We start from the raw sequence: 115,343 nt of genomic DNA on the forward strand, positions 1-115,343 counted from the left end.
GCGTTGTCGTAGGAGCGGACAACACTTATTTGCACCTTATGACCGGCGATGCCCGTTTCTTCGGCCCTTACGCCTCCAACGCGATTCTTACGCTGGTGCTGTTCGAGCTACTGGTCATCACGCTGCTGATCTGATGACCGGTCCCGCGAAGCCCGCGCGCGAAAGAACCTCTCTTGCCCGATGCGGGAGAGGTTCTTCTCACGTTACTTTTGAGTCGCTCTACAAGTCTGTTCGCCGATCCGGGTTTAGCAAGGAATAAACCTCCTCCCCGGTGCGACAATCGAATAATCGTCCGGAAAGCCCCGCCAATTCGTCGAGACTCCTCCAATCCAACGCCTGACAAACTTTCTCGTCAGGGAAATCAAAATAACGAACCAGGAATTCGCTTAACATTTCCCGTCTCGTATGCAGCTCCACCTCATAGGCGACAAAAGCCCGGTCCACTTCGGCGGCCGTTAAGGCATCCGTATAAAATCCGTCTACCTGCTCGCGGACATATCTTCGAACGGAGTCGAGATCGTTGATCGTATGAAGGAATACCGATGCCCCGACATCCTTTAGCCGCTGCCCCAGCCCCATGCTATAGCGGTCGGAACTCGCGGCGACGAAGCGTATTCCCTTGCTCGCCGCGAACCGTACGACTTCATCGTCCGTCGCCTTCGTTTGGTACAAGGTGTAGACGTATCGCGGAAAAGGAAAAACCCTCTCGACCGCATCGTACATTTCTTCCGTATACAGCTGCGGGATCACGCGCAGCAGGACGTCGTAGCCGAATGGAGCGGCCGCCTCGACCAGCTTCGAGAATTGACGCTCCGCAAGCCTGGGGTCGGAGTGTTTGGTATCCGTGACCATACAAGCGTCCGGATAGCGGATGAGGAACGAGAACAAATCGGCGGCAGTTACGGGCGTATAACGATTCAAGATTTTCAGACTCTTGAATTGCTCCAGAGTAAGCGGCTGACCCTCGGCCTGACCCTCCGGCCGCTTCTGATGAAGATGCCGGTACAAATAAGCCTCCCAATCATGTCTGAGCACGGGCTCTCCGTCCAAGGTCAGCAGAATATCGGCTTCGAAGACGCGATGTCCGCGCTGCGTATAGCTAAGCTCGAAGGCCTCCAGGCAGTTGGTATAGTCTACCCCGTCAAGTCTGCCCCCGGCGTGGCCGATCGTTCGGAAGTCGCCGGACGCGGGGCCCGGCGGATCGGCGCGGTACAAGCTCCCTTGCGCATGCAGGGTTGCGAACGTGTCGAAGCAAGTAGACTCCACCGGCAAGCCGGAAGCCCAGGTCACGATATTGAGGCCTCTCTGATTGGGGCTTCTCTCGATCCCGTTCAGCCGTATGCTGCTGACGTTCGTCGACAGGGAGCCTCCGCTCGCAACGACGGCCTCGGTTTCTCCCAGCATCCCTTCCCACCGCAATTCTTCGACCGAGCATTCTTCGTGCAGCACCTCGTAGGACGTTCCTTCTTTCTTACGGCCGATCCACACGTAGCTGTGGCGAAGCTTCCGTCTGTCAAGCTTGGTCATGCCGAACAGACGCAAGCGTTCCGCAATCTCGTCCGTAATTTGCTGGCTTCCTTCGTCTTTAACGGAGACGATCGCGTAAGCTCCCTCGGGAATGCCGCCGAGATAATCCAGCAACCCGCTTCCCTCCACCACCTTGATGCCGTACCCTTGATAGGTCAAGTGGGGAATATAGGAGCTGGCATGAAAATAAATCGGCCGGTCGTTCCGGTCCAGGACGATATCGGCAAAAGAACGAATCCAAACCCCGTGGCGCCTGTACAGCGATGAGCAATAGGCGGCGTAAACCAGACCGGCTTTTCCGCTCCTCTTCTCCGCCGGCATGCCGGATGGCGGAATGTAGATGCTCTCCCGCTCCAGAGAGACCAGCTCGGCCATCCTAGGAAGCATTCTTCTCCCCCTCTGCCGGAACGGCGCGATAAATGGCGTTATCCTCATACATGGTAATGAACGTATCCACTCTGTAAATCCCTTCCGCCTTGGAATCCATCATATCGAATACGGCGATGTTCATGCCTCGCAGATTTTGCGAGCACTGCCGGCCGTCGATCCGGATACGGGAGTAATTGCCCGCGTGGCAGCCTGCGCTCTCGACCTCCAGGCACATCGGAAACTTGAAATCGTTGATGAAATCCCCTTGATCGTAACGCTTGGCCAACGGTCCGACCGAACACTCTTCGTATAAGTTGATATACGTATTGTGATATTTCTTCCAAATGATATTGATATAGCTATGGCGCAAATGCTCCCTGGTCAGCGAACGTACGCCCACTTCGCAAAGCTTCTCTTGCCAATCGTGATTCAACGCTTGGGAGCCGTCGTCCTTAACAGAAATAATGATAATCGAGAAAGGCGCCGCCTCCCTCAGCAGATCGAATAAGCTTCTCCCCTGAACCAGATGAACATGGTAGTTTTCCGCCCACAGGAGCGGCATCAAGCGGCAGTCGTCGAAATGCGCGGTTATGCGCCCGGAGATCCAATCCGAACGCTCCCGCCCTACAAAGGCAATCCCCTTCTCCTCGCAGCTCTTCGCAAAAACGTCGTACGCTTCCGCTGCCTCTTCCCATCGCGGGTTTTCACAGATGAACTTGCAGGAGCCGTCTTCCTCCCCCAACAGCTTCTCCCATTTCGAGAACGAGTACGGAGGCGCTGCGGCGACAGCCTCCGGCTCGACCGGATCTTCCTCCGCAGCGAACGCCTTCTTCGGATCGAGAATGGCCGGCAACCCGGGGCCCGGCTTCCTCATAGCGAGCAGTATTGAAATCCAAGTCAAAAACAATGCCGCTGCCGCAGCCTGCAACCACACCTCGCTCATGCGCCCACCTCCCGGGAAGATCTTTCTTTGAAGGCCCGATACATCTGCGTATCGATGTGAGTCGAAGCGAACGTGTCCGCTCCGAACATTTCCGCGACGGCTCCCGTCTCCATGTCCACCACCGCGAAATTCAATCCCCTTTGATTGCGGCTGCACGAGCAGCCGTTGACCTTGATCTCGGACAGATTGCCCGCCGCCGCGCCCCGGCTAATGACTTGAAGGTCGCAAGGCAGCGCGATTCCGTCGATCAGCGCCCCGTTCGGCCAGTTCTTTTCGATCGGAAGCTCGGTCGCCTCTTCGTACAAGGAGACGTATCCTTTATTTTTATAAATCAGGTTTGCATAGCTGTGTCGATATTTCGTAACGTCCAACTGAAGGAAGCCGTATTCGGCCATCTCCCGAGCAAACCTCTGTCCGAACTGGGCGGAAGCCTCGTCCTTGGCCGCGACCACGATCAGAGAGTGATCCGGAAGGCCTCGCAAATACTCGGGCAGGGAAACCGGATTCACGGGCTCCACCTTGTAGCCTTTTTCGATCAGTCTATCCGCATAGGAACGATCCCCGAAATAAATCTGCTGCTCGTTGGCGTCCCAGTCGATGGTAGAGTAAAAACGAATGTTCTTTCTCCTTGCCCGCCGGTAATAGCTTTCCAATCGTTTCATCTCGTCCGGGTTCGTCTGACCGCCTGAATACTGACTATCCATGTCCAGCGTTATCGGAATGACGACCGCCGCATCGTCCGCGATGCTTAATAATCGCTCTACGTTCGGAGTAAAAGCCGCCTGCACGGCCGCTCCCTCTCCCTCCGCGACCTCCGAAGGACGATCCGGAACGAGCAAGTCGTTGGCGATCAAATGCTCCGATCGGTTAACCTTCTCGCGACTATACTCGAACCTGCTTTTGTTGATCCCCGACACCGGAAGAACCATCGTTTCTTTCTCACGGTCGAAAATAGCGCTGTACACGTAATCGCCGGATTCGGAAGCGCAGCACAGCGCGTCGCGGGTCGCAAAGGAGCCCGGATGGAACTGTGTTAAGGGAACGACTCGATCCTCAGGCGCCGAAAACAGGTTTGCCCCCATTCCATAAGCGATTTTCGGCAGGCCCAGCAGGTGAAGCAGCGTCTGTCCCACGTCCAGCGTGCTGCCGACCTTGTCGGATACGTGCGCGATTCTCCGGCTCGGATCGCCGCAGGCGACGACGAAAGGCACTTGCGCTACGCTCATCCTGTTGGTTTCCCTCAGCAAGTTCGATTGCGGGATGCCCAATTCTTCGTATAACACCGGAAGATGCTCCAATCCGATCCCTTCATGATCGCCATAGACGGCGAAAACCGTATTTTCCAGCAATCCGTCCCGTTCCAGCAGCTCATAAAACCGCTGCAGCGCCCGGTCGGTATAATTGACGCTTTGATAGTATCGGACCAACGGCTCCGGAACGTCATTATCCAGCTGAAGGCCCCACAGACTCTGTTCGAGTTCAAACGGAAAATGGGAGGTCAAGCTGATCGTAAACGAGAAAAATGGCGGTTTCATCGCTTTGATCTTCTCGACAGATTGCTCGAAAAACGAAAAATCCGACATCCAATAGGAGGCCCGATCCGTAGACAAATAATCTTCTTCCGAATAGAACGCCTCAAATCCGTAAGTCTTCATCATCGTGCGCCGATTATAGAAATCGCCCTTGTACCCATGGTAAGCCGTCGCCTGGTAACCGTGGCTTCGCAATATCGCCGGCAGCCCGTGGAATTTCTTGTCGTAGTGCCTGTAATTGACGACCTCTCGTTTCAAGGGATACAACGATTGCAGCACGGCCAATTCGGCATCGCAGGTGTGTCCTTGAGCGTATTGGCTGAAAATGTCCGTGAAAGCCAGATTTTCGCGGGCCAGCCGGTTAAGGAACGGCGTAATCTCCTGACCTGCAGCTCGGCGATGCAGCAGGAACTGCTGGAACGATTCCAACTGGATCAGAATGAGATTCATCCCCTTAAACCGTCCGAACCATTCGTCCCCTGAGGGATCGTCATCGGCCCGCTCGTCCCCGTCCCCTCCTCCTTCACTATCCTCATTCCGCAGCATTGCCGACTCCTCGCGCATTCGCTCTTGCTCCGCCCGGCTTCTCCGCGCCAACAGCCAGGAGAAATAATAAGAGACGAACATTCCGAACAGATGGCTCTCCATCGCGCCTGTTTTCAGCCTGCGATATTGCCTTAAGGTGAGAGCGACCAGGACGACAAGCGCCCCGTTCAAAACCCGCCATTCCCATAAGGGGTCGTCCGGATCGCCGACAATAAAGAGGGCGGCAAGCGTTTCCGCCCACACAAAGATCAACACGATATCGCCCCGCTTCGCCAGTCGGCCGGCCGACTGAATGAGCATTGCGGCGCTCGAAGAAGCCGTCTTCGCGGAGCGCGAAAACTGCTTGATGTGCGAAAGCGGGATCGGATGCCCGAAGAAGCGCGCATGGACCACATTCCCGTAATAGGCCAGATTGGCCAAAAAGGTCAAGGCGATCGTCGCCCAAACGCTCCAATCGGCGAGCAACTGGAGAGTCGCGCCGGCGACGGTCGATGCCGCGATTTGTTCCATGGAGAGCGGCTTCAAGCCGCGCGCCTGATTCAAAGCCATGTTCCAGCTCAAATGCCACACGATAAAAACAAAAATGAGTATTACGGAGGACATAACCTTATCCCTTCTTCCTAGTCGAACCTTGCCACGGTTGGCCGAAAGCTAAGCTCCGTCTCTTCGGCGATCCACTGCAGCCGGCCAAAGCTGGACTCCGGCGGTTGACCGCCGTCCCCCCGGATAAAAACGGCCATTCCTTTTTTCAGGCAACCTACGACCTCGGGCAGCCAATCTGCCTCTTTCGCTCCGGGCCCCAAGCGGAATTCGATCTCTCCGGGCTCGCGCTTCTCCGCTTTCGCCCTGCCGTCGTTTTGAAGCTCTTCGCTTCCGAGAGCGTCCCGAATCACCTTTTTCCAGCGTTCCTTCCAACTTGCTTTATCAAATGCCTTGGACACTTGAAGCGCATTACTCCCCATTCGCCTGCGCAATTCCGGGTTGTCCAGACACTCGACGATCGCAGCCTCCAAAGCTTCGGCATTCGGACCGACGAGAAGCCCGTTAAACCGGTCGATGACGATGTCCGTCAGACCGCCGATTCTGGTCGCGATCACGGCGTTGCCCGTTGCGCACGCTTCCAGGCAGGACAGGCTCGTCCCTTCGCTGTATAAGGTTGGAATCAATACGATGTCCGCTTCTTTGTAGACCGCATGCATCTCATCGGGATCTCGATGATAGCAGAAGACGCGGCCGGGCCAACGCTTCATCGCTTCGCGAATTTGCCGAACGTCTTCATCGAAGCCCTTGCCGACGAAATGGAATTCGGTCGACGGATACCGGGCCAAAATGCGATCCGCCGAGGCCAGCGTTAAATATAAGCCTCTCGCCTCATACAGTCTCCTGGGGTAGACAATGCGAATTTTTCCGTCTCGTTTCCGCGGAACGGGGAAAAACTCGTTCGGATCGACGTAATTCGGTATCGTCAACATCTGCTGCCCAGTTCGGTAAGAGACGGTTTGAAACCAATTCGCCGTATTCGTATCCACGGAAACGATCTTCTGCAGGTGCTCCGCGCTGCGAATAAAACGTTCGTTGCTCAGCCAGAACTGCTCGCCGTTCGCGTAGTCGCTTCCCCGGTTGTCCCACGCAACGCCGTGGCTGATCCCGATGCTGGGATGGGCGACGCGCGGATAAGCCTGGAAGAACGCCGAGTATATGTGAAGCAGCGACTTGCCTTCCTCCGCGTACAAATACCGCCGATTAAACGCATTAAGCCGCTCCATCGAGAATTCCCCGATATCCAGCGTCCCATGGCCGAGACTGTAAACGTCGATATTGCGGTACTTGCGGTACCAGGCGTAATTGCCATACTGATGCAGATCCAGCCTCACGCCGAGCTCTTCGCATACTTCGTGAAGATCGATAAGGTATCTTTCCGCCCCGCCCGTATAAAAATTTTCCCCATCGTAGTCGAAGAACGTTGCAGTAAATACGCTGACATGCGGGCCATGGGGGCGGTTGGCCAACAGCTTCAGACAGCCCGGCCGGGATTCGAGCTCGCACTCGATCTCGTCGGCCCTCGTCTTCCACTGATTGGAGCCGGCGATCGAGCGCAAGCGCGTTCGGGCATCCGGGGTCAAGTTCCGGAAGCTGTCGTCGAACGCCAAGCCTTCCCCTGAACGAACGATCGTGATCCCGGGTCCGGCATAAGGCAGCACCTCGGCGATCGGTGTCGACAGGATCGGCTTGCCGATGGCGCAATATTCGAAAAACTTCACCGGCGAAACCGCGTTCGTCAAATCGTTCACGACAAATGGGATCATGAGCGCGTCGAAATGCTCGGCATATTCCTTTAGCCTCGCATACGGCTTCGGTCCGAGAAAATGCACGTTGTCCGGGAACGGGTCCTGCGAAATTCCGCAATGTCCGATCAGGACGATTTCGACCTGCGGCAAGCGGGCCAGCTCGATGACCAGCTTCGTATCGAACCATTCCTCGATCGCTCCGTAATAGCCGACGATCTTTTTGTTTTTCGCGACAATCGCTTTAAGCTCTTCCGGCGTTTCGCGTTTCCCTGCCGATTCTGCCCGGAAGTCCTCCGGTCGCACAGCGTTCGGCAAGTAGACGGCATCGGGCCGGTCCCCCACATATTCGGCCAATCGACGCGCAGAATACGTAACCAGATCGGCTTCGTGCAGCACCTCGTAATGCTTGGCCAGCATATTGCGATCGTAGAGACCGAAGAAATCGACCCGATCGAGAACGTCGTACCATACCGTTTTGTGGGGAAGATGATCGGCCCACGCATTTTGCATCAGGTACGTATTCAGCACGAGAACATGGCAGGTCTGCAAGGCCTGAAGCAGATGCTCCTGCCCGGATACGACGTACAGCCCCCGCTCCCGTTCCTTCAGGCGGAATTGGCCGCCGGGCTCGCAGAAAAAGCAAAGATAGCCCCTTCTGGCGAATTCGATCAACAATTGCTGCGGACGTTGAAGCGGCTCCCAGTGCACGGCGATCGGATAAACGACGATCCCGCGATAATCCCCGCCTTGCACAACCTGCATGATCCGTCTTGCTTCGTCGGTCAACGGCGACTCGACGAACTGGCCGTAATAGATGGATTGGTCGCGATAACGCGGAGCGAAGAGCAAATCCGCTTTCGCCAGCTCGCCTTCAAGGCGAACGATTTCCTCGCGAAGCTGCCGGACGGCCGCCACTCCGGCCTCCCCCTCCCTCTCCAGCTCCGCGATCGTCCGCTTACGGCTCTCCAACGAGTCGAACTGATCCTCAATCAGCGCCTGAAAACGTTCCAATGCTCTACGAAGAGCTTCCGCCTCCCGCTGTACCGCCGTCGGCGCCGCGAAGACCTCGGGATTATCCCGCATGCTTGCGCACCTCCAGCTGTGCGCTTAAGGTGGGAAGCATAGCGGCGATGACTCCCGACTCCAGCGCGAACGCATCTTTTCTGGCCGCGGCGTAAGGTCTCCATCTTTTGTCCGAGTAGGTGACGAGTCCGGCTTCTTTAAGCAGCTCGTAGTGTTTAAGCCTTGCCGAAGCATCCATTCCCCACAGCAGGTCCTCGTGCTCGCAGAGGTCGTACCAGATCGTCTTGGCGGGCAGCAAATCGAACCAGGCGGCTTGCAATACCCAGGTGCATAAAATCGTCGGCGCTATTTTTCGTTCGATCAGCCAGCCAAGAAGAGCGGCCTCGTCTTCGAATTCATAGTAGCCATCCGGCATGTCCGTGCCCGAGGAGCGGTTTCCGCGATCGGCATAGGTCAAACAAACGAAGCCTTCGTTCGCTAGCCCCTTCAACAAAGCCGACACGCGGCCGTCGCTGTAACGGAGCCCGTCGGGCGCCACGACAACGCCCTTATGCGAAGCCCCAAGCCGGAGCATTTCGCTCGCGAGCGAGGTTGCCGGGTCGATCCTCCGCGAGGCCTCCATGTAATAGTGTCGCCTTTGCCTATAATCGGAATCGTATGAAACCCGCGCCGTCCGGCTTTCCAGCAGCTGCGACAGACTTTCGACCTGCAGCCGCAGCGCCTCGATCTCCCGCTGCTTCTCCCGTACCGCTTCCCTGCGCGCTGCCGCGTCCCGGTCCATTTCCTCCGCCGTCCGCTTCAGGCGATGAAGCTCCAGCCTCCTGCTTCGGCTCAGTTCCCCAAGCGCGTCCATTTGCCGCTCTTGATGGCTCTGCTGCAAGAAGGCAGCTTCCGCATTAGGTTCCAATCGGATCATAACTTCACTTCCTTGGTTTTATACGAAGCTCAAATGCAGCCACTTTCTTTTCAGCTTCTCGTGCAGCCGGGGCCAGCCCCCGGCGAAGCCCGAGTCGATCCTGGAAGACAGGCTTCCTTCGTGAATCCGGTAATAATACAGGGGCTCCTGCAGGTGGACGAACCGCCCGACCAGTGCGAGACGAATCGCGAAATCCCTGTCTTCAATGCCGAACAGAGACTCGTCGAACCCCCCGGATTTCCGATAAGCCGAAGCTTTCCACAGCAGCGACGGGCCGCCGTTCTGCAGCCCGTTCAGCCTATACGCGGACAAACGCTTCGTCTCGATCGCCAGCCCGTCCTTGTCGATGTGGTAGTAATCGGAGAAGACGGCGCTTGCATCCGGACAGGCGGCGAGAGTCTGCACCATCCGTTCCAGCCATCGAGGCTGGACTCCGTTGTCAGCGGAAGTCCAGCCCATCAGAGAGCCCTCGGCTTTCGACAGGCCATAATTCAGCGCATGCGGGAGCCCCCGGTTCTTCTCCAATCTGTAATACTTCACCCGACTGTCATGGGCGAAACGACGTACGATCGCCGCCACGTCATCGTCCGATCCGTCGTCTACGACGACGAGTTCCAGCTCCAGGTAGGTTTGAGCCAGAATGGCGCGAATGCTCTCGAATAAATAAAGCGTATCGTTATAGACGGGCAAAATCAGACTGACAAGCGGCCATCCCGATTGCCTAGTCGTTTCTGCCTGCTTCGTCAAGCTTCCCTCTCGCGAACGCGCAAATAGCGCGGACCACTCTGGCATATTCAAATAAGAGAATATCGGGGAAAGCATGCTTTGCGCCGCCGGCGAATCGACGGGGAAGGCTTCCATAATCGCCCGGGATATTCGGTCGTGCCCCTCGGCCGCATGCGTCTCGTAAATCGCCCCGGCAAGCCGATAAACGCAGCGCTCATTCGTATAGCCGGAGCTTTCCAAGCCTTGCCGCCAGGACACGAGCGCCCGCAATCTGTCTCCCGTCTGCCACTGAAGCTCGGCAATCAGGGACAACCAATCCGACTCGGTCGTCCGCACGTGCTTCGAATGGACGACCGGATTCGCTTTTAACGTGTCGACCAATAAGCCCAGCGCCTCCCGCTTCATTTCGTCCATCTCCGCGTTCGCGGCAAGCTTCCCGTAGAGATAGACGAAATCCAGCGTCTCCCTTGAGCCGAGCTCGGCTTCCATCGCGTTGTAGAGACACTCCGAAGCTTCCTCCGTCCTGCCCAGATTAATCAAAGCCAAAATTCGATAAAATTGAAAAGTCGGCCATTCCTCCGCCCCGTCCGGAGGCTGGCGCATATCCAATACCTCCTGGTACCTTTGGCAGGCGAAGGCGACAAGCATGCGCTGAATCGGCGGAGCTCCCAAGGAGATTTCGCGATAGGCGTTCCGCTTGTCCGATGAGACGACAAACGGTCTCTCTACGATAATTCCGGCGGTGCCCCGCGACAGGGAAAGCCCCGGATCGGCAATGCCCGAATTGGCCGCAACCCGGATTCGCCGCTCCGTCCATTCGCACCCCAGACGGTCCGAGTAGGCACGCACCAATACGTCTCCTCCGCAGGCAATCGTCTCCGCGAACGTCTCCTCATCCCATTCGGACGCAAGCCGCTCGTTGGGGTGCCATATCCACAAAATATCCGCCCGGCATGCAGCCGCGAATTTGGCTCCGGCTTGTTCCGCTCTTTGCTCCTCCACCCAACGGATGCGGCTTCTCTTTGGCCAATTTTTAGCGTCCTTGCCAAAGCTCGGCTTGGACCACAGTCCGATCTCGTACGGCATGTCCTTGAAGCGAAGCGAGAGATGCTCCAGCAATTCCTCGCGATCCGCCTCCAATTGCGGATGGACGATTAATATCGCCACTTTCATTTCTCGAACCTCTTTTCCGAACGTCTCCTCGATTTTTTTCGCCTTGACGGCGGCGATCCGTCCGTGCCGACGAATGACGTCAACGCGCGAACCGCAGTGATCCGGCAGAAATTCCGTTTGCCGCGCAACCTCCCGCTCCCATCGTCTATACCAGGCATAGGCCTCTTCCCAGCGTCGTTCGCTATAGCAAATTTCGATCTGGATCGCGTAAGGATCCGGATAAGAGGGCAAATCTTCAACGCTTGCCCGAATCGCCTGCTCGGCTTCCAATCCCTGCTCCAAATGCAGACAGGCCATGATTTTAAAATAGTGCGCTTGAGCCCTGCTGTACGCATCCGACCCCGCCAGCAAGCTAAGCGCGGAATTCGCGTATTCAATGCATTCGATGTAACTTCCGACATGGTGAAGCTCCGCTGCGAGGTAACGATGAATTCGTCCGTCGGAAGGGCGCGCCTGCAGCTCTCTGCCTAAAATCCTCATGTTCCTCCGGCTTTTGGCGAGATGGAATTCCGAGGAGTACCCAACGTGGCGGAAGGAAGCGAACGGACATTGCGCGTTCAGTCGCTTAATCCCATCGCAGGCTGCGACCAGCTTTTCGTGAATGCCACCCTCGTATCGATAGTGTCTAGGAGAAAAAAGCCGATCGACGTGAGTTACCGCCAACATCCGGTCGTCCTTCGTCTCGTAGTGGCGACATTCGAATGCGACAACCGTTTGCCGGGCAAGAGAAGCGAGCCACTCCTTGAGATCGGTTTCTCCTTTCCAGACAAACTCTTCGTCCGCATCGATCACCAGAACCCAATCCGCCCCATCCGCGTATTTCAGCGAAATATTTCGCGCCTCGCCGAAATGATCGTTCCACTCCGCTTCGTAAACTCGGGCGCCGAGCTCACGGGCCGTTTGGACACTGCCGTCCTCGGACCCCGTATCCACGATGACGATGTCGTCCAAGTGCGGCATTACGCTTCGCACGGCTTTGGCCAAAGACGCCTCATTGTTTCTCGTCAGCATGCAGCATACGATTTTCATCCCGCTCATTTCTTTCTCGCCTCGTGAAATAGGAAAGGCCGTTACCCGCTCTCGGGTGAAAGCGGGATAACGTCCTCGGAAATCCGCTGCCCGATCAGACCGACGGATCGCTGTTCGAAATCTTCTTCCCTTCGTCTAGCAGCGCTTTTACGCTTTCCTTGTACGCCTCGAAGTTGTCGCCGTTGATAAATGCCGAGGTGACCAAGGCCACTTCCTTGCGATCGACCTGGCTCTTGGGAGCGAATCTGCCGCCTGGCGCCGAGAGCAAGTCGGCTTCGAGGGCGGCCTGGACGTAAGGCTTGGCCCACGAACTGATCTCGCTAGCATCGCTGACCGCCAATCCGCCCCCTTTGCCCACGATGCTTGTCTGCGTAATCCGAACCAAAATGACGGCTAGTTCCTCTCTTGTAAGAACGGCGTTCGGACGGAAGCTGCCGTCCGAGCCCGTCATGACTCCCAATCTGTCCATGACGCTGATGTATTTCAAGCCCCAATGGTCTTTGCTCACGTCCTTGAAATCCGATACCGGCGCGAGCGTCGCGTTCAGGTTTAACGATCTGGCCAAAATTGCGGCAACCTGGGCGCGGGTCAATTTTCCTTCCAGATTGAGCTGCCCTTTGTCGTCGCCAACCATAATGGCCTTCTCCATCAGTTCGTTTACCGCCGCCTGCAGCGCGTCTGGACTTCTTGCCTCGTCGGCCGCGAATACCGCGACCGGCGCTGCCAGCGCATTGGCGACCATCGCCGAAGAAACGACATATCTCGTTATCTTGCTTTTCTTATCGATATTCAAATCTACTTCCTCCGTTTCGGTAGGCTGCATAATTAAGCGACCGTGCGCGGTCAAGCTTCGACATCCTTCGAGGAGTATTATAGTTTGCTCTCTGTAATGCCGGTAAGTGACCGCCGTCATCGTTTTTGTCATCGTTTTGGTCACCCAGGGTCATGTCCTCCCCACGCGCTTAGCTCGAAAAAGACACCGGAACGCAAAAAAAGCCCTCCGGCTTCCAGTCAGGAAGCAAGAGGGCTTGTGCTTATATTCTATGCAACCAAAGCATTAGTACGCCAGGTTCGGGTACAAAGGATACTGCGCAGTCAGATCGGCGACCATCTTGCGGGCTTGCGCCAGCGTCGCTTCGTCCTTCGTATTTCTCAACGTCAGAGCGATGACCTTGGCGATCGTCTTCATCGCTTCGACGTCCATGCCGCGCGTCGTAACGGCCGGCGTGCCGAGACGGATGCCGCTCGTAATGAACGGGCTGGTCGGATCGAACGGAATCGCGTTCTTGTTAACGGTAATCGCTACGGAGTCGAGCACATGCTCCGCCTCTTTGCCCGTAATGTTCAAGTTGCGCGTATCGATTAGCATCAGGTGGTTGTCGGTGCCGCCGGATACGATGTTCAGACCTTCGGCGACAAGCGCTTCGGACAGCGCCTTGGCGTTGATGACAACGTTGCGCGCATAATCCTTGAACGAAGGCTGGAGCGCTTCGCCGAGCGCGACCGCTTTAGCCGCGATGATGTGCATCAGCGGACCGCCTTGCGTGCCCGGGAATACCGCTTTGTCGATCGCCGCCGCCCAAGCTTTGCGGCACAGAATCAAGCCGCCGCGAGGACCGCGCAGCGTCTTGTGCGTCGTCGTCGTAACGAAGTGCGCGTACGGCACCGGATTCTGGTGCTCGCCGCCGGCTACAAGACCTGCGATATGCGCCATGTCGACCATGAACAGCGCGCCTACGTCGTTGGCGATTTGGCCGATTTTCTCGAAATCGATCGCGCGCGGATAAGCGGATGCGCCTGCAACAATTAGACGAGGACGGTGCTTAAACGCCGCCTTGCGCAGCTCTTCGTAATCGATCGTGAACGTCTGGTCGTTAACTCCGTAAGCGACGAAGTTGTACAGCAGGCCGGACGCGTTCGCCGGATTGCCGTGCGTCAAGTGGCCGCCGTGCGCCAAATTCATGCCCAGTACCGTATCGCCCGGCTTCAGAACGGCCAGATAGACGGCCAGGTTCGCCTGAGCGCCGGAGTGAGGCTGCACGTTGGCGTGCTCGGCTCCGAACAGTTCCTTCGCACGATCGCGAGCGATTTGCTCCGGGATGTCGACGTATTCGCAGCCGCCATAGTAACGCTTGCCCGGGTAGCCTTCCGCATATTTATTAGTCAGAACTGTGCCCATCGTTTCGAGAACGGCTTCGCTGACGATATTTTCGGAAGCGATCAGTTCGATGTTGTCGCGTTGACGTTTCAGTTCCAGGTTCAGGGCTTCGACGATTTCCGGATCTTGATTGCGCAAATTTTCCAACATAATAGCTATTCCTCCCGTTTTGTAGTCCGTTTTTTTTGTTCCTTTGCTCATTCGATAAAGCGTTAATCGCAAGCAGGCGACGAGGGACTGCCGCCAGACTCTCCCGCGATGGAAGCATTTCGGCCATCCTGCTCGTAAACGGCTCTTGCGCCCCCGATCAACTTCGGCCGAGTGGCGGCCATGTTAACCCGAGCGTGCCCAACCTCGCGGATGGACGGCCTGAGAGGCACGGCGACGGGACGAAGATGCATCCCGATGAGCGTCTCGCCGATATCGATGCCGGCATGGGCTTGCACTGCCTCGACGAGACAGGGCTCCTCCAGTCGGCGATAAGCGTAGGCGGCCATCGACCCGCCCGCTTTCGGGACGGGAACCGCAGCCACCTCGGTCCAGCCTTGAGCTTCGGCTAGCCGCCGCTCGGCCACGAGCGCCCGGTTCAGATGCTCGCAGCATTGCCAGACGACATGCACCCCGACGCGCGCCCGCACCCGTTCGACCCCTTCATGAATCAGGCTCGCAACCTCCTCCGCCCCGAAGGTTCCGATCCGCTGTCCTCGCACTTCGCTCGTGCTGACTCCCAGCACGACAATCTGGCCCGGACGGAGCTTGCCCATCCTCACCAATTCGTCCATCAACATTTCCGCTTGATCGACGATCGAACGAGACTCCGCAGTCATACCTGCCATCCTCCTAGGGCGTGTCTGCATACTCCGAGGGCAGCAGATTTTGCCGAATTTTCGTCCCATGCAAGGAACTTTTGTGAAGGCGTACCGGGGGTACGTCAAGCAAAAGTGACGAAGCAGGGGGCGAAAAGGCGGTGAAAGACGCCCCCGAGCGGGTTTGCAGACATGCCCTCGCCGCACAGTTGTTCCGTTAGACGACAATACAGGTATTATACCTGAATTTACCGGGCTCAAACATAGGACGGGTGTCGAACGATGTCGCATTAACGCCTCCAGCCGGCGTCCCGATCGGCTTCAAACCAAGTTCGAACAACCTCTTCAAGAGGTAAAAAGACAAAAAAGAGCAAGCGCGCTTATAGCACGCTGCTCTTCGCCCAGGCGACCGGCCGTCATTCCGATGCTCCACCGTGGTATACTCCACTTGTCGTCGCCAGTTACATCGGAATCTTGAAGTTATAGGATCATCATACCTAAGCTTCGCAAAAAAATCAATCACCGGCTCGCGAATTTCCGCGATCCCGGTCCCACTTATCGATCAGCATCAATAAAATATCCTCGATTTCGTCGGCTGTCCGCTCATAGAGCGACAACGGGCCTCCGAACGGATCGGCGACATCGAAGTCCGGAATTCGGCGCTGCAGCTCGAATAGCCGTACCTTCTCCTCGTCCGTCATCGGCTCGCCGAGCAGCTGCTTTACCTGCCACTCCGAATAGATCCGTTCCGCCTCCGCCACATCGTCCATAACCGGATCTCCGCGCAGCGCATATTCCTTCAGCGTGAACGTCTTGGACAGCGCTTCGGGATAACGTTCCAGAATCGCCCTCTTGTGCCCGGCCGTCATCGTCAGGATGAGGTTGGCCCAGACTACCTCTTCCGCGCTTAACGAAGTCGAAGTTCCGGGTATCTCCAGTTTGCGCCTTTTGAGCGTCTCCGCCGCATTCGGCGAAATCGGCGAGCCGTTAGCCGCGGCTATGCCTGCGGAGCGAATCTCGAGCGGCTTGCCGCTGCGCGCGGCCAAATCCTTGAAGATCGCCTCGGCCATGGGACTACGGCAAGTGTTGCCCGTGCATACGATCAAAACCCGATTCATATTCTCCCCCTGCTTGCATAGTTGATGGATAACTCTCTATATCAGAAATAATAGACCAAATCCGAACAAAATAACACCGCCAAGCGCCTCGCCATATCCTCCCAGGCTCCGGCTTGCTTTTCTCCCGAGCATCAGTCCGAACACGCTCAGCATTCCGCCGAACAGCCCGAACATCAGCACGGTTAGCCACACATGCGCAGAGAACATCCCCAAGGATACCCCGACGGAAAAGGAATCGACGCTCACGCTAAATGCAAATACGAGCATCCCCCATAAGGTACGATGATTGATCGAATCCACCGACTCCCCGCGCAAGGAGCTGTACACCATATGCCCTCCAAGCAGAAGCAGCAGCGCTCCGGCTGCGGAAGTGGCGATCCCTCCGAGCAGTTCGCTGACGTATTGCCCCGTATACATGCCGCCGAGCGGCATCAGCACATGGAAAATGCCGATCAGCGTGCTCAGCTTCAAAATATCGTACAGCCGCACGCCCTTCAAACCGATGCCGATCCCTAGCGAGAACGCGTCCATGCCCAAAGCGACCGCCATCACCAGAATGGTCAGCGCCTGACCGGTTGCCGCAGACACGTCAACCATGCTTGTCCCTCCTTGCATTCAACCGACGCCGCGAGTTATCGCGGCGCAAGCTTGCCGCCTGTCCCTCTCCACAACATATGCGGACAAGACGGCGATCATGCAAAAGGGAGGAATGCCGGCCGTTAGCGGGCTTCGATCTCGCGTCCTCCGGAGGCTTTGCGCAGCCGGTTCATCAGCGCAGCGCCGATCCCGTCCTCGGGATAGCCTTCGGCGACGATATAATCGATGCCCTGTTCATCGCATTCGCGCAGCGTCGCATACAAAGTCTGCGCAGCCTTCCCGGGTTCATTGCGAGGGCCGCAGTCGTAGACAATGTCCGCCCGGTAGCCCGCGACGTGTTCCGAACAGCTCAGCACGGCCACTCGCTTCCCTGCGTCCGCGGCTTGGCGCGCCTGGGCCTGCACGGTCGAGGACAGCCGTTCGAACGCACCCGTAACGAGCAGCATTTCGCCCTGCGGCGCATAATGCGCGTACTTGACTCCCGGGGAGCGCGGCGCTTCCGCGTCGGTCGCAGAGGATCGGGACGAGCCTTGCTCGCCTCTTGAGGAGAGAGAGACCTCCGTTCCCACTCCCACCGCCGCGGTTGCCGCCCGTCTCTCCGCTCGCGCCTCCTCCTTCGTCTCCTCCGCTACGATCGCCAGTCCGACGACCGTATCGCGCAGCTGCTCCCGCGTAACGCCGCCCGGCCGCAAAATATGAATCATTCCGTCCACGACCCGCACGACCGTCGATTCCACGCCGACCCCGGTCGCCCCGCCGTCCAGCACTCCGTCGATTCTCCCGTTCAGATCCTCCAGAACGTGCCGCGCCTGCGTCGGGCTCGGACGTCCGGAGCGATTGGCGCTCGGCGCCGCGATCGGGCAGCCCGCCCGCTCAATCAGCTCCCTGGCCAGATCGTGCGCGGGAACCCGCACGGCGACCGTGTCCAGCCCAGCCGTCACGAGCGGCGACACCGCCCCCTCTCGCACCGGCAGCACCAGCGTGAGCGGCCCCGGCCAGAAAGCGTCCATCAACGCCGCTTCGACGGCGCCGATCTCCTTGACCAGGCCGGCCACGTTTGCGCCGTGCGCCAGATGCACGATCAGCGGATTGTCGGACGGGCGGCCCTTGGCCGCAAAAATCCGCCCCACCGCTTCCGTGCTCCTTGCGTCCCCGCCGAGACCGTACACGGTCTCGGTCGGGAACGCGACAACGCCGCCTGCGGCGATCGCCGCGGCGGCTTCCTCGATGCCGGCCCGCGATAGCTCCGCGGGCCAGTACTTCGTCTCTATGTTCATGATGCCGATCATCCTTGTCTTCAGGGCGTTTACGTTATTATAGCACACTGGCTAAGGTCGGGTTAGCCGAACAAGGAGCCGAGAAACGCAAACAGCTTCTCAAGCAATTCCCACAGGAAAAACTTTGCCTTAGGCTCCTCGTCTCCCGCGTCCGCGGAAGATCCTCCGGCCGAAGCTGCGCGCGCCTCCGCCGATGCTCCGGGATCGTCCTTCGCAACAGCAGCCGTCAGGCAGAGCGGCGGGAACAGCACGCACCACCAATTGGTCCCGTTGCCTTTGCCCAGCGTAATTCTCAGCGCTTCGTAATTGCCCGCCTCGTAACGCTCTCCCTCGAACGTTTTCTCGGGAAATGGTACCTCTCCGAGTTCAACTGCTCCCCCATAGGAAACGCCAAGCTCATCCAGTTTGTCGTCTACGATGTGCTGAATGTCGGCCATATGGCTTTTAATTAGCGCATAGGCTTTGTCGTGAGTGTCGGGCATGCCGCCCCACGTTTGGATGTAAGCGGCGACCTCGTCGCGCACTTTATTTTTGACGGACTGATCCGTTTTTTTATCGGAATTGGCGATAATACGAATGCGGATAGCGTCCTCGGGAATTCCATCTCCCGAATTAGCCTCGACATAGCGACCTACCGTTGCAAGCAAACCGAAACCTACAGCTACGATCAACAGAACAACTTTGATAAAGGAAAAGAAATGATGGCTCTTACGCATAGTTACCGCTCCCTGTCGCACCCGTCGGTGCAGCGCTATGCGTTCCGGAACGTCTTAGCCATCAGTATGTCCGGATTTGAAATCTATAAACCTATCCATCCTTTAATAGTTTCAATAGTAAGTTTGGTAGTCAATGTACGGCGCTCTGCATCCTCCCAAAGCGTATGCCGCAAAATGTCCGTATCCTTAAGCAAATTGCCCGTAAGAATACAGGCGGCCGTCTCGTCTCGATCCACCGTCCCACTCGCGACCAGCTTGCGCAAGCCCGCAACCGTCGCCGCCGACGCAGGCTCGCAGCCGATGCCGTTCCGATCGATCAACCGCTTCGCTTCGAGAATCTCTACGTCCGTTACGGAACAGGTCGTCCCCCCGATGCTCTCCAGCAAGTCCCGCGCCTTTTTCCAGCTTGGAGGATACCCGATGTTTACCGCGGTCGCGATCGTAGACGGCCTCTCGAACGGAACGAGCTCCTGCCTTCCTTCGATCCTCATCGCATGAAACGGGCTGGCCCCTTCGGCCTGCACCACGGCGATCTTCGGCATTCGCTCGATAAACCCTAAGGCCAGAAGCTCCTTCAGCCCTTTTCCAAGCGCTGTAACATTGCTAAGCGCCCCTCCGGGAAGGACGATCCAGTCCGGAAGCCGCCAATCCATACTCTGTGCCAACTCGTAGACGATGCTCTTCTGACCCTCGATCCGGTATGGATTAATTGAATTGCAGATGTACCAGCCCAGTTCCCGTCCATGTCGCTCGTAGAAACGAATGCCGTCGTCGTACGTTCCGTCGAAGCCGATCGTCTCTGCCCCGTACGCCAGCGTCTGAAGCACCTTGTTGATCGAAATCTGCTCCTTCGGAACAAGCACGAACGATTCGCAGCCTGCCAACGCCGCGTACATCGCCAGAGAGGACGACGTGTTTCCGGTCGACGCGCATGTAAAACGACTATAACCAAGCGCTCTGCCATGGGATACCGCGACGGTCATCCCGTTGTCCTTGAACGAGCCGCTCGGATTTTCGCTTTGCGCTTTCAGCCAAATCTCCCTCATTCCGACCGCCAGCCGGATCGACTCGGACCGGTACAATCCCGTGTTCCCCTCGTATTTCGTCACGATTGCTTCCTCCGGCAGCTCCGGATAGATCAGCTCCTTATACCGCCACACGCCGCTCGCGTAAGGTCCCGTTCTTTCGGACAGTCTCTCGTGAAAAATACGCTTTAGACGCTCCGTATCCACACCTTTGAATTCATGAATAATTTCAAGCAGCCCCCCGCATTCGCAGCGATATCCCGCATCCTCTTCCTCGTGCCGTTTTCCGCAATCGTAGCATACAATCGTCGCCATCTCGACCATCTCTCCCTCTTCCCTGAAGTTGCTTTCAGACTTAGAATAAGGGAGAGTGTTCCATAAAACTAATATATTATAATTTGGTTTTCATAAATTTAAATTATGATATAGATTAGGAGGGGACGAGAAAATGTTGAATCTTCACGCGCTGCGACTTTTTCTGAAAGCTGCGAAGCTTGGGAGCGTTACTCAGGCGGCGCAGGAGCTTAACATCAGTCAACCTGCCGTCACCTCGCAAATCAAGAAGCTGGAGAAGGAACTGGGACTGCAGCTGTTGTCTCCGCTTGGCCGAGGCGTACGCCTGACTGAGGTTGGCGCTCGACTCGCGAGCGAAGCGGGCAAACTGTTCTCTCTGGAGGGGCGTATCGAAGCGATGCTGGAGGAGTACAGGCAGGGACAGGAGGGTACGCTTAGAATCGCGGCCACCTATTTGCCAGCCAACTTTCTGCTGCCCAGGCCGATTGCGGACTTTAAGCGCGGACATCCGACAGTCGACGTCGCGTTAAAGACAACCGGTTCGAACCAGATCTTCGACCTGCTGCTAAGATACGAAGCGGACATCGCCTTTATTGGCGGAGGAAATCGGCGCGAGCACGCTGATCTGGAGGGTACGCCCTGGTTGGAGGACGAGATGTGGTTTGTCGTTCATCAGGAGCATAAGCTCGCGGACAAGAGCGTTTCTCTGGCCGAGCTTGCCGAAAAGCCGTTCGCGCTGCGCGAGTCGGGAAGCTTCTCCCGCGAGCAGCTCTTCTCGCTGTTCCGCCTTCGCGGGCTGCCGCCGCCTCGCGTCGGTCTGGAAATAAACGGGTTCAGCGAGCTCATTCGAGTCGTCTCCGACGGCTACGGACTTGCCTTTCTTTCAGCTCTGGAGGCGCGAGAGGCCGTCGAACGCGGTTCCTTGCGGCGAATCCGCGTCGAGGACGTCCGGCTGACCAACTCGATCAGCCTGTACACAAGAAAAGAACCTTTACCCGCTATCGCGGCAAGGTTCCTAGAGATTTTTTCATCGGAGGTGGGACTCTCACCTGCGGACTTTCTTGATTAACCATTTGTCCCGATTCCCCACCTAAGTGCCAATCTACAGAGTCACCCGTCATCTTGGACCCGATTTCTCCATCGACTCGGGCGAGTCAGGCTCCGGCCGGCCGTTTAAGACCGTCACGCGCGCCAATTTGAACCTCATCATACGCTTTTTATGTTTCGGCGGGAGGCGCTTATCGAATCGCCACGACATGTCGCTCGATACCGGCGTAATCCGTTACGAAGCGAATCTCGGTCCAATCTGCTGCGGCCCTTAACAGCTCGGCCACGTCTCGAGCTTGGCCAGCGCCGACTTCCCAGGCAACAATCCGCGGAAGCCGCGGAAGCTCCTTAAGCTGCCCCGCCATCGCCCGATACGGATTCAGCCCGTCCTCGCCTCCGTCCAGAGCCAGACGAGGCTCGTGGTCGCGTACCTCGCGCTGCAAGTCGGGAATGTCGGACGAAGGGATATACGGAGGATTGGACACGAGAATATCTACGGCCATTCCTCCTCCCGCTGCTGATGAAAGAAACGGCTGCAGCAAATCCCCCTGAACGAACAAAATTCGTTCGTCCGCCTCATGTTTACGCGCATTCGAACGCGCCACCTGCAGCGCCGCTTCCGACAAGTCGGACGCATTTATCCGCCATGCCGGTCGCTCCGCCGCCAGCGTCACCGCAAGCGCTCCGCTTCCCGTCCCGACGTCCAACACGACAGGAAAGGTGCGGCCGGCTTCTTCCGCTCCATTCGCCCAATCCTTCTTCGCCAAGCTCCTCGCTTCGCTCGCGCACTCTTCAGGCCACAGAGCATCGCCTGCCTGCAGCACAGCCTCGGCCAGCAGCTCCGTCTCCGGGCGCGGAATAAGCACCGCATTCGTCACCTCAAATGCCCGCCCGTAAAAATATTGCTCCCCAATCACGTATTGCACCGGAAGCCCCGTCGCCCGTCGCTCCAACAGCTCCAACCAAGCTTCACTTTTCCCCTCCGGAAAAGCCTCCCGCCAATCCCGCAGCAGCTCCGCCTTCCCGATGCCGAGCGCATAAAGAAGAAGAAGCTCCGCATCCGCGTTCGCTTCCTCGACTCCTGCTTGCCCCAGTCGATTCGCGCCCGCTCGCCAAGCTTCTCCCAACGTCGGCGGGCGGCCAGCATTTTGTTCCACGCTCACGCCCAGCCCTCCATTATTGCTTCATCTGCTCACGTTCGAGTATTTCGGCCTGCTCGGCCAGCGTCAGCGCTTGGACGATCTCGTCCATATCGCCGTTCAGCACGTACTCCAGACGGTGAAGCGTCAGGCCAATCCGATGATCCGTCACCCGACTTTGCGGAAAATTGTACGTGCGAATCCGCTCGCTCCGGTCGCCCGTCCCAATCTTCTCCCTGCGTTCCCCGGAATACTTGGCTTCTTCCTCCTGACGCTTGACGTCCATGATCCGTGTCCGCAGCACCTGCAGCGCCTTATCCTTGTTGTCGTTCTGCGATTTGCCGTCCTGACAGGTCGCCACGATGCCCGTAGGCACGTGGGTAACGCGCACAGCCGACTTGGTCGTGTTAACCGATTGCCCGCCGGCTCCGCTGGAACAGAACGTATCGACGCGGATATCCTTATCGTGAATTACGATGTCCAGTTCCTCGGCCTCCGGCATTACGACAACCGTCGAAGTAGACGTATGAATGCGACCGCCGGACTCCGTCTCCGGAACCCGCTGTACGCGATGCGCTCCGCTCTCGTACTTCATCTTGCGATAAGCTTCCGGTCCGCTGACCGAGAAAATAACTTCCTTGAAGCCGCCGAGATCGCTCACGCTCGCTTCCAGCATCTCCGTACGCCAGCCTTGGCTGTCCGCAAACTTCGCGTACATCCGATACAGCTCGGCCGCAAACAAGTTCGCTTCTTCTCCGCCGGCCGCACCGCGGATTTCCACGATAATGTCCTTGCCGTCGTTCGGATCCTTGGGCAGCAGCAGGAAACGAATTTGCTCCTCCAACTCGGTGCGCCGTTCGTCCAACTCCTCGATCTCGAGCTTAACCATCTCGCGCATCTCGTCGTCCAATTTATCTTCCTGCATGGCTTTCGCATCCTGAAGCTGCGTCAGCACTTGCTTATATTCCTCATAAGCGCGGTACGCTTCTTCAAGTCCGGATTGCTCTTTCGCATACGTTCTCAGCCGCGTCGAGTCGTTTACCACATCCGGATCGCTCAACAGTTCGTTAAGCTTCTCGTATCGATCCGCCAAAACTTGCAGACGGTCCAGCACTATCCTCATCCTCCGCTCACTTGCAGTGTGTACATCACCCTATTATAACACACGATAGCAAATTCGTGCGGAATGGGGGCCGATGAGACGAAAAGAGGCCGACCTATAAGCAAAGCTGCTTAAGATGATCTATATACAAAGTAAGGGGTATGTACCTCCTGGAGACTGCCTCATACGCTCCTGAAACCACCTTATCACGGGTTTACCCATTCAGGTTTCATGAGCGTATAGCATCGGAAGGAGGTACATACCCCTTGCATCTTTGTCATCGATTATCTTTCAGAGCAACTCGGTTGGCTTATAGGTCAGCCTCTGGCTCCCAAATTATTTCCGCGGAAGGAAGCCAAGGAACGTCTTGGACTCCGGATCGAAAATCATGACGATCGGTCCAATCAAAGCGTCCTGATCCGTGTTATAGACGATGGAGATCAGCTTGCCGTTAGCAGCTTGGATCTCGGCCAGCTTCTTCTTCTGTTCGTCGGACGACATCATCACCGTAATTTTGGCGGAATCGACTTCCTCAACCCGAGCGTCTTCCTTCTTCGTCGTTACATGCGACTTCTGGTCGGCCGGCATGTTCTTCCAGCTCAGCTCGCGATATTCCTCGATTGTCGCCGGAGCAAGCTGCTCTTTGTCGGACAGTACGACGAGGAAGTGCAGCGGGCTTTGCGGAGGCAGGCTCTTCGTCATGATCGGGCCGTAATAGGCGCGAACCTTGTCTCCAGCCTTCAGGTTAGCGAACGGAACGTCGATGCCTTGGGCCGTCATCACGCTCGTTTCCTTGCCTGCGTTCAGCACGATCGATGTCGTCGTTTGTCCGTCCTTCGTCTCGCCGAACTTCACCTGCCAGCCGTCTTCAGTTTTCTCAATAGACTGAATGACGTCCTCCTTGACAAGCGTTTGTGCGCTGACAACGACTTTATGCGCATGAGACTGTCCGGGGTAGCTCATTGCCATAGCCGGACCGAACTCCGCCATAATCCGCGTTCCCGCCTTCAGGTCGGCGGCTCCAACGGCTTTGCCGCTCTCGTCCGCTAGCTCGGTGTCTTTATCGAAATATAGAATCATCCAGCGCTGGTCCCCATAGCCGAGCACCTCGACCCGGTACTGTCCCTCTTTGTCCGTCGGAACGACGTCCACAATCACACCCAGCATTCTCGCATATTCCACCGCTTGCTCTTCCTTAGAATTAATTTGAATGTTTTTCGTTTTTGAATTCCAGTTGAGCGTATAACCAAGTTCATCCGCCATCTCGCGCGCCGGCAAGTACGCTTTGCCTTGAATGTAGACCGGGTGCAGAGACGTCTGGTCCCCGTTGACGGATACTGCAATATCTTTATGGAACACCCCGGTCACTTTGCTGACCAATCCGCTTGCCCCAACGCCTGCGCTTGTCCCCAACAGTCCCACGGCAGTCATTACCACTAACAGCTTCTTCTTTTGCATTCTACATTCTCCTTCCGGAATATCGATGAAGCGTCGATGTCGACGTCCCTCTCCTGCTTCCTCCTCACTGACGCGCTTCCGATCCCAAATGTTTCATGAGAAAAATGAAAAGTGCGACACCGCCCGGAACATTCCCGGTCAACGTCGCACATATTGTTTCCATTCTGCCTACTCAGTAAAAGGCTTTAGCCGCTAATATCGCTCATTACCTGTGCATAGCTGGATCGCCCCGAAGCGACGTCGTCGACGGCCTCGGCGAACATGTTCAGCATCATTTCAAACAAGCGGATGACGGATAACGCCTCGGCGGACTGAAGTTCCCTGTTAGCCGGAACGCTGTACACATACCGGTAGGTCACTTCGTCTCCGGTCACATTAAAGTGCCCGATGGCCAAGCTGCCGTTAATCGCCGGCAGCAGCTTCTCGACCTGCTCGCGCGTGCCTTCGGCCCATTCTACCGGAACCGTCGTGTAAATCTGCAGCAAATCGATGGCTTCCAAATCCTCTTCGTCCAGAGGCACAAAGCTGAAATGCAAAAAGCGGTCTCTCTGCCGGTGATCCTTCATAAGCGGCAGCAGCACCACGGGGATCGGAATATCCTGCGACGGTTCCACCCAATGCGCTTCCAGTCCCGCTTCGTCAAAATACTGCCGCAGCAAACCCAACTGATCCTTTAGCCGAGCATTCCCTCCGTCAAGCATTCAACACCCTCCTCGATTCGCTTTGCAATCGCCGCCGCTTTATTCCCGCTTGGCCATATTTTCCACGATGAGCTTGCGCTGTTCGCTCACATCGCCGTTTTTCCGGTGCAGCTCGCGAATACTGGTGCCCGTAGCGGCCAAATATCGTTCCACTTGCCGGTATTCTTTTTGAACCTTGTCGTCCAGCGAATACTCGGGCAGCTGTTCGATCATTTCCAGAATCATATTCGCGTGCTCGATGCGTTTGGCCTGCTTCTTGTCCGACGACTTCTCCGCATTGAAGATCGATTTTGTAATTCCCCAAGCTCCCTGTTGGGAGGCGCGATCCCGTCCATACTGCTTGACCTTGCGGGCGATGCTCATCGACACGCCGACGCCGGAAGCCGCCGCCTTGAGCGGAATGCCCACCTGAGCTCCAACTCCGCTCAGCGTCGCGATTTCTCCGGCGATATTGGTCATCTCAAGCCCGACTTGGATCGTTCCGCGAGTCAGACGCTTGCTGTTGATATACTTCATTTCCTTGGCCAACTGATATTCCTGTATATCCTTCAGTTCGGCATCCTCATCCGGGGTGCGATCCTGCTTGGCGGACAACTCATTAACTCGATCCGCCAACTTCTCCTTATCGGTTCCCGTCGAGCTGCGCAGCGAAAAACCGCCTATGCTGTAGTTGTTTTCCTTCACATAGCTTTTTTCCTTGTAGCTGTCTCCGTGTTCGGCTTTGTGCTTTTCCAGATACTTGCTCTTAAAGTCCCGCTTGATCGTGGTCATCTCCCGCTGGGAGATGCTGGCTTTGATCATATTGTACACTTTAACCGTGATTGAGATTCCGCTGACCGCAATGCCAAGACCGGGAATGACCTTGGACAGCTCTCCCGTTCCCATCTTCAGAATCTCCAGAATCGACTTAACCGTCTCTACTCCCGACTTGGCCGCTTCCAGCAGGTTGTGCACGGCGGACAGCCCGCCTTCAACGGTTTCGTCCAGGCTTGCTCCCTCGTCGCTAAGCGCTTTTTTCACCAGCTCATAGATGTCCTTGACCGCAAAGAAAGCGCTTTTAATCGCACCGATCGCCTCTCCGACCGAACCGCTCCAATCGCTGACCGCCTCCGCTTTGGAAAGCTCGGCCCCCTTAAGCGTCCCGATATCGTTGACCAGACCGGACACGCCTTCGACAAAGCCGCTCGTTCCGCTCGCCGTATCCAAGACGCCTTCCGTAATGTCGAAGGCTTTCTCGTCGGTCTCTTTATCCGTCGATTTGGCCGATTTGATGATCTTCCTCAAGCCGATCAAGCCTTCGAGACCGGCGCCGGCTAGCGTACCGGCGGAGCTTGCTACTCCGACTGTTGCATTCTCACGCTCGAGACTTTCCTTCTCATCCGCTTTATCCTCTAAGCCGTCCAGCGCGTCGATCTTCTCGTCCAGCACATCCATGACGCCTTCGGGTCCGGTCATCAACAGCTCGACGCCTTCGGCGGCGTGATCCATCGGGCCTTCCTCATCGTCTTCCTTCGGCGGATTTCCGATTTGGGAGATTTGCTGCGCTCCATGCTTCTTCTTCTCGCTCGCCAGCCCCTCGTGAAGACCCGCCATACTCTTGTAAGAGATCTTCGATTTGCGGAGAAAGCCTTTTTCTTGACCGGAGCGGATCATTCTCCATTCCCCGGTCGAATCGTCGATGCCAAGATCGTAGAACTCATTCCGATGGCCGATCTTGCTGCCCTTTTTCGTCTGCTCCTGAACCTCGTAGGCGGTCTGCCCAGGAGTCGATGTGTCTTCCTTATAATCTCGCATGAAAGCACCCGTCCAGGAGTTCAGCCGGGCGGGCTTCTCCTGTGCCGGAGCGCCTGACGATGATGAGGGTGCGGAGCCGGCATTGGCCTGTTGAAGCGCCTGCGCAGTCGCCTGATTGCCGACTGTTCCCTGCATTTGCAGCAAGGTTCCGCCGCCTTGCCCCGTTAGCGTTTGCGCCAGTCCGAGACCCTGCGCGCCAAGAAGCTGCCCCGTAGATGCTTGCTTACTTAAGGGGGGCTGTTGCGTTGTAGTCGTAGTCGTACGTTGCACCGTTTGAGCCTTGCCCGTCACTTCGCATCTCCTCTCTCTTGGGGATTTCCGGAAGAAATCGCCCGCCGCCGAGATCTATCTTCTATGCGAGTTAAACGCCCTGTCGTACTCTAGACGTTAAACAAGAAGTGCATGACATCGCCATCGGCGACGACATATTCTTTGCCTTCCAGCCGTACCAGACCTTTCTCTTTGGCCGCTTTCATAGATCCGTTGGCGACCAAATCCTCGTACGACACAACCTCGGCGCGGATAAAGCCCCGCTCGAAGTCCGTGTGGATAACGCCTGCAGCTTGCGGAGCTTTCGTCCCCTGACGAATCGTCCATGCCCGTACTTCCTGAACGCCTGCCGTAAAGTACGTGTACAGTCCTAACAGCTTGTACGAAGCGCGAATGAGCCGATTCAGCCCGGACTCGGTCAGCCCTAGCTCCTCCAGGAACATTTCCTTGTCCTCGCCCTCCAGCTCGGCGATTTCGGACTCCACCTTCGCGCTGATATGCACGACCTCGGAGCCTTCCGCAGCCGCATATTCGCGCACTCTCTGCACATATTCGTTGCCGTCGGCGTTGGCCGCGTCGCTCTCGCTTACATTCGTCGCATACAGCACCGGCTTCATCGTAAGCAGATGAAGATCGCGGACGAGACGAGCTTCCTCCGGGGTCAGCTCCAAGCTTCTTGCCGCCTTCTCCGCGGTAAGCGTCGCATGCAGACGCTCAAGCACTGCAAGCTCCTCGACAACCTTCTTGTCCCCGCTCTTCAGCCCTTTGCGCGTACGTTCCATCCGCTTCTCGACGGATTCGATATCCGTCAAAATCAATTCAAGATTGATGATCTCGATATCGTTGATCGGATCGATCTTGCCGGACACATGAGTAATGTTCTCATCCTGGAAGCAGCGAACGACGTGAACGATCGCGTCCACTTCGCGGATATTGGCCAGAAACTTATTGCCAAGTCCCTCTCCGCGGCTAGCGCCTTTGACCAGGCCCGCGATATCGACAAATTCGAAAGCAGTCGGTACGATCCGGTTCGGATTCACGATCTCCGCCAGCTTCTGCATCCGCTCATCCGGCACTTCCACGACGCCGACGTTCGGATCGATCGTACAGAACGGATAGTTCGCCATTTCCGCTCCCGCTTGCGTAATTGCATTAAACAAGGTCGACTTCCCTACGTTCGGAAGACCGACAATTCCGCACGACAATGCCATTATCCTAACACTCCTGACTTCTTGCGACCGCTTGCGACATCTGACGCAAACGCATCGTCAAGCTGTTCAATTCTCACGCAATTATAACGGAACTGCGTTGCAACGTCCACTGTCCAACCTATTGCCCGATAAGCATTATTTCTGCCGCGCCAAGCTCTCGATTTCCTCCGTCGACAGCTCAGTCGCTTTGACAATCGTATCCCTGTCGACGCCCAGTTCCAACAGGTTGCGCGCCACCTTAATCTGTCTGGCCCTTTCACCTTCTTTTCTTCCCTCTCTCCTGCCCCGTTTCAGCGCCTCGGGAATAAACGTCTTGATCATCTCGTTTACCTCCTTTTCCGTTTGTTTATATTCTCCGTAATGACGGTATAAGTAGTTCAGAATATTCTGCAGCACCTGCAACATCTTATCCAAGTCTTCAAGCCGTAACTGCCGCTTCCTGCGCAGCTCCCGCAGTACTTCCACCGTTTCCTCGATCATCGTTTTAAGGCGCTTAAACTCTTGGGCGAGAAGACGCTGCTTCTCGTCGTCCGTACGCTGACTTAGTGCAATGCGGCGCATCCGCTTGCGAGAGCGGAACACCTGCGGCGGCAGCAGAGCGAACAGCTTTCGCTCTTGCATGTCACGGGGCGTCAGCGTCCAGAGCTTCAACACCGGCACCGCGTACATCGTCTCCGTCCCGTCCGGCAGCCGCAATCGGAAGCGCAGCTCGTCGCCGATCGCTTTGTTTTGCTCCAGGAAGATCACGAGCTGCTTGGGGAATGCGAGCAGTTGCACGCCGTCCTCCGCCTTCGCTTCAACTAGCTCTAACGCTTTCTCGAAGCCGTATCTGAACATGCGGATAACCATCGATCTGTTGTTCAGTGTCTGGAACTCGACATGATAGTGAAAAACGCCGCGAATCGTATCCAGCTTCATAAACAGATCGCCGATGATGCGATTGTAATCGTCCGAATCGAATTTGGCGTTGCCGTAGTAAATCGACTTTACGTCGGCTCTGGTAAAATTCTCACCGAACAATCCGTTAAGCAGTTGTAACTGCAAATCTTTGGAGAGTCGGAACAGCACGCTCATCATCTGATCCAACTTCAATGGTTCTTTCTTCGGTTGCTTCTTCTTATCTGGATTCTTTGGCTTCATTATACACCACATCCCCTCTGATCCGCGATTATCCTGCCAACGCAAAAAAGCACACCCCGAGCGCGTTGCCGCGCTAATCGGAGTGTGCTTCACTCGTCGTTTCATGAGCTTTCTGATGACTACTATACCAAACAAACGTTCCTACGTAAAGGAACTGATCGAATGCATTTCCCCAATCCTCCGCTCCATTCTTGACCACCGCCGCAATGCGGATAACGCCCTCACAAACTGCGCACAATGACCTCGAAGAGAGGAGGGATAACCCGTGGAAAACAAATCGCATAAAGGCAACTACAAAGGTACGACCCGGATGCACGCGGAAAATCAGGACATGGCCTTCGTCAATGACACGCTGGAGAATACCAAGTCCGTCGCTCCCGTTCCTAAAGCTAAGAAGAAAACCGATTGACGGCCTCGACTTCTTCCGACGCGGCATCGGCATGAACGCAAACAGCCCGGATATACAGCAAGGAACCCGCTACAATGGGGTCTCTGTACATCCGGGCTATTTCTTAGGAGCAAGCAACAATATGTCCCCTTCCCTCCGCCCAAAAGCAATAAATTATTGCATCTCATCATTTTCCACCGGAACATCTCAGCGATTATTGCGTCTAAATAAATACTTAACTGCAAGGAGGAATAGACTATGCGCAGCAAGTTTCCGCTTCTGGCCGCGGTTCTTCTCGCTGTCCTATTGGCTGGCTGCGGAGCCGCCACCAATAAGAACGGAGCAACCGATGCTCCGATAACTTTCCCGCCCGCATCGTCTTTAGGGGGCCAAGCTACATCTACCGCAAGCGAGGAGCCGTCCGTCGAGCCAAGCGAAAGCTCGCCCGCTCCGTCTACGGATCAAGAGCAAACGTCCGACGCGAAGATCAAGGAGCTTGCGCTCGAAGCCGTCGGTTATTTAAGAGAGAGGGACCTCGGTTCCCTAGTCACCCTGATCGACCCGGAGCAAGGCTTGCGCTTCTCGCCGTATCCTTATGTCAATGTAGATACCGATCTCTCGTTCAAGCCGGAGACGTTCCCAACCTTCAAGGACGAGAAAAAGCTGAAGTGGGGCGAAGCCGACGGCAGCGGAGAGCCGATCGAGCTCACGTTCAGAGATTACTACGAGCAGTTCGTATATACGAAGGATTTCGCGGATGCTCCGCAAGTCAACGTCAATAAAATCGTCGGCACGGGCAATGCGATCTTTAACGTTCCAGAGGTTTACCCTGGAGCCTCATATGTAGAATTCTATTTCCCCGGATTCGACGAAGAGCTCGACGGCATGGATTGGCAGAGCCTTGTGCTCGTATTTACGCCTGCTGGCGACGATTGGCATCTTGTCGGCATCGTTCACGGGCAGTGGACGATCTAGATTTGCACACGACCATCACTGTCGACATCAGACAGGGGCCGGCAACTCCCCCAGCCTTCCGGGAGATGCCGACCCCTGTTTTTAACGAACCGCCTCGGCTATCTAAGCAAAATGAACTTCCTTCGCCAAAGCTACTTTTCTGATGATTTCCTCGGCGCTCTCATAAGGGTTCCACATGCTCTCCGCGCATAATGCCGCTGGGAACCACATATACCGCTCCCATAGTCCATGCTCGACCAACGCTTCGGCGGCAATCCGTTTCGGGTTTTGCTCCACAATGACCTTCAGCGTATCCAACAGATTGTGCAGGTTTTTCATCCAGTAGGCTTGCTGATGTCTCCACTGCTTATAAGGTCGGGCTTTCTGACCGGACAGGCTGTCAATTAACGCTTCGCTGGCTTGGCCGAGCACAATGACGCCTTTCTGATGCTCGAAAGCAAACCAGTTCAGGAACGTTCCGCCCTTGACGACCAAGCCGAAATCCTCCTGCTCGCCTCGCAGCCCGCCGATGTTGGCCGTATACTGCATCGTTTCGGCAATCGACTGGTTATCGTTCGCATCGTAGCTGTACGGGAACGACCCGGCGTCTTCCCAGGTAATGTTTACCCTTGGGTCCAGCTTCGCGAGCAGCGGATAATTCTCTTCGATCGACGTGGCATGGATGCCGAACTTGAGCCACAGCTCGGGGTGTCTCTCCAATAGCTTCCCGGCGATGTGGTTCACCCAGTCCACCACGACCTCCGCAATCAGCTTGCCGCCGATATGCTTTTCCTTCGTTTCCGTGAACGTCTGAAAATAAATGCCGTCTCCGCCCAGATGAGCATACTGCGTCTCGTAAGTGTCGAGCACGCGCTCCGTCCATTTGTTCAGCTCTTCCGGGTCGTTCGGATCGCAATCCTCGCCCCAGCTCCAGGAGAACGACCAGATGACTTTAATGCCCCGGGAATGCGCGTAATCGGTCACTTCCTTGGCGTTGATGGGAGCGAAATCGTTCCAAATCGTAATGAAATTCAGCTTCCACTTGGCCATGTGGTCCATATACTTCCGATAGTCGTAGATGACGTGCCCCCATGTCCAAAAGCCTCTCTCGGGGATGGCCGGAGCGCTGGAGGCTTCGTATTCCGGCATCGGTTCCGTGAAATTCCTTTTCTTCTCGTACAGATCGTCCTCGTTCGGGTCCAAATAATAGTGCTCGAAATCGTTCACGCCGTACAACGTCCCATTCCCGTCCGCGCCGGCGATCACGATCATCTGCCGCTCCGGGTTGAGCGGGCTGGCGAACACTTTAATGGCATACCCTTCCGCTTTCGGATTCGGCTGAATGTGACCCCGCTCCGACAATTCCGCGATCCAGGCATTGGAGCGGACGGTGCCCAGTACAATCAGGTTGTAGTCGCTCAAACTTTGCTTGTCCGTCGCATGCGAGTGCAGCGTCATTAAGTACGGTACATGCGGCTGCACGATATTGTACAGCACGTCGAGCGCATGGCGCTCCACTCCCTCATATTCTCCGTGAACGATCGTCCAGCGGATTCCTTCATGTTTGACATAATCCAAGTAAGGCGCCTCCTTGCTTCTGCTTAAATTTCCGCTTCATTTGCTGCTTGAATCGGCCGTTCTAGCTGGTTTGAATTTCGTTCACGACAAAGTGGTTCCACAGCAGGTTTGCGCTGTTAATTTTAATGCGGATCGCCTTGATCCCGGTCACCGGAGCGAAGCTTACGGTCTTCGTCTCGATGGCGGCGCTATTGCTCGTATAGCTTAGCGTGCCGGAGGACGCTGCTGTGCTCCAACTCGTGCCGTCCGTGGATACCTCCACGTCAAAGCTCGTAATGCCTTGCCCCTGACAAAAATCGCAGGTAAGGCTCAGCTGCTGATAAGACTGCGGCAGGCTGTTGGTCAAGGTCAAATATTGCGGGAAAGTCGGATTATCGGCACTGACGTAAGCCGTGCCTTGATCTCCGTCGATAGCCCGCGAAGCCGGGAACGCTCCGTTAACGCTTGTTGCGCTTGCGGTCACCGTATTCGAAGAGCCGGCGCTATAAGATGGGGTCATCTCATTCACCACAAAATGATCCCACTGGATATTCGCGCTGTTGATTTGGATGCGAATGCCTGTAATTCCCGTTACTGCCGTGAAGTCCACGACGCTCGTCTCAATGGCCGCGCTATTGCCCGCATAGCTTACCGTGCCTGAGGACCCTACCGTGCTCCAATTCGCACCATCCGTTGTCACCTGTACGTCGTAGTTCGTAACGCCCTGCCCCTGGCAGAAATCGCAGGACACACTGAGTCGGTTAAACGTCTGCGGCTGATTATAATAGAGGGTCAAATACTCCGGGAAAACCTGAGAATCCCCGCTCACATAGGCCGTTCCCTGGCTGCCGTCGATCGCGTTGGAGGCCGGGAACAGATTGTTGGCGTTCGTCGCTGCGGCGAATTTCTCTGCCGGAGACAGCTCGATTCTGACCGCCTGCTGCGAGGAATACGGAATCTTCCACGTTCCGTTGCCGTTATTCACGACAGCTATATGGCCTTGGCTAACCCAGTTTCCACTGCTGTCCATATAGCCGTAAGTGGCCGAAACCGGATTTTCCTTGGTCGTAAAATGAACATTCGCGGAATTGGCCGTATCCGATACCGCATAGAAATAGCTTCCGTTGTTGACGACCATGCCCACGGAATTGTCCGTTGAATAGAAAGCAATGTCCTTGCCGGCTACCGACTTGAACGCATTATAGGATGAGACCGGATAGTCGCTCTCCATGTTGTAGCCCGCCATTCTCGACGGATGCGCAGCCGCAATCAGAGAGCCGACTTTATTCATCGCGTTGTTCAGATTTTTCATATCGGTCGCTTGCGCCGTAAACGGGGGCAGCGTTCCGAGCGTCCACGTATTGTACGGGGTTGCGCCTAACATCCCTTGATTGGAGAAAGTCCACGAGTCGTTAAGCTGGTACACGTCGTAAAATCCGCCGTTCACCAGCGCCGTAACCGTCAACGACGAGGTATTTTCGTAGCTTCCCGCATTTTCCGCGATATAGGTCAGGTTGGACCCGGAGCGGGCTTTCACCGAGTTCATCACCGTGGCTACGCTCGATGAATACAAGCTCGGACCATTGAAGTCGATGTGCGGGCTGCTGTTTTTAATATCCGGATCGCCGCTCTTATAGCCAGCCAGATTAACTCTCGTAGCCACGACGTAATCGGACAGCTTGACCTGCTCTGCCAGACTGTTTAGGACGCTGAGCCACTCCGTCTTGTCGGCCTCGTAATTGGCGGCCAGATTCGGCTCGTTGTCCACTTGGAAAAGAATGACTCTATGGTTCGTATCATAGTCGGCCAAGTGATCGAACAAAGCTCTGATCGCTTGTCTCTCCCAGGCGAACAGATTGGCGGCATCCGCGCCTTGCGAAGGAAGATGAGGCGTGTTGGCGCCCGAACCGACTCCGTCCCCGTTATTCCAATATTTATCGTGATTCTGCAAGTAAGGAGGCACATTCGTGTTCCAGCCGTAAGGATATCCCGATAGCACGCCGCCTCCGCCTACATTGGTGCCGAACCAGACGATGTCGATATACAGATCGTACTCGTTCGCCCAATCGACGTATTGATCGATGATCGTCCAGTCGTACACGCCGGGCGTATTCGTCAGCTCCAGATCGGCCCAAGTCAACTGCTGCTGAACGACCTTGTAGCCGAGCGCCTGCGTTTTCTCATAGACGTTCTCCAGCCAACTCAGCGGCATAGGCGTCGGATACGGCGCGTTAGGATAGCTGTCGTTGGCGTATCTGCCTTTTAATTGGGTTGTGCCGGTATTTTGAATGCCGAGGTATAGAAACGGCTTGCCGTCTTTTTGCAAATAATACTTGCCGTCCGGGCTTTGCACGACTTGCGACACGACCGTTTGCGCGGAAGCTTGGGAAGAGCAGATAACGGCAAGAGCAAGCGCGAGCAAAGCAAAACTGGCGTATTTAACCGTTCTTCCGAGCGTAAAGCTGATCATTTTCGAATCACCTCTCAAGTGAATTGGTCGTACCTCCGTTGCGGTTACCCTTTTACTCCGGAGCTTGCCACACTTTCTACGAACTGGCGTTGAAAAATAAAGAACAGCAGCATGACCGGCGTCATTGCGATAACGCTGGCGGGAATCAGCGCGGAAATTTTGACCGAGTTGTCGGACGATTTCGCCAGGAAAGTAAGCGAGATCGGCAACGTCCGCATCTGATCGGAGAGAACCACAATGTTCGCCCAGGCATATTCATTCCAAATGAACGAGAACGCCATAATGCCCAGCGCGGCGATCGCGGATTTGAGCAGCGGCAGCGCGATCCGGAAGAAGATGCGGTACTCCGAGCAGCCGTCGATTCTGGCCGATTCGAGAATTTCATCCGGGATGGCGCGGGCGAACTGCATCATCAGAAAAACGCCGAAGCCGCTGTAGAAGAACGGAATTGCCAAGCCCAGATGGCTGTCGACCAGCCCGAACGATTTCACTAGATTGTAGACCGGCAGAAAAGTAATCTCCTGCGGCAGCATCAGCGTCGCCAGCACGAACACAATCATCAGGCTCTTGAATTTGAAAGAATACTTCACGATCACATACCCGCTGAACGCATTAAGGAACAGGTGGAACACAAGCATCAGCACGGATACGGACACGGAATTCCACAGCGCCCTCCCGACCTGCCCGACTTCCCAAGCATTTTTGTAATTTTCCAAAGAAATGTGCTGCGGAATCCACCGGAACGGAACCTTGAAAATTTCTCCCGGCCCTTGGAACGAAGCGGACACAAGCCAAATGACAGGGGACAGGAGCACAAAAGCGACCGCCGCCATCCCCAGCAAATAAACAAAATCCAGCCAGCTTCTGCTCGCCTTCTGCGTATTCATGTCTTCATCCCCCCTGCTCGGAGAAAAATTTGGTCAACTTCAACTGCAGCAGGGATATCAACATCGTAATCAGGAAAATGACAATCCCCAGCACCGAGGCGTAGCCTACGTTCCTCGATACGAACCCCTGATCGAACATATACATTAGAATCGTCTCCGTCGAGCGGTAGGGGCCGCCGTTCGTCAGAATGACGACCGAGGGATACGTCTTCAAGTAGATCGACACGGCGATAATCGAGGAGAAGATCATGACCGGCTTTAATTGCGGCAGCGTAATCCGGAAAAACAGCTGTCGCTTGTTCGCCCCGTCCATCATTCCGGCTTCCAATTGCTGCGTGTCGATGCCGGAAATTCCCGCCAGAAAAATGACCATAAAATAGCCCATCAGCAGCCACACGCTCAGCATAATAATCGCAACCATCGCCCAGAACGGGTCGGTGAGCCAGGGCACCTTTTTTAGCCCAAGGCCGGTCAAAATGCTGTTCACGTAGCCGAGCTCGTCGTTGAACCACACCTTGAACGTGATAGCGGCCACAATCGTCGAGACGATGTAGGTGGAGAAGATCGCTCCCCGGATGACGGCCTTGCCCAGCTTCAAGTAAAACACGGCCATGGCCAGCGCCAAGGAGACGCCCAGCGTCAGCGGCGTGCTGACCAGTGTAATCACAAAAGTATTTTTGAGCGCTTTCCAGGCGTAAGGGTCATCGAAGAATCGCGCGATGTTTTTCAAACCGACAAATTTCGCACTATTCAGAAAATTATAGTCCGTGAACATCCAGACGACGTTCGTAAAGAACGGATAGTAGAAAAACAGCGCAAAGTACAAAACGGTCGGCGTCAGCACGGCATAGACGATTCCTTGCTTCGACAGCTTGCGTTTTCTCATCTTCGGCGCATTTGCTATAGCTGCTATACTTCTCACTCCCAAGCGCATCGGCCCGATCCGGCCTATCAAGACCGGACCGATGTGTTCTATGTTCGGATATCGAGCTTACGTTAGGAATTCGACGCCTCTGCTATCCCTTTATTGATTTGCTCAGCCGCCTCTTTCATCGTAGCCGTCACATCCGCTCCGCCGATCAAGATTTTCTCAAGCGCGGCGTTGTAGATTTTGGATGCGTCCGGGAACAGGAACGGCGCTTCAAGGAAGTTATATTTCGTGTTTTGCAGCTGCACCTTCTCCGCCATGCGGCCTTCAAAGGTGCCGTCGGCCTTCCAGGTCGCCTGAAGCTCAGGATCGTCGTATAGCGCCAGGTCGGTGGTCAGCCCTTGCGTTTTCAACTGGAATTCCTTCGATACGAGAATTTCAATGAAATCGAGCGCTTCCTTCTTACGCTTCGATTGCTTGAATACCGCCCACTCCACGCCGCCGACGCTGGTCGTATTTAGACCGGACGAGCCTTGGGGCATAGGCGCGTAGCCGGCGTTGATGTTCGCGTTGATCGTTGCCGGGATGTCCCAATCGCCGCAAAACCAGACCGCGACTTGACCGTTGAGCCAGAGCTGGTCGTAACTTCCGTCGATTTTCGGCGCCCACCCGTTATTCACGAAGTCCTGCATAAATTGGTAGGCTTGGATCGATTCCGGCGAGTCGATCAGCGTCTTCGAATAGTCGTCCGTCATTTGCTTGCCGCCGTTGGCCCACAGCCAGTAATCGGTCGCCCAGTTGCCGCCCTCGAAGCTGGTCGCGTAGATCGGCTTGCCGTCCGCCGTCTGCAGGTTCGCTTCCTTGATTTTCTTGGCGATCGCTGCGAGATCGTCGAGCGTTTTCGGCGCTTCGTTAAAGCCCGCTTGGGCTAAAATGTCTTTGTTATAGAACATGTAGACGGTGTTGCTGCTGAAGGTGACGCCGTACACTTTGCCGTCCAGCATCATTCTGTCCTTCTGCCCGTCGCTCAGGCGGTCGTAGACCTCCCAGCTTTTCACCGCTTCCGTAATATCGTCGATGACGCCGGAGCGAAAAAACTCCTTGCCCCAGATCATTTTGCCGACGTCGGCCGACTCTCCGCCGCTTAGCAGAATCAGCTGCTTGTTGCGCAAATCCTGTCCGCCGCTGCCCCAGCCCCCCGTAACGACCTGCACTTCGGCGTTCGGATATTTCTGCTTGAACATTTCCGTCGCTACGTCCAGCCCGTCGCCCTTCAGGTCGGAAGCAACCACTTTCAACGTGAATTTATCGTTCGTGGAGTCCGACGGACTCGATTCCGCGCTGGCAGAGGAGCCGGATGGCGCCGGCGTTCCCGTTGAATCGCCATTATTACCGCTGCCGCATGCCGTCGTGACGCCGGCCAGCAAAATAGCCGAAGCCGCAATGCCGAACAACTTTTTCATTTGCTATGTCCCCCTCGTGGATGTGCAGTCGCAATGGCAGCGCTACCATGCATGTACCTAAATTCTACGTTGCGAGGGAGACGTCCTCAATAACGAGAAATACCGATTCATGTTCTAAAATCATGGATTTGCGTATCGCCGCTGTCGATACTCGGCTGGAGTGACCCCTACGGTCTGCTTAAACACTTTGCCGAAATGGCTCGTATTTTTATAGCCGACCTCCTCCGCGATCTGATGCACCCCTTTTTCCGTCCTCTCCAGCCGGAGCTTGGCTTGCTCCATGCGAACATTCGTCAAATATTCGAGAAAGTTAACGCCCGTCTTCTGTTTGAAAACGGCGCTGATATAGTTTTTGCTCAAATAAAGCCGTTCGGCCAGCAGATGCAGAGAAATGTCCTGCGCGTAGTTCTCCCGAATGTAGGCTTTGATTTTATGCACGACCCGCTCCGCATCCTCTACCGTTGCCGCCGGAGCGAGCGCGGCGAACAGCCGCTCGAAGAATGCGTCGATTTCGGACAGCGTTGAATAAGCCGCCAGCTCCGCAAGCCCCAGCTCCGCAAGCTGTTTCTTCACCGGCTCCGGCGCTTCCAGGCGCGGCAAATTGTGCTTGATCGCCGTCGCGAATTGATAATACTGCCGGTATACGGCATCCAGGTCCTCATCCTTGCGCAGCTCCAGCGTTTCCGTAAAGCCGCGGATCATCGTCCAGGCTTCGTCCAGCAAGCCCAGCTCCAGCTTCTCCGACAGCTGCTCAAGCCTGCGCTGATCCGTCAACGCATCCGGCTCGTCCCCTGGCGCCGTCATCCGCTCCGCAAATCGGTAAATAGGCGGCTCGCCTGCCGCATCCCGGTAGAATAGAGCGGCCTTCGCCTGCCGGTAGGCAAGTCGGATATTTTCTTCTCTGGCAAACGGCGCGCTTATCCCGCATGGATGCTCTGCCGCTCCATCCTTCGTTAAGCGGGCTGCAAGCTCCTCGTCCGTCAGCTCCCGAGCAGTCCGATAGAGGAGGATCAGCTCGCCTTTATAGGCAATGACAGCCGGGTCGCCGCTGCCTCCGATTCGCGAATCGACGCCGTTAGACGACCTGACGACGACCAATCGCCCGCAGCCGTCCAAGAAATCCGGCATCCCTTCCGGACGCTCCGCGAACCCCGTCTCCTCTCCTGCAAGCAGACGCTCCAAGTAGCTCGTCTTCCGCAGCTCCGCCAATTGCCGCTTCGCAGTCTCCGCCTGCCGCTCCTCGTCGATTTTCCGCCCGGCCTTGATCGTCATCTCGACCAGCTTTTTCTCGTCGATCGGCTTGACCAGATAGCCGAATGCCCCGTATTCGATCGCCCTTGCCGCATAATCGAAATCGCGATAGGCGGTCAGAATAATCGTCATTACCGCCATATTCCTCTCTTGCAATCGCTGCAGCAAATCAAAACCGTTCATCAGCGGCATCCGAACGTCGAGGAACAAAATGTCCGCCCGCGTCCGTTCCAGCTCGCTCAGCGCCTCGATGCCGTTGCCGGCCTCTCCGACGACAACGACCTCCAGCTCGTTGCGGATCAACAGCTTTTTGAGCGCCTGTCGGATCAGAGGTTCATCGTCGATAATGAGTACTCGTTTCATGATTACCACCCGCTATTTTAGAATGGGAATGACCAGTTCGACCTTCGTCCCCTTCCGATATACGGAATGAAAATTCATCCCGTATTGGGGACCGTATTCGATCTTGATCCGCTGCTGGACATTCGAAAGGCCGATGCTCCTCTCGGATGCCGCCTCATTATTATCCAGTCGGGCGACGACGGCTTGCAGTTCCCGCTCCGTCATGCCGATACCGTTATCCTCGACCGTAAAATGAATTTGACCGTCTGCGGCAAAGCCCCTGATTCGCAATATTTTCTCGTCCGCCACCTTGTCCAGTCCGTGGAACACCGCATTCTCCACGATCGGCTGCAGCAGAAGCTTGGAAATATAGCACAGCTTGACCTGCTCCTCCACCTCGATGTCGACCCGGATCGCGTGATCGTAGCGAATGTTCTGTATTTTCAAGTAGTCCTCGATATAGTTAAGCTCCTTGAAAATCAGCACCCGCTTCTCCTTCTCGTAGAGGGAATATTCCAGCAGATTGCCGAGCGCGGTGACGACCTGCTCAATATCCCGGCTCCGCTCCAAAACGGCGAGCGAATGGATCACCTGTAGCGTATTGTTCAGAAAATGCGGGTGGATGTTCGATTCCAGCGCTTTGAACTCCGCTTCTCTTTGCTTGATTTTCCCCGCGTACACCTCGTCGAACAGCACATTGATTTTATTGGTCATCAGGTTAAAGCCGCTGCTTAAAATTTTGAACTCCAGATGCTTGTCATCTTCGGGAATGCGGATCGAGAAGTTGCCTCGTCCTACCTCTCGCATATGGTTCATCAGCTCCATCATCGGCTTCGCGTTTTTGCGCGAGATCACGACCGAGAGCAGAATGCTGAAGACGATGACCCCCAACAGCAGATAAGTGGTAATGACGTACGTTTGGTTGACGTTCTTTTGAATTTCCGCCGTTTTGCTTAAATACACGAGCTTCCAGCCCGTCACTTGCGAGGTGGAATAGGTGACCAGCAGCTTCTCCTCTTGAAATTCGGTACTGTAGTAACCGCCCCCGCTCTGGAAAATGGGTCCGACGTCCAAACCCTCCGTGATGTCGCTGCCGGCTTGAAAGCCCGTGTCGGTTGAATAGATCACACTCCCGGAATCCGTCAGCAGAATGATGCGGTCGCTTTGTCCCAGCTTGGAATGCTCGATAATCTGCGTGATTTTCTCGAAGTTGAAATCAATAAAGCAAATCGCGAGATTTTCCGTCCCGTAGTGCATAATGTCCCGGATCGGATAGCTCATGCTGACCACTTTATGATTCGTGAATGCCGAATTGTAATAGTCCGGCACGTGCGTGGAGTAGAAGATCGGCTTCATATGCGGCGGAGCCTGCTCGGCTTCCTTCCAGACGTTCTTCAGAAACGGGGAATTGACGTTAACGGACTTCGTAATCGTCGGCTTGATAAAGAAATCCGGTCGGAAAATAAAAATCTCGCTAATGTCCGGCTTTAGCGATTTGATGTTTTGCAGCATTTGAATGATCTGCTGGGCGTTCGTATAGTTCGTGTAGCTGGGATTCGCATCGTAAGCGGACAGGCTCGACAGGACAAACGGATGAGTCGCGACCATCTCGAGCGAGGTGACGATCTCGTTAAAATAATTGTCCAGGCTCATATTCGTCTGATTGGAAATTTTCTGCGCATGGGTCAGCATGTCCGACTTCATCGTTCTGGAAAACAGCGAGAACATAATGCCGCCGAACAGCGCAAAAGAAAACAACGTAATCAACGAGTAATAGAGCACCATCTTGGCAAACAACGACTCGATGGGCTTCCACCATTTTCGAACCTTGAGTCCTGGCATGCGCCCGCTCCACTCTCCGATTAGGAAAAATTCCGGCTTGCTGCAAATTTCGACAAAATCGGCGTTATTTTGTGTCTGATACTAAAGGAGGCCGTGCGGGAAGTCAATCCTTGCATGGCTCCGGAGCCTGTAATATAAGCTAACAGCCACAAGAGACAGCGCCACAAGACGCCGTCTCTTCTCGCAATCCTATATTTGCCCTTGCTGCTTACACCGCCATAACCGTCCCTTCCTTCTTCGAGCCGCGATATTCCTTGCGATACACGATCACGAAGTAGGCAAGCGTCAATACCGCGAACGCCGCGAAGAAGGCGAACAAGACGTACGCATTATCCCACATGACGGCATAGTCGCCGCTGGAGATAACGGCTTTCAGACCCGATACCGAGTAGGTCATCGGCAGCCAAGCGCTGGCCGTTTGCAGCCAGCCCGGAATCAATTCCAGCGGGAACGTGCCCGCGGAGCTCGTCAATTGGAAAATGAGAATGACGATAGCCACGAATCTGCCCGGGTGCTGCAGCACCGTCACCAGGAATTGAATCAACGCCATGAAGGAGATGCTCGTCAAAATCGTAAACAGGAAGAACAACGGCAGGCTTTGCACCTCAAGCCCCAGTCCGTACAGCAGCACCAGATTGGCGATGACCGCTTGAACGGCGCCGATGAACACCATTGTCAACAGCTTGCTAGCGAACCAGCTCCAACCGCTTGTCGGACGAATCGCCGGCTCTTTGACCGAATAGACGATCGTCAGCAGCAGCGCTCCGACGAACAAACCGAGCGAGATAAAATATGGAGCAAAGCCGGTTCCGTAGTTCGGAACTTCGTTCGACTTGACCACATCCAGATCAACCGGGTTGGCGAACATGTCGACGACCGGATCGCTGCCGTTCAGCCCTGCCGTTTTCTCGGCCGCTTCGCTCAGCTTGCTGGACAGCTCTCCCGTACCGTCGGTCAGCTTCACCAGGCCTTCCGCCATTTGCTGCGCGCCTGCATCCAGCTTGCCCGTGCCGTCCGCGAACTCGCCGACACCTTTGCGCAGATCGCCCAGTCCCTGCTTCAATTGAGACGCGCCCCCGTGCAGCTGCTGCGCCCCAGTCGCCAGACTCTGACTGCCCTTGCCCGCTTCCTTCAGCTTTTCGCCGAACTGTTCGAGCCCGCCCGCCAATTGCGTTGTACCGTCCTTCAGCTTAACCGCTCCGGCGGTCAACTGATCCTCCCCCTTCTTCGCTTCGCCCAATCCGCCCGCAAGCTGCTTGCTCGCCGCAATCAGACGCTGCATCCCCTCATCTTCGGCGAGCTCGGGGTGCGCCTTCGCGTACTGCTCAAGCCCTGCGGCAAGCTCCGTCGCCCCGGCTTCCAGCTTGGCCGCTCCGGCCGCCGATTGGCCCAATCCCCCAGCCAGCTGCGAAGCGCCCTGCTCCGCTTGCTTAGCTCCTTGGCTTAGCTGCCCGCTAGCATCCGACAGCTGCGTCAGCCCTCCGTTCAGCGCGGTGCTGCCCTTCTGCAAATCGCCTAATCCGACCTCCAGCTTCGCGCTGCCGTCGAGCAGCTTATTTACGCCGCTTTTCATCGTCAGGGAGCCAGAAGCCAGCTTATTCAAGTTTTGCTCCAGCAGCGTCGCCCCGTCCTTCGCGCTGTTCGTGCCGGACGCGATCTCCGTTGCGCCTTCGCTCGCTTTGCTCAAGCCGTCCGCCAGCGTCTGCACTTGCTCGAAAACCGTATGAGTGTAGGCCTTGGTCACTTCCTGGCTCAGCTCGGTTTTCATTTTTTCGATTGCGGTATTACCGATCTGTGCGGCCAGGAAGTTATAGCTCTCGTTCGGCAAAAACCGGATTTGCGCCGGCGTCGGCTGCTCCGTCGTCAGCGTTGCCGTATTTTTCGAGAAGTCCTGCGGAACCTCGATCGCCATATAGTACTTGTTGCTCTTCAGCCCTTCAAGCGCTTCGTTCTCGCTTACGAACTGATAATCAAAGTGTTTGCCTTCCTTCAGCTTCTCGATAAAGTCCTCTCCGATATGCAGCTGTTTCCCTTCGTGCACTGTGCCTTGATCCGAATTGACAACGGCGACCGGCAGCTCCTCCAGCTTCGCGTACGGGTCCCAGAACGCTCCGAGGAACATCGCGCAATAGAGCACGGGAACCGTCAACACGGCGATAACCGGAATGAGCACCTTCTTGTTCCGGGCAATCCCGGACATTTCCTTGGCAAACTGCTTAATTCCCTTCATTATTCCACACTCCTGATCTTGTTGGTTTACCTGGTCTTATTGGTCTTCCTTTGTTGGTTTTCCTCATCTCGTTGACTCCATAAATCAAATCGACCATTTTGTTCATTTGGTCATTTTGCAACAAAAAAAGAAGACAAGCCTTGTAAGTTTATTACCCGTTGGCCAGCCCCCGCAGCAGATATAGCTGAAACAGCTCGGTAATCTTCTCCTTCTTCAACGGCTCGTGAACCGTCTGCCACTCCGACGCCAGCGCCAAATACAGCTTCAGCATGACGAACGCGGTGACTTCGGGATCGCAGCGCTTTAGCTCGCCTTTGTCGATCGCGGTCTGTACCTTGACCTGGATGTAGGACAGAATCGCGTTCTCCAGTCGATTCAACCCTTCCAATGCCTTGGGCGTTCCGATATCTCGAACTTCATGAGCCATCTTGACCGCCAACTGATGCTTCTCCCGAAAATCGAGTATCCGTCCCAGCACGCGATTCAGATTGTCGAAAAAGGAGCCTCCCGGATCGTACTCGGCTTCCGCCACGTGCTTCATCTCCTGGATCAGGCTGTTCATAATTTCGTCGAACAGCTCCTCCTTGTTGTTGAAGAACGTGTAGATCGTGCCTTTGCCGACATTGGCCAACTTCGCCACCTGATCCATCGTCGTCGCCTTGTACCCGAACAACGAGAACGACTTCGCAGCCGCTTCTACGATCTGCTTCCTTCGGTCGATCGCCATCGTTGCATGCCTCCCTTCGCGCAAAACTGACTACATGACTAAATTCCATTTTCGGTCATTCGGTCAAAAGTTATGTTAGCACGATTTGCGGCGCTTGGCAACAACTAAAAAATACTCCCAGACCGTTACACGCCCCGCCAACCTCAGATCCACACCTCTTACGGTCTCCCAGACCGTTACACGCCCCGCCAACCTCAAATCCACACCTCTTACGGTCTCCCAGACCGTTACACACCCCGCCAACCTCAAATCCACACCTCTTACGGTCTCCCAGACCGTTACACACCCCACCAACCTCAAATTCACACCTCTTACGGTCTCCAAGACCGTTACACACCCCGCCAACCTCAAATCCACACCTCTTACGGTCTCCCAGACCGTTACACGCCCCGCCAACCTCAAATCCACACCTCTTACGGTCTCCCAGACCGTTACACGCCCCGCCAACCTCAAATCCACACCTCTTACGGTCTCCCAGACCGTTACACACCCCGCCAACCTCAAATCCACACCTCTTACGGTCTCCCAGACCGCATGGAACAGTCAATTCGAGCGACACCACAGCCGCTTCAAACCATTTTACACGCGAAAGCTTCACCAAAAGAGAAAAACTCCTGTACGCAAATAGGTCAACCGTAAAAAACGCCGTTAACCTCCCCATACAGGGGGCTAACGGCGTTCTTCGTTCCGAATTACAGGTGGTTTTCGATTTTCGCTTTCAAAGCTTCTTTGCTTTGCAAGCCGACCAGCTTGTCAACCGGCTGTCCATCCTTGAACAGAATCAGCGTAGGAATGCTCATAACGCCGAATTGGCTTGCCAGCTCAGGCTCTTCGTCCACGTTGACCTTGGCGATGGTCGCCGTGCCTTTCAATTCCTCGGACAGCTCCTCCACGATCGGAAGCTGCATTTTGCAAGGGCCGCACCATGGCGCCCAGAAATCAAGCAAGGATACGCCTTGCGCCACGTTCTCGCTAAAGTTGTCTTTCGTAATCGCAACTGCCATAAGACATCTCTCCTATCCTCAGTGTATAAAGTGATAACACCTATGATGATCGGGCCGTCTGTTCGACCCGCTCCACCCTCTTCGATCGGCCGGACTACGCCTTCGCCATGGCGGTCAGCTGCGACAGCATCTGTCCGATCGTAATCGATTCGAAGTATTGCTCAAGCTGCTGGTCCGCGCCGCAGAAAACCCCGTTCATGACCTCGCCCATATTCGATCCGACCAGACAATCGGATTCCGGATCACCGCTGCACCATTTCGGAGCAAGCGAGCCGGCGGCAAGGGAACGATACACGTCGGCCAGCGTCATATTCCCCGGCTCTCGCGAAAGTCTGTAGCCTCCGCCCGAGCCTTCCCGGGTATCCACGAAGCCGTTTTTGCGCAGACAGCTCATCACCTTGCGAACGCGCACCGGGTTCGTGCAGACGTTGTTCGCGATTTCTTCGCTGGAAGCCATCCCGTCGGGACGATGCGCCAAGAGGACCAAGCTGTGGACAGCTATTATAAATTCACTGTTCATGAGTTCAGCCTCCCCGATTACTGTAATCATAACAATTACAGTTGAGACTGTCAATAGCTACTCTTACCCGGTATTATCCCTGTCGAACCATGCTTCTATGCCTCTATCCTAGAGCATGTACGCTAACCCCTCAGAGGCATCCTTAACCGCCTTTTCGCCCCCTGCTTTGTCACTTTTGACGTACCCCGGCACGCCTTCACAAAAGCTCTTTGCATGGAACGAAGATTCGACAAAATCTGCTGTCTTCGGAGTATGCAAACCCGCCCTAGAAATCGACATGGTCCGGATCCTTGCCGAATCGCCGATTTTCGTTTAACCCGTCTATAGCCACGACGTCCTCCGGCTCCAGCACGAAGTCGAACACGTCGGCATTCTCGCGAATGCGCTCCGCACGGGACGACTTTGGAATCGTGACGACTCCCAACTGGAGGTGCCAGCGGATCAGGATTTGCGCTGGCGTTTTGCCGTATTTGCCTGCAAGCTGCACGATCAGAGGATGATCCAGCCTCCCCTGCATAAGCGGACGCCACGATTCCAACTGAATGCCTTCCTTGCGGCAAAAAGCGAACAATCTTTTCTGCGTAAGCAGCGGATGCATCTCCACCTGGTTCACCATCGGCTTAATGCGGCAGCTTCCCATCAAATCCTCCAGATGAGTGATGTTGAAGTTGCTCACCCCGATCGCCTTCACCAGCCCTTGCTCGTAGAGCTCCTCCAGCGCACGGTACGTTTCCTTATACTTGCCGACAACTGCCCAGTGAATGAGGTACAAATCCGCGTAATCCATACCGAGGCGCTCCAGACTTCTGTGACAGGCCGCTATCGTGTTGTCGTAGCCCTGCTCGTCGTTCCACACTTTGGTCGTCACGAACACCTTCTCGCGCGCAACCCCCGATGCCCGTATCGCCCGGCCGACGCTCGCCTCATTCCCGTACAGCGAAGCCGTATCAATGCTGCGGTATCCCGCTTGCAGAGCGGCCAGCACCGCATCTTCCGTTTCTGCGCCGTCTTCCGCCCGCCAAACGCCCAGTCCAAGCCGCGGCATCTCCGTTCCGTTCAGCAGCTCCACCGTCGAATCAATCGTCAGTTTCATGATTTTCTCCTTTCCGTTGCCTTTTTCCTATCTTATCATGCTGCTATTCAAACCGTACATTGAATACGGCCGAACCGTCTGCCATACTAGGGAAACAGACTCATTCCAAACCAAAGAGGTGTCCGCGATGAAAATAGACGTATATTCCGACATGGTATGCCCGTGGTGCCGAATCGGCAAAAAGAACATGAACGATGCGATCGACGCTTGGCATGAGCAAACGGGGCAAGAGGTAGAAGTGAGCTACCACGCTTATCAGCTCGATCCGACGCTGCCGCCGGAGGGACTTCCCTTCAACAGCGTAATGGAGAAAAAAATGGGCGGAGCGGAGCGGCTGCGTCCAATGCTGCAACGGGTAACCGAGGCCGGCGCCAACGTCGGCGTTACTTTCCGTTTCGACAACGTGGAACGGATGCCGAACACCGTGCTTGCGCATCGCGTCACCGCCCTGCTTCCCCAGGAGGACGAGGCAACCTGGATCGAGGCGGTCATGACGGCTTATTTCGAAGACGGCCGGGACATCGCCAAGCTGGACGTGCTGCTCGAAATTGCCGCCGAGCTTGGATTGGACGCCGAGGAGGCTCGCCGACTGCTCGATAACGGGGAAGGACAGGAAGCAGTCGAACAAGATATGGCCGCCGCCAAAGGCATCGGCATCTCCGGCGTCCCCTTCTTTATCATCGACAACAAGTATGCCCTGTCGGGAGCCTATCCTTCGGCTCAGTTTCTTGAAGCGTTCAAGAAAATCGCCCAAGGCGGTTAATTCCGCTGGCGATTGACTTCCGCGAGCATTTCGTCGGTTACGCCGCGGAGCGTCTCTAGGAACGCTTCGACCGTTCTCGTCCGCAGGTCGCCCCGACGGAACAAAATATGAAAGCTCCGCCTGAAGGGAAGTCCCTCGGCGCGGAGCGGCTTCAAGGAGCCGAGCCCGAGCTCTTTGCGCAGCGCCCAGCGCGACAGCAAAGAGATGCCGAGCCCGGCTTCTACCGTTTCTTTGATCGATTGCGTGCTGCCGAGTTCCATCATCCGGACAGGCTGGATGCCGAGCGAGGCAAACAAATTGTCCGCCGCCGCTCGGGTTCCGGAGCCTCTTTCGCGGACAAGCCACGTTTCTCGTTCCAGCAGCGAAGGCTTAATCCGGGCAAGCTCCGCCAGCGGATGACCGGCAGCAGCAGCAACGTACATCTCATCCTCTGCCAGCTTTACCGCCTCCAGCCCCGGTCCGATGTCCTCGCCTTCCACAATGCCAATGTCCAATACGCGGGCCCGCACCTTTTCCGCGATATCCGCCGTATTGCCGATCATTACGCTTGGCCGGATGTCCGGGTATTGCTCGTATAGTTTCGCTAACGCCCGCGGTAGCACATACTCCCCGAAAGTATAGCTCGCTCCCACCGACAGCGGTCCCGCCGCATGACCGATCAATTCGCCGACCATCTCTCCCATTCGTCGATACAGCTCTCCGATTTCCCGAGCGTGATGAAGAACGATTTCTCCAGCTTTCGTCAACGCGACCGATTTGTTGCTGCGAATGAGCAATTGAGCGTTTAATCGCTCCTCCAGCGCCCGGATATGCTGGCTTACTGCCGGCTGGGTCATGTGCAGCCGTTCCGCCGCTCGGGAGAAATTTCGCGTCTCGGCGACTTCGATGAACACGATCATAGACTGCTCCATCTGTTTTCCCCCCTCTATAATAACCAATAACTTATAACAAAATAAATATAATTAATTTTTCTTATTATAAATTCAAGAGTATGCTGATAGCAACAGAACCGATAACGGAGGTCTCAGTCATCATGCTTGCCAACCCGATCCGTCCCGTTGCCGCATTCACTTCCAATCATCCGCGTCTTGCCGGCGTCCTCCTTACCCTGTCGCTTGCCTTGGCTGGCTGGGCCGTCTCGCTGATTCCCGGTCCGGCCAAGCTCGGTCCGCTCGCTTGCACGCTGCTGCTGGCGGCCGTGTATCGGCATCGCTTCGGCTATCCGCAGACGCTGGACGCGGGGATCCGCTTCTCCTCCGGAACGCTGCTGCGCGCCGCCATCGTCTTGTTCGGCCTTAAGCTCGACATCGCCGAGGTGCTGCGGCAGGGCCTGCCGCTGCTGCTGAGAAGCGGCGCAACGGTCGTCTTCTCGCTATTGGCCGTACTTGCAATCGGCCGCCTGCTTCGCGCCGACCGCAAGCTGACCGCACTGCTGGCGATTGGAACCGCCATCTGCGGCGCGGCGGCGATCGCAGCCACGGCTCCGCTGCTCCGCTCCAAAAACGAAGATACGGCAATCAGCGCCGGGCTGATTGCCGTTATCGGTACTCTATTCGCGACGTTCTACACGCTCATTCTGCCTTGGCTGCCGCTCTCGCCGGAGAGCTACGGCATCTGGTCCGGCCTGACGCTGCATGAGGTCGCTCACGTAGCCATGGCCGCCGCCGCAGGCGGCACGGACGCTTTGGCGGACGGCCTGCTCGCCAAGCTGTCCCGCGTCGCGCTGCTTGTGCCGCTGTGCCTCGTCATTGCGGCTGTCGCCAAGCTTCGCAGCTCCCGGAGCGGCGATCCCGGCGAGAATCAAGCCTACACGGGAGGCTTCAAATTCCCCTGGTTCCTGCTCGGCTTTATCGCTGCCAGTCTGTTCGGCAGCTACGCGTTGCCGTTGCTGTTGCCCGATCCTGCGCCCCTGCTGCAAGAGCTCTCGTATGTGACGACTCTCCTGCTCGGGATGGCGATGGCCGGCTTGGGCCTGAACGTGAGTGTACGCGACCTTCGCAGTCGCGCAATGCGCCCGCTTGTCGCCATGTTCATTGCTTCGGTGCTTTTGTCGACACTCACCTACTGGTCGCTATAACTACTAGCTAATCATAGGATAGAGAGCCGATCGCTGAACGTTACCTCGACTGCTACCCGCTACTTCGTTAAACGCTCCGCCACAGCCCGGGCAATCCAGACGCCGGCCGCGCCCGCCTGCGCGAGACCGCGCGTCACCCCGGCTCCGTCGCCGCCGCAATACAGGCCCGCGATCTCCGTCTCAAGCGTCTCGCTCAGCTTCGGACGCGCCGAATAGAACTTGGCTTCGACCCCATAGAACAGCGTGTGCTCGGAAGCGATGCCCGGCGTTACTTTATCCAGAGCCTCCACCATCTCGACCAGGGATTTCATCGTGTTGTACGGCAGCACCAGTCCCAGATCGCCAGGCACCGCTTCGTGGAGCGTCGGCTCGATAAACCCTTCCTTGATCCGACTGGACGTCGACCGCCGACCGCGCATAATATCGCCGAACTTCTGCACGATTACTCCGCCGCTCGACAGATCGTTCGCCCGTTTGCAAATTTCCCGGGCGTATTCGTTCGGCTTGTCGAACGGCTCCGTAAACTTGTGCGAGACGAGCAGCGCGAAGTTCGTGTTCGCCGAGCCGAGCGCCGGATCCTTATACGCATGTCCGTTGGCCGCCATAACGCCGCTGTGATTCTCCACGACGACGTGTCCCGAAGGATTGCTGCAGAACGTCCTCACCCGCGTGCCTACAGACGTATTGAATATAAACTTCCCTTCGTACAGATGCTCGTTGATCTCCCTCATCACCACATCCGACGTCTCCACCCGCACGCCGACGTCCACCTGATTGTTCACCATTGCGAGCCGCCGCTTCTTGAGCACCTCGGTCAGCCAGCCGGAGCCGTCTCGACCCGGAGCGATGACGACCGTTCCCGCTTCGATCTCTTCTCCGCTCTTCAGTACAATGCCTCGAGCGCGATGCTTGCCGTCCTCCTTCACAGTCAGCAGATCGGCCACCTCGGTCTTAAACCGCATCTCGATCCGGCTGTCGAGATAGTCATAGATTGAATTTAGAATTTCCAGGTTCTGTTCCGTTCCCAGGTGCCGTACCTGCGCCCGCAGCAGCTTTAAACCGGCGGCATAGCCTCTGCGTTCGATATCCCGAACCGTTTCCGTCGTCGGATCGGTCAAATTCAGCGTCGCGCCGTGCTCCAGATTGATCTCGTCCACGTAACGGATCAGATCCAGTACGCGCGAGTGCGGCAAATAGTCGGTCAGCCAGCCTCCGAACTCCGTCGTAATATTGAATTTCCCATCGCTGTATGCCCCTGCTCCCCCAAAGCCGGCCGTAATGGAACAGGCGGGCAGACAGCCCGCGAATTCTTTTTTCCCGGCGGGCGGAGGGCACAGCTCGATTTTATTTTCCAGAATCGGACAGTGGCGGCGTTTGATCTCGTGTCCTTTGTCCACCAGCAGCACCTTCAGCTGCGGAGCGGTTCTCGTCAACTCATAACAAGCGAAGATTCCGGCCGGTCCGGCGCCTACCACAATGACGTCATAAGTGCTCATTCGCAATTTTCTCCTCCCGGTTTGTCCTAGGGCGTGTATGCATACTCGCCCTAACCCGCCAGCCGAACGGCAACAAAAAAATCCCGACCGACGAAGGCGTGGGTATATGAGTATCCCACATCCTCCGTAGTCAGGAATTTAAGGCTCCTGGTAGAGACCCCCGGCCCGTATCGCCGAGGATATACGAATGGATGAATCCTTTAGAATTGTGAACTGGAACTTTTACATAACGTAGCTTAACCCATCAAGACGTACATGTCAATCTTCAAATCGCCCAATTATTCGCCTTTAAAGCACTACCTGTTCGTACTCCATCTCACAAAACACTCAAAACACCGTAAAAGCCGAACATTCATATTTAAACTCGCACAACGGCCGAGAAATGTGGTAAAGTAAAAAGGTTCTTTGAATTCTTCCTTTCAAATCCGCCTCGGCGCAGACGCTGGGGAGAGGGCGGTTTATCTTATGCAATCACATCGCGCGTCGATTCATTTATATGCCAAAACAAGCTTTCAGCCTAAGCGCTGAAAGCTTGTTTTTATTTTGCGCGGAGTAAACATTATTAGAAGGGGCAATCATTGTGGCAACAGGGCATCATTCCGGCTTATTGGCCATCTGGATCAGTCTGATCAGCAACATCGTTCTGACCGTCATGAAAGTGGCGGCAGGACTTCTCCTATCTAGCCCCGTACTGCTCGCGGACGGAGTTCACAACGCGGGAGACATCATCGCTACCATCGCGGCTCTGACTTCTTCGATGATATCGAACAAGCCGGCCGACGACGATCATCCCTACGGCCACGGCAAAGCCGAGGTCGTCGCGTCGGCCTTCGTAGCCGTCATTCTCGCGCTGGCCGCTTTCTGGATTGCCTATCAATCGATACGAGCTCTGTTCGAACCTGCGGGAGGAGAGAGCTGGCTCGCCCTTGGAGCCGCCTTCCTCTCCCTCGTATGGAAGCAAGGACTGTATGTGTATACAATTCGCATCGGCAAAGCGACCAACAGCAAAAGCGTGCTCGCTACCGCTTATGACCACCTCGCCGATGTATATGCTTCTCTCGCCGCCGTGATCGGGATCGGCCTCGGCATTCTGGGAGAGAAGCTCCATTGGGGATGGGCGGCATACGGAGACCCGATCGCCGGGATCATCGTCTCGCTGCTCGTTCTTAAGCTGGCCATAGAGATGGGACGCGAAGCGGTGGACATTCTGATGGAACATACCGTGAGCCCCGACAAGCTGGCTGAATACGAAGCGCTGCTCCGATCCGACGACCACGTGAAGCGAATCGACCGGGTGCGGGCGCGCGAGCACGGCCACTACATTATCGTGGACGTCCGCGTCGGCATTCCCCACGATTACACGATCCAGCAAGGACACGACATCAGCCGCAAGCTCAAAAAGCTGATCATGGACTTCGATCCCCAGGTGATCGAGGTCATGATTCATCTGAACCCTTGGGAAGCTAGCGAGCTTGCGACAGCGCCCTAAAATGGCAAGAGGTTACCCCATATGCCAACCAAGTTGCTCTGTGAGATAATGGATAATTGAAGAACAAGTTGAACGGCGTATATACATCTCTCATTGCTATACGCTCCTGAAAACCGAATGGCTGAACCCGTGACAGGGGCATATCAGGAGCGTATGAGACAGCCCCTTCGAAGTTGATGACTGCCGAACCCGGTTCGATCCGTTTGAGGCGTACGCGCCTTGTAATAGAGCGGAATTTCCGCTTTAAATTCGCTACCGCCCCCTTATATCGCGAGTTAAAGCGGGTTTTCCATCTTATTTCCCCCGAATTACACTTATAAGGATAATTAAAGCGGATTCCCCGCCTTAAAACTGCACATTTTCCCCATTCGACAAAATTAGCGCGGACTACCCGCTTTAAAATCAATCCGTCTGCCGACGCGACAACTGTCAAATTTGCCGAGTTTGCCGAAAAAGAATGTGAGCCTGAGTATCCCCGTTTGCGTTGACCAGTAGCGGCATATATAAACCCGAGAATTAAAAAAGGCAGTTTGCCGCGTCCCGCGCAGCAAACTGCCTTTCCCTATCTTTACGCCACTTTGTTGTAAGTCATAATCCAGATCGAGCCGGCCACGATCGTCAGCACGATGATCAATCCGAGGATTAGCACCATGAAGTTCCAACGCGGCTTGCCCTCTTCTTTCAGATGCATGAAATAAACCAGCTGTACAACGAACTGAAGGATCGCCGAACCGAGCAGTACAATCGTCGCCGCCTTCTTTTCCAGCAAGCCATTCAACACGACCACAAGCGGGATGATCGTCAGTACGAGCGACAGCAAGAAGCCGGTAACATAAGACTTGAGCGAGCCGTGCGTCTCGTGGCCGCCATGATCGTCATGAACGCCATGCGCCTGAGCGCCGTGATTCGTATGCTGCGCCATGTTACATCACCTCCAGCAGGTAGACGATCGTAAAGACGAAAATCCAGACGACGTCGAGAAAATGCCAGTACATGCTGATGACGTTGACCTTGCGGCGCGTAACGGAATTGATGCCGTGACGACCAAGCTGAATCATGATCGCGATCATCCAGACGAGACCGAGCGAGACGTGAAGGCCGTGCGTTCCGACCAGCGTATAGAAAGCCGACCAATGGGCGCTCGTCGAAATCGTTGCGCCTTCGTGCACCAGCGTCGCGAATTCCGTCACTTCCAGCGTAATGAACGCCGCGCCGAGCAAGACCGTTACGCCAAGCCAGAAGATCAGTCCTTTGCGATCTCCCCTGTTCATCGCAAGTACCGCAAGCCCGCTCGTAAAGCTGCTTGTAAGCAGGATGAACGTCTCGGCAATGACTCCCGGCATCTCGAACAGCTCTGCGCCCGTCGGCCCTCCGGCTGTGTTGCCGCTGAGTACGACATAGGTCGCGAATAACGTGCCGAACAGAATACAGTCCGTGATCAGGAAAATCCAGAAGCCCATTACGCGCAAGCCTTCCTGATCGTGGTGCCCTTCATGACCGTGACCGTGTCCGGCCCCGTGCCCTCCGTGCTGCGCCTTAAGGGCGGCCTGATGACTACCCGACTTGGCCATTACACAACCCTCCCCGCCGCAGCTTCCGTGCGTTTGATTTCATCCACCGGGATATAATAATCCGTATTGTAATTAAAAGAGTGAACAAGCATACATACCGCTACGCCGGCAAGTCCCGGAATGATCATCCACAGCCAATCCCATACGAAGCCGAAACCGGCGACGAAGAAGAAGAAAGACATAATAATCGGAATTCCCGAGTTTTTCGGCATATGGATCGGCTCAAGCGGCGGCTTCGGCCGCGGAGCTCCTCCGGCGGCGATTCGCTGCTTCTCCTCCCAGAAGTCGTCCTTCTCGGTCACCTGCGGCACCGTCGCGAAGTTGTAGACAGGAGCCGGCGACGGAATCGTCCATTCGAGCGTACGTCCGTCCCATGGATCGCCAGTCGTATCTTTTTCCATAAACTTGATGCTGTGCAAAATCTGCCACACCTGGAACAGGAAGCCGATGCCCATCAGGAAACCGCCGATTGTCGACGTCAGGTTCAACTCGTACCAGCCCTTGTCCCAGCCGTAGCTGCTGACGCGGCGCGTCATCCCCATCAATCCGAGCACGTACTGCGGCATAAAGCAGACATAGAAGCCGATATTCCAGAACCAGAACGCCCATTTGCCGATTTTCTCGTTCAGCTTGAAGCCGAACACCTTCGGCCACCAGTAATACAGACCCGCGAAGTAACCGAATGCGACGCCGCCGATCAGCACCTGGTGGAAGTGCGCGATCAGGAAGTAGCTGTTATGGAACTGGAAGTCCGCCGGAGCGACGGAGAGCAGTACCCCGGTCATCCCGCCGACGACGAAGCACGGGATAAAACCGAGCATCCACAGCATCGGCGTCGGGAACGACAGCCGTCCGCGATACATCGTGAACAGCCAGTTAAACACTTTGACCCCGGTCGGAATCGCAATAATCATCGTCGTCAACGCGAAGAACGCATTGACATTGGCCCCCGAGCCCATCGTGAAAAAGTGGTGCGCCCAGGTGAAGAAGGAAGCGATGCTGATGCTCATCAGAGCGAACACCATCGATTTGTAACCGAACAGCCGTTTCTTGGAGAAGGTCGCGACCACCTCGGAGAAAATGCCGAAAGCCGGCAGAACGACGATATACACCTCGGGGTGGCCCCACATCCAAATCAGGTTGATGTACATCATTGGATTGCCGCCGCCGTCGAGCGTAAAGAAGTGCGCGCCTAAGTAACGGTCGATGAACAGCAGGAACAGCGTGACGGTCAAAATCGGGAAAGCGAGAATGATCGTCAAGCAGCTGGACAGCACCGACCAAGAGAACATCGGCATCTTCATCAGCTTCATGCCCGGCGCCCGCATTTTCAAGATCGTAACGATAAAGTTAATGCCGGTCATCAAGCTGCCGATCCCGGAAATCTGAATGCCCCATATATAGAAGTCCTGGCCCACGCCCGGACTGAACTGCGTTCCCGACAGAGGCGGATAAGCGAGCCAGCCTGCGTCCGGCGAACCTCCGATGACGAACGACAGGTTAAACAGCATCGCCCCGAAGAAGAACAGCCAGAAGCTCAGCGAGTTCAGGAACGGATACGCAACATCTCTCGCCCCGATCTGCAGCGGAATGACGAGGTTAAACAAGCCGAACATCAACGGCATCGCCATAAACAAAATCATAATGACCCCGTGGGTCGTGAAAATTTGGTTATAGTGCTCCGCGTTCAGAAACTCAAGCTCTGGTATTGCCAGCTGAGTCCGCATGAGCAGCGCATCCACGCCTCCGCGGAACAGCATAATCAGCGACGCGATCACATACATAATACCGATTCGCTTATGATCGACGGTCGTCAGCCATTCCTTCCATAGCCATGTCCATTTTTTGAAAAACGTAAGTGCGGCGACGATCGCGACCATCGTCAGCACGATGGCGACGTCCGCCCCGTAAATCAATGGATCGCCCGTAACGAAAAACTCGGAGGCGAACTCCTTGATTTGTTCCCACATGTCGGCACCTTCTTTTCCTCGAACTAATTATTGTCGGTTTTATTTACTGCTGGCCGCGTTCAATTCATGGTTATGTCCGCTGCTGTACTTGGTTACGATTTTCTGGAACAAGCCCTCAGGAATCGAAGAGAAGGTTTGTACGCTCGACACGCCCGGCTTCGCAAGCTGCAAATAGCCCTCCATCGTCAGCCCCGGAGACGATTGCTTCACCTGCTCGACCCATGCTTCGAACTCCTCTTGCGAGGTCGCCCTGGCCGTGAAATTCATCTTGGCAAAGTCCTTGCCGCTGAAGTTGGCGCCCATCCCCAGATAATCGCCCGGTTCTTCCGCGATCAGATGCAGCTTCATCGCCATTCCGGACATCGTATAAATCTGACCGCCAAGCTGCGGAATCCAGAAGGAGTTCATCGGCGCGTCCGACGTCAATTCGAAGCGGACAGGCACGTTCTCAGGGAATTCAAGATAATTCACAGAGGCAATCCCTTGCTCGGGATATAAGAACAGCCATTTCCAATCCAGCGAAGTGACCTGGACAACGATCGGCTTGGCTTCGTGCTCGATCGGTTTGGACGGTTCAAGCATATGCGTATATTTAATGGTAATCGTGCCGAGGATGGCGATAATGATGATTGGGATACCCCACCAGATCGCTTCCAGCTTCGTGCTGTGCTCCCAGGTCGGATCGTATTTCGCCTTCCCGCCCGGTCTCTGGCGGTACTTCCACGCCAAATAGAACGTCAAGATCAGCACCGGTACAATGACGATCAAACAGAGCACCGTCGACAATATAATTAGATCCAATTGGTGCTGCCCGATCTCGCCCTTCGGATTGAGCACGACCACCTTCTCGGCGCACCCGCTAAGCAGCGCCGCCGTCGCAGCCAACGACAGAACGGCCGTCAGCCTCCGCAGCCCTTTCCACATTCCCATCTCCCCCATCCTCTTGCCGCTACCGCGTCATACATTGCATTGGACGATTTCTTCGTCGCTGAATCCAACATAGCAGAAAGCTCAGCGACTTTCCTCACAGTTAACAAATGCGACAACGAAACGTTGAAAATTTGCAATAGTTTGTTCACGCCTTCGACATAATAAAAAGCCCGGAGGGAACGTTGCGTTCCATCCGGGCTTCCTTAATTAGATAAGGTCATTCAGACCGGTTCTTCCGTCGCCTGGGACGGGGCTGCCGGTGCTTCTTGATTCTTCTGCATCAGTGGAGCGATCACGCCGAACAGCATAATCTGCGCGCCGCCGATCAAGAATCCGATGCCGATCATCAAGCCGAGATTCTGATCGTTGAACTGGGCGATATTGAGTACGCAGCAGACGATGCCGACCGCGATGACGATCATCGCCACCCATTTCAGCATTCGGGACATTTCTTTATTTTTCATGAGGGTCCAGCCTCCTTTAATGAGAGCGCTTTTTGTGAATATTTTATCACAAAGTTGTGACGAATTAAAGGCAGAATTCACAAGTTGGACAAATTCACTCCTCAAGACGTCCCTCAACCTTAGCGTTGCTCATGCAGAAGCTTATTATTCCGCTCTAACCTCCACCGACGATCCCCCGGAGGAACTCTCAACTGCGACTCCCGGAGCGGAGCCTGCCGCCGAGCTCGGCTCGGCCGTAGCCGCCTTCTCGCTTTCCTCGGTCAGCAGCTTCTGGCCCTTGACCTGAAGGCTGTCCAGCGCTTCCTCAATCGTCGTTTTGCCGTCCTTGATGCCTTGGAATTCCTCCTGAGACAACGTGTTGAACTTCATGTAGAAATCTCGCGGCAGTTTGTCATAATTGTCGTACATATTGTTGGAGCGCGGCTTTAAGCTGTAGAACGCCGCCATATTGCGCCCTTCCTCGTTACTGATATATTTCATTCGCGCCGGGAAGCCGCCGTTGTTAAGCTTGGAGGTCACGCGCGCGAACTCGTCTCCGTTTATGTAGCTCAGGAATTTCCACGCGCCCTCTGCGTTGGCCGAATTCGCGTCGATCGCGAAGATTTGCCCTACCGACATCGCCGAGCTTTCATCCGGCGTTTGCGGATTAACCGGAACTGTAACAATATCCCAATTTTTTATCCCCTTGTCTTTTAATCGGGTTTGCGCCTCTTTGATCTGGTCCATCACATAATTGCTTTCGATCACCATCGCGGCTTTCCCTCCGATGAAGGCGTCTCCTAACAAATAGTCTTCATAGGACCCGGAAAATCCGCCGTTATTCGGATCTTCGACGAACAGCGAACCCGATTTGAGCGCTTTGTCCGCCGTGTCGAACGCTTTTTTCCATGAATCCGAGTTGATCGTCAACTGTTTAGTCGTCGGATTGATGTAGCTTAGCCCCAACGAATTGCCGATCATCATGCCAAGTTGGTAGAGGTCCGCCCCATAGCCGGCCTTCAAACCGTAGACGCGGTCCTCGCCGCTTCCGTCGGTCGGAAATCTGGCCGCAAGCTGCAGCAGCTCCTCCCAGCTCATGCGATCCGTAGGGAACGTGACTCCGTATTTCGTGAACAGGTCCTTGTTGTAGAAGAGCGCCTGACTGTAGAAATTCGGAGAGAGCCCGTACAGAATGCCGTCGCTTTGTTGCTTGATATATTCCAAAATTCCGGGAGCGATTCCTTCCAGATCGAACTTGTCCTTCTGAATGAACGTATCCAGATTATACAGCTTTCCTTCGCCGGCCATGCGCGAGTATTCCCCGCTACTGAGCAGCAGCACGTCCGGTTTCTGTTCGGCAATGAACTCCTGCGTGGCTTTCTCCATATCTTTGCCTTCTTCATAAACAATGCTGGAGGTGGAGACCACTTCGATCTCGACATCCGGGTACAGAGCGGCAAACAGCATCCCGAACTGCTGATAGAAGCCGCGTTCATCGTAATACATCACCTTGATCGCCGTTTTCTCTTTATTCGTCGTGTCGTTGCCGCCTCCGGTGCACCCTGCCGTTATCCCGGCAATTAAAACGCCGCATAGCGTTGCTGCAATCTTTCTACCATATTGCATTTTCTACACTTCCTTCTATAATGGTATACCCGAATTCACCGTCGGAGTCTGCTTCGCCTTGCCCCCTCTCCCTATTCAATTCACAAATTATACCACAGTCTAGCGAACGGGGTGGTTGATTATGGGTGAAATGGTAGCGTAGTCCTACCCTTCCTCTTGTTCGGTCATCTCTCTCCCCCAACTTAAGTCGAGGTCGATCGTCACCTCTCGTCGGATGACAGCCGACCAAACGATCGGCTATGATGGGAACAGTTCAGTGAAAGGAAGTCTCTGCCATGAATAAAATGGAGTTTATGGATAAAATGAATCGGGACCTTGCCCCGCTGCCGGAGCATGAGAGGAACGAGCTGCTCGCTCGATGCGAGGAATGTTTCAGAATCGGCCAGGAGCAAGGGAAGACGGAAGAGGAAATCGTTGCGGAACTGGACTCCCCTTCTCCGCAGCCCGAAACGCGTTATGAGCCCGCATACGCTGGATCGCCTTATGGAGGCGCCCCCTACAATAATCCCGTTCCGCCACCGCCTCAAGCCTGGTCTGCACCCGCTCCGGGAAGACCGCACGAACCGGACCGCGACGTCCCGCGTTTCCTCGGCGTAGGAATTTTGCTGCTTTTTCTGAATCTGCTGCTTGCGATCCCGGTATTCGCCGCCCTAATTGCGGCATTCGTCTCCGTTTGCATCGCCGCTCTATCGACGATGCTGGCGCCGCTCGCACTGGTTGCCGAGACTTCGCTGTATGGGGAGTTTACGAACGCCAAGCTTATGATGTCGCTAGGAATGACGGGCATCGGAATGATTCTCGCCGACGTGGCCTTCTTGTTCGGCAAAGGGCTGTTCCGTGCTATTAGAGCCTATGCGGGATGGAATTACAAGACCTTGAAAGGAAGAACTTATCGATGAGAAAATTCTGGTATTTAGCGGCGTTCTGCCTGATCGCGATCGGAATAGCGGGCGCGGTGAACCACGATTGGAATAAAGTGGACAGAAACTTGAGGGATTTCGAGAAGAAGTGGACCTTCTCGGCGGAAGAACTTCGCGAGCTGAGCATCAAGAGCGAATACAACGTCAGCATGACGTTCGTCAAAAGCGTCGACGGCACCAACTCGATCGAACTGAAGGGACACGGAACCGAACGAATGGTTGAGACAGTTCAGGCCGCGGAAATCTCCGGTCGCAAGCTGGAGCTGGAGCTCATCCGTCTCCCCCGCAAATACATTAACTTATTCGATTTCAGCTTCGATCCCCCTACGGAACAATTCGTCGTCTCCGTTACGGACGATGCGCTGCTGGACCGTCTGAAGCTCAAGCTTAGCTCCGGCAATCTCGAAATAAAGGACGCCTCGTTGCTGCGAATCTCTAGGGCGGTGCTGGATTCAAATTCCGGCAATCTGTCTCTCGGCGAGTTCGTCAGCGAAACCTTGGAAATCGACGTCGACTCCGGGAATGTTAAGGGAGATCGCGTCACGGCCAACCTGACTGCGTCTATCGATTCCGGCAACATTACGATCGAAAACATGACTGGAAAGGCCGACATTTCGGCCGACTCGGGCAACGTTAAGCTGTATAAACTCGATACCTCCGACACGAACATATCCGTCGATTCGGGCAATGCGTTCGTTCGCCTCCCGACGAGCTTCGCAGGTACGTACGACCTTAAGGCGGATTCCGGTAGAGTCCGGGCACCCGAGTCTAGAAACGAAACTAACGATACGATCAAAGTGAGAACAGACAGCGGTAACATCACGATTGAGGAAGCCGCGCAATAATCGTTTCTTTGTCTGCCGCTCACCTAGCGGGTCTACCTCATAAGTAAAATAGTCGTGCAAAAGGATGATCGATAGAGAATGTTGTCGTGCATGTATCTCCTTCCGATGCTATACGATCCCGAAACCTGGATGGGTAAACCCGTTAAGAGGTGGTTTCAGGAACGTATGAGGCAGTCTCCAGGAGATACATGCACTTTTTCTTGATCGATCATCTTGTACGACCTACTTATGAGACAGCCTCTTGAAACGATAGCGCCCGTTGCAAGACGGAGCTAACGCTCCAACTTAAGTCGGGGGAGCAATCCAAACTTCGGACGGTTACGAAGATTAGCTCGCGAAAGGTAGGATAGAATCAAATACACGCTCCTGCGCGAACCCGACCGACAAGGAGGCTTTCTCTTGTTTACTATTCTGACCGGCATCGTATATGTCTGCGTATTCTTTATGCTTATTTTCTCTTGGATCGCCGGAAGCAAAGCTACTAAATTACTGTATGGCGGATCCACCGAAAGACTGCACCGTAAAACCCGCAAGCAAATCGTCTGGGCCGTCTATGCGACGCTGCCTGCGCTCGGACTGTCTGTCGCCACTCTGGTCATGACGTCGACGATGGACTCCGTCTTCTGGGAGGATCGGGTGCTGCTTCATCTTCCGCTCGCGCTCATTCCTTCGCTGTCTGTGTGGCTGCTTGCCGTCCCGCGCCTGGTGAAGCTCTGGAAAGCGACCCGTTGCCTGTCCGTCGCTCCGCTTCCCGCCGATATCCGCAAGCAAGCTGCTCATCCTCTCGTTATTTTGCCGTATCAGCTATCGGCAATTGGCGCTGCAACGATTTTTTACTACGTATTGGTAACCCCGGTGCCGTTCCGGCTCGGCTCCGTGCTCGTTCCGATTCTGCTTGCCGCGGCGGCCGTTACGGCTTTAGGCTATGCCCAGCAACGCAAATACGTCGGAATCGGCGAGCCGAACTCTCCCGCTCCGGCGCTTCCAGGCAGAAGATGGCTGCGTACCGCCGGCATCTTCTGCGTCGCGATCGGCGTTGCTGCGCTAATCTATATAGTCGGCAGCGCGAACAGCCGCCTTCCTGCCGTCATGAGCATGGCTGAAGGCCCGATGGATTTCGGAGGGGGACCCGAGCTTGTTCACGACCCTCTGCGCGACAAATCGTTGGCAATGCTGACGGGGCCGCGGGATCGGGAGCCCGACCGCAAATTCCTGTTAACCGCGGAGAAAAAGACGATCGAGCTGCGTCCGGGCCAGCCGTTCGAAGCCTGGACCTATAACGGTCAGGTCCCCGGGCCTGAGCTTCGGATCAAGCAAGGAGAACTGGTGGAGATTACGTTGGTCAACCAGGACATTGAGGATGGCGCGACGATCCACTGGCACGGACTCGACGTGCCCAATGCAGAGGACGGGGTGGCCGGGGCGACGCAAGAAGCCGTCATGCCGGGCGACAAGCACGTCTATCGCTTCATCGCCGAGCAGGCGGGAACGTTCTGGTATCATTCGCATCAGCATTCTCAGGAAGCAGTGAAGAAAGGACTGTTCGGCAGCTTGATCGTAGAGCCTGCAGATTCGGAAAATAAGGGGGCGGAGGAAGAGATTACCGTGATGACCCATGTCTGGGACGGCATTGGGCTAGCCATCGGCGATCGCGACGGCGTACAGCGCAAGCAAGTCGTTCCCGGAACTCCGGTGCGCATCCGGCTCATCAATACCCAGGATTGGCTGCGGCAGGACTACACGTTGACGGGAACTCCGTTTCGCGTCGCTGCCATAGACGGCACAGATCTGAACGAGCCGCAGGAGCTGGAAAACGTGCGGATAGAGCTGACCACAGGCGGACGCATGGATTTGACGTTCCTGATGCCCGACACCCCCGTCTTCCTTAGCGTCGGCAGCTCCGATAAGCTGGGAATTCTGCTAAGCCGCGACGGAACGGGAGGCATTCCCGACTTGCCGGTCACGACCGCATTTAATCCGATCGATTACGGCAAGCCCTCCGATACCGCCTTCACGGCGAGCAGCGACTTCGACCGCGAATTCGAAATGATTCTCGACAACAAGCTGGCCTTCTACAACGGGCAATTCGGTTCCTTATATACGATCAACGGAGAGGTATTTCCGAATACGCCGATGTTTATGGTGCGGGAGGGCGATCTGGTCAAGACGACCATCGTCAACCGGGGCGCCGTCGATCATCCGATGCACCTGCACGGCCACCACATGCTCGTACTCTCCCGCAACGGCGAGCCTTCGACCGGCAGCCCCTGGTATTCCGATACGCTGGACGTCCAGCCCGGCGAAATCTACGAGGTCGGCTTCGTCGCCGATAACCCCGGACTATGGATGGACCATTGCCACAACCTGACGCACGCGGCCGTTGGCATGTCGATGCATCTCATGTACGAAGGGATCACCACCCCGTATAAAATAGGAAATGAAACCGGCAATCATCCCGAGTGACCGTTATCGTCAAAGTCCTTGCTCAGCGGCATAGTTGCCCCAGTGCGGACGCCTTCCGTCGACGTCTACGATTCCATAGTCGTCCGACAGCCCCCAGGAAGTATAAAATTTGCCCGACTTGCTCAGCAGATCCGGTTCGGCAGCTAATGCGGCCAGTCCGCGCGCGAGGAAGAACGGCGTCTCCGACTGGAGGAAATGAGGCTCCTTCTCGGCTCCGTCGCGCCAATTCGCTTCAGTGACGCCAAAGTAATCGAGCATCTCTTCAGACCGCAGAAACCCCGGGGTGACGGACAGCGCCGCTACTCCTTTCGGACGCAGCTCCGCCGCCAGCGCCTCCGCCAGATGAATGACCGATACTTTGGCAAGGCTGTATGGCAGATTGCCCCGGTAGCGGTAATCGTATCCGTCCGTCACCTCCACGATCAGCCCTTCGCCTCTCTTGACGAGCAGCGGGGCGGCGTAATAGCTTGTGATCATATGAGAGTGCACGGCTCTTCGCTGCATCAGCAGCGCCTTGTCCAGTGAACCCTCCCAATAAGGAGTCCCCCATTCCGTCAGCTTCTCGCCGCCCCACACGTCGTTGACCACAATATCGAGTCGGCCAGCCTGTTCGTCTCCGATTCGCTCGAACAGCGCCTTCACTTGCTCCGGCTCCGTATGGTCCACGCGCACGGGAATGCCTTGTCCTCCTTGCTCGATCACAAGCTCAGCGGTCTCCTCGATCGTTTCCGGCCTGGCCAAGTCGGAGGGCGCTCCTCTGACGCTTCTCCCCGTTGCATACACCGTCGCTCCGGCTTGACCAAGCGCGATCGCAATCGCCCTGCCGGCCCCCCGCGTCGCTCCCGCGACAACCGCCACTTTTCCTGCCAATGGTTTCATTCTCTTCTTCCTCCCATCATTCGTCTACGTCTCTAGATTAGCCTTGATATATGACACCTGCTGTCATATAAATCGGATATACTGAGAATAATCGAAGCGAACGGAGGAATAACGAATGAGAGCCGATCGATTGCTGTCCCTGCTTTCTCTTCTGCAAGCCCGCGGGAGAATGACGTCCAAACAGCTTGCGGACGAGCTAGAAATTTCCGAACGGACCGTGCATCGCGATATGGAGGCTTTGGCGGCAGCAGGCATCCCTGTCTATGCGGAGAGAGGAGCCGCGGGCGGCTGGCAGCTGTCCGAAGGCTACCGCAACCGGATTACGGGGATGACGATCGGCGAGATTCGTTCATTGCTGCTGCTCCATTCCTCCAGCGTCGTTGCCGATCTGGGGCTGAACGAGCCGTCGGGCACCGCGCTGCGCAAGCTGCTGTCCGCTCTCCCGGAGCCGGTGCGTCGCGACGCGGAATACGTGAGGGAACGCATCCATATCGACGGGGCGGGCTGGCGCTCGGCCCCTTCTCGCTCCGCGCATCTGCAGACCGTTCAGGAAGCGGTCTGGGAGCAACGCAAGCTTCGCATTTGTTATCGCGGGAGGGAAGCGGACGAGTCAACGGAGCGGACCGTACTGCCGCTGGGCCTGGTCGCCAAGACGAGCGTTTGGTACATGGTCGCGATGGAAGATTCGGCGGAAGAGGACCCCTTTCGCACCTTCCGGCTATCCCGCCTGCATGATGCAGACATGCTGGAAGAGACCTTCGTCCGACCGGAGGACTTCGATTTGGCAACGCATTGGGAACGATCAATGGAAAGGTTCAAGTCCAATCTGCCCCGCTATCCCGCGAAGGTTCGCGTCGCTTTGGCAAGATGGGAGGCCTTCGCGGGGGAAAGGTACGTAAAGACGGTCTCTTGCGAGGAAGTTCAAGAGAGCGAGGCAATAGAAGCGGTCGTTGAATTCAACACGCTGGAATCGGCGCGGGACATCGTGATGAAATACGGTCGGGACGCGGAGGCGCTGGCTCCCGAGGAGCTTCGCGCAGCCGTGCGCGCGGAATGCGCGGCTGCAGCCGCGCTCTACGCAGAGTAGAAGGCGCTGCAGCCGTTCCGGCACTTTACCCGTTGGCAATTTCGAGGAAGTACGCAATAAACTGGTCGGACGTCATCGGGCGTCCCGTGAAGAAGCCTTGAATACGGTCGCATTGAAGCTGCTGAAGGCGCTGCAGCTGCCCCTCCGTCTCGACGCCCTCCGCCGTGACGGACAGACCGAGGCTGTGCGACATGTCGATGACCGCTTTCGCAATCGCTGCGTCGTCCGTACTCTCTGTCAGATTACGGATAAACGACGGATCTATTTTGACGATATGTACAGGAAGCTTCTTGAGCCAGTAGAGAGACGACTGACCAATGCCGAAATCGTCGATCGCGATTTTGACGCCGATCTCCACCAACTGGCTGAGCATTCGAATGCTGTGCTCCATATTCTGAACGGCCGTATGCTCTGTAATCTCCAGACATAGATTGTGCGGGCCGATCCCCGTATCCTTCAACACCTTGCTAACAATATCCGGAAAGTCCTCCATTTGGAACTGGAGAGCCGAGATGTTAACGGATATGACGAGTGAAGGCAGTCCCTCGCGTATCCACTCTCGACAGGCGCGGCACGCTTGCTCAAGTACCCATTGGCCAATCGGAATGATCAGCCCGGTCTCCTCCGCCAGAGGGATGAATTCGCCGGGTTGTATCGTTTTTCCGTCGGAAGAGCTCCAACGAATCAACGTCTCCGCACCGTATACCTTGCCCGTAGTAAGAGAAACCTGCGGCTGGAAATTCAGCGTCAGTTCCCCTCGCTCCATCGCATATCTAAGTCCCGTTTCCATATTAAACCTCTCAACCCTTTTTGAGCTTAATGCAGGCGTATATACCTTCAGCCTGTTCCCGCCGTTTTCCTTGGAATAGTACATGGCCAGATCCGAGAAACGAATGAGCGAGTCTACATCCTGCGCATCGTTAGGATATAAGCAAGCCCCAAGGCTCGCGGACAAATAAAACTCCTGCCCCTCCAACACGAACGGCTTGGTCAGCATATGCAAAATCCGCTCGGCGACGCGGTTGATTTCCTCCGCCCCCTCGATCTTTGAGAGCAGCACAATAAATTCGTCCCCGGCGAACCGCGAGACGATCCCGTGCAGACCGACGCAATCCTGCAGTTTGGCGGAAGCGAGCTGCAGCAGAAGGTCTCCGGTCTGATGTCCGAGCGTATCGTTGACGATTTTGAACCGGTCCAGATCGATCATCATAACGGCCAGCTTCTTGCCGTCTTGACTCCGCTCCTCAATAGCCTCCTGCAGCCGATCCTTGAACATCATGCGATTAGGCAGCCCGGTAACGGAATCCCAATAAGCCAGTTGAGTAATTCTCTCTTCGTTGACCTTCTTCTCGGTAATATCGGTAATCGAACCGATGATCCGTACGGCAGCGCCCGAAGCGTTGCGAACCAAATCTCCCGCCAGATGCACCCAGAGCTGCCGATCCGCCTCCGCCTGGCCGCCGATGCGCAATTCGACTTGAATCGGCTGGCGGTCGGACTCGGAACGAACCTGTTTGAGCGCCTGCCAGATTGCCCGCCGATCCTCCGGATATACCAGTCTCAAGAAGGAACGGGGAGCGCTATTCAGCTTGACGGAGGAGGGGCTTAATATTTTATGCGCGCGCGTGCTCCAATCGATCTTGCCCGCGCTCAAATCCCAGTCCCAGATGCCGTCGTTCGTCGTGTGCGAGACGATCTCCAGCTTCTCGTTGATCGAGCGAACGTGATTAAACAGCAATTCCCGCTCCAATGCGACTGCAAGGATCGTGAAGCTGTGGCGGAACAGATCGTTCGAGACGAAATTTGCGTTCGGTTCCACTTGGCCGGCCAGAGCGATATAACCCCAGCTTTTCTTTTCCGATTTGACCGGATGGAGCACGACAATATCCTCTCCTCCGGGTCGCGTTCCCGGAGGAAGCATTTCCAACGGGGGAAACTGCTCGAACGGATAGGCCGCGCCGATGGGCGGCAGCGGATCGCCTCGCTTGCTGAACGACTGGCGTACGACCAACCGTCGGTCTCCGCTCTCGTCCGTCTCCCACAGCGCCAAACAGCCCCAATGGACGCTATTCCAGAACAGCTTGGAAATGTCGATCTTCTCGTCTCTCGTCGCATTGATCAAGCTTTTGGTCATCTGATAGTTGTTATTCGCAATCGTATGGAAGGAACGGCGCATCTGGGACAGGTTGATCAGATAGTGATCAAACTCCTCCGCCGTCCTGAATTGCGATCTCTCCGAGCAAGAGCAAGAGGACCTGACGACCAGTCCGGCGGACACAAGCGTTACCCCGTCCATCTCCAGACGCCCTTCAAGCATCTCGATCGCGATTCTCACCGCTTCATTGGCCATGCTTTCAATAGGCTGGCGTACGGTCGTAAGCGAAGGATAGTTGACCGCTGCCTGATAGATGTCGTCGAAGCCGCTCACCGCGAAGTCTTGCGGAACGCGGAATCCGCGAGCCTGCAAGCAGTCGATCGCTCCCAGAGCGTTAAAATCCGTACCCGCGGCGATCGCCGTAAACTCGACGCCCCGATCCAGCAGCTCCCGCATCGCTTTCTCTCCGGCGTTCATGAGATTGTCCTCGACGTCCACGACAAGCCGTTCGTCTATCGGCAATCCCTGCTCTGCAAGCGCCTCCTTATACCCCAGGTAACGCTCGTACAGATCATACTGAGACAGCTTGCCGATAAAAGCGATCCGCGTATGCCCGTGGGAGATCAAATGCTGCACCGCCGCTTTCATGCCCGCTTGATTCTCGACGAGCACCGAGTGTCCCCCCGGCACGGGAGACGGAAAGCCGATGCAGACGAGCGGCTTCCCGCTCTTCTCCAAAGTCTCGAGGACCGTCTGGCTGGCCGAGGGCAGAATGACGATCCACGCATCGATCAGCCCGGATGCGATCGGCTCTTCCAACGAATCGATTCCTAAATAATCGTCTGCGACTTGCACGGCAAAGAGACGGGAACACCTTTCTCGGACAGCGTGTTGAATGTGAGGCAGCAGTCTGCCGAAATATTCGCCGTCCAGATAGGGTGCGATGACACCGATCCGGTATTCCTTAACCATGATGTTCCCTGCCTTCTTTGCTTGCGTCGAGTGATTAGTGGTTATTTCCATTTTCAACGCGACGCTTTCAAAATCCTTTTAATATCGCGGTTTACACTGAAAAAAGCGACAACAGACCTATTCAGAGGCGGTACGACGCCTTCAGGCTTACAGTCGGATGTGCCGAATTTGCGTCCGAATGCGGTCGTATGCTTTGCGCAAAGCGCTTCGTTCGTCCGGCTGCAGCGACAGCCCCGCTAGCTCTGCGATACGCTCCGCGTTGTCCGCGATCGTGTGCCCCTCCGTATTCAGGTGATGGGCAAACTTCTCCTGCGAGAGCGCCGCCACGCACCGGTCGATCTGCGCGGCCGCCCACGATTCGCTTCCTTCTCCTCGGCTTTTCAGCCGCCGCAGCAGCGTCTCCCTCTCGGCGCACAGCGCAAAATGACGCACCTCCGCTCCTTCCTCCCGCAGCCGTCCGATAATCTCGTCGAAATATTGCGAGCTGACGAGCGTCATCGGCGCGATTACGATACCGTCATATTCCCGATCCAGATGCTTTAGCATCGCATAGTTCGTGTCCCGCCACATCGGATAGTCCTGAAAATCGCCGAGCGCGATCCGCTTCGGTACATTTTTGCGTATAAAATAACCGGCATTCTCCGGATCATAGACATAGGAGTCCGGCAATCTTCTGTGCAGCTCATAAGCAGTTTGCGTCTTCCCCGCTCCGAACGCTCCGTTAATCCATAGAATCATTCTGTTCACCCTTCAGATAGCGAATAAACGAATTATCAGTTTTCATACTGCTTCCATTCGCCGCGCGGGACGGCCTATCCTGCTTTTTCCACCGACGAACGGAAATCCGCGTCCCGGTTCGGTCCTCCTCCAACCGCACCAAAACAGCCCATATGAAATACGATAGGGATATAGACCATTACAGCAGCCTAGAAAGGTGTGGCGAAAATGAGCGACAACGCGTACGACTATTATGGGGGCGGCAATACGGCTCGGGGTTACACGAGCTTACTTCCTTCCTCGTTGCAGGGACTGGAGCGGCTTTGCGTGGTAAGGGGCGGCCCGGGATTGGGAAAAAGATGCGAGCTCCGTTCGATAAGCGACAAGCTGTCGGCGGCGGGACATGAGGTTTGGCGCATCGCCTGCGCCTCCGATCCGGACGCGCTAGACGCGCTGATCGTTCCCGGCCTCAGCCTGGGGATCGTCGACGGCACGACGCCAAACGCCATTGTTCCGGAGATTGTCGGAGCGACGGTTGTAGAATTTGACCTAGGGGAAGCATGCGATAAGTCGGCACTTTCGGCCAGGGAATCGGAAATGGCGAGCTTGGATCAGGAGATCGCGGACAGATTCGCGGAGGCCTACGCCGGGTTTGCCGAGGCGCTCCGGGTTCATGACGATTGGGAGAAAATCTATATCGGGAACATGGATTTTCAGAAGGCCGACGAGTTGACCCAGGAATGCATTGATCGGCTGATTGTGGATCGTAAGAGCGCGCGCGCGGGGAGTGAGGCTCATCGATTTCTAGGTGCGGCCACTCCGCTGGGAGCGGTCGATTACGTTCCCGGGCTGACGGAGGGGTTGAAGCGGTATTTGCTGAAAGGTCGGCCCGGCTCAGGGAAGTCTACAATGCTGAAGAAACTGGCCGCAGCCGCAGCCGAACGAGGCTTCGACTCCGAAATCTACCACTGCGGCTTCGACCCGAACAGTCTGGACATGGTCGTTGTCCGCGAGCTTGGCTTTGCCATTTTCGACAGTACCGCTCCACACGAATACTTCCCCGATCGGCCTTCCGACGAGATCGTCGACATGTACGAGCGCTGCATCGCTCCAGGAACCGACGAAGCTCATGCCGACGAGTTGGCCCCGATCCGACAGCAGTACGCCGCGAATATGAAACGCTCTATCGGGCTGTTGGCGGAAGCACGGTCACTACGGGATCAACTGGAGCGGTTATATGCCGAAACCGTGGACTCTCCGGCTGTGGAACGGATTGTCGAGGAGTTTAGGCGGGATGTCTTGGGGTTTGCTTCGATTCAGGTATGGAGAATATAACGGGCTTGTGCACTAAGCAGATCTGCTCGACTTGATCGATTGACCATGAAGGAAGTATGTACTCCCTCCTTCCGGTTTAAGCCCCCACAAAGTGGCGTGCAGCTATAAAGCTTAATTCGCTCACTTTGCGGGGGGCGCGTTCAGACGAATAAGACCGTGCTGCGGTCTTATCACCCACATCTCGGCTCCGTTCAGACAAATAAGACCGTACGGCGGTCTTATCACCAACATTCCGGCTCCGTTCAGACGAATAAGGCCGCGCGGCGGTCTTATCACCAACATTCCGGCTCCGTTCAGACAAATAAGACCGTACGGCGGTCTTATCACTCACATTCCAGCTCCGTTCGGGCGAATAAGACCGCGCGGCGGTCTTATCGGCTGCAGCAATTCCCCCAGAAGCCTGCCTATTTTTCAGCGAAGCGAAAGCCTTGACTCTATCCAACCTACCTATTACCGCGCCCCCTGCAAATCCTGAGGAACGACGGCATCGCGAAGCGCATCCTCCAGCTCCATCGCATACCGCTCTGCAAGCTCATCGCTCCATCCGAGCAATTCCTGCATGAGCGCGACGACGTTTGCCTTGTAGCGCTGAACCAGCGCAATATTGAAGAACAGCGCTCCCGTGCGGCGAATGAAGATATCGATCGGCTTCGCAGCCATCTCTTCCTCTATCGCGTACTTCACTCGCATGTAGAGATCTAGCGGAAGCCCGAAACGTTCCGCTTCCGAAGCATCTCCGCAGCGGTACACTCGCTCCGCGTTGGACCCATAGAAGCGCGCGATCCGCAGGCTCGCCTCGAAGGACAGTCCGGCTGCCTTCCCATGCTCGGCAACAAGCGCGGCATATGCCTCCAGCTTTTCGGAGCCGCCCACCTCGCCTCCGGAAATGGCGATCCCCTTTGTCCGGCAAGCTGCAGTCTGCACGCGTCCCTGCAGTCTGCGAGCGACTAGGTCGATCGTGTCTTCGGCCATTTTGCGGTAGCCGGTCAGCTTGCCTCCGGCGATCGTGATCAAACCGGACTTCGATTCCCAAATTTCGTCCTTGCGCGAAATCTCCGACGGATTTTTCCCTTCCTCGTAAATGAGAGGGCGAATGCCTGCCCAACTCGACTCGACATCCTTCTCCGTAAGACGCGTTTCAGGGAACATAAAGTTGATGGCACCCAGAACATATTTCCGATCGGCCGCCGTCATCGTCGGATGCGCCTTGTCCCCGTCGTAGAACGTATCCGTCGTGCCGACGTACGTCTTGCCGTCCCTTGGAATGGCGAACACCATCCGCTTGTCGTCGGTATCGAAGTACACCGCCTGACGAAGCGGAAACCGGCTCTGATCGATGACCAGATGGATGCCCTTAGACAACCGCAGCTTCTTGCCATGATTGGAGCGGTCCATCTCCCGCAGCGTGTCGACCCACGGTCCAGTCGCGTTTACAACCGCCTTGGCGCGCACCTCGCCGCTATCTCCACTCAACAGATCCGTCACGCTAACCCCACACACATGCCCTTCGCCACTATAGACGAGCTTTTCTACCTTGGCGTAATTCAACGCCGTCGCTCCGAGCTCCACCGCCCGCTTCATCACCTCGATAGTAAGTCTAGCGTCGTCCGTGCGATACTCTACGTAGTACCCGCCCCCGAGCAGGCCGTTCTTTTTGAGCAGCGGCTCCTTTTGCAGCGTCGCTGCCGTCTTCAGCATTTTGCGCCGTTCGCTGCGCTTCACTCCGGCCAAATAATCGTATACCCGTAGGCCGACTGACGTGGAAAACGATCCGAACGTGCCGCCCTTATAAATCGGCAGCAGCATCCATTCCGGGGTCGTCACATGAGGCCCGTTCTCGTATACAATCGCCCGTTCCTTGCCGACCTCCGCGACCATTTTTACTTCGAACTGCTTCAAATAACGCAAACCGCCGTGCACCAGCTTCGTCGAACGGCTGGATGTGCCCGCCGCGAAATCCTGCATCTCGACAAGTGCGGTGCGCAAGCCCCGACTTGCCGCATCCAGCGCGATTCCCGCCCCCGTAATGCCTCCACCGATGACCAGCAAGTCGTATTCTTCCTTCTGCATGTTATCGAATATCGCCGAACGCCCGTGTCCTGCAAATGTGAGTTCCTTCATGCCGTATCCCTCTCTTCGCCAGGTATAGAAAAAGAGACCGCAAACACATTATGCGCCATAACGCATAACGTGAAGCGGTCTCTCCTCATCTCTGACCCGATGTATTTACTTAAGTTTACTTTACCACACCGACGTTCATTTGAAAACCATCGCCGCTTTCACCGCTTTGCCCCAACCTTCGTACAAGCGCGCCGACTCCTCGGCATCCATGGCGGGCGTGAACGAACGATCCGTACTCCACTGCCGCGCGATCTCCTCCGGGCTTTCCCAGAAGCCGACGGCCAACCCTGCCAAGTATGCCGCGCCGAGCGCCGTCGTCTCGTTCACGACGGGACGTTCTACTGCCGCTCCCAAAACATCGCTCTGGAACTGCATCAGAAAATCATTTTTCACCGCCCCGCCGTCGACGCGCAACGCTTTCAGGCTGATCCCCGCATCCGCCTCCATCGCCGCCAGCACGTCCTTTGTCTGATACGCGAGCGATTCCAGCGTCGCCCGGATAAAATGCTCCTTCGTCGTGCCCCTCGTCAGTCCAAACACGGCTCCGCGAACGTCGCTGTCCCAATATGGCGTTCCCAGCCCGACGAAAGCCGGTACAACATAGACGCCCTCCGTCGACTCCACTCTGGCCGCATAGCGCTCGCAGTCCTTGGCGTCAGCGAACATGCGAAGACCGTCGCGCAGCCACTGAATGGCCGACCCGGCGACGAAAATGCTCCCCTCAAGCGCATACGTCACCTTGCCCCCGACTCCCCAAGCGATCGTCGTCAACAATCCATGGTCGGACGCAACCGCTTTGTCGCCCGTGTTCATGAGCATAAAGCAGCCTGTTCCGTACGTATTTTTCGCCATTCCCCGTTCGTAACAAGCCTGGCCGAACAAAGCCGCCTGCTGGTCGCCCGCGATGCCCGCAATCGGAATTTCGCACCCGAAAAAATGATGCGTATCCGTCAGCCCATACACCTCCGACGAAGGCTTCACCTCGGGCAGCATCGACTCGGGCACCGTCAATATTTTCAACAGCTCCGGGTCCCAGCGAAGCTCGTGAATGTTGTACATCAGCGTTCGGGAGGCATTCGAATAGTCGGTCACATGCACGCGCCGTCCCGACAGACGCCATACTAGCCACGTATCGATCGTACCGAACAACAATTTGCCTTGCTCCGCTTGCTCCCGGGCTCCTTCCACATGATCGAGAATCCATTTGATTTTCGTTCCGGAAAAGTAAGCGTCGATCAGCAGTCCCGTCTTGCTTCTGAACGTCTCGTTCAGGCCGGCGCTCTTCAGCTCATCGCAAATGTCGGCCGTCTGCCGCGACTGCCAGACGATCGCGTTGTATACGGGCACGCCTGTCTCCTTGTCCCATACAACCGCCGTTTCTCTCTGATTCGTAATCCCGATTCCGGCAATCTGCTCGGGTTTAACGTCCGCTTCGGACAGCACCGTCGCGATAACCGCGAGCACGGAGCCCCAGATTTCATTGGCGTTATGCTCGACCCAGCCCGGCTTCGGAAAATACTGCTTAAATTCCTGCTGCGCTACGCGAACGATCCGCCCCTCATGATCGAACAAAATCGCCCGCGAGCTGGTTGTACCTTGATCCAGCGACAATATATATTTTTCCAACGCAATTCCTCCCTATGCCCTCTCGACCGGGCCTATTTCCACATGCTCGCATGACTTGTCGATACTGCAATCGCCCCAGCCCCAAACAATGGAGGCAAATCCTCCGGCCCGTCGATAAAGCCGCCCAATATAATATCGATGCCGGTCTCGCGCTGAATAATCCCGATCTTCGGGTGAGAATAGCTCGGCAGAATCTCGATATAATCGGGCTTAACGTGAGACGCCGAGTTGATAATCGTCTTCACCGAATGGGAGTCGATCAGGAAACCCCGCTGAATCGCCATCAGCCCGTATTTTTTCGCATGGATGAGACTCGACGTTCGGGTGCTGATGACGCCGTCCACCTTGATCGCCTTGGACAGAAAATGAATCGAAGCCTCGTCGTCCTTGATCCCCTTTACCATATCGAGATGCAGAAATATTTTCTTCCTCGCCTGCTTGGCGCTCGATACAATGCCTTGAAGATGGATCAGCTCCCCCTCCAGCAGAAAAATGACTTCCTGCGGCGAAGCAAGCGCTTGCTCGAATTCCTTCATATTTCGAACGGCCGGTATCACCGAATGCAGCTTCAACAGTCCCAATTCATCTTCCCCTCCCCGGCTGAACGCCGAAAAAAATACAAAAAAACAGCTGCCGAATCGGACACGGACTCGGGGAGTTCGCACCTGTATGGCAGCTGTTCTCTTCTTCTCACAGCGGTCGGATTTACTTGTAGGTTTTATTATAGATCATTTCGCGGTCTTTTGGAATATCGGGATGATGGGCTTATTTGGATAGCTGCATGCGCCTTTGCTCCAGTTCTTCCCGCCAGCGGGACTCGAACGGATTTTTTGTCGTTAGGTCCTCAAGGATACGAATAGACTCTTCGCGCTCGCCTTGCTCCCACAATATATCGCTCTGAAGCTTCAGATACCAGATCTGTGAGGGATTCGTCTGTAAAGCTTGGCTATTTTCTTCTTTGGCAACGGCTAAATAACGTTGATCTCGGCTTTGCAAATATTCTTGAAAATAGATCTTGGATTTTCGGTCATGCGCTTGATCGGCGAATAGGGCGAGCTTAATGCTTTTATCCAGACTCCTTACCGCATCTGCAGGCTTCTCGTTACGCAAGAGCTCGGAGGCGGTTCGGATATAAGAACCCGAGATCAATGACAAACCTGAAGTTATCATAACAATTAGCGACACAAGAAGAATCCCAGCAATTCGGAAAGCGCCGCTGATCCCTCTATTTTTGGCTCGATTGTCCTCCTCGGTAACCGTAACCCTGCCATTCAACAAAAAGAATATCCCAAATAAAAACGGGTAGGCCAGAACGAAGTCGACCAGACTGTGAATGACAATCGCCGCACTTGCGCATAAACGGCCCCACTGGATGAGCTTTCGTTCTTCTGGAGCGTTTCTTAGCTCATAAAATCCTCGATACAGCAGAACCGAAACGAATCCGATAAATGAAACCGTCCCTATCAATCCTGTATCCGTAGCATTTTGAAGCAGTTGGTTATGAACATATCTTACGAAATAATCGGAGGATTGATATTCGTACTGCAACTGAGCCCATCCGCCGCCCCCGTAGCCGGTCCATACGGCATCAAGCGACATCCTAAGAGCGTCTCGGTAATAGACAAGGCGCGACTGCCACTCCGTTGCCGACAGGCCGAACTTCTCCCATCTGGACAATCCGCCTGCGTACAATTGCCAGCCGGCCCATGTCACCGCCACTGCACCTGCAGCGGCAGCAACGCTCCTCGACAACCCCACAGAAAATGCAGCTTGCTTCCAGACGAATACTCCGGATATCGCAATAATTAGAAGCGTCGCCCAGACGGACTGACCGAAAGCCACTGAACCCATTATCCCCAAGAACGTGCCGATCAGTACTCTCAGCCACGACTCGAAGTATTTTTTACGTGCAGCTGCATAAAGAATGATTTGACTTAACGCCCATAGAATCATCGCTGTTCTTGACTGGGTAAGCCCCAAAGCCATAACGAATGCGAAATGAGCTCCAAGATATCTCCCCTGACGACCTGTCATATACAGCGCTTGGGCGATTATGCTGCATACGGCGAGCAAGAGCCCTTGAGCGTTCGCATAGTCGAGAAACCCCGCCAGCCTGTCGTCGTAAAAGCGATCCCCTGCGATTCCGATAGCGACGGCTGCAAACGAAGTTCCCAGCAATACGCGCAGCGCCCTATCGTTTGTTGCGGGATTAAGATGCTTGAAAATCAGGTATATCGCTGCCACAAATGCTATCTTGATCGCTTCAAGCAGCGCATCCTGTTTATTAATCGCGTAACTCAGACTAACCGCATAACTGCACACACATACCAGAAGAAAATAGAGAGCCGGATCATGAAGTATACGGCGTTTGAAATACAAGACGCTCAGCACACCAAAAGCGACAATGGCGCCAACAAGGTACTCCTCTTCAAACAAAAAGCCGTGAAAGAAGGAGCCCGAAACAAGAAAAATACTCGTAAGAGCAAATAGATACGTCTGCGTTCGAGGTTGTGCATTTTGGCTATTCATGCTTCAATTGGCCCCCGCTATTGAATAGGCAAGCGAGAGATCCCTGAACAGGAGTCTCTCGCTTGAAGCTTGCTATTGCGATAATTGCTGCAGGAGGTTGGAGATAACCTGTACGGCCTCCGCACGACTTGCATTGTCTTTTGGCGCGAACAGGTTGCCGTTGCGGCCCTTCATCAATCCGAGGGAACCTGCTTCGATTACCGACGTTTGAGCCCATTTGCTAATTTCGCTGGAGTCTTTGAATTCGGGAGCAACCTCGGACGAATCTGCCTTAAGCGAAACTTTGTAAGCATTCATAACCATGATCGCCATCTGTTCCCGCGTGATTTGCTCCTGCGGAGCAAACCTGCTGTCGCTCAAACCTTTGATGAGCCCGTGCGCATATGCCGCTGCCACAGCTTCGGAATACCACGCATTCCTCGGCACATCTTCGAATGCTGTGGACACAGCCGCCGGTTTGAGGCGCAGAGCCTTAACCAGCATCGCCGCAAACTCGGAACGGGTAACTTTTTTCTCCGGGGCGAATTTCGTATCGGTTACTCCGTTTACAATCTGTTTCGCCGCCAACTCCTGTATAACTGACAGCGCCCAATGCTTGGCTGCCACGTCCTCGAAGTTTTTCTTAATCTCAAATACGCCATACTTGCTGAAATGGCTTAATTCTGCGACAAGCTCGTTGCCTTCCCATCTTCCGCCGATATACTCTAATTTCCCATTATCGGCGATATAGTAGATGCCGGTTAAGCGGCGATTCGCACCCGGATTTACAGGAAATCTTACTGTGATCGGGGTTTTGAAGGAGGAGAGCAGCTTCTCTTCTCCGTTTTTCCCTACGACAGCAAGCTTAAGCTCATAAATCGGACTGAAAACCGCCACCCCTGTACTCGGATCGGAGGCCAGGCCGCCTTGAACCTCCGCTGGATTCAGCTGAACGGCCGTCAGCCGCATGCTTGCATCCGAAAATCCGCTTGTACTTTGCAATTGCGACAATTGAGCCAGTACTTCAGGAGGCAGCGAAACGATCGCATCTCCAAACCGAACCTCCAGATCGTTCTTTCCGACCAACTCGGTAATTCGAGCGGGTAGAACAACGATAGTCTTGTCTTTCACATCGATCAAAATCTTCCCATCCGAGGCTGCTGGAATATCTCTGTTTGTCAGCGTAACGGTATTCTCATCTTCGGAATTGAAGGGCATGGGGCCACCGCCGATTCCACCGCAAATCCCCGCACATGCGGTGCGGACGGTTAATGATTGGCTTGCGGCAGATAGATTGCCCTTAGCGTCGTACGCCTTGACCGTAAACGAGTATGGCGTATTCGCGGTCAATCCCGTTACTTTATAGGCTGTGGCTCCGCTCGTCGTACCGACTTGGCTGCCCCCGATATAGATTCGGTACCCAGCCACCCCAAATGCATCGGTAGACGGATTCCATGCCAGAGTTACGCTAGTTGCATCAGTTTCTGTTGCGCGCAGCCCGGTCGGAGCGGTAGGTGCAACTGTGTCATCCCCAACCGTAAACGACTTCGTTAGTTTGAATTCTTCGTCGACGCCAATAGGGAGGCTGAATATTAACGTATATTGTCCGTCTGATAGCAATTTACGAATAACAATATCGTCTTGCCAGTTCATTGATTGCGCAGCATAAAGGGTCAAGCCGCTGCTATCTTTGATTTCAATTTTAGCCCATACTGGGTAGAAATAACTCTCAAAAACATTCTCCCCCACCTCTATCAATCTCATTGATCCGCTTAACAGTTCTGGACGAATAACGAGTTGCGTAGCACTATCCTGATCTCTCGTCATGGAAACAATGCTCAAGTTTGAAACAGCCGGGTCTGGCTTCCCATCGAAAGCGATCGTCATGTCCTTTGTAATATTTAACTGTTCTCTGGTTTTCCAGCTATACAACCATCGCGGACCGCTGCTTGAGCTTTTTAGCGTATCTACCGCTAGCCACTGGTTTCCTTCGGCGACAATCAATTTGTTAAGCTGTTGCGATGTACTGTACGGATAGTATCCCCCGAACAGCCCCGGCAAGCTTAAATCTAAACTGCTGGAAAATGACAGGAACGGCAATGCATTTTTAAATTGAACCGCTCGTTTAGGCACATCCGTTACCGCAGCCTGATGTGTAACAGGATCCACAGAAATATGATTGACCAAGCTATATCCGATATTCGTTCCGTTTGTTCCCGTCATTTGAAAGATAAAATCTCCCGGAACGGCAAGCATTTCTGAAAAGGAATGTGCGTAAATAGCGAAATCGCTATAGCCTTCCACTGGCGCGACAAGTTGTGCATTCAAGTAGGAAGCTTCTTTCGGTACTCCAACCTGCTTTATCGAAACTGCTGCCAAATCGTTCGGAATGCCGATTTTTGTTAACGCAAGAAGCTGGCTTCCCGTTAAGCGAAGCGAATTGTAGTAGGTAGAGTACTCATACGATCCCTTCTTGGATAATGTGAGCGACAATAATATTACGTACTCCTGATTAACTACAATCTGGTCGGTACCGTACATTAAGAAATTTCCTGAATGATCAATATTGGCCCAGAGCTTGCTCTCATTTCCCACGGCATCTTTAGTTCTGACTTCCACCGTGTTAAATCCCGGTGTCCTATACGTATATCCCGTTGGAATATCAATCGGAATCAATAGCTTACCCGATCCTCTTCCGTCTTCAACCTGTATGTTTATTTCTCCGTCGAGCTTGACCACGTCGTTCGGGAATAGCTGAGTTTCCAGTTTCAGCGAATAGTTGCCGGGAATCGTCGGCACGTTCAACTCTTCCGTGTGCCCTAAACGAGTATACCAGTGCTCTCCCACCGGTTGGTTTCTCTCATCGTAGAGCTGGTAGATCAGAGTCGGCGCACTTGCGCTTGCTCCACCACTCTGGTAGGGATCATCAGATAGAGATGCCTGCCGATAAACGAAGGAGTCTTCCGATTTCTCCACAATCATACTTGTCTCGCCCTCTTGACTGTGTACATTAAAAGCGAGGGGCTCTTGAACGGCCTTGTGATTAACGATACTCCTTTGCGAGTCAACCTTAGAAACGTCATAGAGATAATTGTTCTGCTCGTCATTGAAATCATTGTACACGAGCAGATTCACTTGACCGGTATGGGACCAATAAGAATTATAAGAACTAAACTGCCTGCTGAAGGAAAACTTTGTGTTCCCGTCTATCTTCGCGTATTGCTCAAACGAGTATCGGTATTCACCCTTCGTTACAGAATAATAAAACCAGTCGCTTACTCCTTTAGAAACATACCACGATGAGCGAGGAGCGCTGTCCCCAATCGACACGACCGCATCCTCAAAACCGCTCGGAGGCTGAACAAAAGCCAAATTTGCAGTGAGATCTACCGTCCCGCTTGCAGCGTCAGCGATTGCTCTCTCATCAGCGAAGTAGTACCCTGCTGTCGTATTCGTTGGATAAATCGTTCCGTACACAAGAATACGATCCGTTGTACTGACATAAATTTCAGCTTTAAGCTGCTTGTTCAACGTGAGCGGAATTGGCCAAGTCGACGATCCGCTTATACTTCTCTTGGCTGCAAGGTGAAGCACGTCCCCTTCAGAAGCAGGAGGAGCTGAATACGTCAACTTCTTTAATTGCTCTTTTTTAAGATCTAGGGCAGACGTTGCGGATGTAACCGTTTGATGATAATAGACACCACCAGCTTGCCCTCCAGCGCTTTTTCCGGTCACGACAATGTCGTACTCTTTGCCCGATCTCAGATATTGACTCGGTATAGATAATTTACCGTTTTCAGAAGCCGCCGCCTGATATTGTAGATACGTGTAAAAGTCCGTTACTCCGTTATTGGCTTCCTCAACGTAGGGCAGTTGTTTCTCATACAGGAAAACCTGCCCATCTTGCAGCGGCTGCCCACTCTCATTCTGAGCAGAAATCGTAATTCCTTTAGGTGCTCCGGTATCTTTGCCGACAAAAATAAACTCCCTAGTTGCCGTGTAGTCCTCGGATTGGCCATCAATGCTGACAACTGCCTCCAACTCGTACTTGGCGCTTGGCAATTGTAATTCGTTTATATGATATAGAGAAGCCCAACTCGAATTGATATTCTGCAACTCCTGAACTCGCTCTCCCCGTTCGTTCTTAATGTAAAACTTCGAACTTATCGGTGACGATAACGGCGGTCCATCAAACCAACGGAAATCATTAAGCAGAAAATCTCCACTCTTTATTTGAATTGTGGCGTATACGTTGTTGCCTGCCAGAGTCATACTATCAAATTCCAGTATAAGCTTATCTGATAGACTTAACTGAATAGCTTCCGTAGCCGTAATAACAGTTTCCCAGTCGTAGCCAATCCCATTCTCTATTACGGAAATGACTATCTGATAATCCGAAGGCGTTAGATACAACTTATTGATTCCAACGAAATTACCACTCACCCCCCTAATTCGAACGGCTTCGTTAGTCGGAAGAATAACTTTGACGGTTGGCTGAAGTTCATCTTCATCCACCTGAAGTGCCATATTGCTTTGGACTTCGATTGTATTTTTGATGAAGTATCCGTTATCCCCTTCTTTTCCGCTAAAGGTATAGCTTAACTTCCCCGGCTTCATCATGAACTTATACTGAACTGGATAAGATGGATTAAACCACATTCCCGCCTCAGGCACGTTCATTCCTACCGGTAGAAAAGATATTTTGATATCCGTGAACTCAGAAGGCAACGCCACAGTCGGACTAACCTCCACCGCTGTCTCAGCAATCGGCCAATCCGTCAAGCTGAGCAACTGTTGACCGTTTAATTCAAGCTTATCAAAATAGGTGATAATAGTATCTGAGAAAGAATCCGTCGCCCTATAGGTCGACGACAAATCTACCGTGTAGATCGATTCTGGTTCAATAGGTAACGCTTGAACATTTAAAAACCCATCGTTGAATGGGATTGATCTCCATTGCCCATCTGAATCCAGCTTATTTAAGCTCGCATATCCATTATGTAACTGATACCCCGGGATCTCCCCTAGCTTAATTATCCCGGACGCAACCGAAGCCACGCTCGGAGCAGCATCCGGAAGCGGAAGTTGCTGATCATCCACTTGCATCGGAGCCTGATTCTCTGGGACTTCAATTGTCCCTTCCGCCCCGGCTTGTGGAACAATCGTTCCGATTGCCAAGCAGACAAGCATCATAAAAGCGAGCAGCTTTCTCCTCATTCGTCTGTTCATTCTCTTTATCCCAATCCCTTCCGTTATTAATCGCCTATGAATTCCAAAATTGCCCAAACAAACTGTGAATATTGTACCATAAAAGTTTCCAAAAGTATGGGTATAAAGATCGAAAACGGTCGTATTTTTGTATATTTTTCTATTATTTCCGAAAATAAAATAGACACCCATCTCTCCCTGCTTTTCCACCAGAGAAATGGCTGTCTATTTGGCAATCCTATAACCTTAATTAAGGCTCACTCCGCCGCTCCCTCATCGGTCATCCAACCGACGCTATCCAACATTACCTTCCCCGGCCCCTCGTTAAAATGAAAAGTAACCCGCTCCCACTCACTTGGATCGAAGTCGGGGTTCTCTTCTACGAAGTCCTTCAACGAAAGCTCATACGTCTGATAGACCGGCTCCTCCGCGTCCTTGAACTTTCCGTCGGCCACAATTGGCTCCAGCGCAGGCAGCCAGGTGAATTCCGTCTCTACCTGCGGCTCGGCTTCCATGAACTGTTCAAGCGGCAGTCTGGCCGAATTACCGGAGCGATCCTCCAGCTCGATGTCGATGGATAAGCTGGACTCCATCGCTTCCTCAATAGCCTCCTCCAGGGCCTGAGGCTGCTCCTCTCCACCCTTGGCCTCCAACGTTTCCTCCAGCTCTCGCCCCCTATTCGCCAAGGAAAACATCAACAAATCTTCCTCCTCGGGCTTCTCCTCCAGGGAGGAGCCGATGACGATCGTGTAATCGCCTTCCTCCTCCCACCCCAGCTCGACTCCTTTATCGGCTTTGCCCTCTCCCTGACGATCAAGCGCATTCGCATGCTGCCAATCGGTCAGACCGCTTGCTTCGGCCGTCACTCCCCAAGCCGGCTGTTCACGATCCTCTCCCGAGAAATCGGCCAACATTCTGAAATCGTCGTTCTCATATTGGTTAAAGTATCGCGTATCCGGAAGATAAGCCGAAGCCGCCCTGTAGTCCCGAAACAAAGCATCGTACTCCCGCGACTGATGAAGCGTTGCTTCCGCAAACGCGGACACGTATAGCTTGGCGATGCCACGCTGTTCCTCGGCAGGAAGCAGCTCCTTGGGCCGAATAAATAAACCGCCCGGCATGGAGTTGTCCGAGCTTCCCCAAGTTGTGTTGAATTGGCTGTGATTCGCATCCTCGATATAGAGCGAAGCCTTGAATGCTCTACCGTTACCGGAAAATGTCGCTCGCCCATACTGGCGATCGCCATAGAAATTCACCAGATCAGCGTCTTTGGCGCCCTGCAGCGTCAAGTAAGAAACGTCCCGCAGCTGCGGACGTTCCCCATCCACCTCCGCATCCGTAGGAGCCAGCGCAATCACGGCTTGAATTTCGTAAGAGTCGCGATCCGGCAGGGAGGCATCGCCCGCAAACCAGCGGTCGGCATCCGCAGCCATAGCCGCGGCCTGCCCCCCGCGAGAATGCCCGAGCAGCGCAACCCGATCAAAATCGATTCGACCGTAGAAAGGCGAGCCCTCATCCGTCGAATACGATTGAAGAAGTCGGATGTGCTGCAACAGCAGCCACGCTCGCAGCTTTATATCCTGATCCGGAATGCCCGACCAGACGGAATAATTGAAGAAATTCTCGTCGACGGAAACAGCCGCAATTCCCCTGCTCGCCAGCAGCTCCCCCAAGTATCCGTAGCCTGCGTCGGAGAAATCCTCCATCAGGTGATTGCCGTGCACCATCAGCATCACCGGGTACGGCCCGGCCCCTTCGGGCAGCCATACTCTTCCGTTCAGCGGCAGCTCGGTCTCGTCGAAGCCCCAAAATTGCTGGCGCAGCCACGGCCAGCTCTCGATATAGGCGGAAGCGTCGACGGACGGGGACGCCAGCTCCGCCTCCTTCCCGAACTCGGAACGATGCTTGTCCTTGCCGCTCCCATAAGTGAAATTGCGATAATCATTGCGTCCCGGCTGCGACGGATCGGAGAGAAGCAACGATGAGGCGCGCACTTCTGGCTGGCCGGAAGCTCCCGCGTCCGTCGCCTCGTCCGCGTCGGAAACGGCGCCGCTGGGCAGCAAGGATGGAACTTCTGTCATAACAACCAACGCAGCAATCGCAGCCACTACTCCGAGCGCAATTCGCCTGTTAGGAGGACCTCTCCTAACTACGAGTCCGACGAGAAGTCCGAAGCCCGCACTGATTAATGTAGCCGTCAGAGCAAACGCCAGAGAAGTCTTCCAGCCCAAACCCGAGAAATAAAATACGAAGTACGCCAGCACCCCCGTATAGACCGCCCCGCCCACCGTAAATCGCGGAACCTTGTCGGAGCCCGCAAGGGCGAGAAGCGCCGCGACGATCCCTGCGGCAAGCCCCATTCCCGCTGCGTTCAACAGCAGCGCCGCCGCAATATCGAACGTTCTGCCAAGCCCTGTCGGCATACCGAGAACGGAGACGGAGACCGCTGCGCTATTAAACGCGCACATTGCAGCCAGCGCATACTTCCAGCCCCCTCGATCCCGCTCGATCAGACGGGCCAGCTTGAGCTTTGTTCGTATGGCTCTATTTTTTCTTGCGTGAAATTCAACATATTCAACCTTCATAGTAAGCTTCGCCTCGATAGAACAGTTTCTCTCTCGAGCCGCCGATCAATCCAGAGAAGGAGCCTCGCCGCTCGCCCTTCTTCGCACTCCGTTGCCGACGCGTTGCAGCACATCCTGCATCTCCTCCGGATGAAGGAGCTCGATCGGCGACACGCCTTTCTCGAACTGAAAGGAATCCCCTTCGATCAGCACGACGTACCGTCCGTTCATCTTGGCGATATGGATGTTGCCGCCGTAATCTTCCATATGCCCTTTGATCAGAATGTCGTCCAGCTTGAACCGCAGCTCCAGATCCGGCTGAAGCTCCACAAGCTGCTTAGTCGCTTCCACGACATGATCGTGGGACCATTTTTCCTGAAGCTCGCGCTTCTCCCCTGCCGCCCAGACGTCGAACTGCTGCTTCTCCTGTCTCATGGCCGCCACTTCTTCCGTCACAGGCGCGCCCGCGACCTCTTCCTCCGCTTCCGGACCCGCGTCGTAATACGGAATATCCGCAGCCTGCCACTTCGTCTCCATATACTGGTGAACCATCTCCATCACCTGGTCGGCGACGATCTCCGGCTTCGACTTCTCGTAGCTGACATACTTCAGGAAATCCTCGAAATAACGCGCGTGGGAAGCTTGATGGATTTTGAGCTCCCACTCCTCGACCATTCCCTCCTCGGGCATATGCGGGTATTGGATCGCTTTAATGTTTTTGGCGTTGATCGCCATCTCGACCTGCGTAATCAGGCTGCGTTCATCGGATACCCTGGCGATCTTCGACTCGAAGTCGCACTTGAACAGGAAGAGGAACGGATCGTCATAAAGCTCGTTCAGCTTCGCAGTCGCCATGACAAACGCGCCGCCGCGAACCGAGTTGGTGTCCATATATAACCGTAGCACGTCGTCGCTGAAATTGTGAAATTCCACCTTGTCGTTCGCGGTGCGCAGCCGTTGGAAAAGGTTATAGTTCGGGTTGCTCGTCAAGTCGTAGCCCGGCTCTACGATAAACCTTCCGATCTTCGTCGGCACGTTCTCGGACACCGCGTTAATCTCGGCTTTGCGCTTGGCGATTCGCTTGAACTCCCCGTCAAGGAACGCCTTCAGCTCGCTATCCTGGTATTCCTCGTGCGTTAGCGTCTGGTAATGCTTATATTTCTTGGGACCGTCCGGATCGGAGCCCTCATTGTGAATAACGAAGAACGATAAAAATTGCACGGAGAATTTCATGTCGTACGCCGATCTCCCATCGCTCAAATAGATTATTATAGCCTATACGAATCTTATCAGGTTCAATATCGGACGACAACCTCGCCGCTCCGCGGCCCGCATCTTGCCGAATATGGTATACTTTTGCTGACCATGAAACAGGGAGTGGATAGCGTGCCGGATTGGTCCTATCAAACTTTATTTAAGCCTGTCCTGTCGCGGCTGCCGTCCAGAATCGCCCGCGGCTTCACACTTGGCGCAATGGGGCGAATCAGCCGGATTCCGGGCGGAACGTTCCTGATCAAGACGCTTGGCCATATGGAGCCGTCTCCCTTGCTGCAAGATAGAATCGCGTCGCTTCCTGTTCAGACCCCTCTAGGGCTGTCCGGGAGCGTTGATCCTGCGGGAATTGCCCACCGCGCGCTGTCGCAATTCGGATTTGGGTTCATCGAGATCGGTCCCGTCACCGTACGCCCGGTCGTCAGCGAAGAGCCGATCGTCAACGAACGGACATCCGGAACGATCATGTATCCGCAGGAATACGAGAATCCCGGCCTAGTTCGCTCTCTTAGCATGCTGGATAAGTCCAAAGACGGCTTACCCCGGTTTGTTCGCATAGCGCCGGAACCCCGTTCTTCTTCCGATCAGGCAATCGAACAGCTGCGCCTTCTCGTCCAAGCCTTCTCCCTGACGAAGGTTGCCGGCTTTTATATCGAAGCTTTGGCCGCTGATAGCAGCCTGGAGGAAAATCTCGCACAAGTCCAACAGTTCTCGGCCTTCATTCGCAGCATGCCGGAAGCTCCTTCACAGCTATCGTTTCTTTATATCCCGCTGGATTTTCCGAATGCGCAGCTCCAGCACATATTGCCCGTCATGGATCGCGGGCTGTGGACCGGCTGTATGATCGGCGGCGCTCTTCGAAAACCCGGAGGCGCCGCTCAGTTCGGGCTGGAAGGAAAGTCTCTCGCATTGGAGAAAATCAGGCTGATTAGAGAGTGCATCCCTGCGAAAAACTGGCTGATCCATTCTTCCGCAGGCATCCACGAACCGCAGGACGCCGTCGAAACGCTTCGGGCCGGAGCCGATCAGCTGCTGCTAAATAGCGGACTCGTCGACTCGGGTCCGGGGCTGCCTAAGAGAATAAACGAGGCCGTCATTCATGAACGGTTATCCGGCACGCCCACCCCAGTGCCTCCCTCCTTCTGGAAGCACTGGGGATGGATGTGCCTGCTCGGCTTAGGAATGATTTTCGGAGGCGTCGTCGCTTGGCTAATCGCCGAATCCTCCGTGCTGCTCCCATACGATGAAGATTACCTGGGCATGGCGCGCGACGAGGTAGGACGGATTAACGAGCATCTGCTTCACTTTATGTCCCACGACCGGATTACGTTGGCGGGAACGATGATTTCCATCGGCATTCTCTACTATAGATTGGGCAAATACGGGATGAAATCCGGCCAGCATTGGGCGCGAACGGCCGTATTGACCTCCGGGGCAGTTGGTTTTCCAAGCTTTTTTCTCTATTTGGGATATGGGTTCTTCGATCCGCTGCATGCGGCGGCGGCGCTGATCCTGCTGCCGATGTTTCTGCTCGCTATGCGCCGCAATCCCGATCAACCGCTGCGCGAGCCGGTTAATCTGCGCAACAGCCGGGAATGGCGGCTTGGTCTGTGGGGTCAGCTTTGTTTTGTCGCATTGGGCGTCTCTCTCAGCGTTGGCGGGCTCGTCATTGCAGGCGTCGGCGTGACCAACGTATTCGTACCCCAGGATCTCGCTTTTATGGGCGTGACTCCGGCCGAGCTCAATGCCGCCAATCCGAAGCTGATTCCCCTGATCGCTCACGACCGGGCGGGATTCGGCGGCGCTTTGTTTTCAGATGCGGTCATGCTGCTCATTGTCGCGCTATGGGGAATTCAGCAAGGGCAGCGCTGGCTCTGGTGGACGCTGCTTGCCGGCGGATCGCCGGCGTTCATCGCCGGATTAAGCGTTCACTTCAGCATCGGCTACCGGGATTTTATCCATCTGCTTCCCGCTTACTTCGCGGCAGCGCTTTACGTTGCGGGGCTAATTCTGCTCTATCCTTATTTGATGAAGACGTCCGCCTCTCGAGCGATAAGGCTGCAAAAAGCATGACGGTAACGTGACAAAAACAATGACGGCGGTAACTTACTACCATGACAACGAACGGACTATAATACTCCTCGAAGGATACAATCGAAGTAATCCAAAGGAGATCATGTTAACATGAAAAAAACGATTCGTTTCATGGCCGCCGCTGCGCTTGTATGCGCCTTGACGGTGCCAACGCTTGCCCATGCCGCAGAAGGCCCCCCGGCATCAAGCGCTCTTAAAGCCTCGATACAGACGGAAGGCGGCTTTGCCGCCGTTCAGATCGAGAAACAAGTATATGTGTATGACAAGGACGGCCAATTGTACCAGACAAAGGGCAAGGATCGCATCGGAGAGCTGAAAGACTTGTTCGTTCTCCCATACGGCCCGATGCAGGTCCCGATGATTCTGATTAAGAACGATAAAAACGGCTATATGGTATTCAGCGACCTCTGGCCGGAATTCGCCAAGGGCAAAGAAACGGATACGGTTGACGCCTACTACAGCGGACGCATTCATGCCGCGTCGCGCGATAAAGTCGTCAGCAGAACCGGACATCACTATGCCGAGAAGATTGGCGATGAGGTCGTGGCTTATACCGCCAACGATTTTTCCGATCTGAAAAAAGGCTTCCACGAATCGATTCGGGTCAAAGGGGAACTGCGAGGCTTGATTCTGTTCGACTGCTGTCCGTACCTTGTCGTTGACGACGGCAAAGATACTCTGTCCGTTTACCATGCGGGAGAAAATGGCGCAGAGCTGGCCAGCTCCATCGAGTTCAAGTCATAGGATACTACGGATAAATCAGCTGCGGCCGGCCTACTAACCGGCAACCGCGAACAAGCGGCTTCTTTATCCGAATGCCGATAAGCCCTCTCGTTCCGAATCCAGCGAGGGGGCTTATTTTGTTGCGTTGGGAGGCCGAACGTGAACCACACCCGAATAAAATCTTACCGTTACCGCATCGGCAAAAATCAATACATCGTCATCAACGCAGTCGAAATCGGCGTCGTTCGCATTCGCTTTCTTTTTTTATCGATCATATTAAGCAACTTAACTTACGGGACAGCCCTTGCTATTCGACGGTTTTCAGATCGAGCACAACCCTGGACTTATCGTCATCACATTTGGAGAGCGTGTAGCGCAATCCGTCTTGCTCCAGATTTTTGCAAAAGTCGGTCGATCTCCGGGGCACGCCGAAGCCATCCATCGAATTGTCGTACGTGTACTGAATCGCCTGCCCATCGAAGAGCAAGTCCTCAAAGATCGGGTCCCCTTCGATCGTGTAAGCCGTAATATGCGCCTCGGCCAGATTGCCCGACCGGACTTGCTCAACGAATTCCGTCCAGTTGTCCAAATTGGTCAGCTTGCCGTGTACGTTCACGATGTCCCCGTTAGCGGCGGCTTGCTCCGGCGTGTAATCCAGCGAACGGATCAATTCTCGCAATCTGTCGGTATGCTCCTCGGACAACACATACCCCGTCCCGCTATCCTCCACATAGGTATACAAGCCTTTCGTTCCCGACTCGTATCCCAACCACAGATGAAAACCGGCTTCGCCATCTTCGCCGACAAACGACACGTCGTATTCCGGCTTGGCAATGTCCAGTTGACCTCCCATCTTTTCTGCGGAGCGGAACGCTTTAACGAACGCTTCAAGCTCTTTCTGTCCCTCGAACGCCCCCAGCGCCGCCGGATAGACGCTTCCGAACCGCTGCGAGCGGCTGACGACAACCTGTCGAAACTCCGTGCCCTTCCACTCGACAGGCGTAACCTCCGGCCTTCGTTCTCCCGACGGCGGGTTTTCTTGCGTACTCGGTCTTGGCTCTTCCGTCGGCTTTCCCGCCGGTTTCGACATGCCGCAGCCCGCCAGAAGCAATAAACCGGCGAGCATGACTAGCCAGATCCGCTTTCTCCTCATCTGCACGATCACCTCGCTATTCTGACGAAGCGATCGGCAGTTTAGTTTCATCTGTCCGAGGGAGCGTCCGCCTCTCGCACTCTCCTCGAACCTGCCTTCGGTAAATCTTCCTATCGGAGCTATGCCCCAAAAGGCTTCTCGCCGTTAATGCGTCCGGTTTCCTTGAGCCAGCCTAAGCAGCATATGAGCGAGCGCATGCCTCTCCTCGTCCGTGCCTGCTTTCCATAGCTCCTGAAGCAGCAGCTCCTCGTTATTCCGCGGCTCCTCATGGCTTGCCAGATAATCGGCTACCTTCTGCGCGATTACAGCCATTTGCTCCTCGCTCATCCCGATGCTTTCGGCCATCCGAATTCGTCGATTCAAATACCCTCTGAACTCCTCGAAATTTCTTAAGATACGGTCCCGCTCCGACGGCTCGATTCTGGAAATGGCAGCCCCTACCCTTTCAGGTACAATATCGCCATCCTTGTCGACCACATGGTTATGTTCGGACATTCGTAATCCTCCTTGCGTTGATTAGTTATGCCCCACTATTGTTCCCTTCCGGGAGTCGATCGAACCTTCTTCTGGAAACCATCCTAAGCATTGCGCAAAACGCGATCGTGCCCATAAGCGTAACTCCCGCACTGATCCTGTACATTTCCTGCGGGCCGAGCTCTTGAAACATCCAACCGCCGACGGTTCCCGCCAAAATCCCCGACACCCCGCCCCACGTCAGACCGTAAATCGCTTGACCGGAAGAACGATATTCGGCAGGCACAAACAGCGATGTCAGTTGGGTTCCGACATAATAATAGATACCGAAAGTCGCACAATGCATTAACTGGATCGCTACGATCTGAAGCGCCGTATCCGCCGTGCCCATCAGCGCCCAGCGGATCGTATACAGCAGACTGGCAATGACCAGCCAGCCGACCATCGGCTTTACGCTTCTCTTCATATACTTGTCCATCAACAGAAACACCGGGGCTTCGAGGAAAGCCGTCGCGAACATCGACCAGCCGACCACAGAAGCCGAGCCGCCCAACTGATCGATATACAGACCGACGAACGTTCCGTTGATCGAGTTGGGCACAGATACGAGAACGCCGATTCCGAGCAGCATCAGAAACGGCCTGTTGGCGAATATTTGGGCATAGGACGTTTTGTTCGAGGAGCCCGCATTTTGCATTTCGCTGCCCCTCGGCAGCAAAAAAGCAATCGCGATCGCCACGAGCATCGCGACATCGAATACGACCCAGAGCTTGTGAATGCCCAGATGGCCGATCAGAGGGCCGGACGCTGCGGCCGTAACGGCCCAGCCCAAAGATCCCCACATCCGGAAAGCCCCGAACTTATGCCGCGTTCCCTCGATCGTATTCAGAATAAGGCTGTTGCTTTGCGTAAACAACGGACTCTGAAAAATAAAATACACCAGGATAGCCCCATAGATCAGCGGTTCGTTGCCTGTGGAGAACACGACTTGCATGGTTGCGAACGCGCCTATCAGTGCCAGAATAAGCACGATGCGGTTGTTGCGCATCCGATCCGCCCAATAAGCCCACAGCGGATTCGCCACAAGGGACACAATCGGCCCGCCCGCCAATAACGTGCCGATCTCGATGGGGGAGATGCCAATATCTTTAAGATATAAGGAAAAAAATGTACCGTATACGGCCAGAGCGCCGTACATGACGAAATTGAATACTCTTAGAATGTTGAATGAATAGGCTGGTCGTTCCGTCATTGCGCTCCGTTCCTTTCAAGCCTGAATTTCATTATAGAGGGACGGAACGGGAGACAGAGCCGGCTATCGTCTCCTCCGCCGTTACTTCCTTGCCCCTCTCATGCGATAAATAGATGCCCTCGCTGACCAGCATCGTGTTCAAGGCGATCTCCGCAGTCGGCAGCAGCGGCACTTGTCCGCGAAGCGCCGCGATCCAGTGATGCTGCGACGATTCGTAAGCATCCGGATACTCGGCCAGACGGCGGCGACGCACATGAGCAAGCTCCAGATTGACCGAGCAATCCATATCCAAGTCCGCTATCGCCGTATGGAAGGCGAAGCGGTTCGGCTCCGCATCGGACACCGCCCCGGACAAGCGGATTCCTCCCTCCGAGCCGACAATCGCGCCTCCCTCGAAGCCGCCGAGGTGAATCGCCCATGATTCCGCGATATCCATCGTGATGCCGCCTTCGAACTTAACGAAGCCTGCGGCGAATTCCTCGACATCGAAGCCGCTGGCGCTTCGCCTTTCCTCGGCCATCGCCATCTCCTGATAGAGCTGGCCCGATATTCTCGACACCTGAGGATTGCCGAGCAAGTAGAGCAATTGAGAGATATGATAGACGCCCATATCGAACAAGGCTCCGCCTCCAGCCGTTTCCTTGCGGGTAAAAGCCGGCGTGCCGTACCCGTCCACGAATGGACGATTCCTTCTGCGGAATCCCGCGGAGCGAGCATGAAATAGCTTGCCGAGCTTGCCGGCGTCAATCAACTCCTTGGCCGTCGCGGTCTCTATCGAGAACAATCGATTCAACTGGATATGCAGCATCCGCCCGGTGCCGCGAGCCGCTTCGACCATGCGCGCCCCGTCGGCGTAAGCCCCCGCGATCGGTTTCTCGCAGTATACATGTTTGCCTGCGTTCAGGGCCGCAACCGTTACCGGCTCATGATAGTTATTATGAAGACATACGTCAACTGCGTCTACATCGTCTCGCTTCAACATTTCCCGAAAATCGGCGTACGTCGATGGGATTCCGTGCTCGGCCGCCACACGCTCGGCTTCAGCGACATTCACATCGCATACGGCGACAATCTCCGCCCCGGGAATGGCTTTGTAATTGGCGATGTGCATTTTGCCGATTTGTCCTGTTCCGATAATGGCTAATCTGACGCTGCTCATTTTGTCGTCATCCTCTCCGATGAATGGATTGTCTAAGCGGTTATGCCCGCTTCCCCCAGCCGGGATTCGGCCTGCTTGAGCAATGCGGAGATCTCGGAATACGGATTTACGGTCGCATTGTGTTCAATGGCCCAGTAACCGTCAAAGCCGGCGTCCCTTAGCATGGCGACTGTGTGCGCAGATTCGGATGAAGCCGCCGTTTGCGCGTCGAAATGCGTATGGAACACCCAGGGCGCCACCTGCTCGTCCCCGGTTTCCCGCTCCTCATTCCAACGACCCATGTGCAGCAAAATCCCGAATGACGGATCGTCCACCGCCTGCGCCAATCTTCTCATCTCACCCGGTACGAGCGAAGGACCCATATGATTTTCCGGACCGATACGCATTCCGTTGTCGCTTGCGATCCGGCAATACTCCCGAAAGCCTTCTACAATATGGGTAAAAGCTTCCTCCGAAAACCTGTCGCTTCCGTATCCGCCCGTATCGATGCGCACCGTCTCCGCCCCCAGAATGGCGGCAGCCCTCAAATGCGCCAGCGCATTTTTCCTGAGAGCCTCGCGCATGGCCGGATCCGGATCCCACAGATGTGCGGTATCGATGGCAAGATTCACAAGACGCAGCTCCTTCTCGTCGAGAGCTTCGCGCACCTTCCTTAAATACGACTCGTCAGCCAGCGTGAGAAGCGGCGCCGTTCTCTCCGCAATCTGAGCGTTCCACAAATCGACGGCATCCAGACCGTAGCGGAATTTGACCGACTCCAAATAGCCGAACACGTCCATCTTTCCTTCGAGAGACAGATGATTAAAAGAATATCCTCCGATCGACAGCTTCATCTCCACATCTCCTCCTTCTGTTCTTTAATTAATTTATTCGACGAATAAATTAATTATCCTTGCCAGATTGAAGACGGAGAGAAGTTTTTTTAGTCGACTTCCCTCATTCGAAAAATGTGATGAAGCCCTAGCGTGGCTGCGCCTACCGCCGCTCCCTGCAGCTTCCAATGCGCCGCCGTAATCGGAGTCGGGCGGCGCAGCTTCCCTGTCTCCCGACTCTGAATCTTCGTCTTCAGCAGTTCGAAATAGCTCTCGTTCTCGGCAATCCATCCGCTTAGAATTGCCTGCTGGGGATTGAGCAATTGAACGATCGAGACGCATTCTTCCACGATCGCTTCCGTCGCCTGAGTGAGCTGCCGACCTGCCGGTCCGTCCGCTTGCTCCAATCCGAGCGCAACAAAACGCTGCAGTATCTCCTCCGGCGCGTCCTGTGCGGGGAACGTCCGGGGCATCTCCTGAGCCAATTGCCCCGCAAGCCTTCGCGTGCCGTACGGATAAAGCCTGGGGAGGCTGCCCGCCCCGCCCTCGCTGCCGCGATAGACGCGGTTATCGATCACGATCCCCGCGCCGACGCCATAACCGATCAGAATGTAGACAATCGTGTCGAGACCTTGCGCCGCCCCGTTGAACCGTTCCGCGAAGCCGGCGGCATCGAGATCGTTCACAAGAAAAGCGCGGGCTCCCGTCGCTCTCTCCACTACGTCCGCCAGCGCAAAGTTCTCCGCTTCGATCGGGCTTGCCCGCACAACGACGCGCTGTGTCGCGTCGATGCGTCCCGGAACCGAAACACCGACCGTTCGCAGACGGGCCGTATCGATTCGGCAGCTTTCAAGAAACGCCGCAACAATCTCCGGAAGCCGCTCCGTGATTTCGGACTCTCCCCGCAACATAGGAATCGTCTCGGAGGAGACGATATCCCCGCGCATATTGAGCAGCGCGCAGCGCGATCCGCCTAGATCCACGCCCAGAGCATAGCCGCTGTCGGCTTTGATGCTCAGCAGCGTCATCCTCCGGCCAACGCCCGATCCGCTCGTGCCGGACTCGTAGACGACGCCCTCGCGGATCGTCTCATCGATCAGGATGGACACGGTGGAAGGGCTAAGCTTCGTCTTGCGGGCAAGCTCCGCGCGGGAGATCGGCCCGTATGCGTAAATCTGGTGGAGCAACAGCGATTTGTTAATATCGCGCATCATTTGCTGATTGCCGATTTTGTTCATTGTCGACTCCCGCGTTTCGTCGTAGTGTTGCGATTGCCCGCCTACAGCCCTTGATTGGTCAGCTTGACGACTTCGAATAGAGGAATTTTATCCTGCGTCTGATCCGCGAACAGCCAAGATCCCTGAACGTGATCGACGAATAGAACCCCGTTCAGGTGATCGATCTCGTGCTGGATGCACCGAGCAAGAAAGCCTTCCCCCTCCAGCTCGACCGTCTCCCCCTGCCGGTTCATCGTCGTAATTTTCACGTAGTTCGCCCTTTTCACGAACCCGTGATATCCGGGATAGGACAGACAAGCTTCCGCCCCCTCCTGCTCTCCGCTCGTTTCGACAATCTCGGGGTTGATCAGCTCGATCAAGCCGTCCCCGCAGTCCATGACGATGACCCGCCTCAAAATACCGACCTGAGGCGCGGCCAGTCCGGCGCGGCCCTCGGCCGCATGCAGCGTTTCCGCCATGTCGTCCAGCAGCTTGGCGATCTTCGGCGTCACTGTCTCTACCGGCTTCGCTTTCTTGCGAAGAATGGATTCCCCGAAAGGAACAATTTGCAATACGGACACTTAAGTCAAGCTCCCTTCGTCTGTTCGGGAGAGGTATAGACCCACAGGTCGCCGGGCGAGCACTCCAATGCCGTGCACAGGGCGTCCAGCGTATCGCTTTTCATCTGCTTGGGCTGATCGTTGATCAGCGCGCTGATGGACGGCGCGGACATCCGGTATCCCGATTTGTCCCACAGCAGCCGCATCAGCTCCGCGCCTGACCTCACGCCTCTCTCCAGCATCGCTTTGCGCAGCACCCACTCCAGCATTCCTCGATCCCCTCTCTTTGCCAAAAATATTAGGTAGCACCTAATATAGCACAGCACGACTGCGCTAACAAGACATAACCGAAAAGGCGTTCCGTTCCGCCTTGTCCCGCTACTGTCACCCTCGCCACTCCTCCGGGAGCAGACGGGCGTATTTCGGCTGCAGGTAGCGGTCGTCAAGGAGCATCAACCGCCCCCGGTCAAGCTCCGTGCGAATCAGCCGGCCTCCGGCTTGCAGCACCTTGTTAATGCCGGGATACACGTAGGCGTAATCAAAACCGTTCATCCCTTGCGCGTCGAAGTGACTGCGAATCAGATTCCGCTCCAATCCGATCTGCGGCATACCGACTCCGACGACGGCAACGCCGTTCAGCCTGTCCCCGGTCAAGTCGATCCCCTCCGAGAAAATACCGCCCATGACCGCGAAGCCAACTAGCGTTTCCTCGTTGGCCTCATCGAACCTAGCCAAAAACTGCTCCCGCTCTTCCTCCGCCATATCGGGCGTCTGAAGCAGCGTTTGCCAGCTTCCCTCCGACTGCGCCGCAAATTCCTCATAAATCCCGTTCATATATTCGTAGGAAGGGAAGAACACGAGATAGTTGCCCCGTCTCTGTCCCGCAAAATCCAACAAAGCCGCCGTCAGCCGCTCCTTCGTCCGTTCCCGGTCCGCATACCTCGTCGAGAGAGGAATAATCCTCGCCTCCCATTGCTCCTTGGCGAAGGGAGAACCGAGCGTAACCGAATAATCCTCTTCTCCCGCGCCAAGCATATCCATATAGTAGCCCAGCGGGGACAGCGTAGCCGAGAAAAAAACATGCGCCAAAAATCCTTTCCCCATCTGCGCAAGGAGATGCGAAGGGTCCAGGCAGAACATTTTCAACCGAACTTCGTTCCGCTCGAACTCCGCATAGGCCACATAGCGTTCATCATACAGCTTCCCGGTTCGAATCCAGCCCGCAGCCGCGAAGTAAGCGTTCAGCAGCCGCTCGCTTCCCGCGCCCGGACCGCCCCCTGCCAGCTCCCGCTCCGCCCGGCCAAGGAACTCCTCAATCAACACTTGCAATCCGTCCGGTACCTCCTTGGACACGAGCGGCTCTCCTTCTGATTGCTTCCTCAGCGCGACAAACCATTTGTTAATCGTTTTGGCGGCCGTATGGATCGATAGACTAACCCCTTTGAATTCCCGTTCGAGCTCCAGAAACTCCCGCTTCTCCAGTACGGCCGAATACATCTCCCGCGCCCGGTCAACCAGATTGTGCGCCTCGTCTACGAGCAGCGCCGTCCGCTTTTTCCGCTCGCCGGTCAATCTCTTTAACGACACTCTCGGATCGAAAATATAGTTGTAGTCCCCTATAACCGCATCCGCGCCATACGCCGCATCCAGAGACATTTCGAACGGACATACGACATGCTTGCGAGCATACCGCTCAATCGTTTCCCGGCGGATCGACGTCTCGTTGCCGAGCAGATCGAGAATGGCTTCGTTGATCCGGTCGTAATAGCCATTGGCGTAAGGGCAGCTCTCCGGGCGGCAGTCTACTTGATCCTGAAAACATACCTTCTCCTTCGCCGTAATCGTCACGGACCGCAGAACGAGCCCCTGCTGGGCCATAGTCGCCAGCGTGTCCTCCGCAGCGGTCCGCGTAATCGTTCTGGCGGTCAGGTAGAACAACTGCTCCAGCTTGCCCGTGCCGATCGCCTTAATCGCGGGAAACAGCGTCGAAACCGTCTTCCCGATGCCCGTGGGAGCGCGGGCAAACAGCTTTCGGCCTTCGCAGATCGTTTTGTAGACGGCCCCTGCCAGCTTCCTCTGCCCCTCGCGGTAAGATGTGAACGGAAACTCCAATTCCGCTATACTCTCGTCTCTAAGCCGCCTATTCTCGGCCAACATGCGCGCATACGGAGCATACGCCTCCGTCACGTCCCGAACATACTTCTCTAACTCGGCCAGAGTCTTCTCTCGTTCAAAGCACCTGACCTCTTCCGTGTCCACCTGAACGTAAGTCAGTCGGACGCGCAGCCGTTCCGCTCTATTCTCCATCGCGTACATATATGCATAGAAATAAGCCTGCGCCCAATGCACTTCGGGAGTCTCGTTCTCCGTCATCGCTTCGATATCGCGAACCGTAGATTTGATCTCCTCAATCGTTATCGCTCCGTCTTCGGAGGCCAGCAGTCCGTCACACCGGCCGTCCACGACGAACAGGAGCTCTCCGCACACAATTTCCGCGCTCAAATATACTTCCTTCCGGTCGCTCTCGCCGTATTTGCTTTGCAGCTTCTGATGCGCTTTTGTCCCCTCGATCATCGTACTAGCCGCCCGAAAGCCGGAATCGAGACTGCCGCCGCGAAACACATGCTCAACAAGCCCCCTGACGGACAGGGATATTGTATCCGCCATCGCGCGCTCTCCTCGCTCAGAACATTTGTTCTATTATAGCACATTTTATTGTATCGAACCTCTTTTCACCCCCTCATCCCTAATGATAAAATGAAAAAAATGGATATCATTTGACCGGAGGCTTCGCTCATGCCCAAAACTCCGAAAGTTCAGTCCTCATCGTCCAGCGCAAAAACAAATACGAATACCCATGTCCCCAACACTCCCGCTTCCGGCTATGTGCCTGGATCTGTCCCCTCGCTGTCCATGCTGGGAGCGATCGGCAACAGCGCCGCCCTTCAATTGATGAGCCAGGCGAGTCAGGCGGATTCGGATCTCGAAGAGGAGGAATCGGATTACGAGGAGCAGGACGAGGATACCATGGATTGGGTTGACTCATTCACGGAGGAGCAGTACGGAGAATATTTGGAGAAAAAAGAGGATGGAGAATCGCGTGATTACGTGCATGAAACGTTAGACTACGACTCCTCGGACAACGAAAGCGAGATGGACGAGGATACGTTCGTCGAAGCGCTCGAACAGATTTACTCCGTCATGGAGCCCTATCAGGACGTGGACGAGTTGAAGGAGCTTTCTGACCGGGTTGCGGAGGATCGGGAGGACGACAACGATATGACGCAGGACACGTTCGGAGAAGTCGGCAGACTTCACGATAATCGCCAAGGCGTTGTCAGCGTCCGGGACAATCCGATCCTGTTTGCGGCGCACCGCGACATCATCCCGATCAAATCCGCCCGCAAAGCCAGAAAAACGAGAATTCCTCTGAAATACGGCGACTACCGCAAAAAGTTCAACAAATCGGTACCTAAAATGACCAGTTATCTCATGAAGCGCAACAAATTCGAAGAGAAGATCATTGCCAAAAGATTAAAATCCAAGCAAGCCAAAGCTTTAAAACTCATGCTGAAATCCGGATCGCTCGATCTGCGCAACGAGAACGACAAGCCTCCGGCACTGGAACACAAAATCAACAAAGCCGGCAAACAGGGGTATCCGATCGGACAAGTTCGCTCTCGCAATCTCGTGCTCGTGAATGACGACCGCAAATATGATGAAGGTCCGCATCCGATGATGCACAGCATCAAAGCGGCCGAAGGCAGCGGCAAAACCAACTACTCGCGACTGGACGACGATGCGGGGGCTGCGATCGCCTTCGGCATCCGCAAAGGACTCGAGAAAAGACGGCTGGAAAAAGAAGAGGATGAAGAGGAAGGTTCGGACACGGATTGATCAAAAATACGCGCTCCAGTAAGGGAGCCGCTGCTCGCACCTGAAAGACTACCTCCCAAAACGACGAAGAGCCGCCCATTTAAGGGAGCGGCTCTTCCGTGTTTTTACCGGAAAAATCGCGGCAAATACGGTTTGTTTTTCTCCAGCATTTCGTCCAGCAGCACCTTGGCGACATTGACGGACGGAACAAGAGGGTGAGCCGCCATCGCTTGCAGCGCGATTTCGCGGTCGCCGGTAATGGCCGCTTGGATCGTCAGCCTTTCGTACGATTTCACCGCATGGATCAGTCCTTTAGTTTGCTCCGGCACTTTCGTCACCGGAAGCGGAATCGGACCTTTGCCAGTCACGACGCAGTTGACCTCGATAGAGGCGTCCTCCGGAAGGAAGTCCAAGGTCTTGCCATTGGTCACGTTCAGCGTCTGAATGTCTCGCTTGTCGTTATACAGGGAAACCATCAGGTTAACCGCGGCCTCGGAGTAATAAGCACCGCCGCGCTGCTCAAGCTGCTTCGGCTTCTCTTCAAGGTTCGGGTCCTTGTACAGCTCGAACAATTCGTCTTCGACACGCTTTACGACTTCCGCGCGCGTACCTTTCGCCTTCAGCGATTCGAGCTGTTCCTCCAGCATAACGTCTGTCAGGTAGAAATATTTTAAATAGTAGGAAGGGAACCCGCCCAGACCGCGGAGGAAGTCGAGATCCCACTCCGTTGCAGGCACGTTTTTGCCGGAGTATTCTTCGCGCTTATCGAGCAGCTCCGTCAGTTTGTCTTCGCCGTCCACTTCGATCCGCGTTACCCAGTGCAAATGGTTAAGGCCGACGAATTCGGTGTACAGATGGTCTGGCGTCGTGTCGTATTTTTTGCTCAACCACTTATGCAATCCGATCGGCGCGTTGCATAAGCCGATGCTCTTCACCTTGGAGTGACGGGAGATGGCTTCGGTGACCATACCGGCGGGATTCGTGAAATTCAGCAACCAAGCGTTCGGCGCCAGTTCCTCAATGTCCTTGCAGATGTCAAGCAGGACGGGAATCGTGCGGAGAGCCTTCATCATGCCCCCTGGGCCGGTCGTCTCTTGCCCGATTACGCCGTATTTGTTCGGAATATGCTCGTCCCACTTCCGCGCCTCAAGCAAGCCTACCCGCATCTGTGTGGAGACGAAGTCCGCGCCTTCGATCGCTTGCCGGCGATCGAGCGTCAGATGAACTTCCATCGGCAGACCTGACTTCGCCACCATCCTCTTCGCCAATTCGCCGACGATCTCGAGCTTGTGACGACCTTCCTCGATATCGACCAGCCATAGTTCGCGAATCGGCAGCTTCTCGTAGTTTTTAATGAAGCCTTCCACAATCTCCGGCGTATAAGAAGAACCTCCGCCGATTACCGCGATCTTCAAGCTTTGTTTGTTCGTCATGTTGTTCTCTCTCCTTAAATTAGGGTAGTCGTGTTGATTTAAGCCAGGCTAAATTCTGCCACGCCGCGCAAGCGTTCGTATACGGCGCGCGGCAGCTCGATGCCCGTCGCCTCTATCGCCAGCCAGACCGCTCCGACGACCGGCTCGACCTCCAACGTGACGACGCGAGCGGACGGAGCGACCTCTTGAACAGCCTCGCGGATACACTTGTGAATGAAGTCTCCTTCGCCGCGAGTCACGATGCTGCCGGCTAGAACGACGTCGAACGTCAGGCTCTCCATCACAAGCCGCCGAATGACCGCCTTAGCCGACTTGCCAAGTTCGATTCCCTGCATGCGCAAAATGTCCGCAGCAACCTCATCCCCTTCCTTCGCCGCCTGGAACAGCAATTTCGCAAGCCTCAACGGCGGCACTTTGTTGTGGTCCAAGTAATCGTCGAACATTTCCTGCACGTTTGCGTAGCCCAAATCGTCCAGTACCAGTTGAGTGAGCAATGTCGAACGCTCTCGGCCGTCCCAAGCGCGGATGACCGTGCGGAATACCTCTACGCAAAGCGTGCCGCCTCCCCCGAAATCGCCGAACATATAAGTGAAGCCCCCGCATTGATAAAACTGCCCTTCCGGGCTAACGCCCGCGCTGTTGGAGCCGGTGCCGCATATCAGGACGACACCGTAAGGCCGATCCGTACCGGCCCGAAGCGCGATCATTGTGTCACAATTGATCTCATGCCGCGGAAATCCGAGCTCTGCGATCATTGGACGCAAAATGCCGTAGTCGATCTCTCTATCCGCGCCCGCCAATCCGAAATAGGCAAATTCGATCTGTTCTCGCTTCAGTCCCGCTTGTGTCAGGGCCATCTCGACCGACTCGCCGATATTAGCCTTCGCCGTCTCGTAATCGATTTGATGATTTCCGTTGCCGCTGTGTCCCTTGCCTACAATAGCTCCCTGCTCGTCGACGATCAGCGTATAAGTTTTGCTGCCTCCGCCGTCGACGCCTAGATAATATTTCAACGAATTCACTCCCATGATGACAGATGATTTCGACTTGCAGCATAACGAAAGCGGCTCAACGCAAAGACGGAGAGGAGCAGCATCGCCGCCCCTCCTCCAGAATAACAAATCGCTTATTCTAAATACTTCATTCAAAAACAATACTTTAATAAAATTGAATTATATAGATAGTTAAAGCGATTTAACTTTAAGAAAAGTATATACCACAAATTTGAGATGCACAAGCGCAATGTTCGGCGTACAAACGCGACTTGGAGGCGCCCGCCTATTTGTCTTTAATAAAGTCCAGCAGCCTTAGGATCGTTACGACTGCTTCGGCTCTCGTCGCAGTTGCCCCGGGCTCGAATCGATCGTTCCCGCGGCCTTGCATAATGCCCAGCTTCCGAATCTCCTCAATAGATGCTTTCGCCCATGAAGGAATATCCTTGTCGTCCGCAAAACTCGTTCGGCTCGAGATCAGTTCCGAGAGCCCGATCGCTCTCATCAGCATGACCGCCATCTCGGTACGAGTTACAATCGCATTGGGGCGGAAGGTGCCGTCTGCATACCCCGTCACGATCCCGGCCTCCGTTGCGATCGCTATCGCCTCTTTGGCCCATGTTCCCACGCTGCGCTCATCCTTGAACTTGGACAAGCTTCCGCTGCCCGAAAGTTGAAGCGCTCTAACTAGAATAACTGCGAATTCGGCCCTTGTGATCGGATTATTCGGCCTGAACGATTGATCGGAGTATCCCTTGATGAGCCCTTGCTGCACAGCTCGAGAAATCTCTTTCTCCGCCCAGTGCTTCCCAATGTCCTTAAGCTCGGGGAGAGAGCTTCCCGGATTAGACGGATTCGCAGGCTCTTGCGGCTTCGTCGGTCCGGTCGGATTAGCCGGCTCAGTCCCTCCAGGCGACGTCCCCCCTGGACTCGACGGTCCACTCTCTTGCCGCTTCGTCGTCACCAGTCTCATGTTGCTCGCTTTGGATTTGTTCCCCGCGGCATCAAAGGCGATGACCATGTACGCATACTGCTTGTTGGCCGTCAGCCCGACATCCTTGTACTGTGTCTTGTTCGTTGTCGCGATCAACTGGCCGTCCCGGTAAACCTCGTAGCCAGCCACTCCCAGATTATCGCTGGATGCCAGCCATCTCAACTCGATCGCCGAGCTAGACGCCGGATTCGCATAATCGATGACCGGAGCCGTCGGCGCTTCGGCGTCGACAAATGTCGGCGACCACCAGTTGCCGGAGACTACGATCATACTGAGCATGCGGATGTTGTTCCCGAAGTAGACCTCGTCCTCGGTGTCGATCGCCGCGCTGTAATCCCACAGATCGTTTAACCACTGCTGATTGCCCGCGTCGATTGTCGCGCTTACCATAAACGGAGCAATAAACGTGATATCCTGCCATTCGTCTTCTACCGAAGCTTGCAGCCCCGCCGAACCATCCAGCTTATACCCCGAGAAAATACGGCTCGGATCGTTCTGCGTTTGGCCGCGTATCCACCGATTAAGCGTCGTCAACTGATCCTTGGCCCGTTTGTCTCCCGTAACCAGATAATCCGTCGCGATTCTCCACGGCACGCGGGAGGAATTGTAATAGTAATCTCCGTCGTGCTCGGATTCCAGCCAGTAAGGCTCCGCCGGTACAAACCGGTCTCCCTGCTTAACGATGAAGTCGGGCAGCAGCCCCGCGTTAGGACTGTAATTCTTGAATATTTCGTCGATCACGCGATAGGTTCCGTCGACCGTCCGTCCCCAGCGCTCATCTCCCGTGACGGTCCCGTAGTCCTTCATATGCTGCAGCATAAAATCGGAAGCACGAGTTGCGCCGGCATACTTGCCCGATGTCGCCCAATCGGCAATTCTGAGCGTCCAATCGGTCTGATAGACCTCGCTGTCCATAATCGCGCGAATGACCTTTTTGGCCTCCTCCAGGTAGTTGATATCTCCCTGGCTCCCCCACTGCTGATCGGCAAGCAACAGAGAATAGGCTATGTCCATATCGCCGTCCGTAGCGGAATCGACGCCGCTGACGTCAATGATCTCCGTCCCCGTATCCCCCTGGCGCCAAGCCATCAGCTGCGGATTGATTTCGCTTGGATGCGCTCTGAAGTAACGGTACATGGCGTCAAAATCATCTTGCGCCGCCGGATCGCGCCCCGCCATCAACGCGGTGATCATCATCCCGTAGCCGTGCGCTTCCGATACGGTTATCGGGAAGTACGAACCGCCGCCTTCCAACGGCTCCCAGCTTTCCAGATCGTCCCGGTCCAGATCGTCGGTATACCATACGTACTTCTGCGACGAATCGTAAGGATTAGCTTGCAAATATTTCTGCTTCCATTCCCTGTACAAGCGAATAACCGTAGCATCCATCTCCGCCTGCGTCACATGATTCGGCTTAATTGAACCGCCGACATATGCAGCGTGCTGCGGGAACGGCTTATGAGGCCCTTCACCCGATGCAGGCTGCTTGGTCGTAACGGCGACCGTATGGCTTGGCAGCGATCCAAGATCGATGGAGTTTAGCGCGATAACATAATAGCTGTAAGCTGTTCCGGCCGCCAAACCGAGATCCGTAAAAGAAGTGACGGATGGGGCTGTGTGTCCGATTTTTACGCCGTCGCGATAAACGTCATAGCCGGATACCGCAACATTGCCGGGAGACGGCTGCCAGGTCAACCGCACCTGGAATTGAGACACCGCTTCCCCTTTCAAGTTCGCCGGCGCCGACGGCGGCTCGTTCTCGTCCGGGCCGTCCATCGTTGCCGCTTCGACCGGATCGGAGTTCATTCTTGTACCGACGGCTTTCACGACAAAATTATACCGTTTAGCCGGATTGAGACCCGGGATCGTATAGCTATATTCCGTTTTCCCCTGCTCAACCGGAATATACGCGCTCCAGTGCGTAGCCACCTTGTCGTGCTTCTCGTAAATTCTGAAGCCCCGCACCGGTTCTTCGCCGCCGGAAGGAGCCTTCCACGTCAGAACGGCGTCGTTCTCCTGCATGACCGCACGCGCCCGCTCTACTCGCTCAGGCTTTACATCCGTTCTCTTAATGCCGTATTTGTCATATTCGATCAAGCCATTCCCTACCGTTCCGAGTTGTCCCTCGTCGGCAACCGCGGCAGTATATGATTTGAACGACAGCGTCTTATCGTCGATCGCTACGTCCGTAAACATCTTTTTCGCCGGCTGTTCGTTCACGTCCGCGAAGAAATGATCGTACGGAATCGGCTGGCCGTGTTCGTCCTTCTTGATCACCGGATTCCAATTCTCGTCGAATTCATACAGCCACTGCTGCTTAGTGTAGAATTTGTTCCCCAAGGCGTTAGGCATCAAATATACCGTTCCTTTGGGATTTACGGCATGGCCGTTCTCGTCGAAGGCGATCTCCGACTTCGGCACGACCTCGTTGCCGTACATCTGGAAGGATCTCATATACATATGATCGTGCGCCTCGAACACCATGTCGATGCCCAACTCGTCGAACACTGGAATCAGATGCTGCCTGTAGAACTGTACTCGGCTGTCCTCGTACATCGCGGAATTGTCTCCGGACGCGTACGGACTTTTATGGAAAGTCACGAACTTCCACTTCTTGTCCGTCCGGGCAACCGTATTTCTCATCCAGTCCACTTGAGCTCGGAATTGCGGATCCTCCCAATCGATGTCTTTGCCGTTAGCGGCAAGTCCGCCTTCATACTGCGAATTGAAGACCATGTACAACGCATCGCCGTATTCAAAAGAATAGACGGAGCCTGGATGAGTATCCTCAACGACCTGCTTCGGCACATTGAAATGATAGTAGAAGTTATCGTTATCCGTCGTTACGTCGCCGTCGTAATCGTTCACCTCGTGCCCGCCAAGAACCGGGACGTACGGCACCTTGAGCAGCGAATCCTCGGCAACCGTAAACATCCATTGCCAATGCGACTCCAAATCCCCGTTGTCTACAAGATCTCCCGCCACGATGAGAAACTTGGGATCGCCAATGAAATCGACGGCTTTCCTGAACGTGTCTCCCCACGGTTCGAAGCCGGACAGACTGGAAGATTGAGAATCGGCGCCAACGATAAAACGGTAGCTCTGATGCTCGGCCGAGTCCGTTGTGAACGAGCCGATCGGACTCCAAGAGCCGGCTTCCCCGTTTCCTACCCGATACTTGTACGCCGTTCCAGGCTTCAAGCCATCGGCAATCGCTTTGTGACTGTAAAATTTCGTTTTGGCGTTCGTACCGCGGTCGCTAGCCGTCATGAAGGTTGCGACCTCCTCGGCCTTCCCTTCATATCCCTTCGCGCCTGCAGCAGGGAACGCGTTCCCTGTCATCTGAGAAGCTTCCACGACTTCTACCACGGTTCCCGTCATCTGATCCGTGTACCAAGCGAACCCGATGCTCGTCCGCGGATCCCCATTGAAGGTCATATTAAACAGCTTGGGCTTTACCGGAGATTCTTTAATTGTAAAGCTCCAGATCACATCGCGAATAAGACTCGAATCGTCCGTTCCGCTGATCGCTTCCTTCGGAATGGTTACCGTATAAGAGTTTCCGTGAATAAAATCGGGATGAGAAACGTGCAATTGATTGCCGGACACGACCGATGCCGCAACGCCCGCCATTGGCGTATCGTGTTGATCTTTAATTCCGATCGAGTGCCCGTCGTTAAGCTTGATCGCCTTGTTGAATTTCACGACAACAGGAGCGTTGTTCAACACTTCCACAGCGCTGGATCTAGGACTGCTGGTCATATCGATTGTCGGAACGACAATCTCGGCTCCCGGAATCTGCTCGCCCGAAATTTGAATATTTCTGATTCTGCTAGATCCCGAGCCGCCGATTCCGCCGGCCATTCCGTTCGTATTGACATTGGAATTGACAATCCACCGCAAGTACAGAAGATCGCGGTCGTCCGCGTTGGCGGAAAGCGGAGCATTGTTCAACTTGCAAGCGTCGTTCGCGCAGTTATAATTGGATACGGACATCGTAAGATTTGTATTCGGAACATCCGTCCAAGTCCGATTGTCCGTACTCATTTGCAGCTTAAAATCTCTGGGACCGGAGCCGGAGGAGTTCTGATCCGATGTCACGGCGATGTTCTGGAACCCTTTAGTCGGCACGGCAACGAGCCAGTACTTCTTATTTTCTCCGCCGTCCCAGCCTTGATAGCTGATGGAAGACTGGCCGGCATCGACCGCTTCGAATACGCCCCCGGAGTTTTGCAGCGTGGCTGCCCCCTTGTACGAGCCGGCCGTCGCCGCGATAACGCCTTCGTCTCCCGAGTTCGCAATGACCCAAGACGCGAGATTCGTTTTGGCTGCGGCTCTCGTCCGAACCTGGACCGCGGCGCTTGCGGCAGATTCGTTACCCGCTGCGTCATAGGCCGTCACATAGTATTCATAAGACGTGTCTCTAGCAAGACCGGCGGAGTCCGTGTAGGAAACAGCGACAGACGAGCCGATCTTCGTTCCATCGCGATAAATATGATATCCTTTGAGTTCTTCGTTGTCGGTGGAAGCATCCCAGTTTAATCTGATGCTCGTATCGGTCAGCCCGACGCCCGCTACGTTCGCAGGAACGCTCGGAGCCTGCGTATCGACGGGAATGTTCGCCCCCTCGACCGCTTCGCCTTTAACGACAACATTTCTAAGAATGTTAACTCCGTAATCCCCCAAAGTTCTGGACGGATTGGCAGCCTCTCCGGAAACGACGCCCCAGCGGATGTAGACTGCAGCTTTGTCGTCCGCCTCTTCGGGAAGCGGGAAATCCGTCAATCTGCACGTGTCTCCCGGGCAAGTATACGTAGCCGCAGGAAGCGCAAGCGACTTCAACAGCGTCCAATTCGTGTTGTCCACGCTGATTTCCACATTGAAATGCTTCGGTCCCGAGTTTCCGGACTTCTGCTCGGAAGAGAGGGTCAGGCTCTTAAAATTTTTGGTCGAGACGACTGCCAGCCAGTACTTCGTCGGGACTGGACTGCCGCCGACATCAGCGTAACCGTCGCGCCAGTCGACAAGTCCTCCGTCCGGACCTCCTACCGCCCCGCCCTGCGAATCATACTTCAACCCCGATCCGACAGCGCTAATTGCCGATTGAGCTTTGTTAATGCCATCCGTCGCAGTTACCGCTGCGCCTGCATCCGTTAGGACGGAATTGCCCGAAGTCCAGGAAGCCACGGTGTAAATCGGTGCTTGCGGCTCTGCTGCGGAAGCCTTTCCTCCGGGGCTGCCGGGTGTAAAGCTTGACGCCGTGACCAGGCATGCCAACAGCACATACAAGTGACGCCGCCAGCGCCGCTTCAGCTCATTGCGAATACGCATTTTTTTACCGCCTCTCAGCTATAATCGTTGAATCCGCATTTCTATATAGGTTGAACCACTGACGGGGAAGCCCACTGCATTCCAAAAGGGATGGTTTTGCCGACTTCAGACAGGTTGTTTTGGGCTGCTTAGATCGACAAGATCTTTAGAGGTAAGCAGCCCAAAGCCAAAACTTGCGGCAAAACCATTCCCTTTCTTCATTCCATTGGGTTATTTCTTCGAGGGTATCTTTGGTTCAACTTATCTAGATTACTTCCCGGCCATTAAGGCGACGTTTTCCTGCCATTTTTGCGTCTTGTAAGCGAGCAGCTTCTCAAATCCCGCTTTCTGCGCATCCGCTTCGGCTTTATCCAACACGGCTAGCACCTCCGCATCGTTCTTGGCGAACAAAGCCTTGGCCGTCGCTTCCTTGTAAATGTCCTCAACCTTCTGCTGAATGATGCCCTCGTCCGAATCCGAAGAAGGATCCAGATTAATAAACGGAGTGCCGTTAAATTGCGTCTTCCAGGTGATTTCCGACTGCCATCTCGTCTCCCAGTTGCGTTTCTCTTCCGGTAAGGTCATCTCGATCGCCGCTTTGCGCGTATCGATAAAGACCGTGTTTCCGTTCCACTGGAAGTTATTCGTCGTGTTCATCAGCTCGGATACTTTGTCCGGCTCGGAGAAATACTTGTCATTGAAGAGCGGTCCGCCTTCTTCGTTGGTGCCTTCCCAATACAATCCTTCCGGTCCCCAGAAAATCGTCCGCTGCCCTTCCTCGCCCGTGAACCAATCCAGGAACGCGAATACGGCTTCCGGATTTTTGTGATTTTTGGTAATGACGCTTACGTTCCATCCCAGTTGAGCCCAATCCCCCGGCCACACTTTGTTCTTGTCCACGCCTTCCTTGTGAAGCGGCCAAATCATCATAAATCCGGGATGGTTCGGATTGGCCCCCTTCACCGTGCTGTCAGCGAGCGCGGCAATCTCCGTCGGACTCGAAGCAGCGAATACGGCAACTCTATCGGCGTACATTTTCTCTTTCACGTGATCTTCCGTTTGCGTCAGGGCGTCTTGCGTAATCAGCTTCTCGCGGAACAGCTTGCTGGCGAATTGCATCGTCTCGCGATAGACCGGGTTAACGAATAACGATGTCAGCTTATCGCCTTCAGGAACCGCTCTCATGCTGACATATGTCTTCGGAAAATCGTTGGCAAACCCGGATACCATCAGCTCGATGCCTTGGCCTTCCAGTCCCGGATCATAAGGAATCACGCTTGAACCGTACTTGCTCTTCACGGACTGCAGGTAGCTGTAGAGGTCGTCGAACGTTTCCAGCTTAGGGGAGCCCAGCTCCTCGTAAATTCTCTTATTCACGACATATCCGGAGTTTCCGTTCGGCTGCGTCGTGTACCAGTTGGGAAATTGGTACAGCTTGCCGTCCGGCGAACGAAGCAAGTTAATTGTCGATTCGCCTACCCATTTTTTCATATTCGGATACTTATCCAGCCAGTCGTCGAACGCAACCAGCATTCCCGCCTCGCGAAGCTTTTCGACATCGCCGCCGCGATCCAGCCAGATGACGTCCGGAAGCGTTTTCGAAGCGATCATCGTACTTAATTTCTGCTGCGCATTCCCGCCGGATTGAATTGCGGTCACATTCACTTTCTTATTCTCTTTAATCCAAGCGGTAGCCGGATCTTCCCCCCAAGGATTCATCGTGTACCAGTCGTAATTTCCGTAGAAGCTGAACTCGATCGGCGTTTCTCCGAATACAAAACCGCCTGCGGAACTCCCTTCGCTCTCCTTGGTTGCCGCGCCTGTCTTGTCCGGACTAGCTCCTCCTCCGGACGACTCCTTGCTGCAGCCTGCAAGCGCCGCAGACGCAGACAGCGTCAAAGCCATCAATAACAGCGAAGCCTTCTTAAACATACTCACTTGCAAAAACCCCTTTCGTTTTTTTATTTATGTTCAAAGCACGCGGCTTCAAACTACTCTTTAAGCGATCCGATTAGGACGCCCTTTACAAAATATTTCTGCACGAACGGATAGACCAGGACGATCGGGATGGTCGCCACCATCATCGTCGCCATGGACAGCGACTTCGTCGTAATGTTGCTCTTCATGCGCGACATGGCTGCATTCGCGGCGGAATTCATCTGCGACAGCTGCTCGCTCATAATGTTGGAGTTCAGAATCTGCTGCAGCTTGGTTTGAATCGGCAGCAACTCGGGATTGTTAATGAAAATGCTTGGCGCAAACCAATCGTTCCAATGGTAGACCGCCGTAAATAACGAAAGCGTGGCGATAACGGGACCGGACAGCGGCAGCGCAATTCGGAAAAGCACACCCCAGTTGTTGCAGCCGTCCATCTTGGCCGATTCCTCGAGACCGTCGGGAAGCCCCTGGAAAAAGGTGCGGAAAATGATCATATTCCACACGCTGATCATTCCCGGAATAACCATCACCCAGAAAGTGTCCATCATGCCCAGCTCGCGAATCAGCAGGAAATACGGAATCAATCCCCCGCTGAAGTACATCGTAATGATGCACACGACCATGTAAAACTTCTTGTGCATCAGTTCCTTCTTCGACATTCCGTACGCGAAAATCGCAGTACTCATAATCGAGAGGAACGTCCCTGCAATCGTTCTTAGAATCGAAATGATGAAGCCGTCGACAATTCTCTTGTCCTTAAAGACAATGTGATAGTTATCGAGCGTAAAATCGCGAGGCCAGAAGGTAACTCCGCCTAACGCGGTATCCATCCCGTTGTTGAACGAGATGACAGCCGAGTTCCAGAAGGGATAGAAGGTTGCAAAGCCAAGCACGCACAGCGAGATGTAAATCGCGCCGTACATCAATCTGTCTCCGGCGGTTAATCTATGCATTCGGTCTCATTCCTTTCTCTGTTGGCCATGCGTTTACCACAAGCTGTTTCCGCTTTTTCTAGCCGCTAAGTTGGCGATGGTCAACAAGGCAACGCTGATAATCGCTTTGAACAAGCCGATGGCGGTCGCGTAGGAGAACCGCTGATTTTCAATTCCGATGCGATACACGTACACATCGATGACATCGGATACTTCGCGAATGCCCGCGTTCGCGAGCAGCAGGATATCTTCGAAGCCGGCGCTGAGCAGATTCCCGATCGCCAGAATCATGAAAATGATAATGACGGGCATGATCGAAGGAATCGTTATCAGATACGTCATCTTAAACTTGCTGGCCCCGTCGATCGCCGCCGCTTCATACATCTGCGGATTAACGCCGGCAATGGCGGCAAGGTAAATAATCGAACCGAATCCGATGCTCTTCCACACGTCCGTCACGACCAGAATGCTCCAGAAGTATTCGGGAAGCGAGAGAAAGCTGATCGGCTCGTCAATCAAATTCAATTGCTGCAGCAGCATGTTAATGCTCCCGTTATCCGTCGACAGCATGGAAGACACCATGCCGGCAACGATGACCCACGACATAAAATGCGGCAGGTAACTGACCGTCTGAATGACCCGCTTGAACGCCAGCTTGCTCACTTCGTTCAACATGAGAGCCAGGATGATCGGAGCCGGGAACCCGATAAAAAATTTCAAAAAGCTAATTACGATCGTATTGCGGATCACCCGATTAAAATCGGGATCGTTGAAGAACGCTTCGAAATGCTTCAACCCGACCCATGGGCTATCGAGAAAGCCTTTAAACAGGCTGTAGTCTTGAAATCCCAGCAGCACCCCGTACATCGGAATGTATTGAAAAACAATAATGAGCAGCAGAGCAGGAACCACCATCAGCTGAATATCCCATTGTCCCGCCAGTCGTTTGAAATAGCTTTTCTCCGCACCGCCATATGCCGGCTTTCGCTCCGACGCGATCGGGGTATTACGAGCCATCGTCATTCTCCCTTCACCAGTTCGTCCTTAAAGTTTAATCGCTTTAACATTTGATTTGAGTTTACTCTGGCATGAAAGCCCTGTCAATCACCAAAAATAAAAACGATTAAACAAATTTTGCAGATTTTTGGGGGAAAATTCACCAATTAACCCCCATTTGACAATATTCTTGCATGTATTTAATATTTGCAAAATGTTTAAGCGTTTATATTTTACAGAAGTATTTCACATGGAGTCCGACACCTCCTTTTGCGCAATACAAAAAGCCATCCATTCGGCGAGGTTCGCCAGAATAGATGGCCTTCGGCTTTCTGCGGTTAGGTAGATCTGGGCACGCCCGTCGTTTCCCGAATAATTAGCTCCGGGTCGAACTCCATACTCACGTTTCGTCTGCTCGGATCCTTGATCAGCTTAAGCAATATGTCCACTCCCTGCCGACCGATCTTCTCGAACGGCTGTCGGACGGTCGTCAGATACGGACGGAACTCGGAAGCATAGATCTGATCGTCGAAGCCGATAACGGAGACGTCTCCCGGAACTTGAATACCCGCATTCTTGAACGCGTCCATCACGCCGAGCGCGATAAAATCGTCGGCGGCAAATACGGCCGTCGGCAGCTTGCCCGACTCGATCCAGCCGCTGGCGATCCGATAGCCCGAGGGAATGTCAAACCCTCCCTCCACAACACCAAACGGTTTAATCCCCGCTTCCTCATGGGCATACAGGTAGCCTTTCTCCCTCTCCCGGCTGCTGAGAAACGACCTCGGGCCGCTAATATGAGCTATATTCGAGTGGCCGAGGTCAATCAAATGCTTCGTCGCATCGTATCCGCCCTTGAAGTTGTTAACGACAATCATCGATACGGACAAATTTTGCTGCTGACTGTCCAAAATAACGAACGGAATTTTTCGCTTCTTGAGCTCCATCACATAAACATCCGAGTTGGCCGGCGACAGCAGAATAACTCCGTCTACGCGATCCTCCTGGAACATGGAGCGCCGGAATGACTCTTCGTCTCCCTGAGAGATCGAAAGCGCAAGAAAATAGCCGTTCTCGGCCAACCGATCGTTGATCTCCTGTACTACCGCATCGAGAACGGAGTCGTGCAAGGTCGCCAAGGTCAGACCGATAATACCGGTTCTTCCGCTTGCCAGACTCCGGGCGGAAGCATTTGGATGATAATCGAGCTCTTTCATTGCCTGCAGTACTTTTTCCCTGTTCTTCTGTCTGACTGACGTGGAGTGATTCAGCACTCTGGACACCGTAACAACCGACAGGCCCGCTTTCTTGGCAACGTCGAAAATACTGACCTTCATCTCACGAACCGTCTCCTGTTACATTCATATTTTCATTAACGTATCATATTTCTTACAGAAATTCATCCTATAGTATCCAACCATCGTTTGTTGTCATTTGCCTTCGTTTTGCTTAAAATGTAACCAAACCTAAGGAGGGAAAGCGATGTTCGCTTCACATAGAAGGGACCGGATATTGGAGCTTCTGCAGCAGGACAAGCAGGTGCTCGTCAAAGATTTGGCGCGCTTGTTCAACGTATCCGAAGGCACGTTGCGGATCGATCTCCGCATTCTTGAGGATGAGGGAATGCTGGAAAGAACCCATGGCGGAGCCATTCCGAGGAAGCAGCAAGCGGCGGCCAACGAACTGCGGAATCCCTCCCGCAGCCAGCTCAACTATGAGGAGAAGCAGGCGATCGGCAGAAGAGCGGCCAAGCTTGTCATCGACGGGCAGTGCATTATTTTGGACGCCAGTTCGACCGCGTTGGAGTTGGCCAAAGGCTTGACCGACCATAATTATTTGACCGTGGTCACCAATGGACTTGAGACGGCAATGACGCTGAACCAGAATCCGCGCAACAACGTCATCCTCATCGGAGGCGTGCTGCGGAGCGGTTCCAAGACAGTCGAAGGCGTACTTGGCAAAGACATTCTGAGCGGCATTCACGCCGATCTGTTCTTCACTTCCGCCGAAGGACTGAGCGTGCAGGAGGGCATGACGGACTTCAGTCTGTACGAAGCGGAGCTCAAAAAACTGATGACCGCCAACGCCAGCCGAACCGTCGCTCTCGTCGATCATACTAAGCTCGGGAGAAGATCAATCGCCTCCTCGGTCGCCTTCGATGCGATTCACATCCTCATCACGGACGGAAGGGCGGATCCCGTTTTCCTGAAGCAGTTCCGACGCACGGAAGTGATCATAGCCGACTGAATTCGCCATCAAACGAACGTTCATATACAAGCGGATGCGAACGTCGATAAACGCACTCAATCGTTGACATTCGCAAGCAAACGAAAGGACAATAGAGAGAAGAGAATTCGCGATTTAGGGGGAAACTGCATCATGGCATTGAACGGAATCGATGGATTGATTATCGACCTGGACGGTACGATCTATCTCGGCTCTCAAGCGATTGAGGGAGCCAAGGAAACGATGGAGCATATTCGCGCCGCAGGTATAAAGGTCGTTTTCTTAAGCAACCGCGGCAATTATTCCCGAAGAATGTGCCAAGAAAAGCTTGAGGCAATGGGCATTCCGGCAGCGGCGGAGGAGATTATTCTAACCTCTTCCGTGACCGCCACATATTTGCTGGAGAACGAGCCTGACGGCAAAGCCTGGCTGTTCGGAGATGAAGGATTGCATGAGGAGCTGAGGAGCCATGGAGTTCAACTCGCCGCCAAGCCGGAGGAAGCCGATTGGCTCGTTATTACGCTTCATGAGTCGCTGACTTACGCGGAATTGAACGACGCTTTTCGGGCCGCTCGCAGCGGCGCCAAACTTATCGTCACCAACGAAGACAAAACTTTCCCCGGAGACGGCGGAGAATGTATCGACGTGGGGGCTACGATCGCCGCGATCGTCCATACGACCGGAGCAGAGGTGTCCGTCGTCGT

Annotated in this window: 85 protein-coding genes and 2 riboswitches (2 of these 87 running past the window's edge); of the genes, 17 read left to right on the forward strand and 68 right to left on the reverse strand. The window is 54.9% G+C overall.

What is annotated here, in order from left to right:
* Positions 1 to 134, forward strand: partial view of an LSm family protein gene (locus J4772_RS37240; RefSeq protein WP_247740927.1) — the final stretch only. Its footprint begins 163 nt before the window's first position; only the last 134 of its 297 coding nucleotides appear in the window; its start codon lies off the left edge, out of view; the stop codon is at positions 132 to 134.
* 85 nt (positions 135 to 219) lie between these two features.
* On the opposite strand, the gene J4772_RS33760 is transcribed toward J4772_RS37240, so the two are convergent.
* From J4772_RS33760 to thrC, 14 genes are all read right to left on the reverse strand, one after another.
* Complete coding sequence (locus J4772_RS33760) at positions 220 to 1,914, reverse strand: glycerophosphodiester phosphodiesterase family protein (RefSeq protein ID WP_209073222.1); 1,695 nt, start codon at positions 1,912 to 1,914, stop codon at positions 220 to 222.
* Positions 1,904 to 2,839, reverse strand: a complete 936-nt coding sequence (locus J4772_RS33765) for a hypothetical protein (protein WP_209073223.1) — start codon at positions 2,837 to 2,839, stop codon at positions 1,904 to 1,906. Before J4772_RS33765 ends, J4772_RS33760 begins: the two co-directional genes overlap by 11 nt.
* Positions 2,836 to 5,520 (reverse strand): sulfatase-like hydrolase/transferase, encoded by a 2,685-nt coding sequence (locus tag J4772_RS33770; RefSeq protein ID WP_209073224.1) that lies wholly within the window; start codon positions 5,518 to 5,520, stop codon positions 2,836 to 2,838. The genes J4772_RS33765 and J4772_RS33770 overlap by 4 nt, the downstream gene beginning before the upstream one ends.
* A gap of 17 nt (positions 5,521 to 5,537) precedes the next feature.
* On the reverse strand, positions 5,538 to 8,288 hold the full coding sequence (locus J4772_RS33775; RefSeq protein WP_209073225.1) for a glycosyltransferase: 2,751 nt from the start codon (positions 8,286 to 8,288) through the stop codon (positions 5,538 to 5,540).
* A complete protein-coding gene (locus tag J4772_RS33780) occupies positions 8,278 to 9,144 on the reverse strand; it encodes a hypothetical protein (RefSeq protein WP_209073226.1) in 867 nt (288 codons plus the stop codon). Before J4772_RS33780 ends, J4772_RS33775 begins: the two co-directional genes overlap by 11 nt.
* Before the next feature lie 18 nt (positions 9,145 to 9,162).
* Positions 9,163 to 12,081: a glycosyltransferase gene (locus J4772_RS33785; protein WP_209073227.1), complete on the reverse strand. Its 2,919-nt coding sequence runs from the start codon at positions 12,079 to 12,081 to the stop codon at positions 9,163 to 9,165.
* Positions 12,082 to 12,166: 85 nt separating this feature from the next.
* Positions 12,167 to 13,009, reverse strand: coding sequence for an S-layer homology domain-containing protein (locus tag J4772_RS33790; protein ID WP_209073228.1), 843 nt, complete (start codon positions 13,007 to 13,009; stop codon positions 12,167 to 12,169).
* A 120-nt stretch (positions 13,010 to 13,129) separates the two neighbouring features.
* Positions 13,130 to 14,380 carry a serine hydroxymethyltransferase gene (gene glyA / locus J4772_RS33795; protein ID WP_116060724.1) on the reverse strand — a complete coding sequence of 417 codons (1,251 nt, stop codon included), beginning with the start codon at positions 14,378 to 14,380 and terminating at the stop codon, positions 13,130 to 13,132.
* Positions 14,381 to 14,442: 62 nt separating this feature from the next.
* Positions 14,443 to 15,057 carry a TIGR01440 family protein gene (locus tag J4772_RS33800; protein ID WP_209073229.1) on the reverse strand — a complete coding sequence of 205 codons (615 nt, stop codon included), beginning with the start codon at positions 15,055 to 15,057 and terminating at the stop codon, positions 14,443 to 14,445.
* Positions 15,058 to 15,428: 371 nt separating this feature from the next.
* Positions 15,429 to 15,511, reverse strand: a riboswitch (ZMP/ZTP riboswitch).
* Between the two features lie 40 nt (positions 15,512 to 15,551).
* Positions 15,552 to 16,154, reverse strand: coding sequence for a low molecular weight protein arginine phosphatase (locus tag J4772_RS33805; protein WP_116060726.1), 603 nt, complete (start codon positions 16,152 to 16,154; stop codon positions 15,552 to 15,554).
* Positions 16,155 to 16,190: 36 nt separating this feature from the next.
* The gene (locus J4772_RS33810) at positions 16,191 to 16,751 is read right to left on the reverse strand and encodes a manganese efflux pump MntP (RefSeq protein WP_116060727.1); all 561 of its coding nucleotides are present in this window, start codon (positions 16,749 to 16,751) and stop codon (positions 16,191 to 16,193) included.
* Positions 16,752 to 16,873: 122 nt separating this feature from the next.
* Positions 16,874 to 18,028: an L-threonylcarbamoyladenylate synthase gene (locus J4772_RS33815; protein ID WP_209073230.1), complete on the reverse strand. Its 1,155-nt coding sequence runs from the start codon at positions 18,026 to 18,028 to the stop codon at positions 16,874 to 16,876.
* A gap of 62 nt (positions 18,029 to 18,090) precedes the next feature.
* Positions 18,091 to 18,744, reverse strand: coding sequence for a stage II sporulation protein R (locus J4772_RS33820; RefSeq protein ID WP_209073231.1), 654 nt, complete (start codon positions 18,742 to 18,744; stop codon positions 18,091 to 18,093).
* A gap of 83 nt (positions 18,745 to 18,827) precedes the next feature.
* Complete coding sequence (gene thrC / locus J4772_RS33825; protein ID WP_209073232.1) at positions 18,828 to 20,084, reverse strand: threonine synthase; 1,257 nt, start codon at positions 20,082 to 20,084, stop codon at positions 18,828 to 18,830.
* A gap of 133 nt (positions 20,085 to 20,217) precedes the next feature.
* On the opposite strand from thrC, the gene J4772_RS33830 reads away from it, so the two are divergent.
* A complete protein-coding gene (locus J4772_RS33830; RefSeq protein WP_247740928.1) occupies positions 20,218 to 21,132 on the forward strand; it encodes a LysR family transcriptional regulator in 915 nt (304 codons plus the stop codon).
* 169 nt (positions 21,133 to 21,301) lie between these two features.
* Here J4772_RS33830 and prmC read toward each other — a convergent pair whose 3' ends face one another.
* The 7 genes from prmC to J4772_RS33865 form a co-directional block, all read right to left on the reverse strand.
* Entirely contained in the window at positions 21,302 to 22,273 is a 972-nt protein-coding gene (prmC, locus tag J4772_RS33835; RefSeq protein WP_247740929.1) for a peptide chain release factor N(5)-glutamine methyltransferase, read from the reverse strand.
* Between the two features lie 13 nt (positions 22,274 to 22,286).
* Positions 22,287 to 23,363, reverse strand: a complete 1,077-nt coding sequence (prfA, locus tag J4772_RS33840; RefSeq protein WP_116060730.1) for a peptide chain release factor 1 — start codon at positions 23,361 to 23,363, stop codon at positions 22,287 to 22,289.
* A 324-nt stretch (positions 23,364 to 23,687) separates the two neighbouring features.
* Positions 23,688 to 24,809 (reverse strand): stalk domain-containing protein, encoded by a 1,122-nt coding sequence (locus tag J4772_RS33845; protein ID WP_209073233.1) that lies wholly within the window; start codon positions 24,807 to 24,809, stop codon positions 23,688 to 23,690.
* A 185-nt stretch (positions 24,810 to 24,994) separates the two neighbouring features.
* Positions 24,995 to 25,510 carry a YbjN domain-containing protein gene (locus J4772_RS33850; protein ID WP_209073234.1) on the reverse strand — a complete coding sequence of 172 codons (516 nt, stop codon included), beginning with the start codon at positions 25,508 to 25,510 and terminating at the stop codon, positions 24,995 to 24,997.
* A gap of 39 nt (positions 25,511 to 25,549) precedes the next feature.
* Entirely contained in the window at positions 25,550 to 27,595 is a 2,046-nt protein-coding gene (locus tag J4772_RS33855) for a hypothetical protein (RefSeq protein ID WP_209073235.1), read from the reverse strand.
* An 89-nt stretch (positions 27,596 to 27,684) separates the two neighbouring features.
* Complete coding sequence (gene ychF / locus J4772_RS33860; protein WP_116060734.1) at positions 27,685 to 28,785, reverse strand: redox-regulated ATPase YchF; 1,101 nt, start codon at positions 28,783 to 28,785, stop codon at positions 27,685 to 27,687.
* Positions 28,786 to 28,920: 135 nt separating this feature from the next.
* Entirely contained in the window at positions 28,921 to 29,925 is a 1,005-nt protein-coding gene (locus J4772_RS33865; protein ID WP_209073236.1) for an RpnC/YadD family protein, read from the reverse strand.
* Between the two features lie 265 nt (positions 29,926 to 30,190).
* Between J4772_RS33865 and J4772_RS33870 the strand changes: the two genes are divergently transcribed.
* Both J4772_RS33870 and J4772_RS33875 read left to right on the forward strand, forming a co-directional pair.
* Positions 30,191 to 30,334: a hypothetical protein gene (locus J4772_RS33870; protein ID WP_181917628.1), complete on the forward strand. Its 144-nt coding sequence runs from the start codon at positions 30,191 to 30,193 to the stop codon at positions 30,332 to 30,334.
* Positions 30,335 to 30,571: 237 nt separating this feature from the next.
* On the forward strand, positions 30,572 to 31,288 hold the full coding sequence (locus J4772_RS33875) for a hypothetical protein (protein ID WP_116060736.1): 717 nt from the start codon (positions 30,572 to 30,574) through the stop codon (positions 31,286 to 31,288).
* A gap of 102 nt (positions 31,289 to 31,390) precedes the next feature.
* On the opposite strand, the gene J4772_RS33880 is transcribed toward J4772_RS33875, so the two are convergent.
* The 13 genes from J4772_RS33880 to J4772_RS33940 all read right to left on the reverse strand — a co-directional run bounded on the left by J4772_RS33880 (position 31,391) and on the right by J4772_RS33940 (position 47,521).
* Positions 31,391 to 32,845, reverse strand: a complete 1,455-nt coding sequence (locus J4772_RS33880; RefSeq protein ID WP_209073237.1) for a hypothetical protein — start codon at positions 32,843 to 32,845, stop codon at positions 31,391 to 31,393.
* Between the two features lie 61 nt (positions 32,846 to 32,906).
* Positions 32,907 to 35,294, reverse strand: a complete 2,388-nt coding sequence (locus J4772_RS33885; RefSeq protein ID WP_209073238.1) for a discoidin domain-containing protein — start codon at positions 35,292 to 35,294, stop codon at positions 32,907 to 32,909.
* A 44-nt stretch (positions 35,295 to 35,338) separates the two neighbouring features.
* Positions 35,339 to 36,181 (reverse strand): carbohydrate ABC transporter permease, encoded by an 843-nt coding sequence (locus J4772_RS33890; protein WP_209073239.1) that lies wholly within the window; start codon positions 36,179 to 36,181, stop codon positions 35,339 to 35,341.
* Between the two features lie 4 nt (positions 36,182 to 36,185).
* The gene (locus tag J4772_RS33895; protein WP_209073240.1) at positions 36,186 to 37,067 is read right to left on the reverse strand and encodes a carbohydrate ABC transporter permease; all 882 of its coding nucleotides are present in this window, start codon (positions 37,065 to 37,067) and stop codon (positions 36,186 to 36,188) included.
* Between the two features lie 110 nt (positions 37,068 to 37,177).
* Positions 37,178 to 38,512 (reverse strand): ABC transporter substrate-binding protein, encoded by a 1,335-nt coding sequence (locus J4772_RS33900; RefSeq protein WP_209073241.1) that lies wholly within the window; start codon positions 38,510 to 38,512, stop codon positions 37,178 to 37,180.
* A 120-nt stretch (positions 38,513 to 38,632) separates the two neighbouring features.
* Complete coding sequence (locus tag J4772_RS33905) at positions 38,633 to 40,126, reverse strand: response regulator (RefSeq protein WP_209073242.1); 1,494 nt, start codon at positions 40,124 to 40,126, stop codon at positions 38,633 to 38,635.
* 12 nt (positions 40,127 to 40,138) lie between these two features.
* Positions 40,139 to 41,947, reverse strand: a complete 1,809-nt coding sequence (locus J4772_RS33910) for a cache domain-containing sensor histidine kinase (protein WP_209073243.1) — start codon at positions 41,945 to 41,947, stop codon at positions 40,139 to 40,141.
* A gap of 208 nt (positions 41,948 to 42,155) precedes the next feature.
* On the reverse strand, positions 42,156 to 44,177 hold the full coding sequence (locus J4772_RS33915) for a YhgE/Pip domain-containing protein (RefSeq protein WP_209073244.1): 2,022 nt from the start codon (positions 44,175 to 44,177) through the stop codon (positions 42,156 to 42,158).
* A 151-nt stretch (positions 44,178 to 44,328) separates the two neighbouring features.
* Complete coding sequence (locus tag J4772_RS33920) at positions 44,329 to 44,904, reverse strand: TetR/AcrR family transcriptional regulator (protein WP_209073245.1); 576 nt, start codon at positions 44,902 to 44,904, stop codon at positions 44,329 to 44,331.
* Between the two features lie 75 nt (positions 44,905 to 44,979).
* Positions 44,980 to 45,204: a hypothetical protein gene (locus tag J4772_RS33925; protein WP_209073246.1), complete on the reverse strand. Its 225-nt coding sequence runs from the start codon at positions 45,202 to 45,204 to the stop codon at positions 44,980 to 44,982.
* Positions 45,205 to 45,596: 392 nt separating this feature from the next.
* Entirely contained in the window at positions 45,597 to 45,908 is a 312-nt protein-coding gene (gene trxA, locus J4772_RS33930) for a thioredoxin (RefSeq protein WP_209073247.1), read from the reverse strand.
* A gap of 94 nt (positions 45,909 to 46,002) precedes the next feature.
* Positions 46,003 to 46,428, reverse strand: a complete 426-nt coding sequence (locus J4772_RS33935; protein ID WP_209073248.1) for an RrF2 family transcriptional regulator — start codon at positions 46,426 to 46,428, stop codon at positions 46,003 to 46,005.
* 265 nt (positions 46,429 to 46,693) lie between these two features.
* Positions 46,694 to 47,521: an aldo/keto reductase gene (locus J4772_RS33940; RefSeq protein ID WP_209073249.1), complete on the reverse strand. Its 828-nt coding sequence runs from the start codon at positions 47,519 to 47,521 to the stop codon at positions 46,694 to 46,696.
* A 127-nt stretch (positions 47,522 to 47,648) separates the two neighbouring features.
* Between J4772_RS33940 and J4772_RS33945 the strand changes: the two genes are divergently transcribed.
* A complete protein-coding gene (locus J4772_RS33945; RefSeq protein ID WP_209073250.1) occupies positions 47,649 to 48,284 on the forward strand; it encodes a DsbA family oxidoreductase in 636 nt (211 codons plus the stop codon).
* On the opposite strand, the gene J4772_RS33950 is transcribed toward J4772_RS33945, so the two are convergent.
* Positions 48,281 to 49,195, reverse strand: a complete 915-nt coding sequence (locus tag J4772_RS33950; RefSeq protein WP_209073251.1) for a LysR family transcriptional regulator — start codon at positions 49,193 to 49,195, stop codon at positions 48,281 to 48,283. The genes J4772_RS33945 and J4772_RS33950 overlap by 4 nt on opposite strands.
* Before the next feature lie 122 nt (positions 49,196 to 49,317).
* On the opposite strand from J4772_RS33950, the gene J4772_RS33955 reads away from it, so the two are divergent.
* On the forward strand, positions 49,318 to 50,361 hold the full coding sequence (locus tag J4772_RS33955) for a YeiH family protein (RefSeq protein ID WP_209073252.1): 1,044 nt from the start codon (positions 49,318 to 49,320) through the stop codon (positions 50,359 to 50,361).
* Between the two features lie 59 nt (positions 50,362 to 50,420).
* Here J4772_RS33955 and J4772_RS33960 read toward each other — a convergent pair whose 3' ends face one another.
* Positions 50,421 to 51,857 carry an NAD(P)/FAD-dependent oxidoreductase gene (locus tag J4772_RS33960; protein ID WP_116065943.1) on the reverse strand — a complete coding sequence of 479 codons (1,437 nt, stop codon included), beginning with the start codon at positions 51,855 to 51,857 and terminating at the stop codon, positions 50,421 to 50,423.
* 107 nt (positions 51,858 to 51,964) lie between these two features.
* A riboswitch (purine riboswitch) is annotated at positions 51,965 to 52,064 on the reverse strand.
* A gap of 373 nt (positions 52,065 to 52,437) precedes the next feature.
* Here J4772_RS33960 and J4772_RS33965 point away from each other — a divergent pair.
* The gene (locus J4772_RS33965) at positions 52,438 to 53,346 is read left to right on the forward strand and encodes a cation diffusion facilitator family transporter (RefSeq protein WP_116065942.1); all 909 of its coding nucleotides are present in this window, start codon (positions 52,438 to 52,440) and stop codon (positions 53,344 to 53,346) included.
* 568 nt (positions 53,347 to 53,914) lie between these two features.
* Here J4772_RS33965 and cyoD read toward each other — a convergent pair.
* The 6 genes from cyoD to J4772_RS33995 form a co-directional block, all read right to left on the reverse strand.
* Positions 53,915 to 54,268: a cytochrome o ubiquinol oxidase subunit IV gene (gene cyoD, locus J4772_RS33970; protein ID WP_116064880.1), complete on the reverse strand. Its 354-nt coding sequence runs from the start codon at positions 54,266 to 54,268 to the stop codon at positions 53,915 to 53,917.
* A 1-nt stretch (position 54,269) separates the two neighbouring features.
* On the reverse strand, positions 54,270 to 54,917 hold the full coding sequence (gene cyoC / locus J4772_RS33975) for a cytochrome o ubiquinol oxidase subunit III (RefSeq protein WP_116064879.1): 648 nt from the start codon (positions 54,915 to 54,917) through the stop codon (positions 54,270 to 54,272).
* Complete coding sequence (locus J4772_RS33980; protein WP_116064878.1) at positions 54,917 to 56,887, reverse strand: cbb3-type cytochrome c oxidase subunit I; 1,971 nt, start codon at positions 56,885 to 56,887, stop codon at positions 54,917 to 54,919. The genes cyoC and J4772_RS33980 overlap by 1 nt, the downstream gene beginning before the upstream one ends.
* Before the next feature lie 39 nt (positions 56,888 to 56,926).
* Positions 56,927 to 57,811 (reverse strand): ubiquinol oxidase subunit II, encoded by an 885-nt coding sequence (cyoA, locus tag J4772_RS33985; protein ID WP_116064884.1) that lies wholly within the window; start codon positions 57,809 to 57,811, stop codon positions 56,927 to 56,929.
* Positions 57,812 to 58,038: 227 nt separating this feature from the next.
* The gene (locus tag J4772_RS33990; RefSeq protein ID WP_116064877.1) at positions 58,039 to 58,281 is read right to left on the reverse strand and encodes a hypothetical protein; all 243 of its coding nucleotides are present in this window, start codon (positions 58,279 to 58,281) and stop codon (positions 58,039 to 58,041) included.
* Positions 58,282 to 58,425: 144 nt separating this feature from the next.
* Positions 58,426 to 59,886, reverse strand: coding sequence for an ABC transporter substrate-binding protein (locus tag J4772_RS33995; RefSeq protein ID WP_209073253.1), 1,461 nt, complete (start codon positions 59,884 to 59,886; stop codon positions 58,426 to 58,428).
* A gap of 275 nt (positions 59,887 to 60,161) precedes the next feature.
* On the opposite strand from J4772_RS33995, the gene J4772_RS34000 reads away from it, so the two are divergent.
* From J4772_RS34000 to J4772_RS34010, 3 genes are all read left to right on the forward strand, one after another.
* Positions 60,162 to 60,785 (forward strand): DUF1700 domain-containing protein, encoded by a 624-nt coding sequence (locus J4772_RS34000; RefSeq protein WP_209073254.1) that lies wholly within the window; start codon positions 60,162 to 60,164, stop codon positions 60,783 to 60,785.
* Positions 60,782 to 61,651, forward strand: a complete 870-nt coding sequence (locus J4772_RS34005) for a DUF4097 family beta strand repeat-containing protein (protein WP_209073255.1) — start codon at positions 60,782 to 60,784, stop codon at positions 61,649 to 61,651. Before J4772_RS34000 ends, J4772_RS34005 begins: the two co-directional genes overlap by 4 nt.
* 399 nt (positions 61,652 to 62,050) lie before the next feature.
* Positions 62,051 to 64,114 (forward strand): multicopper oxidase family protein, encoded by a 2,064-nt coding sequence (locus tag J4772_RS34010; protein WP_247740930.1) that lies wholly within the window; start codon positions 62,051 to 62,053, stop codon positions 64,112 to 64,114.
* A gap of 9 nt (positions 64,115 to 64,123) precedes the next feature.
* Here the strand turns inward: J4772_RS34010 and J4772_RS34015 are convergent, their stop codons facing one another.
* Positions 64,124 to 64,993 carry an SDR family oxidoreductase gene (locus tag J4772_RS34015; RefSeq protein WP_209073256.1) on the reverse strand — a complete coding sequence of 290 codons (870 nt, stop codon included), beginning with the start codon at positions 64,991 to 64,993 and terminating at the stop codon, positions 64,124 to 64,126.
* 115 nt (positions 64,994 to 65,108) lie between these two features.
* Between J4772_RS34015 and J4772_RS34020 the strand changes: the two genes are divergently transcribed.
* Positions 65,109 to 66,080, forward strand: a complete 972-nt coding sequence (locus J4772_RS34020) for a helix-turn-helix transcriptional regulator (protein ID WP_209073257.1) — start codon at positions 65,109 to 65,111, stop codon at positions 66,078 to 66,080.
* Positions 66,081 to 66,105: 25 nt separating this feature from the next.
* Here the strand turns inward: J4772_RS34020 and J4772_RS34025 are convergent, their stop codons facing one another.
* Complete coding sequence (locus J4772_RS34025) at positions 66,106 to 69,147, reverse strand: EAL domain-containing protein (RefSeq protein WP_209073258.1); 3,042 nt, start codon at positions 69,145 to 69,147, stop codon at positions 66,106 to 66,108.
* A gap of 147 nt (positions 69,148 to 69,294) precedes the next feature.
* Positions 69,295 to 69,885 (reverse strand): AAA family ATPase, encoded by a 591-nt coding sequence (locus J4772_RS34030; protein ID WP_181918096.1) that lies wholly within the window; start codon positions 69,883 to 69,885, stop codon positions 69,295 to 69,297.
* A 207-nt stretch (positions 69,886 to 70,092) separates the two neighbouring features.
* Between J4772_RS34030 and J4772_RS34035 the strand changes: the two genes are divergently transcribed.
* Positions 70,093 to 71,199, forward strand: coding sequence for a PRK06851 family protein (locus tag J4772_RS34035; protein WP_209073259.1), 1,107 nt, complete (start codon positions 70,093 to 70,095; stop codon positions 71,197 to 71,199).
* A 450-nt stretch (positions 71,200 to 71,649) separates the two neighbouring features.
* On the opposite strand, the gene J4772_RS34040 is transcribed toward J4772_RS34035, so the two are convergent.
* The 7 genes from J4772_RS34040 to J4772_RS34070 all read right to left on the reverse strand — a co-directional run bounded on the left by J4772_RS34040 (position 71,650) and on the right by J4772_RS34070 (position 86,459).
* Complete coding sequence (locus tag J4772_RS34040; protein WP_209073260.1) at positions 71,650 to 73,320, reverse strand: glycerol-3-phosphate dehydrogenase/oxidase; 1,671 nt, start codon at positions 73,318 to 73,320, stop codon at positions 71,650 to 71,652.
* A gap of 135 nt (positions 73,321 to 73,455) precedes the next feature.
* Positions 73,456 to 74,946, reverse strand: a complete 1,491-nt coding sequence (glpK, locus tag J4772_RS34045) for a glycerol kinase GlpK (RefSeq protein WP_209073261.1) — start codon at positions 74,944 to 74,946, stop codon at positions 73,456 to 73,458.
* 32 nt (positions 74,947 to 74,978) lie between these two features.
* On the reverse strand, positions 74,979 to 75,527 hold the full coding sequence (locus J4772_RS34050; RefSeq protein WP_246016960.1) for a glycerol-3-phosphate responsive antiterminator: 549 nt from the start codon (positions 75,525 to 75,527) through the stop codon (positions 74,979 to 74,981).
* A gap of 184 nt (positions 75,528 to 75,711) precedes the next feature.
* Complete coding sequence (locus J4772_RS34055; protein ID WP_209073262.1) at positions 75,712 to 77,475, reverse strand: O-antigen ligase family protein; 1,764 nt, start codon at positions 77,473 to 77,475, stop codon at positions 75,712 to 75,714.
* 72 nt (positions 77,476 to 77,547) lie between these two features.
* Positions 77,548 to 82,671, reverse strand: coding sequence for an S-layer homology domain-containing protein (locus J4772_RS34060; RefSeq protein ID WP_209073263.1), 5,124 nt, complete (start codon positions 82,669 to 82,671; stop codon positions 77,548 to 77,550).
* A gap of 248 nt (positions 82,672 to 82,919) precedes the next feature.
* Positions 82,920 to 85,247: an alpha/beta hydrolase gene (locus tag J4772_RS34065; protein ID WP_209073264.1), complete on the reverse strand. Its 2,328-nt coding sequence runs from the start codon at positions 85,245 to 85,247 to the stop codon at positions 82,920 to 82,922.
* A 45-nt stretch (positions 85,248 to 85,292) separates the two neighbouring features.
* Positions 85,293 to 86,459, reverse strand: coding sequence for a DUF3900 domain-containing protein (locus J4772_RS34070; RefSeq protein WP_209073265.1), 1,167 nt, complete (start codon positions 86,457 to 86,459; stop codon positions 85,293 to 85,295).
* Positions 86,460 to 86,612: 153 nt separating this feature from the next.
* On the opposite strand from J4772_RS34070, the gene J4772_RS34075 reads away from it, so the two are divergent.
* Together J4772_RS34075 and J4772_RS34080 are read left to right on the forward strand one after the other, a co-directional pair.
* Positions 86,613 to 88,571, forward strand: a complete 1,959-nt coding sequence (locus J4772_RS34075; RefSeq protein WP_209073266.1) for a dihydroorotate dehydrogenase — start codon at positions 86,613 to 86,615, stop codon at positions 88,569 to 88,571.
* Between the two features lie 111 nt (positions 88,572 to 88,682).
* A complete protein-coding gene (locus tag J4772_RS34080; RefSeq protein WP_209073267.1) occupies positions 88,683 to 89,336 on the forward strand; it encodes a transporter family protein in 654 nt (217 codons plus the stop codon).
* Positions 89,337 to 89,622: 286 nt separating this feature from the next.
* On the opposite strand, the gene J4772_RS34085 is transcribed toward J4772_RS34080, so the two are convergent.
* The 9 genes from J4772_RS34085 to J4772_RS34125 all read right to left on the reverse strand — a co-directional run bounded on the left by J4772_RS34085 (position 89,623) and on the right by J4772_RS34125 (position 98,609).
* A complete protein-coding gene (locus J4772_RS34085) occupies positions 89,623 to 90,468 on the reverse strand; it encodes a DUF4362 domain-containing protein (RefSeq protein ID WP_209073268.1) in 846 nt (281 codons plus the stop codon).
* Positions 90,469 to 90,612: 144 nt separating this feature from the next.
* Entirely contained in the window at positions 90,613 to 90,963 is a 351-nt protein-coding gene (locus tag J4772_RS34090; protein WP_116064859.1) for a DUF3243 domain-containing protein, read from the reverse strand.
* Between the two features lie 25 nt (positions 90,964 to 90,988).
* Positions 90,989 to 92,194 (reverse strand): MFS transporter, encoded by a 1,206-nt coding sequence (locus tag J4772_RS34095; RefSeq protein ID WP_116064858.1) that lies wholly within the window; start codon positions 92,192 to 92,194, stop codon positions 90,989 to 90,991.
* A gap of 31 nt (positions 92,195 to 92,225) precedes the next feature.
* The gene (locus J4772_RS34100) at positions 92,226 to 93,353 is read right to left on the reverse strand and encodes a Gfo/Idh/MocA family protein (protein WP_209073269.1); all 1,128 of its coding nucleotides are present in this window, start codon (positions 93,351 to 93,353) and stop codon (positions 92,226 to 92,228) included.
* A 32-nt stretch (positions 93,354 to 93,385) separates the two neighbouring features.
* Positions 93,386 to 94,186 carry a sugar phosphate isomerase/epimerase family protein gene (locus J4772_RS34105; RefSeq protein WP_209073270.1) on the reverse strand — a complete coding sequence of 267 codons (801 nt, stop codon included), beginning with the start codon at positions 94,184 to 94,186 and terminating at the stop codon, positions 93,386 to 93,388.
* Positions 94,187 to 94,275: 89 nt separating this feature from the next.
* Entirely contained in the window at positions 94,276 to 95,403 is a 1,128-nt protein-coding gene (locus J4772_RS34110) for an ROK family transcriptional regulator (protein WP_209073271.1), read from the reverse strand.
* A 41-nt stretch (positions 95,404 to 95,444) separates the two neighbouring features.
* Positions 95,445 to 95,963 (reverse strand): peptide deformylase, encoded by a 519-nt coding sequence (gene def, locus J4772_RS34115; protein ID WP_209073272.1) that lies wholly within the window; start codon positions 95,961 to 95,963, stop codon positions 95,445 to 95,447.
* Between the two features lie 5 nt (positions 95,964 to 95,968).
* Entirely contained in the window at positions 95,969 to 96,211 is a 243-nt protein-coding gene (locus J4772_RS34120; RefSeq protein ID WP_116064853.1) for a helix-turn-helix domain-containing protein, read from the reverse strand.
* Between the two features lie 115 nt (positions 96,212 to 96,326).
* The gene (locus J4772_RS34125) at positions 96,327 to 98,609 is read right to left on the reverse strand and encodes an ATP-dependent DNA helicase (RefSeq protein WP_209073273.1); all 2,283 of its coding nucleotides are present in this window, start codon (positions 98,607 to 98,609) and stop codon (positions 96,327 to 96,329) included.
* A 129-nt stretch (positions 98,610 to 98,738) separates the two neighbouring features.
* On the opposite strand from J4772_RS34125, the gene J4772_RS34130 reads away from it, so the two are divergent.
* On the forward strand, positions 98,739 to 99,839 hold the full coding sequence (locus tag J4772_RS34130; RefSeq protein ID WP_209073274.1) for a hypothetical protein: 1,101 nt from the start codon (positions 98,739 to 98,741) through the stop codon (positions 99,837 to 99,839).
* Positions 99,840 to 99,943: 104 nt separating this feature from the next.
* Here J4772_RS34130 and J4772_RS34135 read toward each other — a convergent pair whose 3' ends face one another.
* The 7 genes from J4772_RS34135 to J4772_RS34185 all read right to left on the reverse strand — a co-directional run bounded on the left by J4772_RS34135 (position 99,944) and on the right by J4772_RS34185 (position 113,750).
* Positions 99,944 to 101,251, reverse strand: a complete 1,308-nt coding sequence (locus J4772_RS34135) for a 6-phospho-beta-glucosidase (RefSeq protein WP_209073275.1) — start codon at positions 101,249 to 101,251, stop codon at positions 99,944 to 99,946.
* Positions 101,252 to 101,289: 38 nt separating this feature from the next.
* Positions 101,290 to 102,264 (reverse strand): N-acetylglucosamine kinase, encoded by a 975-nt coding sequence (locus J4772_RS34140; protein WP_209073276.1) that lies wholly within the window; start codon positions 102,262 to 102,264, stop codon positions 101,290 to 101,292.
* A gap of 265 nt (positions 102,265 to 102,529) precedes the next feature.
* Complete coding sequence (locus tag J4772_RS37245; protein WP_247740931.1) at positions 102,530 to 108,568, reverse strand: glycosyl hydrolase family 8; 6,039 nt, start codon at positions 108,566 to 108,568, stop codon at positions 102,530 to 102,532.
* A 249-nt stretch (positions 108,569 to 108,817) separates the two neighbouring features.
* Positions 108,818 to 110,479: an extracellular solute-binding protein gene (locus J4772_RS34170; protein ID WP_209077615.1), complete on the reverse strand. Its 1,662-nt coding sequence runs from the start codon at positions 110,477 to 110,479 to the stop codon at positions 108,818 to 108,820.
* 59 nt (positions 110,480 to 110,538) lie between these two features.
* The gene (locus tag J4772_RS34175) at positions 110,539 to 111,438 is read right to left on the reverse strand and encodes a carbohydrate ABC transporter permease (RefSeq protein ID WP_116064847.1); all 900 of its coding nucleotides are present in this window, start codon (positions 111,436 to 111,438) and stop codon (positions 110,539 to 110,541) included.
* A gap of 33 nt (positions 111,439 to 111,471) precedes the next feature.
* Positions 111,472 to 112,332 (reverse strand): ABC transporter permease, encoded by an 861-nt coding sequence (locus J4772_RS34180; protein ID WP_247741254.1) that lies wholly within the window; start codon positions 112,330 to 112,332, stop codon positions 111,472 to 111,474.
* A gap of 419 nt (positions 112,333 to 112,751) precedes the next feature.
* The gene (locus J4772_RS34185; protein ID WP_209073278.1) at positions 112,752 to 113,750 is read right to left on the reverse strand and encodes a LacI family DNA-binding transcriptional regulator; all 999 of its coding nucleotides are present in this window, start codon (positions 113,748 to 113,750) and stop codon (positions 112,752 to 112,754) included.
* Positions 113,751 to 113,895: 145 nt separating this feature from the next.
* On the opposite strand from J4772_RS34185, the gene J4772_RS34190 reads away from it, so the two are divergent.
* Together J4772_RS34190 and J4772_RS34195 are read left to right on the forward strand one after the other, a co-directional pair.
* Positions 113,896 to 114,660 (forward strand): DeoR/GlpR family DNA-binding transcription regulator, encoded by a 765-nt coding sequence (locus tag J4772_RS34190; protein WP_209073279.1) that lies wholly within the window; start codon positions 113,896 to 113,898, stop codon positions 114,658 to 114,660.
* Positions 114,661 to 114,792: 132 nt separating this feature from the next.
* Positions 114,793 to 115,343: the 5' portion of an HAD-IIA family hydrolase gene (locus J4772_RS34195; RefSeq protein WP_116064843.1), read on the forward strand. It continues 259 nt past the right edge of the window; only the first 551 of its 810 coding nucleotides appear in the window; its start codon is at positions 114,793 to 114,795; its stop codon lies off the right edge, out of view.

The organism is Cohnella sp. LGH (assembly GCF_017671885.1).
Taxonomy (GTDB): domain Bacteria; phylum Bacillota; class Bacilli; order Paenibacillales; family Paenibacillaceae; genus Cohnella; species Cohnella phaseoli.

Excerpts from the sequence above, each read along its gene's own strand:
- J4772_RS34125 (WP_209073273.1), bottom strand. The coding sequence starts at position 98,609 with ATGGCGGATACAATATCCCTGTCCGTCAGGGGGCTTGTTGAGCATGTG.
- J4772_RS33760 (WP_209073222.1), bottom strand. The coding sequence starts at position 1,914 with ATGCTTCCTAGGATGGCCGAGCTGGTCTCTCTGGAGCGGGAGAGCATC.
- J4772_RS33890 (WP_209073239.1), bottom strand. The coding sequence starts at position 36,181 with ATGAATACGCAGAAGGCGAGCAGAAGCTGGCTGGATTTTGTTTATTTG.
- J4772_RS34170 (WP_209077615.1), bottom strand. The coding sequence starts at position 110,479 with ATGTTTAAGAAGGCTTCGCTGTTATTGATGGCTTTGACGCTGTCTGCG.
- J4772_RS33770 (WP_209073224.1), bottom strand. The coding sequence starts at position 5,520 with ATGTCCTCCGTAATACTCATTTTTGTTTTTATCGTGTGGCATTTGAGC.
- J4772_RS34090 (WP_116064859.1), bottom strand. The coding sequence starts at position 90,963 with ATGTCCGAACATAACCATGTGGTCGACAAGGATGGCGATATTGTACCT.
- J4772_RS33990 (WP_116064877.1), bottom strand. The coding sequence starts at position 58,281 with ATGAAAAATAAAGAAATGTCCCGAATGCTGAAATGGGTGGCGATGATC.
- J4772_RS33875 (WP_116060736.1), top strand. The coding sequence starts at position 30,572 with ATGCGCAGCAAGTTTCCGCTTCTGGCCGCGGTTCTTCTCGCTGTCCTA.
- J4772_RS33780 (WP_209073226.1), bottom strand. The coding sequence starts at position 9,144 with ATGATCCGATTGGAACCTAATGCGGAAGCTGCCTTCTTGCAGCAGAGC.
- J4772_RS33785 (WP_209073227.1), bottom strand. The coding sequence starts at position 12,081 with ATGAGCGGGATGAAAATCGTATGCTGCATGCTGACGAGAAACAATGAG.
- J4772_RS34015 (WP_209073256.1), bottom strand. The coding sequence starts at position 64,993 with ATGAAACCATTGGCAGGAAAAGTGGCGGTTGTCGCGGGAGCGACGCGG.
- J4772_RS34055 (WP_209073262.1), bottom strand. The coding sequence starts at position 77,475 with ATGAATAGCCAAAATGCACAACCTCGAACGCAGACGTATCTATTTGCT.
- J4772_RS34070 (WP_209073265.1), bottom strand. The coding sequence starts at position 86,459 with ATGAAATTCTCCGTGCAATTTTTATCGTTCTTCGTTATTCACAATGAG.
- J4772_RS34035 (WP_209073259.1), top strand. The coding sequence starts at position 70,093 with ATGAGCGACAACGCGTACGACTATTATGGGGGCGGCAATACGGCTCGG.
- J4772_RS33805 (WP_116060726.1), bottom strand. The coding sequence starts at position 16,154 with ATGAATCGGGTTTTGATCGTATGCACGGGCAACACTTGCCGTAGTCCC.
- J4772_RS34130 (WP_209073274.1), top strand. The coding sequence starts at position 98,739 with ATGCCCAAAACTCCGAAAGTTCAGTCCTCATCGTCCAGCGCAAAAACA.
- cyoC (WP_116064879.1), bottom strand. The coding sequence starts at position 54,917 with ATGGCCAAGTCGGGTAGTCATCAGGCCGCCCTTAAGGCGCAGCACGGA.
- J4772_RS33905 (WP_209073242.1), bottom strand. The coding sequence starts at position 40,126 with ATGAAACGAGTACTCATTATCGACGATGAACCTCTGATCCGACAGGCG.
- J4772_RS33885 (WP_209073238.1), bottom strand. The coding sequence starts at position 35,294 with ATGATCAGCTTTACGCTCGGAAGAACGGTTAAATACGCCAGTTTTGCT.
- J4772_RS33810 (WP_116060727.1), bottom strand. The coding sequence starts at position 16,751 with ATGGTTGACGTGTCTGCGGCAACCGGTCAGGCGCTGACCATTCTGGTG.
- J4772_RS33935 (WP_209073248.1), bottom strand. The coding sequence starts at position 46,428 with ATGAACAGTGAATTTATAATAGCTGTCCACAGCTTGGTCCTCTTGGCG.
- J4772_RS33775 (WP_209073225.1), bottom strand. The coding sequence starts at position 8,288 with ATGCGGGATAATCCCGAGGTCTTCGCGGCGCCGACGGCGGTACAGCGG.
- J4772_RS33980 (WP_116064878.1), bottom strand. The coding sequence starts at position 56,887 with ATGTGGGAACAAATCAAGGAGTTCGCCTCCGAGTTTTTCGTTACGGGC.
- J4772_RS34185 (WP_209073278.1), bottom strand. The coding sequence starts at position 113,750 with ATGAAGGTCAGTATTTTCGACGTTGCCAAGAAAGCGGGCCTGTCGGTT.
- J4772_RS33955 (WP_209073252.1), top strand. The coding sequence starts at position 49,318 with ATGCTTGCCAACCCGATCCGTCCCGTTGCCGCATTCACTTCCAATCAT.
- J4772_RS33845 (WP_209073233.1), bottom strand. The coding sequence starts at position 24,809 with ATGCAAAAGAAGAAGCTGTTAGTGGTAATGACTGCCGTGGGACTGTTG.
- J4772_RS33765 (WP_209073223.1), bottom strand. The coding sequence starts at position 2,839 with ATGAGCGAGGTGTGGTTGCAGGCTGCGGCAGCGGCATTGTTTTTGACT.
- J4772_RS34105 (WP_209073270.1), bottom strand. The coding sequence starts at position 94,186 with ATGAAGCTGTCGATCGGAGGATATTCTTTTAATCATCTGTCTCTCGAA.
- J4772_RS33940 (WP_209073249.1), bottom strand. The coding sequence starts at position 47,521 with ATGAAACTGACGATTGATTCGACGGTGGAGCTGCTGAACGGAACGGAG.
- J4772_RS34190 (WP_209073279.1), top strand. The coding sequence starts at position 113,896 with ATGTTCGCTTCACATAGAAGGGACCGGATATTGGAGCTTCTGCAGCAG.
- J4772_RS34080 (WP_209073267.1), top strand. The coding sequence starts at position 88,683 with ATGAAAAAAACGATTCGTTTCATGGCCGCCGCTGCGCTTGTATGCGCC.
- J4772_RS33850 (WP_209073234.1), bottom strand. The coding sequence starts at position 25,510 with ATGCTTGACGGAGGGAATGCTCGGCTAAAGGATCAGTTGGGTTTGCTG.
- J4772_RS34135 (WP_209073275.1), bottom strand. The coding sequence starts at position 101,251 with ATGACGAACAAACAAAGCTTGAAGATCGCGGTAATCGGCGGAGGTTCT.
- J4772_RS33995 (WP_209073253.1), bottom strand. The coding sequence starts at position 59,886 with ATGCAATATGGTAGAAAGATTGCAGCAACGCTATGCGGCGTTTTAATT.
- trxA (WP_209073247.1), bottom strand. The coding sequence starts at position 45,908 with ATGGCAGTTGCGATTACGAAAGACAACTTTAGCGAGAACGTGGCGCAA.
- J4772_RS34120 (WP_116064853.1), bottom strand. The coding sequence starts at position 96,211 with ATGCTGGAGTGGGTGCTGCGCAAAGCGATGCTGGAGAGAGGCGTGAGG.
- thrC (WP_209073232.1), bottom strand. The coding sequence starts at position 20,084 with ATGGCGACGATTGTATGCTACGATTGCGGAAAACGGCACGAGGAAGAG.
- J4772_RS33895 (WP_209073240.1), bottom strand. The coding sequence starts at position 37,067 with ATGAGAAAACGCAAGCTGTCGAAGCAAGGAATCGTCTATGCCGTGCTG.
- cyoA (WP_116064884.1), bottom strand. The coding sequence starts at position 57,811 with ATGTGGAAAGGGCTGCGGAGGCTGACGGCCGTTCTGTCGTTGGCTGCG.
- cyoD (WP_116064880.1), bottom strand. The coding sequence starts at position 54,268 with ATGGCGCAGCATACGAATCACGGCGCTCAGGCGCATGGCGTTCATGAC.
- J4772_RS34040 (WP_209073260.1), bottom strand. The coding sequence starts at position 73,320 with ATGAAGGAACTCACATTTGCAGGACACGGGCGTTCGGCGATATTCGAT.
- J4772_RS33910 (WP_209073243.1), bottom strand. The coding sequence starts at position 41,947 with ATGCCAGGACTCAAGGTTCGAAAATGGTGGAAGCCCATCGAGTCGTTG.
- J4772_RS34030 (WP_181918096.1), bottom strand. The coding sequence starts at position 69,885 with ATGATTCTATGGATTAACGGAGCGTTCGGAGCGGGGAAGACGCAAACT.
- J4772_RS34000 (WP_209073254.1), top strand. The coding sequence starts at position 60,162 with ATGAATAAAATGGAGTTTATGGATAAAATGAATCGGGACCTTGCCCCG.
- J4772_RS33830 (WP_247740928.1), top strand. The coding sequence starts at position 20,218 with ATGTTGAATCTTCACGCGCTGCGACTTTTTCTGAAAGCTGCGAAGCTT.
- glyA (WP_116060724.1), bottom strand. The coding sequence starts at position 14,380 with ATGTTGGAAAATTTGCGCAATCAAGATCCGGAAATCGTCGAAGCCCTG.
- J4772_RS37245 (WP_247740931.1), bottom strand. The coding sequence starts at position 108,568 with ATGCGTATTCGCAATGAGCTGAAGCGGCGCTGGCGGCGTCACTTGTAT.
- J4772_RS34060 (WP_209073263.1), bottom strand. The coding sequence starts at position 82,671 with ATGAGGAGAAAGCTGCTCGCTTTTATGATGCTTGTCTGCTTGGCAATC.
- J4772_RS33945 (WP_209073250.1), top strand. The coding sequence starts at position 47,649 with ATGAAAATAGACGTATATTCCGACATGGTATGCCCGTGGTGCCGAATC.
- J4772_RS33950 (WP_209073251.1), bottom strand. The coding sequence starts at position 49,195 with ATGGAGCAGTCTATGATCGTGTTCATCGAAGTCGCCGAGACGCGAAAT.
- J4772_RS34085 (WP_209073268.1), bottom strand. The coding sequence starts at position 90,468 with ATGAGGAGAAAGCGGATCTGGCTAGTCATGCTCGCCGGTTTATTGCTT.
- J4772_RS34095 (WP_116064858.1), bottom strand. The coding sequence starts at position 92,194 with ATGACGGAACGACCAGCCTATTCATTCAACATTCTAAGAGTATTCAAT.
- J4772_RS33915 (WP_209073244.1), bottom strand. The coding sequence starts at position 44,177 with ATGAAGGGAATTAAGCAGTTTGCCAAGGAAATGTCCGGGATTGCCCGG.
- J4772_RS33815 (WP_209073230.1), bottom strand. The coding sequence starts at position 18,028 with ATGAACATAGAGACGAAGTACTGGCCCGCGGAGCTATCGCGGGCCGGC.
- J4772_RS34025 (WP_209073258.1), bottom strand. The coding sequence starts at position 69,147 with ATGGTTAAGGAATACCGGATCGGTGTCATCGCACCCTATCTGGACGGC.
- J4772_RS33960 (WP_116065943.1), bottom strand. The coding sequence starts at position 51,857 with ATGAGCACTTATGACGTCATTGTGGTAGGCGCCGGACCGGCCGGAATC.
- J4772_RS34100 (WP_209073269.1), bottom strand. The coding sequence starts at position 93,353 with ATGAGCAGCGTCAGATTAGCCATTATCGGAACAGGACAAATCGGCAAA.
- J4772_RS33920 (WP_209073245.1), bottom strand. The coding sequence starts at position 44,904 with ATGGCGATCGACCGAAGGAAGCAGATCGTAGAAGCGGCTGCGAAGTCG.
- J4772_RS34005 (WP_209073255.1), top strand. The coding sequence starts at position 60,782 with ATGAGAAAATTCTGGTATTTAGCGGCGTTCTGCCTGATCGCGATCGGA.
- J4772_RS34180 (WP_247741254.1), bottom strand. The coding sequence starts at position 112,332 with ATGGTGGTTCCTGCTCTGCTGCTCATTATTGTTTTTCAATACATTCCG.
- J4772_RS33865 (WP_209073236.1), bottom strand. The coding sequence starts at position 29,925 with ATGAAGCCAAAGAATCCAGATAAGAAGAAGCAACCGAAGAAAGAACCA.
- J4772_RS34065 (WP_209073264.1), bottom strand. The coding sequence starts at position 85,247 with ATGAAGGTTGAATATGTTGAATTTCACGCAAGAAAAAATAGAGCCATA.
- J4772_RS33900 (WP_209073241.1), bottom strand. The coding sequence starts at position 38,512 with ATGAAAAAGTTGTTCGGCATTGCGGCTTCGGCTATTTTGCTGGCCGGC.
- ychF (WP_116060734.1), bottom strand. The coding sequence starts at position 28,785 with ATGGCATTGTCGTGCGGAATTGTCGGTCTTCCGAACGTAGGGAAGTCG.
- J4772_RS34175 (WP_116064847.1), bottom strand. The coding sequence starts at position 111,438 with ATGCATAGATTAACCGCCGGAGACAGATTGATGTACGGCGCGATTTAC.
- J4772_RS33820 (WP_209073231.1), bottom strand. The coding sequence starts at position 18,744 with ATGCGTAAGAGCCATCATTTCTTTTCCTTTATCAAAGTTGTTCTGTTG.
- J4772_RS33800 (WP_209073229.1), bottom strand. The coding sequence starts at position 15,057 with ATGACTGCGGAGTCTCGTTCGATCGTCGATCAAGCGGAAATGTTGATG.
- J4772_RS34020 (WP_209073257.1), top strand. The coding sequence starts at position 65,109 with ATGAGAGCCGATCGATTGCTGTCCCTGCTTTCTCTTCTGCAAGCCCGC.
- J4772_RS34110 (WP_209073271.1), bottom strand. The coding sequence starts at position 95,403 with ATGAACAAAATCGGCAATCAGCAAATGATGCGCGATATTAACAAATCG.